94 protein-coding genes and 1 tRNA gene (2 of these 95 running past the window's edge) are annotated in these 115,343 nt (G+C 37.8%); 45 read left to right on the top strand and 50 right to left on the bottom strand.

Translation table 11 applies throughout. From position 1 onward, the window contains the following. Positions 1-95 carry the 3' portion of a thymidylate synthase gene (locus tag OW492_RS08880; RefSeq protein ID WP_290039591.1) on the top strand. Its footprint begins 757 nt before the window's first position, so only the last 95 of its 852 coding nucleotides appear in the window; its start codon lies off the left edge, out of view; the stop codon is at positions 93-95. Positions 96-186: 91 nt separating this feature from the next. Here OW492_RS08880 and OW492_RS08875 read toward each other — a convergent pair whose 3' ends face one another. Further along, positions 187-423, bottom strand: a complete 237-nt coding sequence (locus OW492_RS08875) for a hypothetical protein (protein ID WP_290039589.1) — start codon at positions 421-423, stop codon at positions 187-189. Between the two features lie 286 nt (positions 424-709). Here OW492_RS08875 and OW492_RS08870 point away from each other — a divergent pair, with 286 nt between their 5' ends. From OW492_RS08870 to OW492_RS08860, 3 genes are all read left to right on the top strand, one after another. Then, positions 710-1,423, top strand: a complete 714-nt coding sequence (locus OW492_RS08870; protein ID WP_290039587.1) for a FadR/GntR family transcriptional regulator — start codon at positions 710-712, stop codon at positions 1,421-1,423. Positions 1,424-1,600: 177 nt separating this feature from the next. Next, positions 1,601-3,463: a putative nucleotidyltransferase substrate binding domain-containing protein gene (locus tag OW492_RS08865; protein WP_290039585.1), complete on the top strand. Its 1,863-nt coding sequence runs from the start codon at positions 1,601-1,603 to the stop codon at positions 3,461-3,463. Positions 3,464-3,486: 23 nt separating this feature from the next. Further along, positions 3,487-4,212 (top strand): 3'-5' exonuclease, encoded by a 726-nt coding sequence (locus tag OW492_RS08860; protein ID WP_290039583.1) that lies wholly within the window; start codon positions 3,487-3,489, stop codon positions 4,210-4,212. 196 nt (positions 4,213-4,408) lie between these two features. Here the strand turns inward: OW492_RS08860 and OW492_RS08855 are convergent, their stop codons facing one another. Further along, on the bottom strand, positions 4,409-5,152 hold the full coding sequence (locus OW492_RS08855) for an oligogalacturonate-specific porin KdgM family protein (RefSeq protein ID WP_290039581.1): 744 nt from the start codon (positions 5,150-5,152) through the stop codon (positions 4,409-4,411). A 766-nt stretch (positions 5,153-5,918) separates the two neighbouring features. Here OW492_RS08855 and OW492_RS08850 point away from each other — a divergent pair. Continuing rightward, positions 5,919-7,715, top strand: a complete 1,797-nt coding sequence (locus tag OW492_RS08850; protein WP_290039579.1) for a transporter — start codon at positions 5,919-5,921, stop codon at positions 7,713-7,715. An 800-nt stretch (positions 7,716-8,515) separates the two neighbouring features. Here OW492_RS08850 and OW492_RS08845 read toward each other — a convergent pair. The 4 genes from OW492_RS08845 to OW492_RS08830 form a co-directional block, all read right to left on the bottom strand. Continuing rightward, positions 8,516-10,270, bottom strand: coding sequence for a polysaccharide lyase family 7 protein (locus tag OW492_RS08845; protein ID WP_290039577.1), 1,755 nt, complete (start codon positions 10,268-10,270; stop codon positions 8,516-8,518). A gap of 278 nt (positions 10,271-10,548) precedes the next feature. Beyond that, positions 10,549-11,949 (bottom strand): hypothetical protein, encoded by a 1,401-nt coding sequence (locus OW492_RS08840; protein WP_290039575.1) that lies wholly within the window; start codon positions 11,947-11,949, stop codon positions 10,549-10,551. Positions 11,950-12,750: 801 nt separating this feature from the next. After that, positions 12,751-14,115 (bottom strand): glutathione-disulfide reductase, encoded by a 1,365-nt coding sequence (gorA, locus tag OW492_RS08835; protein WP_290039573.1) that lies wholly within the window; start codon positions 14,113-14,115, stop codon positions 12,751-12,753. Positions 14,116-14,632: 517 nt separating this feature from the next. Continuing rightward, complete coding sequence (locus OW492_RS08830) at positions 14,633-15,757, bottom strand: phosphoserine transaminase (protein ID WP_290039571.1); 1,125 nt, start codon at positions 15,755-15,757, stop codon at positions 14,633-14,635. Between the two features lie 272 nt (positions 15,758-16,029). Here OW492_RS08830 and OW492_RS08825 point away from each other — a divergent pair. The 7 genes from OW492_RS08825 to astE all read left to right on the top strand — a co-directional run bounded on the left by OW492_RS08825 (position 16,030) and on the right by astE (position 24,099). Continuing rightward, positions 16,030-16,105: transfer RNA gene (locus tag OW492_RS08825), tRNA-Trp, on the top strand. 748 nt (positions 16,106-16,853) lie between these two features. Further along, positions 16,854-17,327, top strand: coding sequence for an Lrp/AsnC family transcriptional regulator (locus OW492_RS08820; protein ID WP_290039570.1), 474 nt, complete (start codon positions 16,854-16,856; stop codon positions 17,325-17,327). Positions 17,328-17,927: 600 nt separating this feature from the next. Next, a complete protein-coding gene (locus tag OW492_RS08815) occupies positions 17,928-19,133 on the top strand; it encodes a bifunctional succinylornithine transaminase/acetylornithine transaminase (RefSeq protein ID WP_290039630.1) in 1,206 nt (401 codons plus the stop codon). Positions 19,134-19,194: 61 nt separating this feature from the next. Continuing rightward, a complete protein-coding gene (gene astA / locus OW492_RS08810) occupies positions 19,195-20,274 on the top strand; it encodes an arginine N-succinyltransferase (protein WP_290039568.1) in 1,080 nt (359 codons plus the stop codon). After that, complete coding sequence (astD, locus tag OW492_RS08805; protein ID WP_290039567.1) at positions 20,261-21,730, top strand: succinylglutamate-semialdehyde dehydrogenase; 1,470 nt, start codon at positions 20,261-20,263, stop codon at positions 21,728-21,730. The genes astA and astD overlap by 14 nt, the downstream gene beginning before the upstream one ends. A gap of 9 nt (positions 21,731-21,739) precedes the next feature. Continuing rightward, on the top strand, positions 21,740-23,080 hold the full coding sequence (astB, locus tag OW492_RS08800) for an N-succinylarginine dihydrolase (RefSeq protein ID WP_290039566.1): 1,341 nt from the start codon (positions 21,740-21,742) through the stop codon (positions 23,078-23,080). 8 nt (positions 23,081-23,088) lie between these two features. Next, on the top strand, positions 23,089-24,099 hold the full coding sequence (gene astE, locus OW492_RS08795; RefSeq protein ID WP_290039565.1) for a succinylglutamate desuccinylase: 1,011 nt from the start codon (positions 23,089-23,091) through the stop codon (positions 24,097-24,099). Between the two features lie 106 nt (positions 24,100-24,205). On the opposite strand, the gene OW492_RS08790 is transcribed toward astE, so the two are convergent. Together OW492_RS08790 and OW492_RS08785 are read right to left on the bottom strand one after the other, a co-directional pair. Next, a complete protein-coding gene (locus tag OW492_RS08790; protein ID WP_290039564.1) occupies positions 24,206-24,874 on the bottom strand; it encodes a hypothetical protein in 669 nt (222 codons plus the stop codon). A 246-nt stretch (positions 24,875-25,120) separates the two neighbouring features. Next, positions 25,121-26,026 carry a LysR family transcriptional regulator gene (locus OW492_RS08785; protein ID WP_290039563.1) on the bottom strand — a complete coding sequence of 302 codons (906 nt, stop codon included), beginning with the start codon at positions 26,024-26,026 and terminating at the stop codon, positions 25,121-25,123. A gap of 172 nt (positions 26,027-26,198) precedes the next feature. On the opposite strand from OW492_RS08785, the gene OW492_RS08780 reads away from it, so the two are divergent. From OW492_RS08780 to OW492_RS08770, 3 genes are read left to right on the top strand one after another with little or no spacing between them, the layout of a single operon-like run. Further along, a complete protein-coding gene (locus OW492_RS08780; protein ID WP_290039562.1) occupies positions 26,199-27,983 on the top strand; it encodes a transporter in 1,785 nt (594 codons plus the stop codon). Between the two features lie 60 nt (positions 27,984-28,043). Then, positions 28,044-28,595, top strand: a complete 552-nt coding sequence (locus OW492_RS08775; RefSeq protein ID WP_290039561.1) for an acyltransferase — start codon at positions 28,044-28,046, stop codon at positions 28,593-28,595. 1 nt (position 28,596) lies between these two features. Then, entirely contained in the window at positions 28,597-30,807 is a 2,211-nt protein-coding gene (locus tag OW492_RS08770) for a heparinase II/III family protein (RefSeq protein WP_290039560.1), read from the top strand. A 65-nt stretch (positions 30,808-30,872) separates the two neighbouring features. Here OW492_RS08770 and OW492_RS08765 read toward each other — a convergent pair whose 3' ends face one another. Then, complete coding sequence (locus OW492_RS08765; RefSeq protein ID WP_290039559.1) at positions 30,873-31,523, bottom strand: TetR/AcrR family transcriptional regulator; 651 nt, start codon at positions 31,521-31,523, stop codon at positions 30,873-30,875. A 489-nt stretch (positions 31,524-32,012) separates the two neighbouring features. On the opposite strand from OW492_RS08765, the gene xdhA reads away from it, so the two are divergent. The 6 genes from xdhA to OW492_RS08735 all read left to right on the top strand — a co-directional run bounded on the left by xdhA (position 32,013) and on the right by OW492_RS08735 (position 39,053). Further along, on the top strand, positions 32,013-33,548 hold the full coding sequence (xdhA, locus tag OW492_RS08760; protein ID WP_290039558.1) for a xanthine dehydrogenase small subunit: 1,536 nt from the start codon (positions 32,013-32,015) through the stop codon (positions 33,546-33,548). Further along, positions 33,535-35,901, top strand: a complete 2,367-nt coding sequence (gene xdhB, locus OW492_RS08755; protein WP_290039557.1) for a xanthine dehydrogenase molybdopterin binding subunit — start codon at positions 33,535-33,537, stop codon at positions 35,899-35,901. Before xdhA ends, xdhB begins: the two co-directional genes overlap by 14 nt. Then, positions 35,894-36,790 (top strand): xanthine dehydrogenase accessory protein XdhC, encoded by an 897-nt coding sequence (xdhC, locus tag OW492_RS08750; protein WP_290039556.1) that lies wholly within the window; start codon positions 35,894-35,896, stop codon positions 36,788-36,790. Before xdhB ends, xdhC begins: the two co-directional genes overlap by 8 nt. A 289-nt stretch (positions 36,791-37,079) precedes the next feature. Then, positions 37,080-37,580, top strand: coding sequence for a 2-oxo-4-hydroxy-4-carboxy-5-ureidoimidazoline decarboxylase (uraD, locus tag OW492_RS08745; RefSeq protein ID WP_290039555.1), 501 nt, complete (start codon positions 37,080-37,082; stop codon positions 37,578-37,580). Next, on the top strand, positions 37,577-37,939 hold the full coding sequence (uraH, locus tag OW492_RS08740) for a hydroxyisourate hydrolase (protein WP_290039554.1): 363 nt from the start codon (positions 37,577-37,579) through the stop codon (positions 37,937-37,939). The genes uraD and uraH overlap by 4 nt, the downstream gene beginning before the upstream one ends. 211 nt (positions 37,940-38,150) lie before the next feature. Beyond that, positions 38,151-39,053 (top strand): homocysteine S-methyltransferase family protein, encoded by a 903-nt coding sequence (locus OW492_RS08735; protein ID WP_290039553.1) that lies wholly within the window; start codon positions 38,151-38,153, stop codon positions 39,051-39,053. Between the two features lie 85 nt (positions 39,054-39,138). Here the strand turns inward: OW492_RS08735 and OW492_RS08730 are convergent, their stop codons facing one another. From OW492_RS08730 to OW492_RS08705, 6 genes are all read right to left on the bottom strand, one after another. Beyond that, complete coding sequence (locus tag OW492_RS08730) at positions 39,139-40,104, bottom strand: ABC transporter permease (RefSeq protein WP_290039552.1); 966 nt, start codon at positions 40,102-40,104, stop codon at positions 39,139-39,141. A 3-nt stretch (positions 40,105-40,107) separates the two neighbouring features. Further along, complete coding sequence (locus OW492_RS08725; protein ID WP_290039550.1) at positions 40,108-41,238, bottom strand: ABC transporter permease; 1,131 nt, start codon at positions 41,236-41,238, stop codon at positions 40,108-40,110. Continuing rightward, positions 41,235-42,818 carry an ABC transporter ATP-binding protein gene (locus tag OW492_RS08720; RefSeq protein WP_290039549.1) on the bottom strand — a complete coding sequence of 528 codons (1,584 nt, stop codon included), beginning with the start codon at positions 42,816-42,818 and terminating at the stop codon, positions 41,235-41,237. The genes OW492_RS08725 and OW492_RS08720 overlap by 4 nt, the downstream gene beginning before the upstream one ends. A gap of 96 nt (positions 42,819-42,914) precedes the next feature. Then, a complete protein-coding gene (locus tag OW492_RS08715; RefSeq protein ID WP_290039547.1) occupies positions 42,915-43,919 on the bottom strand; it encodes a BMP family ABC transporter substrate-binding protein in 1,005 nt (334 codons plus the stop codon). A 266-nt stretch (positions 43,920-44,185) separates the two neighbouring features. Further along, positions 44,186-45,622, bottom strand: coding sequence for a nucleobase:cation symporter-2 family protein (locus tag OW492_RS08710; RefSeq protein WP_290039545.1), 1,437 nt, complete (start codon positions 45,620-45,622; stop codon positions 44,186-44,188). Between the two features lie 303 nt (positions 45,623-45,925). Further along, positions 45,926-46,576, bottom strand: coding sequence for a TetR/AcrR family transcriptional regulator (locus OW492_RS08705; RefSeq protein ID WP_290039544.1), 651 nt, complete (start codon positions 46,574-46,576; stop codon positions 45,926-45,928). A 285-nt stretch (positions 46,577-46,861) separates the two neighbouring features. On the opposite strand from OW492_RS08705, the gene OW492_RS08700 reads away from it, so the two are divergent. The 3 genes from OW492_RS08700 to OW492_RS08690 are packed head-to-tail and all read left to right on the top strand — an operon-like array spanning position 46,862 to position 50,954. Next, positions 46,862-48,358 carry an efflux transporter outer membrane subunit gene (locus OW492_RS08700; protein ID WP_290039542.1) on the top strand — a complete coding sequence of 499 codons (1,497 nt, stop codon included), beginning with the start codon at positions 46,862-46,864 and terminating at the stop codon, positions 48,356-48,358. Then, positions 48,355-49,893 (top strand): MFS transporter, encoded by a 1,539-nt coding sequence (locus OW492_RS08695; protein ID WP_290039541.1) that lies wholly within the window; start codon positions 48,355-48,357, stop codon positions 49,891-49,893. The genes OW492_RS08700 and OW492_RS08695 overlap by 4 nt, the downstream gene beginning before the upstream one ends. Positions 49,894-49,919: 26 nt before the next feature. Continuing rightward, positions 49,920-50,954 carry an HlyD family secretion protein gene (locus OW492_RS08690; protein ID WP_290039540.1) on the top strand — a complete coding sequence of 345 codons (1,035 nt, stop codon included), beginning with the start codon at positions 49,920-49,922 and terminating at the stop codon, positions 50,952-50,954. 341 nt (positions 50,955-51,295) lie between these two features. On the opposite strand, the gene OW492_RS08685 is transcribed toward OW492_RS08690, so the two are convergent. Further along, entirely contained in the window at positions 51,296-52,741 is a 1,446-nt protein-coding gene (locus OW492_RS08685) for an NCS1 family nucleobase:cation symporter-1 (RefSeq protein WP_290039539.1), read from the bottom strand. 288 nt (positions 52,742-53,029) lie between these two features. On the opposite strand from OW492_RS08685, the gene OW492_RS08680 reads away from it, so the two are divergent. Genes OW492_RS08680 through puuE form a run of 3 tightly spaced genes read left to right on the top strand, consistent with a single transcriptional unit; the run spans position 53,030 to position 55,394 of the window. Continuing rightward, positions 53,030-53,701: a GntR family transcriptional regulator gene (locus OW492_RS08680; RefSeq protein ID WP_290039629.1), complete on the top strand. Its 672-nt coding sequence runs from the start codon at positions 53,030-53,032 to the stop codon at positions 53,699-53,701. A gap of 3 nt (positions 53,702-53,704) precedes the next feature. Beyond that, the gene (locus tag OW492_RS08675) at positions 53,705-54,460 is read left to right on the top strand and encodes an aspartate/glutamate racemase family protein (RefSeq protein ID WP_290039538.1); all 756 of its coding nucleotides are present in this window, start codon (positions 53,705-53,707) and stop codon (positions 54,458-54,460) included. A gap of 1 nt (position 54,461) precedes the next feature. Next, on the top strand, positions 54,462-55,394 hold the full coding sequence (puuE, locus tag OW492_RS08670) for an allantoinase PuuE (RefSeq protein WP_290039537.1): 933 nt from the start codon (positions 54,462-54,464) through the stop codon (positions 55,392-55,394). A gap of 78 nt (positions 55,395-55,472) precedes the next feature. Here puuE and OW492_RS08665 read toward each other — a convergent pair whose 3' ends face one another. The 10 genes from OW492_RS08665 to OW492_RS08620 all read right to left on the bottom strand — a co-directional run bounded on the left by OW492_RS08665 (position 55,473) and on the right by OW492_RS08620 (position 65,501). Continuing rightward, positions 55,473-56,705, bottom strand: coding sequence for an allantoate amidohydrolase (locus tag OW492_RS08665; protein WP_290039536.1), 1,233 nt, complete (start codon positions 56,703-56,705; stop codon positions 55,473-55,475). 17 nt (positions 56,706-56,722) lie between these two features. Further along, on the bottom strand, positions 56,723-57,955 hold the full coding sequence (locus OW492_RS08660; protein ID WP_290039534.1) for an alanine--glyoxylate aminotransferase family protein: 1,233 nt from the start codon (positions 57,953-57,955) through the stop codon (positions 56,723-56,725). Beyond that, entirely contained in the window at positions 57,945-59,522 is a 1,578-nt protein-coding gene (locus tag OW492_RS08655; protein ID WP_290039533.1) for a gamma-glutamyltransferase family protein, read from the bottom strand. Before OW492_RS08655 ends, OW492_RS08660 begins: the two co-directional genes overlap by 11 nt. Then, entirely contained in the window at positions 59,522-60,718 is a 1,197-nt protein-coding gene (locus tag OW492_RS08650) for an amidase (RefSeq protein ID WP_290039532.1), read from the bottom strand. Before OW492_RS08650 ends, OW492_RS08655 begins: the two co-directional genes overlap by 1 nt. Before the next feature lie 12 nt (positions 60,719-60,730). Further along, the gene (locus OW492_RS08645) at positions 60,731-61,729 is read right to left on the bottom strand and encodes a bile acid:sodium symporter family protein (protein ID WP_290039531.1); all 999 of its coding nucleotides are present in this window, start codon (positions 61,727-61,729) and stop codon (positions 60,731-60,733) included. A gap of 98 nt (positions 61,730-61,827) precedes the next feature. Further along, on the bottom strand, positions 61,828-62,646 hold the full coding sequence (locus OW492_RS08640; RefSeq protein ID WP_290039530.1) for a MurR/RpiR family transcriptional regulator: 819 nt from the start codon (positions 62,644-62,646) through the stop codon (positions 61,828-61,830). A gap of 3 nt (positions 62,647-62,649) precedes the next feature. Then, complete coding sequence (locus OW492_RS08635; RefSeq protein WP_290039529.1) at positions 62,650-63,378, bottom strand: amino acid ABC transporter ATP-binding protein; 729 nt, start codon at positions 63,376-63,378, stop codon at positions 62,650-62,652. Next, positions 63,365-64,015 carry an amino acid ABC transporter permease gene (locus tag OW492_RS08630; RefSeq protein WP_290039528.1) on the bottom strand — a complete coding sequence of 217 codons (651 nt, stop codon included), beginning with the start codon at positions 64,013-64,015 and terminating at the stop codon, positions 63,365-63,367. Before OW492_RS08630 ends, OW492_RS08635 begins: the two co-directional genes overlap by 14 nt. Before the next feature lie 12 nt (positions 64,016-64,027). Then, the gene (locus tag OW492_RS08625) at positions 64,028-64,696 is read right to left on the bottom strand and encodes an amino acid ABC transporter permease (protein WP_290039527.1); all 669 of its coding nucleotides are present in this window, start codon (positions 64,694-64,696) and stop codon (positions 64,028-64,030) included. Positions 64,697-64,709: 13 nt separating this feature from the next. Continuing rightward, positions 64,710-65,501, bottom strand: a complete 792-nt coding sequence (locus OW492_RS08620; protein WP_290039526.1) for a transporter substrate-binding domain-containing protein — start codon at positions 65,499-65,501, stop codon at positions 64,710-64,712. A gap of 371 nt (positions 65,502-65,872) precedes the next feature. Here OW492_RS08620 and OW492_RS08615 point away from each other — a divergent pair, with 371 nt between their 5' ends. Both OW492_RS08615 and OW492_RS08610 read left to right on the top strand, forming a co-directional pair. Next, complete coding sequence (locus tag OW492_RS08615; RefSeq protein ID WP_290039525.1) at positions 65,873-67,393, top strand: carbon-nitrogen hydrolase family protein; 1,521 nt, start codon at positions 65,873-65,875, stop codon at positions 67,391-67,393. A 633-nt stretch (positions 67,394-68,026) separates the two neighbouring features. Continuing rightward, positions 68,027-69,091, top strand: a complete 1,065-nt coding sequence (locus OW492_RS08610) for an OmpA family protein (protein ID WP_290039524.1) — start codon at positions 68,027-68,029, stop codon at positions 69,089-69,091. Between the two features lie 184 nt (positions 69,092-69,275). Here OW492_RS08610 and OW492_RS08605 read toward each other — a convergent pair whose 3' ends face one another. Both OW492_RS08605 and hpxO read right to left on the bottom strand, forming a co-directional pair. Continuing rightward, positions 69,276-69,905, bottom strand: coding sequence for a TetR family transcriptional regulator C-terminal domain-containing protein (locus OW492_RS08605; protein WP_290039523.1), 630 nt, complete (start codon positions 69,903-69,905; stop codon positions 69,276-69,278). Positions 69,906-70,151: 246 nt separating this feature from the next. Then, the gene (hpxO, locus tag OW492_RS08600; protein ID WP_290039522.1) at positions 70,152-71,306 is read right to left on the bottom strand and encodes an FAD-dependent urate hydroxylase HpxO; all 1,155 of its coding nucleotides are present in this window, start codon (positions 71,304-71,306) and stop codon (positions 70,152-70,154) included. A gap of 476 nt (positions 71,307-71,782) precedes the next feature. Between hpxO and OW492_RS08595 the strand changes: the two genes are divergently transcribed. The 4 genes from OW492_RS08595 to OW492_RS08580 all read left to right on the top strand — a co-directional run bounded on the left by OW492_RS08595 (position 71,783) and on the right by OW492_RS08580 (position 79,927). After that, complete coding sequence (locus OW492_RS08595) at positions 71,783-73,684, top strand: CHASE domain-containing protein (RefSeq protein WP_290039521.1); 1,902 nt, start codon at positions 71,783-71,785, stop codon at positions 73,682-73,684. Between the two features lie 29 nt (positions 73,685-73,713). Then, on the top strand, positions 73,714-74,133 hold the full coding sequence (locus OW492_RS08590; protein WP_290039520.1) for a response regulator: 420 nt from the start codon (positions 73,714-73,716) through the stop codon (positions 74,131-74,133). A gap of 79 nt (positions 74,134-74,212) precedes the next feature. Further along, positions 74,213-76,798 carry an EAL domain-containing protein gene (locus OW492_RS08585; protein WP_290039519.1) on the top strand — a complete coding sequence of 862 codons (2,586 nt, stop codon included), beginning with the start codon at positions 74,213-74,215 and terminating at the stop codon, positions 76,796-76,798. 69 nt (positions 76,799-76,867) lie between these two features. Then, a complete protein-coding gene (locus tag OW492_RS08580; RefSeq protein WP_290039518.1) occupies positions 76,868-79,927 on the top strand; it encodes a chemotaxis protein CheB in 3,060 nt (1,019 codons plus the stop codon). Between the two features lie 55 nt (positions 79,928-79,982). Here the strand turns inward: OW492_RS08580 and OW492_RS08575 are convergent, their stop codons facing one another. Beyond that, a complete protein-coding gene (locus OW492_RS08575; RefSeq protein ID WP_290039517.1) occupies positions 79,983-81,800 on the bottom strand; it encodes a bifunctional diguanylate cyclase/phosphodiesterase in 1,818 nt (605 codons plus the stop codon). 15 nt (positions 81,801-81,815) lie between these two features. Further along, on the bottom strand, positions 81,816-82,934 hold the full coding sequence (locus tag OW492_RS08570) for an FIST C-terminal domain-containing protein (protein WP_290039516.1): 1,119 nt from the start codon (positions 82,932-82,934) through the stop codon (positions 81,816-81,818). 401 nt (positions 82,935-83,335) lie between these two features. On the opposite strand from OW492_RS08570, the gene OW492_RS08565 reads away from it, so the two are divergent. Next, positions 83,336-84,526 (top strand): potassium/proton antiporter, encoded by a 1,191-nt coding sequence (locus tag OW492_RS08565; protein ID WP_290039515.1) that lies wholly within the window; start codon positions 83,336-83,338, stop codon positions 84,524-84,526. A 100-nt stretch (positions 84,527-84,626) separates the two neighbouring features. Here the strand turns inward: OW492_RS08565 and OW492_RS08560 are convergent, their stop codons facing one another. The 3 genes from OW492_RS08560 to OW492_RS08550 all read right to left on the bottom strand — a co-directional run bounded on the left by OW492_RS08560 (position 84,627) and on the right by OW492_RS08550 (position 87,564). Further along, a complete protein-coding gene (locus OW492_RS08560; RefSeq protein ID WP_290039514.1) occupies positions 84,627-86,114 on the bottom strand; it encodes a tripartite tricarboxylate transporter permease in 1,488 nt (495 codons plus the stop codon). Between the two features lie 9 nt (positions 86,115-86,123). Next, entirely contained in the window at positions 86,124-86,573 is a 450-nt protein-coding gene (locus OW492_RS08555) for a tripartite tricarboxylate transporter TctB family protein (RefSeq protein WP_290039513.1), read from the bottom strand. A 64-nt stretch (positions 86,574-86,637) separates the two neighbouring features. Beyond that, positions 86,638-87,564 carry a tripartite tricarboxylate transporter substrate binding protein gene (locus tag OW492_RS08550; protein WP_290039512.1) on the bottom strand — a complete coding sequence of 309 codons (927 nt, stop codon included), beginning with the start codon at positions 87,562-87,564 and terminating at the stop codon, positions 86,638-86,640. A 961-nt stretch (positions 87,565-88,525) separates the two neighbouring features. Here OW492_RS08550 and OW492_RS08545 point away from each other — a divergent pair. Further along, a complete protein-coding gene (locus tag OW492_RS08545) occupies positions 88,526-89,005 on the top strand; it encodes a cytochrome b562 (protein ID WP_290039511.1) in 480 nt (159 codons plus the stop codon). Positions 89,006-89,053: 48 nt separating this feature from the next. On the opposite strand, the gene OW492_RS08540 is transcribed toward OW492_RS08545, so the two are convergent. From OW492_RS08540 to rimK, 3 genes are read right to left on the bottom strand one after another with little or no spacing between them, the layout of a single operon-like run. Then, on the bottom strand, positions 89,054-89,488 hold the full coding sequence (locus tag OW492_RS08540; RefSeq protein ID WP_290039509.1) for an ATP-dependent zinc protease: 435 nt from the start codon (positions 89,486-89,488) through the stop codon (positions 89,054-89,056). 1 nt (position 89,489) lies between these two features. Continuing rightward, the gene (locus OW492_RS08535; protein ID WP_290039508.1) at positions 89,490-90,536 is read right to left on the bottom strand and encodes a succinylglutamate desuccinylase/aspartoacylase family protein; all 1,047 of its coding nucleotides are present in this window, start codon (positions 90,534-90,536) and stop codon (positions 89,490-89,492) included. Between the two features lie 4 nt (positions 90,537-90,540). Beyond that, positions 90,541-91,446 (bottom strand): 30S ribosomal protein S6--L-glutamate ligase, encoded by a 906-nt coding sequence (gene rimK / locus OW492_RS08530; RefSeq protein WP_290039507.1) that lies wholly within the window; start codon positions 91,444-91,446, stop codon positions 90,541-90,543. 237 nt (positions 91,447-91,683) lie between these two features. On the opposite strand from rimK, the gene OW492_RS08525 reads away from it, so the two are divergent. Next, positions 91,684-92,532 (top strand): LysR family transcriptional regulator, encoded by an 849-nt coding sequence (locus OW492_RS08525; protein ID WP_290039506.1) that lies wholly within the window; start codon positions 91,684-91,686, stop codon positions 92,530-92,532. A gap of 236 nt (positions 92,533-92,768) precedes the next feature. On the opposite strand, the gene OW492_RS08520 is transcribed toward OW492_RS08525, so the two are convergent. From OW492_RS08520 to OW492_RS08510, 3 genes are all read right to left on the bottom strand, one after another. Then, on the bottom strand, positions 92,769-94,115 hold the full coding sequence (locus OW492_RS08520; RefSeq protein WP_290039505.1) for a magnesium transporter: 1,347 nt from the start codon (positions 94,113-94,115) through the stop codon (positions 92,769-92,771). 65 nt (positions 94,116-94,180) lie between these two features. Continuing rightward, positions 94,181-95,050, bottom strand: coding sequence for a mechanosensitive ion channel family protein (locus OW492_RS08515; protein WP_290039504.1), 870 nt, complete (start codon positions 95,048-95,050; stop codon positions 94,181-94,183). 104 nt (positions 95,051-95,154) lie between these two features. Further along, a complete protein-coding gene (locus OW492_RS08510; RefSeq protein WP_290039503.1) occupies positions 95,155-96,015 on the bottom strand; it encodes a mechanosensitive ion channel domain-containing protein in 861 nt (286 codons plus the stop codon). A 262-nt stretch (positions 96,016-96,277) separates the two neighbouring features. Here OW492_RS08510 and OW492_RS08505 point away from each other — a divergent pair, with 262 nt between their 5' ends. After that, positions 96,278-97,246, top strand: a complete 969-nt coding sequence (locus OW492_RS08505) for a magnesium transporter CorA family protein (protein ID WP_290039502.1) — start codon at positions 96,278-96,280, stop codon at positions 97,244-97,246. 57 nt (positions 97,247-97,303) lie between these two features. Here OW492_RS08505 and OW492_RS08500 read toward each other — a convergent pair whose 3' ends face one another. After that, positions 97,304-98,461: a cation:proton antiporter gene (locus OW492_RS08500; protein ID WP_290039501.1), complete on the bottom strand. Its 1,158-nt coding sequence runs from the start codon at positions 98,459-98,461 to the stop codon at positions 97,304-97,306. Positions 98,462-98,614: 153 nt separating this feature from the next. On the opposite strand from OW492_RS08500, the gene OW492_RS08495 reads away from it, so the two are divergent. Beyond that, positions 98,615-99,469: a universal stress protein gene (locus OW492_RS08495; protein ID WP_290039500.1), complete on the top strand. Its 855-nt coding sequence runs from the start codon at positions 98,615-98,617 to the stop codon at positions 99,467-99,469. A gap of 55 nt (positions 99,470-99,524) precedes the next feature. Here the strand turns inward: OW492_RS08495 and OW492_RS08490 are convergent, their stop codons facing one another. Continuing rightward, entirely contained in the window at positions 99,525-99,854 is a 330-nt protein-coding gene (locus tag OW492_RS08490) for a hypothetical protein (protein WP_290039499.1), read from the bottom strand. Between the two features lie 223 nt (positions 99,855-100,077). Here OW492_RS08490 and kduD point away from each other — a divergent pair, with 223 nt between their 5' ends. Beyond that, the gene (kduD, locus tag OW492_RS08485) at positions 100,078-100,839 is read left to right on the top strand and encodes a 2-dehydro-3-deoxy-D-gluconate 5-dehydrogenase KduD (RefSeq protein WP_290039498.1); all 762 of its coding nucleotides are present in this window, start codon (positions 100,078-100,080) and stop codon (positions 100,837-100,839) included. Between the two features lie 26 nt (positions 100,840-100,865). Continuing rightward, positions 100,866-101,399, top strand: a complete 534-nt coding sequence (locus OW492_RS08480; protein ID WP_290039497.1) for a YgjV family protein — start codon at positions 100,866-100,868, stop codon at positions 101,397-101,399. A gap of 37 nt (positions 101,400-101,436) precedes the next feature. On the opposite strand, the gene OW492_RS08475 is transcribed toward OW492_RS08480, so the two are convergent. The 6 genes from OW492_RS08475 to OW492_RS08450 form a co-directional block, all read right to left on the bottom strand. Continuing rightward, the gene (locus OW492_RS08475; protein WP_290039496.1) at positions 101,437-102,363 is read right to left on the bottom strand and encodes an ABC transporter substrate-binding protein; all 927 of its coding nucleotides are present in this window, start codon (positions 102,361-102,363) and stop codon (positions 101,437-101,439) included. A gap of 14 nt (positions 102,364-102,377) precedes the next feature. Further along, entirely contained in the window at positions 102,378-103,412 is a 1,035-nt protein-coding gene (locus OW492_RS08470; RefSeq protein ID WP_290039495.1) for an iron ABC transporter permease, read from the bottom strand. Beyond that, complete coding sequence (locus OW492_RS08465) at positions 103,412-104,410, bottom strand: iron ABC transporter permease (RefSeq protein ID WP_290039494.1); 999 nt, start codon at positions 104,408-104,410, stop codon at positions 103,412-103,414. The genes OW492_RS08470 and OW492_RS08465 overlap by 1 nt, the downstream gene beginning before the upstream one ends. Further along, complete coding sequence (locus OW492_RS08460) at positions 104,407-105,234, bottom strand: ABC transporter ATP-binding protein (protein WP_290039493.1); 828 nt, start codon at positions 105,232-105,234, stop codon at positions 104,407-104,409. Before OW492_RS08460 ends, OW492_RS08465 begins: the two co-directional genes overlap by 4 nt. Positions 105,235-105,244: 10 nt before the next feature. Continuing rightward, entirely contained in the window at positions 105,245-105,955 is a 711-nt protein-coding gene (locus OW492_RS08455) for a siderophore ferric iron reductase (RefSeq protein ID WP_290039492.1), read from the bottom strand. 456 nt (positions 105,956-106,411) lie between these two features. Beyond that, positions 106,412-107,926: a PLP-dependent aminotransferase family protein gene (locus OW492_RS08450; protein ID WP_290039491.1), complete on the bottom strand. Its 1,515-nt coding sequence runs from the start codon at positions 107,924-107,926 to the stop codon at positions 106,412-106,414. 715 nt (positions 107,927-108,641) lie between these two features. Between OW492_RS08450 and OW492_RS08445 the strand changes: the two genes are divergently transcribed. The 5 genes from OW492_RS08445 to OW492_RS08425 all read left to right on the top strand — a co-directional run bounded on the left by OW492_RS08445 (position 108,642) and on the right by OW492_RS08425 (position 113,137). Then, on the top strand, positions 108,642-109,643 hold the full coding sequence (locus OW492_RS08445; protein WP_290039490.1) for a TRAP transporter substrate-binding protein: 1,002 nt from the start codon (positions 108,642-108,644) through the stop codon (positions 109,641-109,643). Positions 109,644-109,757: 114 nt separating this feature from the next. Then, positions 109,758-110,354 (top strand): TRAP transporter small permease, encoded by a 597-nt coding sequence (locus OW492_RS08440; protein ID WP_290039489.1) that lies wholly within the window; start codon positions 109,758-109,760, stop codon positions 110,352-110,354. Beyond that, entirely contained in the window at positions 110,351-111,694 is a 1,344-nt protein-coding gene (locus tag OW492_RS08435) for a TRAP transporter large permease (RefSeq protein WP_290039488.1), read from the top strand. Before OW492_RS08440 ends, OW492_RS08435 begins: the two co-directional genes overlap by 4 nt. Before the next feature lie 57 nt (positions 111,695-111,751). Continuing rightward, the gene (locus OW492_RS08430) at positions 111,752-112,249 is read left to right on the top strand and encodes a universal stress protein (RefSeq protein ID WP_290039487.1); all 498 of its coding nucleotides are present in this window, start codon (positions 111,752-111,754) and stop codon (positions 112,247-112,249) included. 279 nt (positions 112,250-112,528) lie between these two features. Beyond that, positions 112,529-113,137 (top strand): MarC family protein, encoded by a 609-nt coding sequence (locus tag OW492_RS08425; protein ID WP_290039486.1) that lies wholly within the window; start codon positions 112,529-112,531, stop codon positions 113,135-113,137. A gap of 20 nt (positions 113,138-113,157) precedes the next feature. On the opposite strand, the gene OW492_RS08420 is transcribed toward OW492_RS08425, so the two are convergent. The 3 genes from OW492_RS08420 to OW492_RS08410 all read right to left on the bottom strand — a co-directional run. Then, positions 113,158-113,883 (bottom strand): DeoR/GlpR family DNA-binding transcription regulator, encoded by a 726-nt coding sequence (locus OW492_RS08420; RefSeq protein ID WP_290039485.1) that lies wholly within the window; start codon positions 113,881-113,883, stop codon positions 113,158-113,160. Between the two features lie 19 nt (positions 113,884-113,902). Beyond that, the gene (locus OW492_RS08415) at positions 113,903-114,610 is read right to left on the bottom strand and encodes a glycerophosphodiester phosphodiesterase family protein (protein WP_290039484.1); all 708 of its coding nucleotides are present in this window, start codon (positions 114,608-114,610) and stop codon (positions 113,903-113,905) included. Positions 114,611-115,226: 616 nt separating this feature from the next. Further along, positions 115,227-115,343, bottom strand: partial view of a sulfite exporter TauE/SafE family protein gene (locus OW492_RS08410; protein ID WP_290039483.1) — the 3' portion only. Its footprint extends 621 nt past the window's final position; 117 of the gene's 738 nt are visible here — the last part of the coding sequence; the start codon falls outside the window, past its right edge; it ends in the stop codon at positions 115,227-115,229.

Genomic DNA, 115,343 nt, shown 5'->3' with positions numbered 1-115,343 from the left:
CATTAGAAGACTTAGAAACTTGGGTAACCATGGATGATTTTGAAGTGGTTGGGTATCAGTGTCACGAAGCGATTAAATACCCTTTCTCTGTTTAATGAGAGTGATTGATGTAAAAAAGCCTAATAATAAGCAATGTTCATTTAATATTATTTATTAGGCTTCTCTTTTTAGTATTTAGATTGAATGTTAATCTTCTGGTAACTCATCAAATAGTTTTTGTTTATTTGCATACCAAACTTTACTCGCTTCCACATCCTGGGTTAATACTTTGACCTTACGACTGGCTTCAATATGTAGCTCATCTTGTTGCATCATCATTTCTACCATATGAAGCTTATTTTGCTCTAATAGGTCTTGTAATGTATCTCCTTGAAAGGATTGTTCACAAGCGCCTCCAAGTTGTCTACAGGTCATTGTTTTCATAGTTGTCCCTTACTTTTACATTATCTTCATGATAATAAACTAATCCTAATAGGTTATACCATAGATGGTTATTTTGTGAACAAAAACACCTGTATTTTATTTATTAGAAAATAATTTTAACTAAGTTAACCTTTTAAAAACTAAAAGTATTAGTTCACATATAATACAAAATAAGCAATTTTTTACCCTATATAAATCACAGAAGACAAATAGGATAGATGACACTGATACCAAACAGTGTTTATTTGTATTACTATTAAGTGACTTTATTATAGGAAGGAATCTTATGCAGAATGCATTTGTCGAAATAGCAGGAGTAAAACGCAGCTTACATGTGCAAGTAGCGCGCGAAATTGCTCGCAAAATATTGTCTGGGGAAGTTGCTCAGAATGAGATTATTCCCGGTGAAATGGCTTTATGTGAACAATTTAGAGTAAGTCGAACCTCCTTAAGGGAAGCGATTAAATTGTTAACATCCAAGGGCTTGCTAGAATCCAAGCCAAAAGTCGGCACCCGAGTAACTAGCCGTGAAAATTGGAACTTCTTAGACTCACAATTATTAGATTGGTTGACTGGTTTGGGTGATAACGATGCAGTTTATCGTGATTTCTTATCATTACGTAACGCTCTAGAGCCTGAAGCTGCTGCACTCGCAGCTGAAAATGCGACTGCACAACAACGTATTTTATTGTCTGCCACTTTTCAACAGATGGATGATATCTCCAAAGACTTTGAATTAGAGAGCTGGACAGATGCAGATATGGAGTTCCATCGTCTGATTTTTCTCTCAACAGGTAACAGCTTTTATCTGCCTTTTGCGAATGTACTTTGCACTATGTTTAAGAGTTTCATTACACATTCATCTATCAGAGGCAGCACTTGTATTAATGAACATCGCGCTATTTATTCGGCGATCATGGCAGGTGATGCAGACAAAGCTAGACAAGCTAATATTGAACTATTAAGTAAAAGTAAACGCCGTTTACCAAGTAATGATTAAGATCTCTTCATGAGAGCTTTGTTATTTATTCCAACTATATTTAATTAATAGGTGTAAATTACTTTGATGCTTAGTGTTCGAGTATTTAGCAAAACTAATATGATTTTATAGCCATTCTCCGTTATTAGGAGGGTGGCTTTTTGCCTTAAAATGACAGTGTTTTTTAAAGGATAACTTATGCCTCAAACATTAATACCGAACATTCATGACTTCCTAGCAACGATTGATCCCTTCGATAAATTACCTAAAGAATTACAACGTAAAATTGCTTGTTGTATAAAAATAACTTACCTCGCGAAGGGGGAGCAGATTCAGTTTGGTGGAGAGCATGAGCTACGCTATTTATATGTCGTCAGAACCGGATCTATGGAGCAACGCAAGCATAATGGTATGTTACGGGCAAAATTAGGTTCGGAAGATCTATTTGGCTTTACCTTTCTTTCAGAACAAAAAGAGTCACAGGAAGATTACACTGCAGTCGCATTAGAAAATACGCTTTTATACTTGGTTCCTCATTCTGACCTATTAAATCTTTTAGAAGAGTACCCTGATTTTGCCGAGCATTTTGCCAGTAATGTACAGGTACGTTTACACTCTGCGTTAGACGTGGTGTGGTCAGATAGTGAAAAAGGTATCTTTGTTAAAAAAGTATCCGAAGTGGCTAGTGATAAAATTGTGGTTGCTGACTCTAGTACGCCGATTAGGCAAGTCGCGGAGCAAATTATGGCGGTTTGTTCACCAACAGCGGTAATTACTGAAAACGGCCAAATAGTTGGCCTAGTTACCGACCGCGATATGACAAAACGCGTTATTGTGGCTGGATTAGATTACTGTCGACCAGTTAAAGAGATCATGACGCCTAACCCATTAACTGTAGCCCCTAACGACCTGGTGTTAAAAGCCTCATCAATTATGATGCAAAACAACGTGCGAAGCTTACCAGTGGTCGAGGGTAATAATGTACTAGGGGTATTAACGACAACACATTTGGTCCGAAATAATAGGATTCAAGCAGTTTTTCTGATTGAAAAAATAAAATATGCTAAGACGGTTGCTGACTTATCTAAATTAACTCCTGAACGCCAAGCGATCTTTGAGGCGTTAGTAGAAGGTAAAGTGAGTGGCGATATTATTGGCCATGTAATGACCTTGATTATGGATGCCTATAATCGTCGTCTATTGCAAATCGCAGAAGAACATTTTGGTAAGCCGCCCTGTGAATTTGCTTGGATCGTTGCAGGTTCGCATGCGCGTAATGAAGTACATATGCTCTCAGACCAAGATAATGCGATTATTTTAGCGGATAACGCAACGGCTGCAGATCGCATCTATTTCCAGGGATTAGCAATGTGGGTATGTAATGCCCTTGACGCCTGCGCATACCCTTTGTGTAGCGGTAAATTTATGGCGGTTAATCCTAAGTGGTGTATGCCACTGAAAGTGTGGAAAGCCTCGTACAGTAAATGGGTTGCTAATCCAGAATATGATAGCTTGTTAAATGCCACGGTATTTTTAGAAACTCGCTGGTTATATGGTAATGAGAGCTTTAATAAAGAGTTACAAGACCACCTTTTCAGTAGTATTAAATCTTCACATGTATTTTTATCTTCCATGGTGCGAGATTCCGTCTCAGTAAGTCCGCCACTAGGTATTTTTAATTCATTAGTATTAGAAAAAAGTGGTGAAAACTCTAAGACCTTAAATATTAAAAAGTTTGCTTTAAGTTTGTTGGTCGATCTTGCTCGAATTTATGGGTTGTCGTCAGGCTCTGAAAAAGCCGAAACCATGGCGCGTTTCGAACATGCACATGAAAATAATTTATTAAGCGAAGATATGTTGAAAAATGTACAAGGGGCATTCCAATTTATTACCCAAGTACGTTTATCACATCAATTTACAGCGTTAAAAGAAGGACGAGTAGCAGATAATCACATCGATCCTAATGCTTTTGGTAGCTTCGAAAGAAAGCATTTAAAAGATGCCTTTAGGATCATTGCAGATCTGCAAGAATATACGAAATTGAAGTTTAATCGTCAGTGATATTTAGGTCAGAGAGAAAAACTATGCGTCGTATTTTTAATCATTTTCATCCACTTAATAAGTTACAACGTGAACGAGAGCGATATTTGTCAACACACCAAGTGCCTGACAACATACGTGTCTTATTAGAAGCGCCATTACCAGACCTAGATGATGATATTTATTCATTGGATTACTTGTCACTAGATTTTGAAACATCAGGATTTAACCCTAAAACGGATTCATTATTAAGTGTGGGATACTTGCCTTTAATTAATCAGCAGTTGTTGTTATCTGAAGCAGTAGAGACATTGATTCATACGGCTAAAAATGTCAAAGCTGAAACTGCAGTGATCAATCATATTGTTCCTGAAATGCTAGAAAAAGGCGAAGCATGGAATGTGGTGCTGGATGCAATGTTAACCGAAGCTGTTGGCAAAGTATTAATCGTTCATGGCAGCATAGTAGAAAAGCGTTTTTTAAATCATTATATGGCGAAGCGTTATAAATTACCGCCTTTACCGTTATTGTGGGTAGATACCTTACAGATGGAAAAGTCTCTACATATTTACAAAGATAATAATGGCACTGATGATTTTCGTCTTGGTAGTGTACGTGAACGCCATCATTTACCTGAGTATTCTGCACATGGTGCGCTAGTTGATTCATTAGCTACTGGTGAGTTGTATTTAGCACTACTTAAGCAACACTTCGAGGGAGCTGATTCTTCGGTTCGACATATGAAATTTGATTACACGCGTCCATTATAATCTTTAATGGAAAGTAAAACGGTAAAAATTAAATCAGTGATGGCTATTTTATAGTGGATAATAGAGTGTTTTGTACTTGATCGTTTTCTAATTAATCTTTTATTTTAAAAATGAAAAAGCCACTTAACAAGTAAGTGGCTCTAAATGATCAGACTCAATTAATCATTTTAAACTTAGTATCAATGGACTATTGCTACTAGAAGCTGTATTTAATACCCGCACGGTAACGAGCTTGGCGTTTACTAGAGCTAGATCCCTCATCTACAGTCCAGATTTCAGCAAACGGGCGCCAATCACCAAATTGGTAACCAACAATTATACCTGCATCATATTCCCAATCTTTATTATCAAATTGTTTTACTTTATCCCATGATTTCACGTAGTTTGCTTCATAACTAAGCTTAAGATCTGGCATTGATTCCACTTTGTATGAACCGGTAAGTGTTACTTTAGATTTAGTAGGGCGGTTAACTTTATTACCTGTTTCTACGTTAGTATCACCATCAGTTGGATCTGAGTAGTTAGCGAATTCATGGCGGTAACGTAGTGCCGTTTGTAAACCAAAGTCTGATTTATAAACGATACGAATTTGTGGTTTAAAGGTTCTTTTACGATCCGTTAATGCGATTGGCATGCCTGGTTTGATTTGCCATTTACCGATACGGTAAGTTAAGCCCATATCTAACTCTGTTTCAGTTAAGTAAGTATCATCAAACGTGTCTGTTTTATCGAAACTAGCAAACTTCATTTCTAGACCAAGGTTAACTTTAAGGTCTTTCATATCTTCTACAGGTCTGAAGTTGTTGCTTAGTTTAACTCGGCTTGCTTGTTGTTCGTTATCTGCCTTGTATTCATGGCGGAAGTCGATAGTAGCAGCAGATGCTGCGCCAGAGAGCACTGTAGTTGCAACAGCAAAAATTAACTTATTTTGTAGTTTCATGGTTATCTTCCAATTTGATTTAATATAAAGTTTTTTATATTTCTAGTCTTATTGTTGCAGGTATGAACAGTGCAAAACTTATTTTTACGAACAACAATAAACTTGTAATATCGTAAATACTAAAACTTAAAATATTTATTCAATACCGGTTTTAATTGGCATTTCATAATACAAATAGGATACATAATTTTTGTGCTTTTGTTCTGTGAGTTCCCTCTAACTTTTTTTGTACTAAAAATTCAGGTTTTTATAAATTTAATTATAAGTCTTTATTTTCAATGGTTTGTATTTATTTTTTGATTTTTGTATTTAATGGCTTTTAGTTCGTATAGAGAGCTGTGTAACATTTTTGTTTTTAAATAATACGACTAAAGTAGTCCTCTATGTACTTTTTTTGCGCTATGTCACAGCAAAAATTGAAATCAATTTTGATTCGGTGTGATAAGAGCATTTTCATTTTTTATTTTTTTGTTTTATTTGACTGTGCTAGTAATCGTGCGGCTTACATTGGATTTTATTTATTCTATTTGAGCGCAATAGTAGTGGGTTAAGCACGCTTAAATAATACCAACCTTATACATGGGAGTATGTTTTATACTTCTCTATATAAGGACTTCTAACAGATTGAAACCTGATCTAGATTATATTCTTTACGATACCTTTCTATTTAATATGATTTCAATCACATACTTTTATTATTGTAATACAATTAATCTTCTCTCTGAGATATGGTTTTGCCAATCATAAATAACTAAAGGGTCTCGATATGGATTTTAATATATTAGTAGTAGGGGTTTATTTCTTATTCCTTATTGCAATTGGGTGGATGTTCAGAACGTTCACCACTAATACAAGTGATTACTTTCGTGGGGGCGGTAACATGCTCTGGTGGATGGTAGGTTCAACTGCCTTCATGACCCAATTTAGTGCTTGGACATTTACAGGTGCTGCTGGTAAAGCTTATAACGATGGTTTTACTGTTGCGATTATCTTCATGGCTAACGCATTTGGTTACTTCATGAACTTTGCTTACTTCGCTCCCAAGTTTCGCCAATTGCGCGTAGTAACGGTTATTCAAGCGGTACGTCAACGTTTTGGTAGTAAAAATGAGCAAGTATTTACCTGGACAGGTATGCCGAACAGCGTTATTAACGCAGGTATCTGGTTAAATGGTCTTGCTATTATCGCTTCTGGTATTTTTGGTGTAGATATTGAAACAACCATTTGGGCCACAGGTATTGTTGTACTCGTCATGTCTGTAACAGGTGGTTCATGGGCGGTAATCGCATCTGACTTTATGCAGATGGTTATCATCATGGCGGTAACAATTACTTGTGCGATTGTAGCGCTTAATCAAGGTGGCGGCATTTCAAACATCATTGAAGGTTTCGAAGAAGTACGCGAAGTAACTTTCCTTGTTGGTACTGAAATCAACTACTTTAGCATCTTTGCGTTATGGTCATTCTTTATCTTTGTTAAGCAATTCAGTATTACTAATAACATGCTTAACTCTTACCGCTACCTTGCGGCAAAAGATTCTAAAAATGCACGTAAAGCTGCTCTATTAGCTTGTGTTCTGATGACAATGGGGCCATTAATTTGGTTCCTACCAAGTTGGTTCTTAGCGTCTACAGGTGTTGATTTAACAGCTATGTATCCAGATGCAGGTAAAAAAGCAGCAGATTATGCTTACCTTTACTTTGTTGATGAATATATGCCTGTTGGTATGGTTGGTTTACTTATCTCTGCGATGTTTGCGGCTACCATGTCTTCAATGGATTCAGGTCTAAACCGTAACTCTGGTATTTTTGTTAAAAACTTCTACCAAGTCGTTTTACGTCCAAAAGCAACAGAGAAAGAGTTAGTAACTTGTTCTAAAATCACATCAACAGTGTTTGGTTTAATCATTATCCTAGTAGCGTTATTCATTAACTCACTAAAAGGGTTGAGCTTATTTGATACTATGATGTATGTAGGTGCGTTAATCAGCTTCCCTATGACAGTACCAGCATTCTGTGGATTCTTTATCCGTAGAACACCAGACTGGGCAGCATGGGCAACATTAATTGTTGGTGCATGTGTGTCTTATTATGTAGGTCTTGTTATCTCAGCAACTGATATCCAAAACTGGTTTAACTTAGATACTGCGTTAACTGGTCGTGAATGGAAAGACTTGAAAGTAGGTCTAGGTTTATTAGGTCACATTGTTATTACAGGTGGTTTCTTCTGTGCAACTATGTTCTTCTACAAACCATTATCGGCAGAGCGTGAGAAAGACGTTGATACATTCTTCACGAATTTAGCTACGCCTCTTCATAATAAGTCTGCTGCTCAAGCACACCTTGATAACAAGCAACGTCGCATGTTAGGTATGTTAATTGGTACAGCGGGTGTTGGTATTATGGCAATGTTCTTCTTACCAAACCCATTTATGCAAAGTTTAATCTTCGTATTATGTGGTGGTATCGTGTTCGCTGTTGGTTTACTACTTGTTAAAGCAGTTAGCCAAGTAAATGAAGATGATGATGATTCAGATAAAGACCGATTACCAGAAATGGATTAATCAGGTTAGCGTTTATTAAATGCAAATAGTAAAAGCGGTTAGATTATCTAACCGCTTTTTTTTGCGTAAAATTTATGTTCTGTTATGACTTTGGCGAATTATTTTAACTATTTTGTTTTTGATATCGACTGAGCATGAGGTGAATAAAGCCGCGTGCAGTGGTCACTCTTTTATGTAGTAGAGAGGGCGTATGGTATAGCTGTATCATTTTATGATCGGGTTGAGCTCTGCGTGTCTGGTGGTCGTACGACAGCGATCGAGTGCTGCCCTTGCTTCAGCCTACTTGTTTTGGTTTGTTCGTTTATTCATATACGCTAGTTTTGCTTAGTATTGATCAACTAAGTGGATGCTCGTGTGCGATAACTGGCATACTGAAAGGCTCTTAAAAAGGGGAGGCATAGTTCACCCTCTTATGTGATTAAGGGGCGCTTAATTCATCCTTCGTCCCTTAGGTCAGGCCGCGCCTAAACATCGTCGCTTTGCTCACTTCTGTTGGCTACTTTTTATGAAGAGCGATATCCGTTAATCTATTTATTCCTGATTTTTCGAGATGTAAATCGCTTATATTTATCCTTGTTAATAATGCTTTTAGCTGTGCATGCTTTTTGAGTGGTGCTCAATATTCAAAGCATTAAACAGACCAGTTAGGTTTTGTTGTTTAAAGTTAATTGATCAGTTGTCATACAATAAAGTAGAAATTGTAATGCGGTAGGGGAGTTATAGAGGAGATGCTTAGTACTCAGGAAAAAATAACCCCTGACAAATAACACTATAGCTTGTTAATCAGGGGATATTATTAATTAATGACGGTTATTTAGGTAGTAAAAGGTAGCTTGTGCAGCTTCGTCATCTTCTCCTGAATTATTTTGGTTATAGGCACCCGCTTTGAAATACATGTATTGGCCTGTTTCGTCGTAGCCGCTATCAGTCATATCCCAAGTTTCAATCACATCATCTTTGCCATCGCGCATGATGGTAACTGTTAATGTGTTACCGACCACTTTTATTTGATAGAAAAAAGGCTCATCTAAGGCAATGCCATCACTTGGATTACTGGCGTTATTATCACGACTACCAATCATATCAACCCATACTTCATCACCAGTACGTGGCTCGTGAGCAAAGTAAATAGACCCTTTGTCGTTGTCCGGTAACTTACGGTAATAAAGGCGAACCGGTTCATCATCATTAGCATGTATTTGACCAATAATAACGCGACCTATTTGATAGCTTTCACCGGTAGTCGATACCTGGTTAACCGCAACCGTCGCATCCAAAATACCATCTACGCCACCTGCTTTTTCTTGTTCGCTGGTGGGCGCTGATGAGAATACCCAGTTATTTTCATTAACCCCTTTTGTTGAAATACTCGTATCACCTTCGCGTAACATTTCGCGTAACTCGGTACGTGTGTAAGAGGTGTTTGTTGACGTTTTATAGCCGTCTACTTCAACATAAAATACCATGCCGCCATCGTCGGTATTAGTATAAAAGTACTCAAAATCTTCATAGCCATCGCTTAAATCATCTTCATCAATGGTATCTGCCGTTCCGCTATTATCATCATCGGTTGGGATACTCAAATTCCAATCATTGAGTTCAAAGTTATCTGAAGGTGCTGAAGAGGAATCTAGATCAGCGCTTGGTAGTGTTGTTCCATTATAAGTTAGGCTTTTAAATTGAACCGTGCTGGTTCCATCTTCATATTGATTATAAACACCGGCTTTAAAGTAACTGTATAGGTCATCCCAGTAGGTAATATCTATATTAACTTTTTCATCACCATCAACATTGATAATTAAAGTGCTGTCACCTGCTTCAATGTCAAATTTTGTTGCATTATCTTGGTCGTAATCAGCTAAATAATAAAAGTCATAAGAATCAGGACAGTTGTCATTATAGTTAGGGTTGCTGTCATCTTTACACTCATAAGCATTCGTTTTAATGATCGCCCAATAAGCATTGCTGTAGGAGTCACCAGTATCATCATCTGTACGGCTTTCTCCATCCCAAACAATACGTAGTAGCGGGTGAGATAATACGGTGTCATCGGTTTCACCATTTTCACCTTTATTATGCACCTGCATTAATGTCATCTCTTGCCCATCACCACTAGATGCAACAGATTCTTCAGGTGAAATAGGCAATATTTCTGCACTTAATGTGGATATTTCAGAAGTATTGGTTCTAAAATTTTCAACAAAGCGCAATTCAGAACGTTTGCTATCTCCTGTCATTTCAAAGGTTAACCAGCCAGTGGTTGAGTCTAAATAAAAGTAATCATTATCAAAACCATTATATTCACCTGCATCAACCACTTCAGAGGTTGAACTGCTTGTTGGTGGGTTGTTTTGCTGCAATTTCGCATTATTAAGTGCATGGATATATTGTACATAATCGTAAGGTACGCCAGAGTATGATCCTGTTGAGCTTGAATTATCTGAGCTAGATGAATCTGTATCCGTACCTTCACTGCTACTAGAACTACTGCCGCTACCACCACATGCACTAAGGAATACTGATAATATGGCACTACTTATTAATTTATATTTCACTGTATGATGTCCATTTTCATAAGAGTTAATAGAGATTTTCTGTTATTAATTCGCTTTGTATTGACTCGGTTTAACAATAAAATCTAATTATAATACAAATGAAATTTCTTCCTAAAGGCAGCTTCCAAAACTGATAACTAGACACTGAAACTTGATGTAATAATGATTGTTATCGGAGGTAAGTTTGAGGAGGTATTTTTGATGGGGAAGTTGTTTTATAAAAAAAGCCGAACAATTAAATGTTCGGCCTAATAACAGAAGTGAAATGTTGTTATTGATTACTCTGGTTGTGCAGCTACAGTAGCTTCAGAACTGTTGTTGTTGTAATCATCATCAGTACCATCAAGTACTTCGTCTATATCAAAGCCTTCGAAATCATCAGAAAATACTTCACTTGTTCCATCTGTAATAGATAGGTCATCTGCATATAGTGTATACACAGTCGTTCCACTATTATCTACATATCTTACTGAGACAACTTCTGCACCTGTACCAACAAAAGTCGCTTCTTCATCAGTATCATAAGTGATTGAATATGTGTCGCCTATTTGAGTGTCGTCAATAGAAAAAGTAACATCAGCTTCTCCAGTTCCATCCGTTACCCAATTGATTTGAACATCTACCCATTCACCTGGCGTGAATGTTGTTAATGTTCCTTCAATATTTCTTAATGAAATATTTCCATCATCTAATTTTAGGTCGGCAATTTGATTTGAAGTTGAAGTACCACCATCAGAGAATACTGTTACGTACGCAGATAAATCTTCTTCTGCATCATATAAGATTGATACATTTACTTGTCCTGTTGCAAGTGTATCACTGAGTTTATATCTTAGTTCCCCAGTATCACTTGTATCAGTATCTGCAATAGCTGCAACTTGAGTTGAGTCAGTTTCTGTAGAATCGCTATCATCCGTATCATCTGATGCTTCTCCACCAACAATGGCTGGTTGCGTTTCATCGTTGTATGGGTCACCTGCGCCATCTAATAATTCATCAACAACATAATCTTCATAATCATCAAAGAAGACTTCTGTTGTACCGGCTTCGTCTGAGTAAATAGTGAAGTCATCGACCAAGAACTCTTCAGAATCAGTTAATGCATTATTACCTATTTTAAAGCCAACAGTATCAACACCCGTTGCTGTTGAATTATGGAAGTCATAAGTACCAATTTCTGTACCATCAACAGTAACTGTATAGGTACCCGCTGTTACACTCCAAGTGACGTTAACGTTAACCCATGTACCTGTAGTGAAAGTTCCTACAGTAGTAGAGTCTCCAGATCTAATTTTAATGTTGCCATCATCTAGTTGTACTTCACCTACTAGGCCGGCTGTATTTGTATCTGCATTGAATAATGATATATAAGCAGTTTCTGTTTCAGATGACGAATAGAACACGTTGACGTCAACTTGCCCTTCAGTTAGTTCAGCGCCTTCAACGGCAGCAACGTCGTAGCGCATTTGACCACTTGAGCCAGCTTCAACATTCGTTAATATTGAATATTGTCCTGTATCAGTTGTTTCTGAACCTGTATCTGTTTCACTACCAGAATCAGTTTCACCTGTAGAGCTAGTGCTTTCTTTGAATTCAAGATCATCACAACCAAAAATTAATGCTGCGCTTAAAGTGACGGCTGCAATTTTAGTGAGTTTCATTTTTTGTCCGTTTTTCATTTTCTTTTCCCTTTAAAGCTAAAAATAATTGGAGTTGATTTTGTTTACCTTTTTATTGTTCTGGAATCTGCTAAAAGGGGCAATTTTTCCATGCAAATAAAATGATCTTGCTCTCATTAGAGGGGTATTTAGGTTCATAAAGTAGATCTGTACATCATTTTAAATAGCAGATTTTGTGTTTATTTGTATGTTTAATGGTGTGTTTTTTTAACTTTTAGTACGATTTAAAAGCAAAATAAATAGCGGTAATTTTCTTTTGACAAAAAATATAGATATCATCTAAATCACTTTGCTTAATTTAAATGTGTTTAAATTCATGTGCTTACTTGACTTTTTTATGCTTGGTCACTTAATTTTAATCGTTTTATTAAAATTAAGGTTTAATATCGATATATTTATAGTTTTGTATGAGTAATTGTGAGGTGGATAAAGTTTTTAAGGATATAAACGACTAGTAGATAAGGGCTTATTTGAAATGATAGAAAGATTGTTTTGATTAGCTTCAATTTTGAATAAACGACGTGAATTAGCTTATTATTTTTATAAAGTTAAATAGATTAAAAGTAACAACTTTGACAGCTAGTGGATAAATTAAATATTTGAAATATTGTTTTCTGTACAGAACTTGTAATGAAGAAATAAATTATTAACTATAAAAATAGATGAGTTAAGTTAGTGTGATTGGCTTTACTTAGAGAGGAATAACTTTGCAAAAAAGGTGAAATAAATAGAAATAAATAGAAATGAAAAGAGCGTATATCAAATGTATGATGACTACGCTCATAATGACTGAAATAGCGCCTAGCGCATAGTAACAAACTCTTCAGAGCCCGTTGGGTGAATTGCTACCACATTATCAAAGTCAGCTTTAGTTGCGCCCATTTTCATTGCAACACTAAAGCCTTGAATCATTTCATCAACAGCAAAGCCGATGCCGTGTAGACCTACAACAACTTCATTATCACCTGCGCAAATTAACTTCATTTTACATGGTTGGCGATGCTGAGTAATCGCGGTATACATAGCTGTAAAACCTGATTGATAAACCTTAACGTTTTTCTCACCATATTGTGCAATCGCTTCTGGCTCAGTTAAACCAATCGTGCCAATCGGTGGGTGGCTGAATACCACTGTAGGGATCAAATCGTAATCCATTTTAGCTTCAGGTTTGTTGTTAAATAAGCGTTCTGATAACTGGCGGCCGGCTTTAACGGCTACAGGCGTTAGCTCTACGCCATTTTCCATAATATCGCCAACACAGTATATGCCCGGAATATTGGTTTCTTGGTATTCATCTACCTTGATATAACCTGCGTCGTTAGTTTCTACACCAGTTGCTGCTAAGTTGATTTGGTCAGTCGTTGGGTGACGGCCAATTGCCCAAATTAAAGTATCAACATTGTGGCTTTGGCCATTTTCTAGGTGCAAAGTAATACTGCCATCACTTTCTTTGGTCACTTCTTTTGGTGTTGAATGAGTGTGAAGAGTTGGGCCTTCTTCCGCCATCACTTCTACTAATGTTTCAACAATTAATGGATCAAAGCTGCGCAACGGTGATTCTTTACGTACAAATAAGTGTGTTTCTGTGCCCAATGCACTCAAAACACCTGCGATTTCCACGGCGATATAACCAGCACCAACAATAGCGACCCGCTTAGGCTGTTCAACAATATCAAAGAAGCCATTTGAATCGATCCCTAATTCTGCACCTGGTACATTAGGAATAGTAGGGCGGCCACCTGTTGCAATAGTGATATGTTTTGCTGTGTAGTGCTTTCCATCTACTTCAACGGTATTTTTATCTACAAACGTTGCAAAACCTTTGATCACTTCAACTTTATTGTTACCTAACACACGATCGTAAGACTCATGAATGCGGCCGATATAAGCTTGGCGGTTTTCAACCATTTTTGCCCAATTAAAGCTTTTCACGTCTAAATCAAAGCCGTAATCTTCAGAATAAAGGTTAATCGCCTCCGCAACTTGAGCGCCATGCCACATCACTTTTTTAGGTACACAGCCTACATTGACACAAGTACCGCCTAAATCTTTAGCTTCAATAATCGCCACTTTTGCACCGTACATAGAAGCGCGATTTGCAGAAGCGATACCGCCGCTCCCACCACCGATACAGATGTAATCAAAATCAAATTGTTTGTCGCTCATGGAGACCTCATTTTTATTCTGGAAAATTAAACAGTTATTACATCAATTACACTAATTAGCTGTTCTACTTTGCTTTTAAAATAACTTATTTCTTGATTGTAATTTTCTCAAATAGAGCAACTATTTGAGTCTCATTACGCCTTAAACTAAGCCATTTCCCTGCGCAAAATTTAGATCTGTTATTTAATATAATTGGTATTAATTTGTTTTTCTTAGCCGTTAAGTTACAGCATTGCTTGTACAAACTATAGAGTTTGCATGGAGTTTTTTGATTGTTGTGGGTAAATATAGTTATCACATCAATTCATTTACTATCTTACGCTATCAAGATAAGAATAGGATCGTTCTGCCTCGGAGATGATAAATTTTTAATGTATTGAAACCACGAGTGTTATCAAAAATATATTCATTATCAATAATGTAGATAATATAAGAGTGAGGGAATAAAGGAAGCAAGTAATAACAGCTACCAACCAGTCAGATTGATAGCTGCTTTAAAATTGTATTTAATTAAAATCTATTGTGTCACTGTTTTATAAGCCCAAGTTAACCATGGCATTAAGGCTTCTAAATCACTTTGCTCTACTGTGCTACCACACCAGATACGTAAACCACTAGGCGCATCTTTGTACGCACCAATATCTAAGGCTACATTTTCTGACGATAATAGTGTGATAAATTGCTTAAGTTGTTCAGTAGATAAGTCAACAGATAAACAAACACTAGTATTTGAACGAATACTCTCTTTTTCTGCTAAAAAATTAATCCATTCATTGTTCCCAACAAATTCAGTTAATACGGCTAAGTTCTGTTGTGACTTATTAATACAAGCTTCAACACCACCAATCGATCGAACCCAATCTAATGCATCTTGATAATCCGCCACACATAACATTGACGGTGTATTAATAGTCGCACCAGAGAAAATACCTTCTATTAACTTACCACCTGCCGTTAAACGGAAGATTTTTGGTAAAGGCCATGAAGGTGTATAACTTTCTAAACGCGCTACTGCGCGAGGGCTTAAGATAATCACACCATGGCCACCTTCACCACCTAACACTTTCTGCCAACTAAAAGTAGTAACATCTAACTTTTCCCAAGGCATAGGCATCGCAAAAACAGCTGATGTTGCATCACAAATAGTCAAACCTTCACGGTTATCGCTAATAAAGTCTGCATTTTCTACTTTTACACCAGAGGTTGTGCCGTTCCAGGTAAAGATACAGTCATTTTCTGGTTTAACTAAGCTCATGTCAGGTAGTTGACCGTAGCCCGCTTTAATTTCATTTACATTTTCTAGTTTTAACTGCTTGGTGATATCAGCAAACCAACCTTGACCGAATGATTCCCAATAACAAATATCTACAGCACGAGGGCCTAGCATTGACCACATGATCATTTCCATCGCACCCGTATCTGAAGCCGGTACAATACCCACCCGATAACCTTCAGGTAATTGCAAGATATCTGCAGTGTCATTAATCACTTTTTGTAAGGCATTTTTCCCTATTTCAGAACGATGAGATCGGCCTAATGTTGTCTGGTTTAAGCTTGCTAAATCATAGCCTGGGCGTTTTGCACACGGCCCTGAAGAGAAGTTTGGGATAGTTGGTTTAACTGCAGGTATGGCGGGCGTCATTGTTCGATCCTTTTATAAACAAATGAAGAGATATAATGGTATCGAAAATACACCAGAGGCGATTGGTTATCAAACAAATCCGTCTCTTATTCATTACAATATTCTGATCAGCATAAAAGTAAGATCTTTCGCTTTGAATATTAAAATTGAGTCTGATAACGGCCTATTTTATTAAAATCATTTATTTTTGTCTGTTTTGTAAACAATCAATCACTTTTTAGCAAAAGTTACTTTACATTAACGCTAGCTTCGGTATTATCCGCAACGTCTGCAGGGGTGTAGTTCCAACGGCAGAACGACGGATTCCAAATCCGTATGTTGGGAGTTCGAATCTCTCCACCCCTGCCACATTTAGATAAAGCCTCGACAATTGTCGGGGCTTTTTCGTTTCTAAGTCCATCTTAAAATTAATCACTTCTATTTATTCCATCATTAATCTTAAACGTTGAATTTAAATTTAAGCTATTGTGATCCCTGCCTGATAATTCATTGCTCTATTTATGCTTGTTAAGGTAACTTATAAGTTGTGTAAAGGGCGCGTTCATTTGCCTCTATTTACAGCTTCAACTAACCTATTTTCCCCCCGAGAAATTTAGATCATTTATTTAATATTATTGGCATGAAAAACCAAATAAAATTCTTTGTGAATTAATTTTCAGCACCAAAATGGTGATTTATGTTGATTTTAATAGGTTTTATTACTCTCTTTAAGGTTTTAAATTTATTATTATTACTCTTTTTGAAATTATATTTGGTTTGTTTTTGTCGTATTAATTTAAATTCTGTTTTTTGTTTATTAAGGCAAATTAAGTATTCTTTTCATTGCTATTGATTTTTTTGGCATATTGATTGCTGCTTTAATAGTACCTTTATCGTCAGTCCTATTTTATGCAGACTACGGCCTCTAATGTATGTGCAATATTGAAGTTAGTAAGCAGTGGAACTTGCGTTAAAGCTTTGGAATTAAATTCCTTCTTTGCTCGTATCTACCTTTGTTACATCGTATAAAAACGGTAATTAAGAGGTGGGATATATCATGGTAAGGCATCAATAATTGATACTTTACTTTTACCCATTTTAATAAAGGTCGTTAATAATGAAAAACTTAGATCGAATTGATTATAAAATACTTGATGTCTTACAGAGTCATGCCCGTATCACTAATCAAGAGTTAGCAAGCCGGATAGCATTAGCGCCAAGTTCTTGTTTGCAGCGTGTTCGTCGTTTAGAAGAAGACGGGGTAATAGAGGGGTTCCATGCTCGAGTAAACCTATACTCTATATGTCGCTTTGTGACTTGCATTGCTAATGTTGATTTAAAAAATCATTCTTATCAAGAGATGCTTGCTTTTGTTGAAGTGGTTAAATCAATACCTGAAATCGTTGAATATTATACAGTTAGTGGCCAATGTGACTTTATTTTAAAAGTTATTTGCCGTGATATGCGATCTTATTTAGAGATTAATGATAAGTTAATTAGCAGTCCTGATTATGTTGCAACGATTAATACGCATGTAGTACTTAATGAAGATAAAGCCTTTACTAAAGTTAACCTTGATACATTAAGCTGACAGCATGTTTGGTTTTAGTTGTTGTATCGTAACAGGCAACGAAGATACCCATTATTAATATAGCAATAATAAGTAATGACCATGGTTAATAGCAGGCTTTGTTGATTCTCCCTACGCTTAAATAAGTCAATTAATGAATAGGGTTAATAGCAGCTTATCTACCTAATTTCCTCCATTTAATTAAGGTCATGGTAATAGTGACCCATATTCAATATCACTTCTTAACAAATTGTTTTTTGTTACTCATCTTTAATTCAACTAAACGACACGAGCCAATTTGGTGCTTATCGAGTTGTTTTGGTGCGTTTTTTTGTTTTCGCTCTCAGTTAAGTCTTTATTTTATTTTACTCTAAATTTAATGCCGAATTATATTTGGTTATTTGATGTTGTTGTTAATAATATTTCTCAATTCATGTTTATAGCTAATAAAGTTTTTTTATCTATTTTGTTAAAGGTATTGGCACCTCTATTGCAAAATATTTGTTATTAACCGGCAGTTAAAAATTGTTAATAGCAAGATATTTTAGCCCATTTCATCTGATTAAATGTGAGTAAATAAACTTAATCAAAAGTAAATTTAACGAGGAAATTATGAATAGCATTAGTGAATCCAGAAGTGACTTTGACAAATATTTAATTCCAACTTATGCACCCGCTCCATTTATTCCGGTAAGAGGGAAAGGTTCAACTGTGTTTGATCAGCAAGATAAAGACTATATCGATTTTGTTGGTGGAATTGCAGTTAATGCCCTTGGTCACAGCCACCCAGCTGTTAAAGAAGCTTTGGTTAGCCAAGCAGAAAAACTATGCCATATGGGGAATGGCTACACTAATGAGCCTGTGCTTGCTCTAGCTAAGCAGTTAGTTAAGCATACTTTTGCAGATAAAGTTTTCTTTTGTAACTCTGGTGCTGAAGCAAATGAAGCGGCATTAAAACTAGCAAGAAAGTTCGCTAATGATAATTTTGGTAAGCAAAAAAATGAAGTTATCTCTTTTGAAAAGTCATTTCACGGCCGTACCTTATTTACTGTTTCTGCAGGTGGCCAACCTAAATATTCGGAAGACTTTGCTCCTCTACCAAAGGGCATTAAGCATGCTCCATTTAATGATCTTGAAGCGGTTGCTGAGTTAATTAATGAGAATACTTGTGCTGTTATCGTAGAGCCTATCCAAGGTGAAGGTGGTGTTATACCTGCAACTACTGAGTTTTTAAAAGGGTTGAGAGTGCTGTGCGATAAACATAATGCAATGCTTATCTTTGATGAAATCCAAACAGGTGTAGGTCGTACGGGGGCACTTTACTCTTACATGCAATATGGTGTTACGCCGGATCTACTGTCTACCGCAAAAGCGTTAGGAGGTGGTTTTCCTATTGGTGCTATTTTAACTACAGATAAATTTGCAGGGGCATTTTCGCCTGGCTCTCATGGAACAACTTACGGAGGCAATCCTTTAGCAAGCGCTGTGGCAGGCAAACTACTCTCAATCATTGCTGAGCCTAAATTCCTAGCTGAGGTTGGTCGTAAGCATGACTTTTTTATTCAACAATTAGAAGCAATAAATGCACGTTTTTCTGTTTTTAAATCATTACGTAGTGCTGGGCTATTAATTGGTTGTGAATTAACAGAAGCACACCAAGGAAAAGCGAAGGCTATTACCAATATTGCAGCAGAAGAGGGGGTACTTGTACTTATTGCTGGACCAAATGTATTGCGTTTTGCGCCTGCTCTTAATATTTCCGATGAAGAAATGCAACGAGGGCTTGCACGTTTAGAAGTTGCCATTAAACGTTATCTAGAAGCTTAACCATAGTGGTTAAGCTATTTGATATGGATTTTTAGTATAAAAGTAGATAAGGATGCGTAACATGATGATAATTCGGCCGGTCACGCGAGAAGATCAAACTGCTATTTATGAGTTAGCCGGGAAAACGGGTATTGGCTTTACTTCTTTGCCTGAAAATAATCAGTTAATTGAACAACGTATAGAAAGAATGTTAAAAACCCGAGAGGGTGGTGCAACAAAAGCAGAGCAAGGTTACTTATTTGTTTTAGAAGATACTGAGCTTAATAAAGTGGTAGGGGTAAGCGGCATAGAAACGGCACTTGGCCTTATTGAACCTTGGTATAATTACCATGTTGGTACGTTAACCAATGCATCGAAAGAACTAGGTATTTATAACCAGATGGAGACGCTTACACTCAGTAATAATCACACTGGTTACAGTGAGTTATGTACTCTGTTTTTAGATCCTGAGTATCGCCATAGTAAAAACGGGCATTTACTATCTAAGGCGCGTTTATTATTTATTGCGCAGTTTAAAGAGCACTTTTCGGAGAAACTCATCGCAGAGATGAGAGGAGTCTCTGATGAGAAAGGTGTATCACCATTTTGGGAAAGTTTAGGACGTCATTTTTTCACGATTGATTTTTCTTATGCTGATTATTTAACTGGCATTGGGAAAAAGTCATTTATTGCAGAGCTTATGCCTACACACCCTTTATACGTTAACTTCTTAACACCAGAGGCACAGGAGGTTATTGGAAAAACACATAAAAATACTATCCCTGCTCGGAAAATATTAGAAAGTGAAGGGATGCGTTATGGTGGGTACGTCGACATATTTGATGCTGGCCCAACCTTAGAAACCTATGTAAATGATTTGCGTATTGTTAAGACGCTTGGTGTTTGGCCGATTAAGATCGTATCTGAAGTGTCTGCTGATCAAAGTACTTGTGAGGTCAGTGTTCCTTATATGGTCTCTAATCAACGCTTTAGTGAATTCCGTGCGATGCTCATTACCCCTATTTTTTCAGATTCTCATCTTATTATCACAGAAGTGCAAGCGAAGGCTTTGCATTTATCGTCTGGTGACAGTGTATCCGCTGCTCCTTTATTCCCTGCAGTAAATAAAAATTTGAAGGAGGCGCAAAATGTTGCAGCCTAGTTTATATATCAATGGCCAATGGATGACTGGTTCTGGCACGTTATTTAATAAAACAAACCCAGCAACAAATGAGTTAATTTGGTCTGCTCATGAAGCCACACCTGAAGACGTTGAACAAGCAGTAAATGCTGCGCGGAAGGCTTTTAAATCATGGTCTCAAACTCCCTTAGTGACGCGTATTAGTACACTCGATACTTTTTGTACTCAACTAACGGAAGCGAAACAGGAGTTGGCTGATATTATCGCTCAAGAAACGGGCAAGCCTTTGTGGGAAGCGTTAACAGAAGTGCAAGCCATGATTAATAAAATGCAGATATCTATTACTGCGTTTCATGAACGTACCGGTGAAAAAACGACAGAGTTGCCTGATGGACAGGCAGTCTTGCGCCACCGTCCACACGGTGTATTGGCTGTTTATGGCCCTTATAATTTTCCTGGGCACCTTCCTAACGGGCATATTATCCCTGCTTTATTGGCCGGTAACTGTGTTGTTTTCAAACCAAGTGAATTAACTCCTTTTACTGCTCAAAAAACGTTAGAAATATGGGATAAAGCGGGTTTACCCGCTGGTGTTTTAAACCTTATACAAGGTGGAAAATCGACGGGTATTGCGTTGTCAGCACATCCTGATATTGATGGTTTACTTTTCACCGGAAGTGCAAACACTGGTTACCAGCTACACCGTCAATTAGCTGGACAGCCAGAAAAAATACTGGCTTTAGAGATGGGGGGGAATAACGCTTTGATCATTGAGTCTATGGATGATCTTGATGCTGCTGTGAACTTGACGATTCAATCTGCATTTATTACTGCCGGTCAGCGTTGTACGTGTGCTCGACGTCTTCTTGTTAAGTCAGGGGAGCTTGGGGATAAATTTATTGAGCGCTTAGTTGCAGTCAGTAAACAAATAAAAGTTGGTCAATATAATCAAGATCCTGCTCCCTTTATGGGCTCTGTTATCTCTAATCAAGCAGCAGAAATATTGCTAAATGCACAACAAGAGCTTAGCCACAATGGTGCGAAAGTGCTGTTAGAAATGACACGTTTGCAACCTGATACTGCGCTGCTTTCTCCTGCGATTATTGAAGTTGAAGACCTAACAGCATTACCTGATGAAGAGTATTTTGGCCCATTGTTAATTGTGTCTCGTTATCGTGAATTAAGTGATGCGATTACGATAGCAAATAAGACGCGCTATGGATTATCTCTAGGGTTAGTTTCTAGCAGTCGTGATGATTATGAGCAGGTTTTACTTGAAGGGCGTGCTGGTATTGTGAATTGGAATAAACCTTTAACTGGCGCTTCAAGTAATGCGCCATTTGGTGGAATCGGGGCTTCTGGAAATCATAGACCAAGTGCTTATTACGCAGCTGATTATTGTTCTTGGCCAATGGCTTCAGTGGAATCTGAATCGATTGAGATGCCTAAATCGCTATCTCCTGGTTTACAATTTTAAGGAAAGCTCATGTCTTCATATGAAGTAAATTTTGATGGTTTGGTTGGGTTAACACACCACTATGCGGGATTGTCTTTTGGTAATGTTGCCTCTACCAATAATAAAAAACAATTAGCCAACCCTAAATCAGCGGCTTTGCAAGGCCTATTAAAGATGAAAACGCTAGCTGATATGGGATTTAAGCAAGGCGTTTTACCTCCACAGGAAAGACCTTGTATTCCTACTTTACGTGCTTTGGGTTTTACTGGTGATGATACTCAGATTATTACACAAGCTGCAAAGCGAGCACCTAGAGTATTGTCAGCTGTCAGCTCTGCTTCTTCAATGTGGGTAGCTAATGCTGCGACTGTTTCACCTTCTGCAGATACCCAAGATGGAAAGGTACATTTTACTGTCGCAAACTTAAATAATAAGTTTCACCGCAGTATTGAAGCTGATACCACAGGTCGTGCATTAAAAGCTATTTTTAATAGCGATACGCACTTTAGCCATCATGCCGCACTTCCTCAACAAGCTATTCTAGGGGATGAAGGTGCGGCTAACCATAATCGCCTTTGTAGTGAGTATGGTCGTGCTGGTGTTGAGCTTTTTGTATATGGTCGCAAAGCATTCGGTGGTGAAATAGAGCCACATAAATTCCCTGCTAGACAGACTTTTGAAGCGAGCGATGCGATTACGCGATTACATCAACTTGATCCGTCAAATTATGTTTTTATTCAACAGAATCCCGATGTAATTGACCAAGGGGTATTTCATAATGATGTCATTTCTGTAAGTAATGGACCTGTGCTGTTTTATCATGAGTTAGCTTTTATAAACCAGCAAGTTGCATTCACAGAGTTGAGAGAAAAACTAGCACTCAGTGGTACGCAGTTTGTCCCTATTTGTGTACCTGCTGCGAAGGTATCTGTTGCTGATGCAGTGAGCACTTATTTATTTAATAGCCAATTACTCACTAAATCTGATGGAAGCATGGTGATTATTGTTCCACAAGAAGTACAAAATAATCCAAGAGTTTGGGCTTATTTAAATGAACTAATTACAAGTGGTTGTCCAATTAATGAAGTTAAAGTATTTGATTTAAAAGAAAGCATGCGTAATGGCGGTGGACCTGCTTGTTTACGATTACGTGTTGCGCTTAAAAATAATGAGCTCAAGGCGTGTAATCAAGGTGCTTTAATGGATGATAACCTATATTCAAGATTAACCCGTTGGATTGAAAAGCATTATAGAGATCGTTTAAGTGAAGAGGATCTTGCTGATCCTCACTTACTGATAGAGAACCGAAGAGCATTAGATGAACTAACTCAAATACTTGATCTTGGTAGTATTTATCCTTTTCAATTATAGAGGTTATCATGAATCAAGTATTAGCTTTAAGTGGTTGTTCTGACTATCCGTTAGCTTTAAAGGGCAGTAATCAACGTTTAAGTTGGCACTGGTTGGATGAAGGGGTGTTACATATCACTCCTCTTGACACTGACTCTAGCGTAGATAAGCAAGTGCTTATTTCTACAGGTATCCATGGTAATGAGACTGCTCCCATTGAAATTGTTGCGCAAATCGTATGTGCATTGCTCAATGGGGCACGCCCCTTAGCTGTGGAGCTTCTAGTGGTATTTGGCAATATTAAAGCGATTGAAGAAGGTAAACGTTATTTAGATGCTGACCTTAATCGGATGTTTAATGGGCGCTATACAGCTTATGCTGATACCGATGAGAGTCTTCGTGCGGCTAACTTGGAGCAGCACGTATTGCATTTTTTTGCCCCGCAAACTAAAGCAAAGCAACATTTTCATTTTGATCTCCACACTGCAATTAGAGGATCTGTTCATGAAAAATTTGGTTTGTTACCCCAACGACTTACTAAAAAAAATAGTGAATACTTTGATTGGTTAGTAGGAATGGGATTAGAGGCTATTGTTGTTAATCCTACCCCTAGTGGTACTTTTAGCTCTTTTACTAGTCATTGTTGCCAAGCTCTTAGCTGCACGTTGGAGCTGGGGAAAGCGACTCCATTTGGAAGTAATGACCTAACTAATTTTTACCAGATAAATGAAGTCTTAATTAAACTGATCAGTGGAAAAAAGATAGATAACTCTAGTCTCGGTGAGCCTGTTATTTATGTTGTTGACCAAGAGCTGACTAAATTAAGTGATCAGTTTAAATTTATTACAGTAGATGACAATGTCAATAACTTCACTCGTTATACAGAAGGGACAATTATTGCAGATGATGGTGAGATTAAGTATCAAGTTACTCATGAGTTTGGATGGATACTATTTCCAAACCCTTCCGTTAAAGTAGGTCTCAGAGCTGGCATTTTATTGGCAGAAGGGGATCACGAAAGTTTGTTTGTAGAAAAATAAACACTCAATTGCTGTCGCGAATAATGGTTGATAATAAAAAACTATTCGGGTGTATATCCCCGAATAGTTTACTCATTACCTTTAATTTCTAGTATAGAAATCTAAATTAACGTTTAATCAGTTTAAACTCATCAATACGGACTTCTGTCTGTTTACCAATATCACCCGATGGATCGATTTGTGATGGATCAGTAATATGCAGTTTTGCATAGATTGTCACTGAGACATTTGCGCCGGAATTAAAGTTAAGTACTGTTTGTTTGAAGCGTTTTTTTACTGCGCCTTGCGGGGCATTAGCAAGTTCTGAAACATGGGTTGTTTTACTTGCGAGCGATTTGCCTGTCATTCCATTAACGCCAAAGACTAATTCACTGATAGAGTCATCGCCTTTTTTATCATTGTAATACAGTGATAGCTGATAATCTGTATTGGGCTGTAAACCGTTAACTTGCTGAGTTAAGCCTGGTTGTGCTGTAAAGTCATCTGTTGCAGAAACAAAGCGAAGACGAGATGAACCTTCTTCATCAAATGCGGTATCTTTGGAGCTACCTGCATCGCCTAAACCCGCGTTTTTATCCGCCTCTTTTTTCCACACATCACTTTTACCACTGTTGCTTCTAAATTCAGTTAATTGTGGGTCGATAATCAGGTTTTCTCCAGATGTAACTGCCACTACTGCATCGGCCTTAGTTGATGCGGCTGACGTTGTTTGTGCTGTATTTGCACAACCCGTTAATAGTGCCGCGATAGTTAATCCTAAGTATATCTTTTTCATATCTTACCCCTAAACCTATATTTATTAATGGTGTAGGTACTCTATAGTGCTATTGTATTATTTTATGTGACTACCTAAACATTTTGAAAGTAGTGCGCGGAAATAGCGCATTCTATTTTTATTTATGTGAGATCGGTTACTTGAAAGAGTGGTTTCCAGTATTTAAAAAAATAGGGGGTCAAACCCTAACTACCTAATAATAAATGAAAAAATAACATATAAAATATAATATAAAACAATTGTCTGCTAATTAATGTGATGCCCGAGAGAGATGTTTTTAGAAGCACAAAAATCAACAAATTGACTGACATGTGCTGGGCAATTAGCTGCAGGATGATACAAGTTTAGTTTTAATGTCATATCCAATTCTTGCATGGTAATAAACTGACAATCATTTAACCCTAAGTGTTTAACGCATGTTGGTACAAATGAAATCCCCAGTCCAGCTGAGACTACTGTCATTAAGCTACGTATATTGCCATGATGAGAGGTTATATTAGGGTAAAAGCCATTTTTCTCACAATTTGAGACAATGTGATGGTGTAAATCCATGGCTTCTTCAGGTTTGAATAATATGAAGTTTTCGTTTTTTAAGTCTTGAAAGGTGATTTCATCTGTTTTTAGTAGTGGATGTCCATCAGGAATCGCAGCAACCAAAGGATCTGTATAAATTTCTGCACAATAAAAGCGTTCTTTATCTAACAAAGGTTGAGGTCTTGAAAAGCTAACATCAATCTTGTTTTCTAATAAAGCGTTTAATTGCTCCTTAGATGTCATTTCTTGAATTGATATTTTAATGTGTGGATATAACTTTGAAAATTGACTGACAAGTTGTGGGAAAAAAGTAGAGCAAGCAGAAGCAAGGTAACCAATACGTAAACTTTGTTGTTTATCTTGTGCTGCTCTGACCAATTCTGTGACGCGTGTATTGTTTGCAACAATTTCAATGGCTTCTGGCAACAGGATTTTTCCTGTTTCAGTTAAATTTACTTCGCGTGTACTACGCGTAAAAAGCTTAACACCTAGCTCTTTTTCTAGATCTGATATTTGTCGGCTAATGTTAGGTTGTACCGTATAGAGCTGCTTTGCGGCTGCTGAAAAGTTTTTTAAAGCGGCAACGGCGATGAAGGTTTTTAATGCTTTAATTTCCACTAACCCTTTCCTTTTATTACAAATTTGTATTAATGCTATACATTATCAGTATTTCTCACCCCTACCAACGGCACGTATATTTATTTGTGTGGCGTTTATCAAAGTGCCATTAAATTGAATTGTTCATCGCTTTAATAGGGAAGCTTTCCCTCCACCGAATAGGATTTTTAAAATGGATATCGATGTCATTGTTGTATTGGTTTATTTCGTCTTTTTACTTGGTATTGGTTGGATGTTCCGATCTGCTGCCGATAATACTTCTGAGTACTTTCGAGGTGGTGGTCGTATGCTTTGGTGGATGGTCGGGGCAACTGCATTCATGATGGCACTAAGTGCAATGACCTTTACTGGATTAATGGGAAAAGCTTTAAACAGTGGTATGTCGGTGGCGATTGTATTTTTTGCTAATGCGTTAGGTTACTTTTGTAATTATTTATTCTTTGCCGCTAAAGCACGACAAATGCGTGTGATCAGTCCTTTACAGGGGGCAAGAATGCGTTTGGGCAAATTCAATGAACAAGTCTTTACCTGGGCAAATATCCCGCTAAGTGTATTACAGGCGGCTATTTGGTTGAATGGTTTGGCGGTATTTACTAGCGCAGTGTTAGGTGTGCCATTAGAGCAAACTATTATTGGTGCTGGGTTAGTGGTGTTATTTATGTCTCTGGTCGGCGGTAGTTGGGCGGTCATTGCTTCTGATTTTTTACAAATGGTGATTATCACTGTGATGTCGTTTATTGCAGCTGCAGTGGCCGTTTGGAAGTCTGGTGGTGTAGGGAATTTATTAGAAGTAGGTTTACCAGAGCAAGCATTAATGGGAGATGGTTATAGCTACACTTATTTATTCGTTGGTTGGTTTGTCTGTATTTTTGTTAAGCAGTTTTTTAGTACTAACAATATGGTTGACTCTTACCGCTATATCAGTGCAAAAGACACTAAAAATGCACGAAAAGCCGCTTTACTTGCTTGTGGTCTGATGATCTTTGGGCCATTGGTATGGTTCTTACCTGCATGGTTTGTTGCGGGCAATTACCCTGATGTCACAACGTGGGGACTCGATGAACTAGGTAAAAATGTATCTGACGCGACCTATTATATTTTTGTAAAACGTGAAATGCCAGTGGGTATGGTGGGGTTAATGTTAGCGGCGATGTTTGCGGCAACGATGTCATCGATGGATTCGGCGTTAAATCGCAATGCAGGAATCTTGGTGAAAAGTGTATACGAACCGTACTTCTGTAAAAACCCAAATGAAAAAACCTTGATGCGTGCGAGTCAGTTCTTTACAGCTATGTTTGGCATAATTGTTATTCTCACTGGTTTATTCTTAACGTCGTTACGTGAATTTGGGTTATTTGATTTGATGATGCTGGTGGGCACATTAGTTGGCTTCCCTGTGTTGATCCCTTCTATTATGTGTTTCTTTATTCGTAAAACGCCAGACTGGGCAGGTTGGGGAACTATCTTAGTAGGTATGTGTGTCTCTGGCATTATTGCCTTCGGTATTACACCTGAGCTTGTGGAATCTGTTTTAGGGTTAGAGACACCACTATCTACTCGTGAGTTTGCTGAAATGAAATCGGTAACCTTAGGTGTATCGGGTCATATGCTAATTACTTTACCTTTCTTTGTATTGTCGCAGCTCTTCTATAAAGGGTTATCAGCAGAGCGTACGGCTGAAGTCGAGCAGTTTTTCTCAAACGTTGATAGAGAAGTGGTTGTTGAAGATACAGCATTAAGTATCACGATGGATAACAAACAACATTCAATGTTAGGTCGTTTATTATTAACTGCTTGTGTACCACTTTTATTATTAACGCTAGTGCCAAACCCTTTATGGGGACGTTTATTGTTCGTCGTGGTTGCTGCGATTGTTGGATTAATTGGTTTGTTATTAGTTAAATCAGTGCGCGATGTGCCAGTTGATTCAGTTAATACAAAAGCAGCTGTTAATTAATTTTCTTTAAATTGTCATTATGGAAGTGAATTTATCGATTCACTTCCTAAGGTTAGAAATATGTCTGTACAAGAAAAATTTGGTGGTGAATTAAGCGAGGAAGAGTTTCGTAAATTTACTCTATATACAACGCAAAGTAATAATTTTGAAGATGATAATAGCAGAGCGAAAATTCTAGGCTTTGTTAACGAACGAGTACGAATTGCACCGGGAGCTGTGGTGAGAATTGGTGATAATCAAATCGGTGCTCGCTCTTATGTTGGTTTATATAGTTACGTTAATGGTGATGTGAGTATCGGGGAAAATGTGTTGATAGGCCCACATGCCAGCATTGTTGCTTCTAATCATGTTTATTCTGTCGAGGATGATTTTTTTAGCGGGCGTAGTGATTTAAGCGAAGGTAAAGTGATTATTAAAGATGGCGTCTGGTTGACTTCGGGAGTGGTTATTACACCTGGCGTAACCATTGGTCGTTGTAGTCTGGTATGTGCAAATTCCGTGGTGACAAACGATGTTGAAGATTACGCCATTGTAGGTGGAACACCGGCGGTACAGTTAGGAAAAATAGATAAAGAAACGGGTCAATATACTTGGTTTAAACAGGAGAAGTAACATGTTAGAGCTAAAACGACATCATGACTTTCAGCTATTTTTCTCACCTGAAGATCAACAACCTGCGTTAACTAATCCACCTAGCTTTAACTGGCCGCAAGCAGATATTCAACAGCGCTATGACCTAGAACTGATTTGCTGTACGACTGATCAAGCTTGGCAGTGGCAAGCGATCCAATCGCCATTACAGTTATCTTTTGCTTTGGAGGTTGGTAAGTATCGTTGGCGTTTAACTGATGCCATAGGGTTTAAGTCACAGTGGTTTCATTTTGATATTGAAGAACAGACTGCTGATTATATCGCGCCTACGGCTGAGCAATTATTTGCATTATGTGCTGATAAAAACCAATTTATGATGTATTTTGATGAAGATATTGATAGCGTAAAAACAGCCGCGCAACAGGCTTATCCTAAACTCCAGGCAACGGCTAAATTAGCTGCTCATGCTGATGATATAAGTTACCCTGATCATTATAAGCGTGGTAAGGAAGCAGGTAAAAGGACTGCCATTGCTAACGTTCGTGAATGGATTGATAGAGACTTAATCGCACTCACTTTGCTTTATAAAATATGGCAAGAAGAAGAGAGTGGTCAACACGCAGTTGAATTGTTATTGAGCTTCGCGCAATGGAGCCCAGAAGGTCCTGCTTCTTTAGTTAGACCCTTAACGTGGGGCGATGAAGTAGGATTATCTTTATCGCGTAATCTATTTTTAGCTTATCACTGGTTGTCACCATTAATGACTGAGCCTGAAAAGTCATTTGTTCGACCTATGCTGATTCGTATTGCTTATCAAATGGAAGAGCGTTTAAGTGCTGATCAATTCCATCAATTTCCAGGCCACTCTCATACGTCTCGTTTACCGGGTTATTTAGGTGTGGCTGCGCTGGTATTGCATAAAGAGTTTGACCGAGATGTTTGCGAGCGGTGGTTAAATTACTCTTTAATGATTTATCGCGGAATTTTTCCTTTCTATGGTGGTCAGGATGGCAGTTGGGCAGAAGGGCCATTTTATTCATCTTCTTACAGTAAATGGCACCATGCTTTCTTTTTATCGATTGAACGGTTGAGTGACTTTTCATTTTACGAGCATCCTTTCTATAAAAACTATTGCGACTTTGCAATGGACTTTGTGGCAACGGAACAATCGATTCATCCTTTTGGTGATGGTTTTTGGTGTAAACGAAATAGTGTTGAGTGGCCTGGTTTTTTTGCTCAGAACCCTTTACGTATTTATGCACATCGTTTTGGTGATCAAAAAGCGATTCAAACGAGTGAATATTTAGAATCAAAAATCAATTGTTATAGTTTGCACTTATTGGATGTAGTGAGCACAGTGAAGCAGCTCGAATATGAGCGTCAATCTCAGGTTAAAGCAAAACCTGCTCGAACCACCGCCAGTCATTTTTATCAGCATGCAGGCTTTGGTATTGCTAGTTATGAACAGGTTGACTTATTGTTTAGAGCCAGTCCTTTTGGAAATAGCTCTCATCGTCACGCAGACCAGGGAAACCTTGCTCTGATGGATAATCGTTTAGGCGTATTAACTCCTACGGGAAGTTATGGTTATTGTTTTGGAAGCAGCCATCATAGTGAATGGACACAAACAACTCGCGCCCATAATTTGCCATTAATTGATGGTGTAGGACAAATCATTGATGATGAGAGTGCAGCAGCGAGAGTAACTTATCAGCAAGAAGGTGATGCTTGGGTTTGTTATAAAGCTGACCTTAGTTGTACATATCTTGATGCAAAGTCTTTTATACGCACCTTTATTTTAATCAAAGGTAAAGGAATCATTGTGTGGGATGTTATTCAGTTATTTGATGCAAAACCATTGCAGTGGCGTTTACATAGCCATTTAAATGCATCATTAACAGAAGGTGCGGTTGAATTATGTTCCCCTGAATTGCCTCAACCTTATCATTGTAAAGTGCAAAGTAATATTAATGTTGCTGCCACCTTGGACTTTGGTTACGAAGAAGATATCCCTGTTTCTGGGGGGATAGAGTCAGATGCGACTACTGATATTTATCATATGCAGTGGGAGTTCCCTTCCGCTAGTGAACATAATGTCGCGGTAAGCTGTTTGAAATCTACGGTGCCTATAAAAGTTAATGAGTCCGGAGAGTTAGTTATTGGATTAGATGGACAGCAGTTAGTGGTTGATGATGAAGGAGTTAACACTCAAATAATTGAAGCTGTTTTATGATGGAGTGAGTAAAGCACAATGCCTGTAATGAATAAGATTACTGGCATTGCGCTTCATTGAAAGCGTTAAAGCTTCACTCCACACCCTTTTAGAATGATATGAGTCACTAGCTCAATGCCTTTCGCAAAATCTTCGTCTGATAGTTGCTCTTTTTTCATCAAAATGCTGATTTGCAAGCCGTGATCGGCATAGGCCTGAGTGCTTGACCACAACATAAATAACATATGCTCAGGATCTATCGGATCTAGCCAGCCTTTTTCTTGCCATGCTCGAAATACATCACAGGTTTGTTCAAACTGATCCCTTAATTCGTTTTGTAATGGTTCACGTAGGTAGTGTGCTCCATGCAGTACTTCTGCGGCAAAGATACGTGAAGCATTGGGATGTTGTCGAGACTGGGTTATTTTATTCACTATGTATTTAGGAAGCGCTTCACCTGGATGTTGATCTGCACTCATTTCATTCATGTGTTTCATCCATAATACTAATAGGCGGTTAATGACCTCTTTGTATAAACCTTCTTTGGTTTTAAAGTAATAAAGTACGTTGGCTTTGGGCAAATTAACTGCTTCTGCAATGCCCGCTACTGTCGTCCCGCGATAACCACGTTCCGCAAATACATGCTCTGCAGCATCTAAAATTTGTTGCTCATTATCTTGACGTATGTCGGCTAATGAACCACGAGGTGACTGGCTTTTTTTCATTACTTTTTTCATAAATGAAGCATACTCTTTTAGCAATTTATACGAATAAGAAAGTGGACTAAATTTGTCTAATTTCTTGATAATTATATAGTAAAGCTTAGTGTCTATTATCTATAGGTTAACAGATAATTATGCTGGTGTATTTGATCTCATTGTTGATGTGTATGACATTCTGCGCCCTGTTCTTGAGAAAGTTTGCAAGGGAGTCATAATAAAGTCTTGGCTATAAGCTTAACTTACTATTCAACTTCAGCTTACCTTGGCACCTTCACCGCTACAAATTTAATAGAATCGTTATAAAAGGCTATATTAAAAGAGGTCATTGTATTTTAATAAACCCGTGTAATTATTATTTTTATATTGAAAGGTAATCTTGGTACACAGTATGCAATAGTGTAACTTGACCATATGGTCAAAACAGGATTGAATAATAGTTGATAACATATTATTAACTTTTTAAGTCTTGATATACAAAGGATTGCAACATTAAGAGAGGTTTACGTGATTCAGTTTTTAGTTAACAATGAAATGGTTCAATTGACACAGTTTGCGCCAAATTTGAGCATTTTGGACTGGTTACGCACCAATATGGGGAAAGTAGGCAGTAAAGAAGGCTGTGCCTCTGGTGATTGCGGTGCTTGTACTGTAGTGATTGGGGATCTGATTGATGGCCAATGGCACTATAAAAGCATTAATGCTTGTTTAATGTTAGTTGGAAATTTACACGGTAAGCATTTAATTACTGTGGAAGCATTGAGCGCTAAAGCAAACCCAAGTTTGGAAGAGTTGCATCCAGTACAAAGAGCAATGGTAGAGTGCCATGGTTCACAATGTGGTTTTTGTACACCAGGTTTTATTATGAGTTTGTTTGCCTTGTATATGAACTATTCAAGCTACCCAGGCAAAGCAGCCGTGATTCAAGCCTTGGGTGGAAATCTATGCCGTTGTACAGGGTATCAACCTATTTTAGCTGCTGCTGAAAAGTGTTTTAGTTATACAGCGGAATCCACGCAAAACATCAGTGATAAAGATCATCGTTTTAGTCAACAAGTCAGTGCATTGACTCTCTCTTTAGAAAAAGATCTGGCATTAAATGCTATCCCGGCGATTGAACATGGCCAGCAATACTTTTATTTACCACAAAACTTAACTCAACTCTGCGAATTAAAAGCAGCGCATCCTGAAGCTAAGTTTGTGGCAGGTGCAACGGATTTATCCGTCGAATTTAGTCAACATTTAGCTTACAGCGAACAACTGATATCAGTACGTTATTGCCCTGAGTTAATGCAATTTACTCAAGATGAAACAGGCATACACATTGGTGCAGCTTTACCTTATAGCGAATTTGTAGATAGCTTTTGCGAAGTCTACCCAGAAGCACATGAACTGTTTGAACGTATCGGCTCATTGCAAATTAGAAATGCGGGTTCATTAGGTGGCAGTATTGCCAACGCGTCACCGATTGGTGATCCCGCTCCTTTATTGATTGCGCTGGATGCAAGTATCGAGTTACAAAGCATCAGCGGTACTCGTGTTATCCCTTTGGCTGAGTTCTTTGTTGATTATCGTCAGACACAATTAGCTGATGATGAAGTAATTGTGGCGATTCATGTACCTCAGCGCCTACCTAACCAACAACTCAGCTGTCATAAAATATCTAAACGTATTGAAGATGATATTTCAGCGGTATGTTTAGTATTAAGTTATCAATTAACAGATCAAACTATGCATGCGGTGAAGTGTGCAATGGGCGGTATGGCTTCTACACCAGCTTTAGCTCCTAATATTGCAGGCGCATTAAATGGTAAAGCTTTTAGTTTAGAAAACTTGCAAGCAGCGGCACAAAAAATGGAAGAGGACTTTCAGCCGTTATCAGATGTAAGAGCAACATCAGCTTACCGATTACAAGTCAGTAAGAACTTGTTTGACCGGATTTGGTATCAAAGTGCTAGCAACATGATATTAAGCCCAAACAGTGTCGACCTGAACGCGACAGTACCCGCTATTAAGACAAGGATTAACCATGCGTCACTTTAAAACAGACAAACCAACAGGGCTGAAAGGTAATGCCATCGGCCAATCTTTTATTCATGAAAGTGCGATCAAACAAGTAATTGGTAAAGCGGTGTATGTTGATGATAAAGCGGAAGAAGTAAATACTTTACATGCTTACCCTGTTGTATCGACTATTGCACATGGAAACATTATGTCTATTGATACTGCGCCAGCTTTCGCAGTGCAAGGTGTTGTTGATATCTTTAGCAGCAAAGATATTCCAGGTACAAATGATATTGGCCCGGTTTTTTCGGGTGATATTTTATTAACCGATGAGGTGATTGAATATCATGGTCAGCCTATTTTATTAGTCGTCGCGACAAGTTATAAAGCTGCTAGAATCGCCGCACGTAAAGTGGTGATTGAATATCAAACTAGTGTACCTATGTTAGATATTAAACAAGCGATAAAAGAACAACATTGGGTGCGTCCACCCCATGCTTTAAACCGAGGTGATGCTAAGCAAGCTATTAAAAATGCAGAACATAAAATTTCTGGTGATTTAGATATTGGTGGCCAAGAACATTTCTATTTGGAAGGGCAGGTGAGTATTGCGACACCCACTGAAGAAGGCGGTATGTTTATTCAATGTTCAAGCCAGCACCCTAGTGAAGTACAGCATTTAGTTGCAAAAGTACTTAAACAACCATTCAACTATGTGACGGTAGAGATGCGTCGTATGGGCGGCGGATTTGGTGGTAAAGAAACACAGGCTGCACCCTGGACATGTTTGGCTGCTTTAGCGGCTTACCATACTGGAAAAACAGTTAAAATTCGCTTAGCACGAAGTGATGATTTTAAAAGTACAGGTAAACGTCATCCATTCTATAACACCTATCAAGTTGGTTTTGATCAACAGGGCTTAATTGAAGGCGTAGATATTAATATTAATGGTTATTGTGGATACTCTCCTGATTTGTCCGATGCCATCGTTGACCGAGCCTTATTCCATGCAGATAACGCTTATTATTATCCTAATGCACATATCAATGGTAATCGTTGTAAAACCAATACCGTTAGTCATACTGCATTCCGAGGCTTTGGTGGCCCGCAGGGAATGATTATGGCTGAACAGCTGGTGGACGATATTGCTTACTATTTGAAAAAAGATCCCCTAGAGATCCGTAAACTTAATTTATATAAACCAGGTCGTGATTTAACCCCTTATAAACAAAAAGTAGATCAATTTATTCTAAAGGATATGATTGCGAAAATGGAGGAAGAGGGGGATTACTGGGCGCGTAAAGAAGCGATTACTACTTTCAATAAAACTTCTCCAATCATCAAAAAGGGATTGTCATTAACACCGGTTAAATTTGGTATCTCTTTCACCGTGCAGCACTTGAATCAAGCGGGGGCATTGTTAGTGATCTATTCCGATGGCTCTGTGCATGTTAACCATGGTGGTACAGAGATGGGCCAAGGGCTTAATACTAAAATTGCACAAATCGTCGCACAAGCTTTCTCCATTGATATGCAACATATTTTAGTGAATGCAACGCGTACCGATAAAGTACCAAATACCTCACCAACCGCCGCATCAAGTGGTACCGACTTAAACGGTATGGCTGCTCTGAATGCAGCGAATACCATCAAACAACGTTTATTTGAGTTTGCTAGTCAGCATTTTGATGTGAGCCTTGAACAAATGCAGTTGATAGATAATCAATTAGTGCATGAAAAGGGGCGAATTAGCTTTTCTGAATTGATTAATTTAGCTTATCTGAATCGTATTTCGCTTTCCACTACGGGTTATTACGCAACGCCTGAAATTTATTATGATCGTGAAAAAGCAGAAGGACACCCTTTCTTTTATTACGCCTATGGTTTAGCGTTAAGCGAAGTGGAAATTGATATTTTAACTGGTGAAAATACAGTGACACGCACTGATATTTTACATGATGTGGGTAGTTCTATTAATCCAGCTCTGGATATTGGCCAAATCGAAGGGGCCTTTATTCAAGGAATGGGGTGGTTAACCACTGAAGATCTAAGCTGGAATGATCAAGGAGCATTAGCTAGTAACGCGCCTGCAACCTATAAAATTCCGGCGATAGGTGATACGCCAGCAGAGTTTAATGTGAAGTTATATAATTCTCAGAATCCTGCTACGACAGTGTTTAAATCTAAAGCCGTCGGTGAACCGCCATTTATGTTAGGCATTAGTGTATGGAGTGCAATTCGTAACGCACTAGCTAGCATTACTGATTATCAATTTGCGCCTAGTTTAAATCCACCTGCAACACCAGAGGCGGTGTTGAATGCTGTTCAAGCAGCGCAGCAATGGAATAAAACGGCAGCACAAACGAAAACTACAGAGATAAGTCATGCTTAATCAGTCTACACAAGGGCTACATGCTCACAGTTGGTTGCAAGCAGCCACTGAATTGGAAGCAAGCTCAGCAACTTATGTGATTGTTACATTATTAAGTGCAGCTGGATCAACACCACGAGCGAGTGGTACTAAAATGGTGATTAGCGACAACAATATCTACGCAACCATTGGTGGTGGACATCTTGAATTTAAAGCCATTGAGCATGCTCGTACGTTAATTGCACGTGGCGAAAGCTGCCAGGAAGTGGAGAATTTTCAACTTGGTGCAAGTTTAGGTCAATGTTGTGGTGGTCAAGTTTTGGTTTTATTTGAGGTTTTTGCCAGTGATAAACTGCATCTAGACGTGTACGGAGCAGGTCATGTTGCCCATGCCTTAATGCCTATTTTAGCACAGCTGCCAATACAGATCCGTTGGATAGATAGCCGAGCTGAATTGTTTCCTGAACATATCCCAAGCAGTGTACAGAAAGTGGTTGATGATGAACCCGTTGCACAGGTAACAAGCGCAGCGAAGAATACTGCAACCTTAATTTTGACCCATAACCATCAATTAGATTTTGAACTCTGCCAAGCTGTTTTGAAACGAAATCAATCATTGTGGTTGGGGGTGATAGGCTCAGAGACTAAAGCCAAAAAATTCCAATATCGTTTAATGCAAAGAGGGTTCTCTGATCAACAAATTGACAGCATGACTTGTCCGGTTGGCTTAAGTGAAGTGAGCGGGAAGTTACCTATGGAAGTTGCAGTGTCTATCGCTGGGCAATTAGTTGCTTTATACCAAAGCTTACAAGGTGATAAACCTAAACAAAAAGGCAAACAGTGGAAAGAGTTACAAGACAATCTAGTTCATCTCAGTGCATTACAGAATAAAAAAACGAAAACTGGATAACCGCTGCCAATAAAAACAATCCAAATGGTCAGTTTTGGTATGATATTAGCTTGATAACCACTCAGTAGTGAAATATAGAAAACTTATCAAGCAAGTAGTAATGCATATTGGGTGATTAAAGTATTAATAAACAGTAGTTTATGAATACTTTAATATTCACCTATAGAATAAGATGAATAATTAACTTATTGATAATCACGTATTGTCCCATTTATTGCACTACCAAGGTGCTTTATCAGATCGATTTACTGTTGCGATGATAAAAGTAAATCGTAAAAAAGGAAAAATAATGAGTTTAGACAAAATCAATAATGCCAGTGCGGATAAAGGCTTCGATATCTTTGAAAGTTGTTGCTGTGCGCCAAATTGGATTAAGAAGATGATCCAAGCAACACCATTTGCAGATAAAGCTGCGTTACTTGCAGCCTCAGAAAAAGCATTTACTGAATTAAACGAGCAGGATTATTTAATTGCATTTCAAGGTCATCCACAAATTGGAGATCTGAATACACTCCACAAGAAATATGCTAATACATCAGGCACTGCAAGCAATGAGCAAGCTGGGATGTCGGTAGCAGAAAGTGCAGTATTAGAGGAGATGGTGGCATTAAATAAAGCCTATCTAGATAAATTTGGCTTCATCTTTATTGTGTGTGCATCGGGTAAAAGTGCTGTTGAAATGTTAGCTCTAATCAAAGCCAGAATAGATAATACCCGTGAAACCGAAGTGCAAATCGCCGGTCGAGAGCAAGCTAAAATCACAGCTATCCGCTTGGAGAAATTATTATGAACCATAATCCAATAACTACGCATATTTTAGATTCATCATTGGGTAAACCTGCTGTTGGCGTGACGATTAAACTATTAGTTTTAGATGGTGATAACTGGCAGTTATTATCCTCTGCAGTGACCAATAGCGATGGTAGAATCGATGGGTGGGAACAAACAGAGTGGTATGAAGATAAAGAGATTGAATCGTTATTTGCGACCTATAAAATCTGTTTTGAGTTAGAAAGCTATTGGGAGCAACAATCACTCTCTGCCTTTTATCCTAGTGCTGAAATTTGCTTTAGATTACAGGATGAGCGTCACCATCATATCCCTTTATTATTGTCGCCTTATAGTTATTCAACGTACCGCGGTAGTTAATCGCCATTCAAGCCATTTTATTCGCATAAAGTGGCTTCTTTCCCTGCTTTAATTTTGTTTCAATCCTAATATTAGCCCTAATATTAATCCTCTCAACAATTTAAATATTAAGTTGAATTTTATTCATACTTATCCTGATCAAGTTTCATTATGAATTTTTGAAAACTATGGTTAAATACGCATATCTTATTTAGACGTATAGAAGTCCATAATGAAAGAATTAACGATTTTAGATGGTGGTATGGGGCGTGAACTTAAGCGTATTGGTGCTCCGTTTTCACAACCTTTGTGGAGTGCACAGGCTTTAATTGAAGCACCACATTATGTCACTCAAACACATCAAAGCTTTGTTGATGCTGGTGCAGAGTTAATTACAGTTAACAGCTATGCTTGTGTACCATTTCATTTAGGTGACGATTTGTTTGCAGAACAGGGGGCTAAATTAGCAGCACAAGCCGCTATCATAGCTAAAGAAGTAGCCACTACAGCTCAACATAATGTACAAGTGGTAGGTTCATTACCGCCTGCTTTTGGCTCATATCGCCCAGATTTATTTGATGCAGATAATGCCTTTGATATTTTAAATACCTTGTTTATCGCCCAAGACCAACATGTAGACGCATGGTTAGGTGAAACTATCTCTAGTATTGCTGAAGCGAAAGTAATGTTAAAGGTATTGGCTAGTACGACTAAACCTTGCCATTTTTCTTTTACATTAAGTGATGATTTAACTGGTGAGGCGAAACTAAGATCTGGTGAATTAGTCACTGAAGCTATTGAAGTATTACTAGCAGAAGATATTACTGGTATTTTCTTTAACTGTTCTATTCCAGAGGTAATTGAGCAAGCGCTTAAAGATACTCAGCAAGCTTTACAAGCTACAGGTAAAACAGATTTAGATATTGGTGTATTTGCTAATAGCTTCACGCCTATTCCTAAAGATCATAAAGCCAACGAAGCGGTACAAGCTTATCGTGACTTATCTCCCCTTGATTACTTAGCTTATGCAAAACAGTGGTATGCACTAGGTGCAAATATCATTGGTGGTTGTTGTGGTATTGGTCCTGACCATATTAAAGCGTTAGCTGAGTGGCAAGTTAGCTTAACAAATTAATTAACAGCTTTAACGTAAAAAGGCCTGAGATGAATTAACTTCGTCTCAGGCCTTTTTCTTTTCGCGTTACGTTACAGGCTAATACTTAGCGTGATTTAACGTAAGGCACACCGATTGATTTCGGACCAACGGCGCGACCAATAAATCCTGCAAGTAATAATACAGTTAATACATAAGGCAGTATTTCAATTGCTTGCACAGGTACTTCACCAATAAATGGTAGTTCAGCACCTTGCAGGCGAATAGCCATTGCATCTAAGAAACCAAACAGTAAACAACCAAACAAGACAGGAACAGGTTTCCACTTACCAAAAATAAGTGCTGCTAATGCGATATAACCTTTACCCGCACTCATGTTTGGTACAAAACCAGCACTATGTGCAGTCGATAGGTAGGCTCCTGCTATCCCCGTTAAAATACCTGCACAAATTAATGCACGATAACGTAACCAAGCAACTGAAATACCCGCCGTATCAACGGCATGTGGATTCTCTCCCGCGGCACGTAAACGTAACCCAAAGCGTGTTTTAAAGATAATCCACCAACACACAGGCACTAATAATAATGCCAAGTAAACCAGAATGTTATGACCAGAAATTAACTCACTGTACAGTAAGCCAATGACAGGAATGTCAGCCACGGCGTCAGCACCAGGTAAAGTGATTGACGTAAAGCGTTCATCATTTGATAAAGGTGGGGTTTGTCCGCCTAAACCAAACCAGTAACGACCTAAAGTGACAGTTAAACCTGCCGCTAGCATATTAATCGCCACACCCGATACAATCTGATCTCCTCTATGTGTGATACATGCAAAACCATGTAACAATGAGAGTAAAGTAGACGTAAACATCGCAGCTAATAACCCCAGCATAATAGAGCCAGTGACTGAGGTAGTGGCTGCCGCAGCAAAAGCAGATGATAAGATCTTACCTTCTAGTGCGATATTCACAATACCAGAACGTTCTGAAAATAAACCGGCTAATGCGGCTAAAATGAGTGGAGCTGATACCCTTAATGTCGCATCGAGTATTAAAATAATATTTTCATACATAATTTAAGCCTCCGCAGCGCTAGTGTTGTTAGACTTTTTCTTTTCATCTAAATAAACAAATAATCGCTCAGTTGGTTTAACTAACATTAATGACAGCGCGCCACTAAAGAGTACAACTAATGCCTGTACTACTTGGATCATCTCTCGGTCAATATTTGGGAAGTCAAAAGATAGTTCTGCGCCACCTTGGTATAAAATCCCGAATAAAATACTCGCTAACACAATACCAAAAGGATGATTTCGGCCAATCAAACACACTGCGATACCAGTGAAACCATAACCTGCTACAAAGCCTAATTTGAGTTGTTGTGCGTAACCTTGTACTTCATTTAAGCTTAATAAGCCTGATAAAGCACCAGAAATAAGCATGACAATAATGATCAAACGCTTACGGTTAATACCACCGTATTCAGCAGCAGAAGGGCTTGAACCCATTGCGCGAATGGCATAACCCCAACGTGTTCTCCAAAGTAATAGCCACACTAAAACACAGCAAAGTAGGGCAATTAAAAAGCTTAAGTTCATTGGGGATTCAGCAAAACAATAACCAAACCATCCGGCAATGGTGTGAAAACCCGGTAAACCAGCAGAGTCTTCAAATACACGTGATACAGGCGCCATTTGACCTTTTTGATTCAACACGTTTACCATTAAGTACACCATCAATGATGAAGCAATAAAGTTAAACATAATGGTCGTGATTACAATATGACTGCCACGGTAGGCTTGAAGGTAAGCTGGGATTAACGCCCATAATGCACCAAAGGCCATACTGGCAAACATGGTGATCGGTAATAGCGCCCAAAACGGTAAAGTATGATCTAAACCTAAGCAAACTAAGCCTACCCCGAGCCCGCCAATATAAGCTTGTCCTTCACCGCCAATATTAAATAGGCCTGCAGAGAAGGCAACAGCCACTGCTAAACCGGTGAAAATAAAGTTGGTAGCGTAATAAAAGGTATAACCAATCCCTTCTTGATAACCGAAGGCTCCATTGATCATGGTTTGTGCGGCTTCAATGGGGTTTACATCAACGGCCAAAAATATAATGGCAGAAAAAGCAAAGGCAAACAGAATATTGATTAATGGAAGAACAATAATGCTTACCCATGCTGGAATCTTTGAGTCATTCATAATTGCTCTCCAGAAGTTGTTACTGTATTTGATTGCAGTTCGTCAGGCATGATATTTGCCATCATCATACCGAGGATTTTTTCATTGGCTTGTTGTGCGCTGACTTCTCCCACGATGTTGCCATCAAACATTACAATAATGCGGTCCGATAAGGCCATGATTTCATCGAGTTCAACGGAAACTAATAAGATCCCTTTACCCTGATCGCGTAATTCAATAATACGTTTATGAATTAACTCAATGGCACCGATATCAACACCACGTGTAGGTTGACCAATTAATAAAATATTAGGGTCTTTATCTACTTCACGGGCGATGATTAATTTTTGTTGATTACCGCCAGAGAATAAAGAGCTACGTAATTTTGGATCACGTGGACGTACATCCCATTCTTCCATTAAACGAGCACACTCTTGGTTGATCACTTTAGGTTTGTTTAGCAATACCCCATTATAAGTTGCAGAGTTTTGATAGCCTAAAATAGCTGATTCTTCTGCACTAAAAGATTTGATCAGTCCCATCACTAAACGGTCTTCTGGGATATGTCCAACGCCTAGATCTCGCACCTGTGCTGCTGAGCTTGGGTGTCGCGCATCAATACAGGTATCACCAATATTAATCTGCCCTGAATTAGGTTTGATTAAACCGGCAAGAGCACTCATTAATTCCGATTGGCCATTGCCAGAAACACCAGCAATACCAACTACTTCACCTGCTTTAATAGAGATAGACACATTTTTTAAACGGTCAACACCTAGTTCATCGGTGTAAGTTAGGTTGGAGGTAGAGAGTAGTTCTTGTTGTGAGTCTGCCTCAGTTTTTTCTACTTTTAGACGAACCTTGCGACCGACCATTAATTCAGCTAACTCTTCTTTATCTGTGTCGGCTGTTTTACGGTGAGCAACCATTTCACCTTGACGCATTACAGATACATTATCGGTTGCCGCTAGAATTTCACGTAACTTATGAGTGATTAATAGGATCGTTACACCTTGATTGCGTAATGCATCAAAGATTTTAAACAGATGATCTGTTTCTTGTGGTGTTAACACACCAGTAGGTTCATCTAATATAAGAATTTTTGCACCGCGGTAAAGCGCTTTTAAAATTTCAACTCGTTGCTGTAAACCAACTGGAAGGTCTTCAATTAATGCATCGAGTGGGACATTTAGCTGATACTCTTTAGCTAAACGCTCTAATTCTTTTCGAGCTTTTCGTAAGCTAGGTTCTAACAGGCCGCCTTCTTCTGCGCCTAAAATAACATTTTCTAATACACTAAAATTATCAACTAACATGAAGTGTTGATGAACCATGCCAATGCCGTAACTAATTGCTTCTTTAGAGCTAGTTAATTTACGCACTGTGCCTGATATTTTAATATCGCCAGCGTCTGCAACATAAAACCCATAAATGATGTTCATTAGGGTTGATTTACCTGCGCCATTCTCTCCAATTATGCCATGGATAGTCCCTGCAGGTACTTTTAGATCGATATTGCAATTAGCGTGTACTGCACCGAATTTTTTATCGATGCCACAAAGCTCTAAAGCAATGTTCTCTTGATTGTGGGGTTGAGACATAAATTAAGTTTCTCTATTCTGTCCATTGATAAAGATCGGTAAAAATACTCCCTTACTTGTTACAACAAGGGAGCATTAATTTTCTCAGGGGAGATATTAGTAGTTACAAGTATTATCAATCATGTAATCGTGTACTTTGATTTCACCAGAAATAATCTTAGCTTTAATTCCAGCAATTTTACCTTCCATTTCAGGTGTCACTAAATCACGGTTATATTCGTCTAATGCCCAATCTACACCATTCTCTTTTAAGCCAAGGCTTTGGATGCCGGCTGTAAATGTACCTGCTTCAGCAGCTTTGAACGCATCTACTGTTGCAACACCAACACGTTTAACCATAGACGTTAACATCACACCTGGGTGAATGTAGTTTTGATTTGAATCTACGCCAATTGCATATTTACCTTCGTCAGCTGCTGCTTGGTAAACACCTACTCCTGTACCACCTGCCGCAGCAAATACTACATCAGCACCTTTACTGAATTGGCTTTTAGCTAGTTCAGCACCACGAGCAGGATCTGACCATGCTGCGTTAGTTGAACCCGTCATATTTTGGAAAACTTCTGCGTCTTTGTTAACGTATTTAGCACCTTGCTCATAACCACAAGCAAATTTACGGATCAATGAAATATCCATACCGCCAACGAAACCTACTTTATTGGTTTCAGACTTCATTGCGGCCATTGCACCGACAAGGAAAGAACCTTCATGCTCTTTAAATAAGATTGATTTTACATTTGGTAAGTCAACCACTGCATCGATGATCACAAATTGGCTATCAGGGTATTTTGCTGCAATTTTTTGTAGTGGTGTTGCATATAAGAAACCAACAACAAGAATAGGGCTAAAACCTTTACGTGCAAGACGCTCAAGACCTTGTTCACGCTGTGCATCACTTGAAGGTACTAATTCACGAACTTTAGTATCCGATTGCTCCATGAATTTAATTACACCGTTTTCCGCAACTGCTTGTCCGAAAGATTTATCAAACTTACCTGTTGAATCATAAGCAACAGCCGGTTTGAAATCAGCAGCTTGTGCTACAAATGAACATAGTGCAATTGATACTGCAGCAGCTGTGGTTGTTAATATCTTCTTCATAAATTGTCCTTAATTTTGATTGGTTGTAAAATATATAGTTATTTTTGTCTGAAAACTGTTATCTACTTAAATATTCTTAGTGATATATAAAGTATCGATAACATTACAGTTATTTATGTAATTCACTGAACTTATTGTGATTACCTAAATAGATGAGGCGCTTTCCTAGGTTTTCATATTTAGGAAAGCGCCATGTCAGTTTCATTACTTAACACTGTTTTTAGCATCAAGTGAATTAAAGCTATAAAACACTTGATGATAAAATGCTAGCTCTTAGCTTTACCTGAATGCTCATCATCAAGAGGGAAATCTTGAATAATTGGGTTGTATTCTTCAGGGTATTCTCCTAAAAATAGGGTTAATACAATCACACTTAAACCACTTGCAGTGATTGGTGAGCCAAATATGCTTTTAACGATAGCACCTAAATCACCGCCAATATTTGCAGATACTGTGTTCACTACCTCTGGTACCAATAACACTCCTAAACCCATACCAAATGAAACGGCTAATGTGAGCATATTTTTTCTGTTTAATTCAACATGAGTTAAGATTTTTACACCTGCTGTAGCAACAGTTGCAAACATAATAATTGTCGCGCCACCTAATACTGAATTTGGTACTGCGCGGAATAGAGCACCAATGTGTGGGAATAATCCCATTACGATTAAGATACCACCAATCCATACGCCTATGTATCGACTTGCGATGCCTGTTAACTGAATTACCCCATTATTTTGACTGAAAGTGGTATTTGGGAAGGTATTAAATAACCCAGCTATCAATGAATTAACACCATCGCCTAAAATACCTTGTTGAATACGTTTTATGTATGACTTACCAGCAATTGGCTGTTTTGACACCATGCAGTTTGCAGTGATATCACCTGATGTTTCAATGGCTGTAATTAAATAGATTAGCGCAATTGGGATAAATGCAGCAATATCAAAAGAGAAGCCATACTTGAACGGAACAGGTAAGCTGATGATGGATTCGACTTGATTAATGGCGCTGAAATTCACTTTACCCATTAATATTGCAGCAATCATGCCGATGATCATACCTATAATAATCGATGATAATCGTACCCATTGATTACCGTATTTATGAGCGATAATGATTGATGCCATTACTAGACCACCTAAAAATAGGTTATCAAAACTAGCAAATAACTCTGGTTTATTGGTTAGTAACCACTGACCGCCGGCTAAGTCAGTGAAGCCTACTTTAATTAAACTTATACCAATAACGGTAATAACTGTACCTGTCACAACCGGAGTGATTACTCGCTTTAGTTTATCTAAAAATTGACTAACGGCAATTTCTACAAAGGCACCTAAAACACATACGCCAAAAATCAGAGAAAGAATTTGATCAGGGCCACCACCATTAGCTTTAGCAATAAAGCCTGCAGCTAATACTGAACTTAAAAATGCGAAGCTAGTCCCTTGAACACAAATCATTCCTGCACCGATACCCATCGGTCGCTTAGCTTGAATAATCGTACCAACACCAGACACCATCAATGCCATCGAAATAAGGTAAGGGATTTCATCACCTAATCCTAGCACACCACCAATAATTAAAGTTGGAGTAATAATACCGATAAAACTAGCTAATACATGTTGTATAGCGGCAAAAAATGATTCCTTATTTGAAGGGTTATCATCGAGTTTATAAATTAACTCAGACTCTTCACTCATGGGACTTCCTTATTGAATGTTTGCAACGATTGTGACTATTCATAGTATTTTTGCAACGATCGTGCCATTTCAAATAAAATTAAAAAAACATATTTAAAACAGTTGTTTATTTTATTTATAGAATTTTTTAAAGGAGTAGTTCGAGAATCTTTATTCTGTATTGGTGCAATTGTTGCACTTTAAATGATCATGTGGGGGAGGGGACATTTGCGAGGTTGTGCATACAAGTTGATTGATCATTAGAATAAGTTGCCATGTAAAACAGCCTACTTATTCTAACAAACAGGGCAGAGAATAAATTTATTATTTAGCTCCATAACTACGGATAAAAGTGTTGATTGCGATGTTAACCCAATGGTCCACTGTTTTACTTTGTAACGGCTGATCTGGATGAGTTAAACACTGTAAATGTAATTCACTGCGTAACATTGCCACAAATACTTCTGCGACTTCATTAATATCATCACCTTGTAAATCGATTTCTTGTGCATCAAGGGCAATTTGAAAGCATTTAATCACGTTACTTTTAACAACATGCGGACCTGAATTATAGAACATATGACCCAATGCAGGAAAACGTGGAGCTTCGGCAATCACCACTCTATAAAGTGCCAGTGCAGAGTCTGATAAAGCAACGTTTAAGTAGGCATGACCTAACTCTCGTAAACTTTCAACTAGATTGCCTGGGGTAAATTTAATGCTGTGCATTGATTGTGTAAAAGAAGCACATTCACTTTGGACTACTGCTAAAAATAATCGTTCTTTATTAGAAAAATGTGCGTATACCGTCGATTTAGATACATTTGCAGCGCGCTGAATCATATCTGTCGTTGCACCATTAAAACCATGGGTTAAAAATATTTTAGTCGCAGCATCTAGGACGGTTTGTGCCTTTGGAGTGAGGTTTAGATCGAGTCTAGGAAGATGATCGTTGTTTAAAATAAGATCTTTCATTGAGTTACTCTCTTGACAATAGTAAGTGCTATATGACAATATATCATACCGAGCGGTACAGTTCAATTTGGCTATATTGATATTGCTCAAATTATACATGTTATCTATTTGTATATCTTGAGTATCAAGAAGAAAAGCTCTGATTGAAGATGTTTCGTTTTTTTATATTTACTGGTTATACCGAGCGGTACAGTTTGATTTTAATGGCTGTCGTCAGTGATAACAATATTGAAGCCATAAAACACCACTAAGCAAGTGCATTGGTTATTAGATAGGAAAGTTAAAATGATAATTAAACGTAAATATTTTAATTATTTACTCAATACGGTCAGCGTTAGTTTCGCCATTACGCTCCTGTCAGCATGTACTGTAGGCCCTAATTTTGAAAAGCCAACTCAAGGTTTTGATGAAATAACGGCTAGAGACAGTTACGAAGTGGATAAACCTCAAAATGCCAGTGACTTGAAGGTTTTTTCATCAAAATGGTGGGAATTGTTTAATGACCCGATCTTGATGCAGCTAGAAGAGCAAGCACAAGTTGGTAATTTAGATTTACAAATAGCGAGTAACAGGATCGCTCAGAGTCGAGCTAAGTTAGGTATTACAGATGCCGATAAACTACCAGTTCTCTCTGCCAATGCAAGTTATGCCCATGAGGGGAATAGTGCGAATGGTAAATGGGCAGCTCTAGGTGCTCCAACAGAGGCTGATAATTTCTTTATGGCAGGTTTTGATGCAAGTTGGGAGCTTGATTTATGGGGGAAAAATCAACGTTTAAGTGAGCGAGCTATGGCACAGTTAGAAGCGACTATTTACCAGCGTGAAGCGGCTCGAGTGAGTTTAACGGCAGAAGTTGCTCGTACTTATTTTTTATTACGTAATATGCAAGCTACATTAGATATTGCATTGAAAAAACAAGCGCTCGCTGAGCACGTAGTGGAATTATTAAGTAGTCGTGAAAAAAATGGCGTAGGCACGCATATTGAGACGATTTATGCTTTAGCTCAATTAGAGCATAGTAAAGCGGCAGTGCCTGATATACAGAAACGTATTCATGCACAAATGAATGCCTTGGCTTTATTGTTGGGTAAACAGCCTAGAGCTTTAGAGTCACTGTTAAAAAACCCCAAGCAAGCGATGCATCTTCCTAAGGGGATGTTCACGAGTATCCCTTCAGATATCGCACAGCAGCGACCTGATATTTTACAAGCAGAGGCAAATCTGCATAGCGCCGTCGCATCGATTGGTGCTGCTAAAGCAAATTTTTATCCAAGTATTTCGCTAACTGGTAGCTTAGGTGTAGAAGCTTTTGATGGGGATGACCTTGGAAGTTGGGATTCTCGTGCTTTTTCTATTGGGCCTAAAGTGTATTTACCTTTATTTCAAGGCGGTCGACTTACCTTGCAATTGGAGTTAACCAAGGAAAAGCAAAAAAATGCAGCGTTACTTTATCGTAAAGTGGTGTTAACAGCTTGGCATGAAGTGGATAACGCCATTGATGCTTGGTTAGCGCAACAAAGCCATCATCATAAACTATCAATCGCTGATGACTTTACGAAACAAGCTCTATATGTCGTTAATCGTAACTACCAACAAGGTACAGCAGATAGCTTGAGTGTATTTAGTGAACAAGCAAAAGTGTTGGATAGTCAAAATCGTTTAAATAACAGCACAACAAATGGTGCGCTAGCGATAGTGAATTTATATAAATCACTTGGCGGTGGCTGGGATAATAGTGTGAACAAAATTAACACGTTAGCATCGCATGAGGAGGCGCAATGAGCAGTGCAGTGATCGCCGACACTATTTCAGTTGCTCCTAAAAAACAAAGCTTGTTATCAAAACAAGCCCTCGCTGGATTAAGCGGTATTTTTATTGCAGCCATGATGTCTGGATTAAATAACCGCGTAGGGTCATTAGCATTAGTTGATCTCCGTGGCGTGATGGGAGCAAGTGTTGATGATGCTTCTTGGATTTCAACCGCTTATACCATGGGTGAATTAATAGCGATGCCATTTGCAGCATGGTTTGCAATCACTTTTTCGGTGCGACGCTTTCATCTATCAATGGTGTCACTGTGCGCAGTGATTGCTGTAATTTTACCTTTTATTCAAAACCTTGACCTATTAATTGGTTTGCGTTTTATCCAAGGCGTGAGCAGTGGTGCATTGATTCCGATTTTGATGATGGCTGCACTTAAGTTTTTACCGCTGAGTATTCGTTTACATGGGTTAGCGCTATATGCAATGACCGCCACCTTTGCTCCTAATTTGGCTATCTGGATAACCGGTTATTGGACCGATGGTTTATCCGACTGGCGTTGGGTTTATTGGCAAGTTATTCCTTTGTGCATTATTGCTGGGTCTTTAGTGGGCTGGGGATTACCAAAGGAAGAGATAAAGTTCGCTCGTTTTAAACAAGGTAATTGGTTAGGCATGATCTTAGGCGTGAGTGCCTTGTTATTAATTTCACTTGCACTGGAGCAGGGTGGGCGTCTGGATTGGTTTAACTCGCCACTTATTACTAGTGCATTATTGCTCGGTGTGGTGTTTATGGCGCTGTATCTTTTTACTGAGTTTACACATAAAACGCCGTTTATTCAGCCGCAACTATTAGCGCGTCGTAACTTAAGTATCGGTTCGCTTATTTTAACTTTTTTATTGGTGGTATTGATGTCGGGATCAATGTTACCTGCAAGCTATTTAGGTGCAATACAAGGCTATCGAACGATGCAAATAGCACCTATTGGATTAATGATTGCGTTACCGCAATTAATATTAGGCTCTTTGGTCGCGTTATTACTTTATCAAAAGTGGATTGATGCGAGAAAAGTGCTGTCTGTGGGCTTGTTGTTTATTGCTCTGGCCTGTTTTTCTGCTATTTCAATCAATGAAATATGGAATGGTGATCAGTTTATTGTCGCGCAAATGCTACAAGCGATTGGTCAACCTATGGCGGTTGTGTCTATTTTATTTTTGATGACCAGTGTGTTAGACCCAAGTGAAGGGCCTTATTTCTCAGGTGTAATCAATACATTCAGAGTGTTTGGTTCATTGATCGGTAGTGCATCAGTAGGGCAACTATTAACGCTACGTAGTCGCTTCCACAGTGAAATGTTATTGGAGCATGCAGCGCTAGTTGAACATTCTCTATCTAATGCGTTACCAAGCGCTTTATTGCCTAGCGTGGTTGCAAAACAATCACTTATTTTATCCATTGCAGATGCCTATTTAGTACTTGGTATCTTGGCATTGTTGCTTATTCCATTGGCCTTAATGATGGTTTATGTACCAGCACCTAATACTAATCAACCTTAACTATTTATTTTATTGAGTAATCAACTATGAAACTAGCTAAATTAATCAAAGCGCTCTCTATTGTTATTGTGGTGATCGTGATTGTGACCACTGTTATACACTTAAACCAACCAGAATCTGCCGCGGCGAATCAATCAACAGATGATGCCTATGTCCAAGCTGACTTTACTGTGGTTGCACCACAAGTTGCAGCAACCGTTGAAAAAGTGATGGTAGAAGAACATCAAACCGTTAAAAAGGGCGACCTATTAATCAGCATGGATAAAGGTGACTTTATTGTTGCGGTGAATAGCGCCAAAGCACAAGTGGCGAGCGCTCAAGCCAGCATTGAAATATTGCAAGCAACACTTATCCAACAAGCTTCTTTAGTAGCCGAAACTGAAGCAGAAGTAGATGCTAACAAAGCACAATTGGTATTAGCAGAAAGGAATTTTAAACGTTACCGTAATCTCGCATCAGATGGCTCTGGAACGGTACAAGATTTACAACAAGCTGAATCACAATTTTATATACAAAAAGCTAGCTTAGGTAAAAATCAAGCTGCATTGATTGCTAGCAAGCAGAAAATTGCGATTTTAAAAGCACAAATTGAACGTGCAAAAGCAACGCTATTGCAGGCTGAATCTATGCTAGGTGCAGCTAATTTGAAATTATCTTACACCGAAATAAAAGCGCCTATTGATGGGGTTGTTGGAAAAAAATCAGCACGTGTCGGTAATTATGTAAATCCAGGTAACCCACTGTTGGTTGTGGTACCACTGGACAAAGTTTACGTACATGCAAATTACCGTGAAACACAGCTTGCTAAGGTGAAAGTAGGGCAATCAGTTGAGTTAGCCGTTGATGCATTACCGGGTAAAGCGTTTACTGGTCATGTAGCGAGCATTGCTCCTGCAAGTGGTGTGAGCTATTCATCTGTTTCTGCGCATAACGCCACTGGCAATTTTACTAAAATTGTACAGAGAATTGCGGTTAGAATTGAAATTGATAATGCACAAAAACAAGAGAATCAATTACGTGTTGGTATGTCCGTTGTGCCGACTATTATAACGGATGAGTAAGTGATATAAGCAGTGTTTGTCACTTTTAAAGTCGTGGCAAACACTGCTTGTTATCAAGGGTCTATTGATCTTTCAAGTTTATTTTTTGCAACGAGTTGCTGGTTTTTCTACAAGGCTGGGTTTGTGAGCTGTGGTTGTTCCACATAAATAAGCGAAAGTGCAGCAGAAATAGTCAGCAAATGTTGCCCTTCGGGTTCGCCACAAGAGGTTATGCTCTTTGTTGGATAACATTTGCTGAGATTACTAGGCTAAACTTTGTCCACCTCGGTCAAAACGCCCTGTAGTGAACAAAATTTAAACGGTAAAGTTCAACTGCCCTAATAACATAGTGTAAAGCTTGATTATGATTGTTCGGCTAAATTAGCTTGTACATCAACCATTTTTTCTCGCTCTTTAGCCATCAATACTCGGTATGTAATGGCAGCAGTGAATCCACCAATAAAGATTGCATAGTTAGCTAAACCATCGATGAAGAAGGTCGCATAGATAGCTAGTAAACCTGCGATGATTAACGCGTAAACACTTTTCATATTAATGCCGTTTTGATACCAGTAAATGCCTTTTGGTGATTCTGTGTATAACGAATCAATATGAATATGACCTTTTTTAATAAAGTAATAATCAACAATAATGATGCCGTATAATGGCCCGATCATCGCGGCTAATACATCAACGGTATAATGAATAACTTCAGGGTTATTAAACAGGTTCCAAGGTGTTAACAGTACTGAACCAAAGGCGGCAATAAAACCACCTGCTTTAAAGCTAATTTTTTGCGGTGCCACATTAGAAAAGTCAAAAGCAGGGGCAACAAAGTTAGCCACAATGTTGATTCCCACAGTCGCAAAAATAAACGTTAATGCGCCAAGTATTGTAATCATGCCTGAGTCTAATCGTTTTACTGTTTCAACTGGGTCAGTGATCATTTCGCCAAACACTGGGATAGAGGCAGATACAATCAATACACTAAATAGAGAGAAGATAATAAAGTTAACCGGTAAACCTAAGATGTTGCCGAGTTTTAATTGCTTATAGCTGGTGCAGTAACGAGAGAAGTCACTAAAGTTTAATGTTGGTCCTGCAAAGTAACCAGCTACCAAACAGGCCGCAATAAACATTTGAATAATAGCATCCCAGCCAACTAATTCTTGTGAGCTTAGGTTAAAGCTAATATTGTCCCAACCGGCTAAGTTAACTAAGTAAATACATAATGCAAACATAGCGATATAGATAGCTGGTCCAGACCAATCAATCACCTTACGTATCATATCCATACCGAACATAAAGATAATTGCTTGTAAGATCCACATTGAGCTAAAGCCAACCCAACCTAAGTAAGATAACCCTAAAAATTCACTGTTCGCTAAGCTTTCTGCACTAGGGAAAAAGTACAGAATCAAAATAATAAATGCACTAGAAGCTAAGTAAGTTTGAATGCCGTACCAAACCACCGCAATCAAACCACGAATAACCGCTGGAATATTCGCACCAAACACACCAAATGACATACGTGCCACCACAGGGAAAGGCGCTCCACATTTTTGCCCTGGTTTGCCCATCAAGTTGGCAAATAATAAAACGATAGAAATACCTACCAATAAGCTGATAAATACTTGGATACCATTTAATCCCAGCGCGAATAAACTCGCTGCGAATACATACCCTCCGACACTATGTACATCTGACATCCAAAAAGCAAAGATACTATACCAGCCCCACTTTTGTTGTTTCTCTGGTAATAGGTCCTCATTGCTAAGGCGTGGACTAATTTCTAATTTATCTGACATGCTAACCTCCAATGTTTTGTTGATTGTATACAATGTTGATTAGCAATTACTGATCCAATATTGAAATATTCAGAGAATACAGTCTCTTAAGCACTTTCATCGATTTTAACTCAGTGAGATAGTGCCTTTTGTGCACTGTTTTTAAACAATTGTGATCATTTTGGTGCGTTATCTCACTTGAAATACTCTCTTTGAAGGATAAGATTAAGTAAGGAAATAAATAAAGTTGTATACATTTACTTATGTTTTGTTGTATACAATAAATAAGAGGGATTAGTAGTGAATAATATGTTGAATGATGAAGCCATCTATAAAAAAATATTGAAGTCGATTGTTGAGCACCAACTTCCACCTGGGGCAAGATTACCTGAAGATAAGTTATCAGAAGCCTTTGGTCGAAGCCGCACTAGTATTCGAAAAGTACTGCAACGTTTGGCCTTAGAACGGATTGTCACCATTGAGCCTAATAAAGGAGCACATGTAAATCGTCCTAGTGAACAAGAAGCGCAAGAGATCTTAGATAGTCGCATCATGCTAGAGCCGTTATTAATCCCTGAAATAATGAAATATTGGTCTAAAGCTAATTCCAAATATTTTCGCGCGATGCTCAAAGAAGAGAAGCAAGCTGAAGCAAATGAAGATCAAGCCGCTTTAATTCAATTAACTGCACAATTTCATTATGAGTTAGCTGCATTATCAGATAACTCTGTCATGGCTGACTTTATCCAGCAGCTTTGTTATCGCTCATCATTAATCATTGCAGTTTTTGGTTCTCGTCATAGTGTAAGTTGTGATTGTGGCGATCATTTAGAGCTAATTGATTTAATGGATAACAAACAAGATGAAAAGGCTCAAGATTGGATGAAACATCATTTAATCCATATTAAGTCTTCTTTGAAATTGGGTGTTAGCGATGGCCAAAAAATTAATTTTCAACAACTGTTTGCTAATACGGAGTGATCAATGCGAATCAACTTAATTAACCCAAATACCTGTTCCGGTATGACTGAAAAAATAGCTGCTTCTGCACGTGGAGCTGCCCTTTCAAGTACTGAAATTATTGCATCTATGCCTAAGCATGGCCCTGAAAGCATTGAAAGTGCTTTTGATGAAGTGATTGCTTCAGCCGCTTTGTTAGATGTGATTAAACAGGGGGAGGATAATAAAGTTGATGCTCACATTATTGCCTGTTTTGGCGATCCTGCATTAGATGCTGCCAGAGAAGTTGCCTCTGTACCTGTGATTGGTATAGCGGGAGCTGCTTTTCAACTCGCTAGTTTAGTCGCTTATCGGTTTGGTGTCGTGACGACTATGACGAGAACTTTACCTGCTAGTGAACACTTGCTTAATCGTTATGGTTATCAACATCTTTGTAGTGGTGTTAGAGCCACAGATATTGCAGTATTAGACCTTGAAAATATTGGAGATGATGTTTATCGTGAGTTAAAAGCTGAATGTGAAAAAGCATTATTGGAAGACGGCGCTGAAGCATTAGTTTTAGGGTGTGCTGGCATGTCTGATTTAACCGATAAATTATCGGCAGATCTTAAGGTCCCGATTATTGATGGTGTTTGCGCTGCAGTTAAATTGGCGGAGTCATTACATCAACTAGGTTTAAAAACCTGCAAGATAGGGCAGTATGGTTCACCTTTAAAGAAGACTTTTGGTGGTCGTTATGAACATTGGAATAGTAATAAAATAAAAACAAAGGAGCGTTAAGATGAGTAAAGATAATCCTCGCGATTATAGAGGCTACGGTAGACATGATGTGCCCGATGCAAATTGGCCAAATAAAGCAAAAATTGCAGTGCAGTTTGTTTTAAATTTTGAAGAGGGTGGCGAAAACTGCGTGTTACATGGTGATACTCATTCGGAAACGTTTCTATCTGAAATCGCCGGTGCAGAAGCTTATCCTGAACGCCATATGAGCATGGAGTCTTTATATGAATATGGTTCAAGAGCAGGCGTATGGAGAATTTTAAATGAATTTAAAGCACGTGACTTACCGTTAACTATCTTTGGTATTGCTACTGCATTACAACGTAATCCTGATGTAACCCAAGCAATTATGGAAGATGGCCATGAGATTGCCTGTCATGGTTTGAAATGGATTCATTACCAACATATGCCTATCGGAGAAGAGCGTGAGCATATGACACAAGCCTTAGATATTATTGAAAATTTGACCGGTCAGCGTCCATTAGGTTGGTATACAGGACGTGACTCACCAAACACTCGTGGGTTAGTAGCAGAGCAACAAGGGCTGCTTTACGACTCTGATTATTACGGTGATGATTTACCATTTTGGATGCAGGTACCTAGCTCTGAAGGTGCGAAAACAACACGCCCTCATTTAGTGATCCCATATACACTTGATAATAATGATATGCGTTTCTCATCACCTTACGGCTTTAGCCATGGGGAGGAGTTCTTTCAATATTTGAAAGATAGCTTTGACTGTTTATACGCAGAAGGTAATGAGAAACCAAAAATGATGTCGATAGGTTTACATTGCCGAGTAATTGGCAAACCGGGTCGTTTTCTGGCACTGAAAAAATTCTTAGATTATGTTCAATCCCATGATGATGTGTGGATTGCACGCCGTGATGAAATAGCACAACACTGGATTGAAAATCATCCTTGCCCTGAATAAGCTATGTTCATTTTTATACTAAATAAAAGGCGCTTAAATAAAATATTTAAGCGCCTTTTTTATAATGGGCTCTACTTGTTATCCCGCAAGTTTTTTGATCATATCTGTTAAACAGTCCAAAGCGACTGCAACATCGGATTCAATCACTTGCTCTCTTGGATTATGGCTAATACCTTTTTCACAGCGCACAAATAACATAGCAATGTTGGTAATATTAGTCATTACCATGGCATCATGACCTGCACCACTAGCAAGAAAACACGGTACTTTTTGCGTGCGAAGCTTCACTATTTCTCCCCATTGCTTTTGCAATAAGTCATCACATAACACTGCTTCCGCTTCGTAGAGTTTTTCATGGCTTAACTGTAATTGACGCTGTTCAGATATATGGGCTAGGTCTTTTAATAGTTGCTCACAACAACGCTCTAAGGTAGCTTGAGATTGACTACGAATATCCACTGTGAAGTGCACTTCGCCAGCAATAACGTTCACTGCTGCAGGAAATACTTCACAGCGACCCACGGTCGCTACAATTTGGTTTTCAAAGGCAAATTGTTCAATATGACAGATCATTTGAGCAGCACCAGACATTGCATCTTTACGTAGTGCCAGAGGAACTGTACCTGCGTGTCCTGCCATTCCTTTCAGCTTAAATTGGTAACGCTTGGCACCAGCAATGCCGGTCACAACACCTACAGGTAAGTCTTGATCTTCTAATACAGGACCTTGTTCAATATGCACTTCTAGATACGCTAATGTATCTTCTGTATTTTTTTGATCTTTACCTGCTAGGGTTGGATCTAAACCAAAATCGCGCATCGCTTGTGCCATGCTAATGCCTTGTGCATCCTCAATCGCCAACCAATCAGGTTGAAAACATCCAGCGACAGCACTTGAGCCAATTAAGGTGGTATTAAAGCGAGTACCTTCCTCATCGGCAAAGGCAACAATATCAACATGGAAGGGCAATGTTTCACCTTGTAGCTGATACATTGCCTCAAGTGCCAGTAATACACCTAGGTTACCGTCATATTTACCAGCATTGGCTACTGTATCACTGTGTGAACCGATTAATAGAGTTGGCATTGTTGGGTTAGGGGATACTTTGCGTCCCCATTGATTACCAACACTGTCTTCCCAAGTCGTTAGACCTGCTTGCGCCATCCACTCTGCTAGTTGTTGATGCGCTAACTTATGCTCTAGTGTTAAATAAGCCCTTAATAAACCGTCTGGCATCGCACTAAAACTGGCTAATTTATCTGCCCATTGCATTATTTTTGCTGCACTTTGCTGAGTATTGTTTATTGACATAAATGCTCCTACTACCGTTAGACGCTAAAGTGTTGCATAGCAGTGGTCACTGCCTGACCTGGATTTATTTTTACTTTATGTTTTAGTAACACTGACTCTAATGCTGCAAGTGTAGTAAGTACACACTCTTGTCTTGCGTTGAAGCCCATAGTACCTATACGCCAAATTTTTCCATGTAAGGGACCAAATGAAGTGCCGATTTCAATACCAAAACACAGAAGTAATTCTTGACGTACTTTATCACCATCTAATCCTTCAGGAATGTAAACACCCACTACGTTATTCATTTTATAATTTTGGTTACCAAACAAGGTTAATCCCATTGCTTGTAAACCTTTAGCCATTGCATCACCTGCTTGCTTATGACGTGCAACTACATTTTCACTACCTTCTTCTAGGAAGATACGTGCACATTCACGCGCGGCATATAACATGCTCGTCGCTTCGGTATGATGATTTAAACGCTCAGGACCCCAGTAGTCCATTATCATGGCCAGGTCGAAATAGTTAGATTGAATAATTGCATCACTGCCAGCGGTATGGTGCTCTGCACGGATACCTGCTTCAATGTGTTTACGGCGCGTGATCACTTCTGCACATTTATCACTTAAGGTGATAGGTGCGCTTCCTGATGGTCCACCCAAACATTTTTGTAATCCTGCTGATACTGCATCTAATTTCCACTCATCTATTTTGAGTTCATTACCTGCGATTGAAGCGGTGGCATCACAATAAAATAACACATCATAGCGGTCACAAATTTCGCCGATTTCTGCTAATGGTTGGTTCATGGTGGTTGAAGTATCACCTTGTACCGTCGCTAACATTTTTGGGCCAAACTCTTTAATCGCTTTTTCTACTAATTCTGGCGGGCAAACTTCACCCCACTCGATATCAATGGTTTTAACCACGGCACCAACACGTTGCGCAATTTCACACAAGAGGTGACCAAAGCGTCCCATTACGGGGATCAGTACTTTATCGCCAGGTTTAAGTACTGACACTAATACCGCTTCGATGCCTGCACGTGCAGTACCATCGACTAACATAGTCTGTTTGTTTTGTGTTTCAAACACGTCTCGATATAAGGATTGCACTTGGTTCATATAACCTGTCATTACGGGATCATATTGACCAATTAATGCTGATGAAATCGCTTGATGCACGCGTGGATATGCGTTGATTGGACCTGGCCCCATTAATAAACGTACAGGTGGGTTTAGCGTTTCAAATAAAGTGTTAGTTGTCATTATTTTCTCCAAGTAAGCTTTGCCCATCACTACGCGGGTCACTAGTTGCCTGCGCTTCACCGTGTTTGTTGAGCATAATGGCACCAGCGTGCCCCATTAATTCATTGTTATCTGCGACGGCTGTTACGTCGTGCCCTAAGGCTTTTAGTGTTGCACCGTATTGTTTGTAAAGTTGGTTCTCTAAACGTAGATTATTAGTACTGTCGCCCCAAGTGCGGCCTAATAACCAACGCGGTTTAGCCACTGAGCTAGATAAGCTGGTACCTTGATAAAGGTAACGACTAAATAGGCAGGCTTGGGTTTGTGGTTGGCCTTCACCACCCATTGAACCATAGACAATACGTCTGCCATCACTTAGCTCTGCATAAGCTGGATTTAATGTGTGAAAAGGCTTTTTACCGGGCGCTAATACGTTATGGTGGCTAGCGTCCAGTGTGAAACTTTTACCTCGAATGTTCCAAGTAATACCTGAGCTAGGTAATACAACACCTGAACCAAATTCCCAGTAAATACTTTGTATGAAACTCACCATGGTACCGTATTGGTCACAAGCACCCATCCAAACCGTATCACCAGGCTTTGCCATGTGTGGCCAAGCTAATGCTTTTTCTAGAGAAATATTATTAACGCATTCCTGAATCACTGAATCATTTAACCACTCTTGGAGCGGTTGGGTTAAGCAGTCTGGATCGGTAATTTGTTGGTCGCGGATAATAAAGGCTTGTTTCGTGGCTTCCACAAGCAGATGAATATGCTCGACTTCAGTGTTAACTTGATCAGCTAAACGATCATAAATAGCTAAAATCAATAAAGAGGCTAACCCTTGTGTTGGTGCATCTAAGTTATATAAATGGCCTTTGGATATTTCAACGCTTAATGGCGTGGTTACTTTTGCTTGATGTCGGTTGAAATCCGCTAACGTAATTGGGCTGCCTGCTAATGCTAATTCAGCTGCCATTTGTTCTGCTAATTGCCCGCGGTAAAAATCATCCAGTCCGGCCTCGGCTAACCGTGTAAAAGTATCGGCTAAAGGTTGGTTAGTAATGATATCCCCAACCTTAAGGGTTTTACCTTGTTTTAAGTAAACCGCAGAAAAAGCCTCTAGTTGTTGTAATCGATTTAGTGTTTTTTCACTGGCATCAACTAGGCTTTGTGTTACTTCAATTCCTTGTTGTGCAGCATCGATTGCTGGTTGTAGTAATTTGCTCAGCGGTAAACTACCACCGTCAATCTCTAATGCGGCTTGCCAGCCTGAAATAGTGCCTGCCATGGTTAATGCCGCTGAACCACCACTTTCTGGTAATTCATCTGCTTGTTGACGATAGCTTTGTAGGTCGATATCGAGCGCAGCAGCACCACAGGCATCAATCGCCACAGGGTGTTGGCCTGTTTTACTGATTAACCAAAAGCCATCTCCACCAATGCTGTTCATATGTGGATATTGTACAGAAACCATTGCGGCCGCAGCGACCATCGCTTCGCTGGCTGTACCGCCAGCATCGAGAATTGCTTGGCCTGCAGCGGCTGCTTTATGATGTGGAGCGGTAAAGGAAGTTTGATAAGCCATTAGTTAACCTCCTCTTCGGTAAGTGCTAAGCCAGTTGCAATCAAATCTGCTTCGCTATTAGCTAAACCCATCAATGAGAAACCGCAAGGGCCTTCATCTAAATCTGCCATTGGTAAATGCAATTGTGGTAAACCGCTTAAGCCTGCAATACTGGTTAAGCCCATCAGTTGTGAACGGTAATCTGCCAGTTTTTCACCAGTGAGCGTTAATGAAGGAGCACCTGAAGGCGTTGTTGGTAATACAAATAAGCCATTAAGTTGCTCTAAGTGATCAGTCACTTTATTGGTAAAGTCTCGTTGCTGAGTTTTTGCTTGATCATACTTTGCGCTGGTGATGGTTCGTGCCCAATCGACTCTTAATAGGATCGAAGGATCTAAAGTCTCGCCATATTTAGCCAACCATTGGTCATGCTCTTGAATAATTTCATAGCCTTGAATCGTTCGGAATAAAAGGCTGAGATCATCTAAAGTCATCGCCAACTCGCCTAATAAATTACAACCGAGTAGTTTGATCGATGATGCTTTACACCATGCTTGCAAACTATTCAAACGCGTTTCGCTTAATGACTTCGCTAAGGTGTCATCAAGGTAAATCTGAGCTGTGGCTTTTCCACTTGTGTTATCTTCAGATAGTGTTTTAAATACTGCTTTTAACAGTGTTAAATCTCGGCTGAAGATACCAGCGGTGTCAAAGCTTGTAGATAAGGTAAATGCATTGCTTAAATCTAGTTTCCCCAATGTTGGACGTAACCCAAATAAACCACAATAACTTGCTGGCACACGCACTGAACCACCTGTATCGGTACCGATTGAGAAGTCTACATCTTTCCTTGCGACTGCGACTGCACTACCGCTTGATGAACCTCCTGGTAGGCAGTTTGGGGCGATGGGGTTAGTTGGTGTGCCATAGTGAATGTTTTGTCCATTCAAACTGTAGGCAAGCTCATCGGTTTGTACTCGGCCGACACAATTTGCCCCTTGTGATAGTAACTTATCAATCAAAGGAGACGTTTTGTTGGCAGGCTCATGGCTATTTAACCAAGCTGGATTACCTGCTCCAGTAACAAACCCTGTAACATCGAACAAATCTTTAAAGACAAAGCTTTTATTATTCAATAAACCGGAGCCTGTTGCAGACAGTTTTTCAGGACCTTGTAGGCAATAAACACTGTTATCTTTTGTTGTGTTGTTACTCATATCCCGCTCCTTCTAAATCGATGTATTAGTTACTGGCTCGGCTTGTGCTGCATAACGACTGGCCAACATTGCACAGTAAAAAATTTGAATTGGGTGATATAGCATTATAGGTAATAAGATCATGCCCAGTTTAGGGTCGCTTCCAAAAATAACCGTCGCCATTGGAATGCCAGCCGCCAAGGTTTTTTTGGTTCCACAAAAGACCGCTGCAACTTCATCTGCTAATGCAAACTTGCTGCGGCGAGCTCCCCATTGAATAAGGTGAACCATGATCAATAAAATCACTACACATAATACAAATGAGGTGATCAGCATTTCTAATGAAAATGAGCTCCAAATACCATTGACGATTGAGTCACAGAAAGCGTTATATACAATTAATAAAATTACATATTTATCGACTTTATTAACAACTGCTTTATGTTTTTCTGCAAATTTTAATAATAGAGGGCGTGCTAACTGGCCTAAAATCATAGGCAGAAGTAATAATTTTGAGATGGAAATAATAGAAGCCATTAAATCTAATTCAACACCTTCAAACCCCATGAATAATTGAATAAGAAGAGGGGTAATAAAAATGCCTAATATACTTGATAATGATGCATTAAAAATAGCACCAGGGACATTACCTTTACCTACACTTGTCATTGCTACCGAAGAAGATATTGTGCTTGGTAAAACAAAGAGATAACAAAAACCAAAAGCCAGTGCAGCTGGCATATAAGCTAAGAATAGATCTCCGAAAATCACCCACAATAAAGGGTAAGCAACGAAGGTCGCTACCTGAATGTAGATGTGCATACGCCAGTTACTAATACCTGCTTTAATCGCGGCAGGAGATAACCCTAAACCATGTAAAAAGAAGACGATAGCAACACCGATCCCTGTTAATTTATCAAGATGGATGATACCTCCGCTTTTGCCGAGTTCGGCAGTAACGGTTGCGAGCGCTATTGCAATCACCATTCCAACTAAAAACCATTCTTTTTTAAGCTTACTTATAATATTCATATTAATTTTAACGACCTTGTTTTTATCATGTTAATAACACCAACTACTATGATGAAAGGACTTGTAGCGAAGCCTCTTATCTACTCTCGTTAGTATCATTACTCTAATTCATCGAGTTTGGAGTAATTTGCACTTATTTTACTGCTTACTTTAGTAGCGTTTCCTTTTAGAAGTTGGTAAGTATTGTTGACTAGATGAGCGATTAAGCTGCTTGGAACCGCATAGCTATCTAAGGGAGTTTCATTATTCATGTGGCACACTAAAAGATGCGTTGCATTACCGGCATACTTTTGGCCTGACTGATCAGTGATCAGTAATACTTTATTGTGTTGCAATTGTTCTAATAATTTAGCGAATTTCTTTACACGGCGACGGATACCTATTACCACTACAAAGTCATCTTCATCAATAGAAGCTAAGTCTTCACCTATGGTTTGCCCAGGGACTGGTAACAGTTCTACATGGCCTCTGCATTGCATTAGTTGTTGGCGAAAATGCATCGCTAACGGATAGCTATTTCGATAACCAATAATTTTGATGCGTGGTGCGTTTGCCAGCTGTTTGGTAATAGGTTGTAAAGAAGTACTCTCTAACTGCTTTTTTAATTGTTGTAACCCTTGAATATCTTGATGAAAGTCGCAGCCTTCTTGAACTGCGGTCAAAACGGGCTCACCACTTTCTCGTACTTCTAACAGTTCATTACGTAACGACAAATGATCAGCATAACCGAGGCGACGTATGAAACGACTAACACTGGTTTTTGAGACCGCGCAAGATTCTGCTATCTCATTCGTAGACATGATCAATACTTTTTCTGGATTAAGTAACAAATAATCGGCTAAACGACGACTATTTGGTGTTAACTCCGCGTAATGGCGATTAATACGATCTGTGAGAGAGTGGCTATTACTTGTCATTGATTACCTTACAGCTGCAAGAAAGCTTTTTAGTTCTTCCGTTTGTGGGTTTGCGAAAATTTCATCACTGGCACCTGTTTCCCATACTTTGCCTTGATTCATGAATACGACTCGATCGCCTACATCACGAGCAAAATTCATTTCATGTGTGACTAAAATGAGTGTCATACCTTCTGCTTTTAATTGCTCCAATACTTTTAATACTTCTCCAACCAATTCAGGATCTAAAGCAGATGTAATTTCATCACATAATAAAACTTTAGGAGACATAGCTAAAGATCGCGCGATGGCTACTCGTTGCTGTTGCCCACCAGATAAGTTACCTGGGTAAGCGGAGAATTTATCTGATAAACCGACTTTTTCTAGTAACTCTTCAGCTAGCTTTTTACTTTCTGAAGGAGATTTTTTTAATACTAACTTGGTTGCAAGCATTACATTTTGACCAACAGTCATATGCGGAAATAGGTTAAAGCTTTGAAAAACCATTCCGACACTTCGGCTTAATAAGCGCAGTTTATATTCATCATCTTCGACAGATTGGTTATCAACGATTACCCCACCTTTTTGATATTGCTCTAAGCCATTCATACAACGAAGAAGGGTGCTCTTACCTGATCCACTTCTTCCTATGATAGAGACGACTTCACCCGCTTCTATTTTAAGGTCTACACCTTTTAAAACATGGTTATCACCATAATATTTATGAACTTTATCTAGACTAACGAGCGACATGATTTTTTTTCTCCAAATAACGAGCTAATAAAGACAGTGGAAAACAGATTAAAAAATATAAAAGTGCCACAAAAGCAAAGACTTTAAATGGCTGAAAAACAGCGTTGTTGATCATAGTGCCTGCTTTAGTTAACTCTACAAAACCAATGACAGAGGCTAGGGCCGTTCCTTTTACAATTTGTACGGAAAAACCAACCGTAGGTGCTATCGACATACGCATTGCTTGAGGAACAATGACATAACGCATAGTTTGTAAGTAGCTCAATCCTAATGTACGGCATGCTTCCCATTGACCTTTTGGCAGAGCTTCGATACAACCTCGCCAAATGTCATGGAAAAATGCACTACTAAAAAGCGTCAGCGAAATTACGGCAGCTGTCCAAGCATCAACTTCAAATCCAATTAAAGAGAATCCAAAGAAGGTTAAAAATAATTGCATCAATAGAGGTATACCTTGAAAAACTTCAACGTAACCTTGGATTAAACGGGTAATAAGCGTATTACGCATACTTCGTAATATTGTTAACAGTAAGCCGAATAGACCTCCACCTATAAAAGCCAATAATGACAATAAAATTGTCCAACGAGCAGCTAAAAGAAGGTTTCTTAAAATATCCCAATCTGTAAATTGCATCATTTTAGAGTCCTCCTATAAAGATGGGTTTTTGAAAGTACAGCGTTTTACTAATGCAAAAGCTTGACGCATTAAAATAGCTAGTAATAGATAAACTAATGCAGCCACTATATAAGACTCAAAGCTTAAAAAAGTTCGAGACTGGATAAAGTTTGCTGAGAAGGTTAACTCTTCTACGGAAATTTGAGATACGACCGAAGAACCTAGCATAACGATGATGCATTGACTGGCAATTGCTGGGTAAACTCGTTGATAAGCTGGCGGTAAAATAATATGCCAAAAAACCTGACGTCGAGTTAATCCTAATGTCTGTCCTGCCTCCCATTGCCCTTTCGGAGCTGCATCAATACCGGCTCTAATTATTTCTGTACTATAAGCCCCTAGATTAATCACCATGGCAATCACGCCAGCTTCCCAAGCAGATAATTTAAAACCTAAAGCGGGTAGCCCAAAAAAGATAAAAAATAGTTGTACGATAAAGGGGGTATTTCGGATGACCTCTACATAACAAGAACAGATGGTTCTTAACCAAGTATCTTTACTGATACGACCTTGAGCACATACAGTTCCGAGTAGCAATCCACCTAAAGTGGAAATCACAGTTAATTCTATTGTTGTCCATAACCCTGCCGCAAATTGCGGCAGGAAAGGAACTAAACTTGGAAAATCAAGTTGGTAGCTCATAATTATGTGTAACCTATGACTTTAAATCTGCAGGGAAAGGTGCTTTTAACCACTTTTGCGATAAGTCTTCTAAGACATCATTTTGTTTTGCGGCTTGAATTAATCGATTAACTTCAGTCAATAGCTCATTCTCACCTTTCATTACACCTACATAACATGGTGAGTTATGAAGCAAGAACTTAGTCTCAGGCGCTTTATCTGGGTAGCGAGTTGCAATTTCAGTCACGACTAAGTTACCCGTGGCAATTAAGCTAACTTGGCCAGATAAAAATGCTGATAATGTACTATTGTTATCTTCAAAACGTTTAATTGTAGTACTATCAGGGACTAGTTTACTTAATTCTAAATCTTCAACAGACCCGCGTGTTACACCCACTGTTTTATCCGCTAAACCTGCAGCATCGGTTACATCTTCTGACTCTGTTCCAAATACCCCTAGGAAAAATGGTGCATAGGCTTCACTAAAGTCTACTACTTTTTCTCGAGCTGGGTTTTTCCCCATGCTTGAGATAACTAAATCTACTTTGCCTGTTTGTAGATAAGGGATACGGTTTGCACTAGTTACTGGAATGAGCTCTAACTTAACACCCAGTTCTTTGGCTAAATATTTGGCCATATCAATATCGTAACCTTGAGGTTGTAAATCCGTTCCAACAGACCCAAAAGGCGGAAAGTCTTGAGGTACTGCAACTTTTAGCACCGATGCTTGTTTAATGTCTGCTAATTTATCTGCTTGCACTGATTGAGCAGAAAAAAGCAACGTTGTTGATAAAACCACACTTGATAGAACCTTTAAAAATTTCATCTTTTATCTCCATGTTTTATAAAATGAAACGATTGAAACTATTCGGTGTAATTGTGCAACGATTGTGCCATTTAGTTTGTATTTTTAAAAGATCTTTTAAAACATTAACTTAGTTTCTTTACGTGAGTTAAATAAAAAATATTGTTATCAATTTATATTAATCTGGTGCGATCGTTGCACTATTTGAGGGCAATTCTATTTGTTTATTTAAACGTCAGTGCTGAGTTTCAATGGAGTGTATAAAGGTGTTTTTATTAATGTATTTCAATAGTATATTGAAGTTTATCAGTCGATTTAGGTTACAAAAAATGCTCTGTATATGTTAGTTGAGCAAATTCGAATCAAGTATTTATATTCAAGTAGGTCTTACCATGCAAAATATAGAAAATATTGAATTGTCATTATTGAGCCTTGATGATTATCAAGAGTTGAAACAGATTATGATTGAGGCTTATACCACATTAGATGATCCCTACCGAGAAGAGCATCAAATTAAATTTTTAATTGATAAGTTTCCTGAAGGACAAGTGGTTATTAAAGTTAATGAACAGATTGCTGGGTGTGCACTGTCTATTAAAGTGGATTATGCCGCTTTCGATGATAGCCATACATATAACGAAATCACTGGTAACGATACCTTCAATACTCATCGCAGTTATGGTGATACTTTATATGGTGTGGATGTTTTTATTAAACCTGAGTTTAGAGGATTGAGACTCGGCAGACGTTTATATGATTATCGAAAAGAGCTCTGTGAAAGAGCAAATCTGAAAGGCATTACTTTTGGTGGTCGAATACCTAATTATCATAAATATTCAGAGCAAATATCGCCAAAGGAATATATAGATAAAGTAAAACGTAAAGAGATACATGATCCTGTATTAAATTTTCAGATATCTAATGACTTTTACCCTGCCAGAATTATTAAAGGTTACTTGGAAGGTGATAAAGGCTCGAATGATTACGCAGTATTGTTGAAGTGGAGCAATATTTATTATGAAAAACCGAATAAACAAACTATTCCAACTAAAAAATTAGTCCGTCTTGGGTTAATTCAATGGCAAATGCGTCCTTACAAAGATTTTGATGAATTAATGGAGCAAGCTGAATATTTTGTTGACGCCGTTGCAAGTTATCATTCTGACTTTGCACTTTTCCCTGAATTTTTTAATGCTCCGTTAATGGCTGAGAATAACCATATTAGTGAACCGCAAGCAATTCGTGAGTTAGCTAAATATACAGACACTATTGTACAAAAATTTACTGATTTAGCGATTAGCTACAATATTAATATTATCACTGGCAGTATGCCTGAGATAGTAGATGATCGGCTTTATAATGTTGGGTATTTATGTCGTCGAGATGGCACCAAAGAGCGTTTCGAAAAACTGCATGTTACTCCTGATGAAACGAAAGTGTGGGGAATGGAAGGCGGGCACCACTTGAAAGCCTTTGATACCGACTGTGGCAAAATTGGTATATTAGTGTGTTATGACTCAGAGTTTCCTGAATTAAGTCGTATTTTAGCTGATGAAGGAATGGATATTCTGTTTGTGCCTTTTTTAACTGATACACAAAATGGTTATTCTCGCGTTAGAGCTTGCTCACAAGCTCGTGCTATTGAAAATGAATGTTATGTCGCTATTGCTGGTGGTGTCGGGAACTTACCTAAAGTTCATAATATGGATATTCAGTATGCCCAATCAGCTGTCTTTACGCCTTGTGACTTTGCTTTTCCTGCTAATGGTATCAAGGCCGAAGCAACGCCAAATACAGAAATGATTTTAATTGCAGATGTAGATCTTTATTTATTAAGGGAACTCCATCAATTTGGTAGTGTCAAAAACTTGAAAGATAGGCGTACCGACCTATTTAAATTAGAAAAATATTAATTATTTAGATGAGTATAAATGCAAAAACAGTCTGAAAAATGAAAGGGGCTGTTGATATGTTTATGAATATACATATCAAACGATGATGATAAACCATTGTTTTGATATGTATTATAGAAGTAAATCATATTTATATTAATTGTGTAAATAATAGTGATCTAAATACATGGTTGGTACGTATTCTTTTGGGGCGGCTTATACTGCTCAAAGTAGTTCAAATATTATATAAAGTGTTATGACTTTAAAGACTTTACTTTTATAATAGATTGTTCTTATGAAACGCTGCTTGGTCAGAGAGCTATGTTTTTGTTTGTTATGCTATTTTAAGGCAAAAACGAGTAACTATTTTTACCTCTTATTGGTTATTGTTGGTTTGTTTTATTAATATATTTTTTATTTTATAAAGGAGTATTTCTTTACCTGCTCTTGTAAAATAACTGGGTATATAGAACAGTTTTAAAGGACCTTTGAGAAGTGTTATTTATTTAGCCTTCCCAGATATTTAATTTGCAAACAAATTTTTAACATGATATTTTTTGCTAAATTTTTTATTTTTTTGTTGTGCTTATAATCACATTTAATTAAATATTTAAATGCTTTATCGGACAATTAACTAATCAAATGGATATAGAAATGATGAAACATAAAACCTCTCTTCTTGTTAGCACGCTTTTACTTACTCAATTCAACGCTGTTAATGCTGCAGAACAACCAGACGCTGACACTTTAGTAGGTAATTACTACGGTGGTATTCATGGTGCATACATGAAAGCCGATAATGACCGTCTAGACCCTTCAGACAATCAATTTACACGTTCAGGTGGTATTGGTGTTGAGTTAGGTTACCGTCTATCTGCACCTGTAGAGCTTCGTTTATCTTACACTCGTTTCGCTGCAGAACTTCATGAAGGCGATAACATTCAAGGTATTAACAAATACAACTTAGATGCATTGTACTTCCCAACAGAGCAAAACATTTACGTACTTGGTGGTGTTAACGCATTTGATTTTAATACAGACACAGAAGCTGCTGTTAATGCAGGTCTAGGTTACCGTCAATACTTCACTGACCAGTTCGCTGGTTACTTAGAAGGTAAAGCAAACTACCAATTTGAAGATAAGCAAACTGATGCAATTGCACAAGTTGGTTTAGTTTACTTCTTCAGCACTAACGATAAAGTAGTGGCTGTTAAACCAGAGCCAGCACCGTATGTTGCACCAGTAGTTGTTGATACAGATAAAGACGGTGTTGCTGATGGTGTTGACCAATGTCCTGCTACACCAACTACAGATAAAGTAGATGAAGTAGGTTGTACTGTATTTGAGCAAGAAAGACTTTCTTACCGTTTAGCTGTTAACTTTGATAACAACAAAGCTGTTGTAAAACCAGAGTACTACTCTGAATTATCAGACGTTGCTGCTTTCCTTAAACAGTACCCACACGTAGACATTACAGTTGATGGTTACACTTCAGTATTAGGTAAAGCAAGCTACAACCAACAGTTATCTGAAAAACGTGCCGCTGCAGTTGCTAACTTATTAACATCTGAATACGGTATTGATTCTTCACGTGTAACACCTGTTGGTCACGGTGAAACAAACTTGATCGATTCAAGTAACACTGCTGAAGCACATAAAATGAACCGTCGCATTGAAATCAACATCAATGAAACGCGTAAAGTTGCTGTAGAACGTTAATTTTACTGAGTAACTATTTAAACCCTCTAAGCGATTAGAGGGTTTTTTTTTGCCTATTATAAAATGGCTCTTATTTTTTATTCTCACTATTTATATTTTTTCAGAGTCTTGCCCAAGGTGATTACGTATATAACGGTGCTGTATCGTTTTGCTCTCTACAAGTGAGCCTACTTCATACTGTTGTTTATTTACTCGCTGTTAGGCCACAACCCGATAGCACCATCTCGCATAAAAATGTACTAATTTGGGTAATATCTTTTTGTAGATATTCTGGTTTGTCTGTAATGAGCAATAACTCAGCTTGGTAAGTGGCATAATGTTGTGTGCTGGACCAAATTAAAAAGATTAGCTTTTCAGGATCTACTTTTTTCATCTTTCCCTGTGCAATCCAGCTGTCTATTATTTTGCAGCTGTCTTTTAACCAAGTGCGAGTTTCTGTACGTAGGTACTCGTTTAGGTTGGGAGCTCCTTGGATGATTTCAGCTGCAAATATTTTTGATGCATTAGGGTAATGAATCGCTTGTTCCACTTTGCTGTGTATATACTGCTCAAGTGTTTTGGCTGGATCATCTTCTTCGGTAATCTCGGTAAAGGCTTGGTTCCAAATAGATATAATGTTTTTTAGTAGTGCGTCGTACAATTTTTCTTTGCTAGGGAAATAATATAATAGATTAGCTTTAGGCAATCCTGCTGCGTCTGAAATTGCCTGAATGCTCGTACCTTTGTAACCATGTTTAACAAATTCAGTTTCAGCTGCTTGTAATATTATTTGTGTCTTTTCGGCTCTTATTCTGCCTTTATTGCTTTTCCTCATTGTTTTCCCTATAGGTGAATCGATTTTATAAATATAAATGATAAGACGATAATACACGGGTTTTATAGTTGCTTATAGTCACTATATCTAACTGAAATTAATCGCCGATAAAGGCTTTATTAGTTTGCATTAGTTAAGGGTGGGTATGCTGAAAAACAGGTTCTTGAATACCTGTTAGTCAATATCAGCATACTTATTGGTTAAATGATGAAATTTAATATTAAATCGTAATGCGGGATCGATTTTTTAGCCCAAAGGGCCACTGATGATCGTCTCTTTTAAACCTGCCATTATATTTTCACCAGTCTCTTTTTTAAGATCTTGGTACCACGCTTGAGTCACTTCCATATCAACACCATGTGTTACATCGCAGCGTTTACGGGCTTTGAGTACTAGATCTTTCGCACGTTGATTACGTTTAGATTGATAATCTAACAGCGCAGTGTGGATATCTTTTGTTTCTGTAAAAGCTTGACCGAGTACAACTGCATCCTCCATTGCAGAACAACCTCCTTGACCAATATCTGGTGTCGTAGGGTGAGCAGAGTCCCCTAATAGAGCAATACGTCGATCAACATAGGTAGTGAATGGTTCAGCATCGTGAATCTCAATGCGATTAGTCGTAGATGGGTCAATGGCTTGAATAAGTTTTTGTACTGGCTCAGCCCAGTCTGAGAAGTATCCGCTAAGATCGTCTTTTACGGTACTTCGATCTTCGGCTAAACCTAATGGTAGTGGTACATCAAAAAAGAAATAGAAACGGTTATCCGAAATAGGCATTAGGGAGATGCGTTTCCCGTCGGCAACGAAGGTTGTCCACTGATCTGCTGGTGCTATTGATGTATCAACATCAATTAAACCGTTCCAGTTTACATAACCTGCATAACGTTTTTCGACAGAATGACCGAGGACAAATGATCGCGCTACAGAGTTAGCACCATCAGCTGCAATCATAAAGTCACCTTGTGCGCGACTACCATCGGTGAAATAAGCCGTCACACCTTGCTCATCTTGCTCTACACGTTCAATACGTTTATCAAATTGAATTTTCTCTTTACCCCAATGATCAATCATCATTGATTGTAAATCTGCACGTGACACAGGACATGGTCGCTCCCCAACTTCTTCAATTAACGGAACTAGACTAAACTGTGTCATTATTGCTGCGGTTTTACCATCTTGATAGGCCATATTGAGCATCGGACCACCTAGTTTATCCATAATATGCCCCATGCCGAGGTGATTCATACATTTCACTCCGTTGCACCAAACCGAAATGGCTGCTCCGACTGGTTTTATCTCTTTTACTGCTTCAAATACTTCGCATTCAATGCCTTGCTGCTTGAGTGATACTGCTGCTGAAATACCGCCAATACCTGCGCCTATTATTAATGCCTTCATGATATTTCCCTTTCTTAATGCGTTGTTATTTAATTTCGGTCTATTGGTATTAGCGATATCTTGTTATTTCTCTATGCATTTATTGGTTGCTAATACATTGCTGTATTGAAGGTATTGCAACCAACGTGCCAACCTAAGAAAAGGCTAAAACCATTTACTTACCATATGGTTAGTTTTTTGTTGGGTATTTAATCTAGTTATTTTTGCTACATGATAGTGCGATTCGCTCTATATTTGTGCGTTAGGTTGATGTAGGAAAGTTAAATTATGGTATCAAGATCGAATAAAAAGGAAGATATAAATAAAAGGGGAAGTTTCGGTTGTACTTTAAAATAGGTAACTGTTTTTAGTGCTATACTTTTTATTGATTAGTCAATATGAGCTCATTTTCTAATAAACTAAAATCTCCATAATGTTTTGCTATTAAGTTCACCTTGAATTTTTACATGTACTCCTACTTTTTAAAGGATTTTTCATTGAAAAAAATATCTATTAAGTCACTTGCGGTTTCTGTCGTTATAAGTGTATTCGGTATCTTAAGTACTTATTCAGTTTCTTTGAAAGTAGCTAGTCAATTAAAGTCAGAAAGCGCTTTAAAAATAGAGAACACTGCAAAGCAAGTTTCAAACTACCTTCAAGACTCTATCGATAAATCCCTTAATGATTTGCGTGGTTTACAAGCATTTTATAGTGTGGGTAAAGGTGGAATATCACAACTTGAATTTAATCGTTACATGGAAATTTTAGATATAAAAAGTCGTAATTACATTCAAGCTCTAAGTTGGGTTCCTTTAATTAAATCAGAACAAAAAAGTGAATATCTAGCGCGATTAAGAGCTGAATATCCTGGCTTTAATATTGTGCAACGAGACGAGAATGGTCAGTTAATTGTCAGTCCTGATAAAGATGAATATACCCCAGTAACTTATTTCAGTTCAATTCAATCAAACAAAAAAGCATTGGGTTACGATTTAAGCAGTAATGAGGTTCGTCGTAATTCATTAGAGTTTGCTAGAAATAGTGGCATGATGTCGACTACCGGTAAAATCAATTTAGTACGAGAAGCGGGAAGTTTGATTGGGGCATTAATTATTGCACCTGTTTATAACAAAGGTTTAGCAACCGACACTATCGAACAACGCATAAGTGCATTGCGCGGGTATGTGACGGGTGTTTTTAAAATCGATGTTTTGATGGAAAGCGCTAAAAAATATGCAGATATAAAAGGGCTTGAGCTCACTTTGCTAGATGTTGATGTTAACCATGTGGACTTGTTATATGGAATGGATACAACTTCTCACTTTTTTAGCTATGATTTAAAGGTACCTGAACGTCAATGGCAGTTGCATGTTTCATTAAATCAACAATTGATAGAAAGTCTTGAGTCTCCTCCTGTTATTAAGTGGGTTTTAGCTGGAGGTATTACGATTAGTCTATTACTTGGTATTGCTATCTACGCATTGCTTGTTTCCATTGAGCGAGCGAGAAGTATTACTCTCCTGAGTGAAGAACTAAAAAGTCAAAATAGTAGTTTAGAGAAAAAAGTAACACAACGTACTCAGTCTTTAGCGGATAAAAATTCGCAACTTAAAGAAAATGTAGATATTTTGGAAAAACAACGAGTTTTACTTTCTCGATTAATGAAAGAGGCTGAACAAGCAAAGCTTAATGCGCAAACATATGCAGAAGAGTTAGCTAGATCAAATAAAGAGTTAGATGAATTTGCTTATGTGGCATCACATGATCTAAAAGCTCCATTACGAGGCATCGACCAGTTAGCCACTTGGGTAATCGAGGACATTGAAGAGGGGAACTTAGAAGAGATCCCAGATCACCTTAAAATGATGAGAAATCGGATCGGGCGCTTAGAAAGTCTGTTAAATGACTTACTAGAGTATTCTCAAGTTAATCATCGGTCAGATAGTATCTCTGAAATTGATAGTAATGTATTAGTAAATGACCTATTTGTATTAGTTTCACCTTTGAATAGTTTTTCTTTAAATATTGAGGGGGAGTTACCTATCTTCTCTACGTTTAGAGCTCCTTTTGAGCAAGTAATACGTAACCTATTGAATAATGCGATTAAGCATCATCATAAAGAGTTGGGCTCGATTAGTGTTAATTGTGCGGATGAAGGTGATTTTTACCAGTTTAGTGTTACAGATGATGGGCCTGGTATCTCTGTTAAATACCAAGAAGAAATTTTTAAAATGTTCAAAACACTCAAACCACGAGATGAAACGGAAGGAAGTGGCATGGGGTTAGCGTTAATTAAAAAAATAGTTGAGCATTACAACGGACGGGTAGAAATTGAGTCTAGTGAGGGTGAAGGCTGCACTTTTTATTTCACTTGGCCTAAAAACGTTTCAGATAAATAATTTTTGATTTAAATATAAAGTGAGCATGTATGGAATATAGTGAAGTAAGCATTTTGTTGGTAGAAGATGATGACATTGATGCTAAAGCGGTAGAGAGAGGCTTTAAAAAATTAAAATTAGCTAACCCTATTACTCGAGCAAAAAATGGAGTGGATGCATTAGCAATTTTAAGAGAGCCAGCTGCTTTAGTTCGCCCCTACATTATACTATTAGATTTAAATATGCCGATTATGGGGGGGGTAGAGTTTTTAAAACATATCCGTCAAGATGATAGGTTAAAAGACTCTATTATTTTTGTCTTGACCACATCTTCTGCGGATCAAGATGTGGTAGCTGCTTACAATGAGAATATAGCAGGTTATATTGTTAAATCTGATGTGAAGGCTGGTTTTGATAAAGTCATTAAATTATTAGATTGTTATTGGCGAGTAGTGATGTTGCCCAAATAATGATGGGGAACATTGTTTTTATAAATGACAGCGTTTTATCTCGAATAATAAAAAAATACTCAACTAGGAAGAGGTTTTTTTGAAATTACAGCAAATTACAAAATCCAATAATGACATTTTGGAACATTGTGTAGAAAAATTAGCTAGGATTAATCAATCAGATTATGCCCTAGGTTTTTTAGTTGATGATGAATTGAATACACATAATGTTAATCTAGAATCTCGGGTTGTGATTGCACCTGATATGCTGTTTGAGCCCATTAAAAACCAGCTAACCAAAGACTTAACTGATTACTTTATGGATAAAGACTGTATGGTCACTCCTTATTTCTACGATAAGGCAATAGATCAAGTTGATGATGGGTTATTGAGTAATAAGTACATTGATAATTTACGTTATATCCCAATCGGTGAAAGTGAAAATATTTACGCTATTATCGTGTTAGTGAATATAGCGTTGTCTTTTCATTCCCAAAAATTAATTGATGTAAATCCATTTCTATTAGCGACTATTACACTTTTAAAAAATCAAAAAAAACGCTTAACGCTATCTCCATCTGGGCTTGTTGAAAATAAACTCAATACTTCATCTGATAACCAAAGCAAGCTTATCTTAGAATCTTTATTAACAAATACCTTTCACCCAGCGTTTATTTTTAATGATGAGTTTAAAGTATTAAAATCCAACCTTGCAGCTCAAAGCCTTTTTAACTCAAATCTAGAACGCGGTTGGCCGTCTATTGAAAAGTTAGTTAATAGAACATTACCAAGTATTGCTTTTCGTTTATTAACTGTTATCACTAAATTCTTTTTCTTAGGCCACTTAGAAAAACAACAGTGGTCAAATGTAAAATTGGTTTTAAATGAACATCAGTCCATTCATGTTGATATTCATCTCTTTGATGTAAATTATTTAAATAGTCACTGTTTTGGATTAATGATCAATGAAAAAACGGAAGTGAGCATTAATCAAGAAATTTATAATGCCAGTGTGCAAAGGTTCAATGCCTTAACTAGTGTTGTTCCCATGGCTATTTTGCAAACAGATAAAAACTTTAATTGTTCATACTCCAATCAAACTTGGGCTAAATATACTGGACAGAATGAGGAGCAATCATTAGAACAAGGCTGGCTTTCATCTATTAATAACCTTAACGCTAACGAACTCCAATTAGAGATTATACGATCGATTTCTCACTCTAATAATTATAAAGGCGAAATTGAATTGGTATCGCTAGTAGAACGTAATTTATGGGTGTCTATTAATGTTGTTGGGTTGTTTAATGATCGCTTTGAGGTGACTGGTTTCATTTTTACTATGATGGATATATCGGCAGAGCGAACGCACTCAAAAAAACTACAGAAAATGGCTAATTATGATCACTTAACTGGGCTATCTAATCGCGCCTTTTTTACAGATAGATTAACATTTGCTCTGGCTCGAGTCCCACGTCACGGTATTAGTGCGTTAATGTTTTTAGACTTAGATCGATTTAAAAATATTAACGATACATTGGGGCACCATGTAGGTGATTTAGTCATTCAAGAGGTAGCTAAACGTTTAAAGTCGGTGGTTCGAGATGAGGATTCCATTGCACGTTTAGGGGGAGATGAATTTGCTATTATTTTCACTGACCTGATGACAGAAAGTGTTATTGCTCCTATTGCTAATAAAATAGTGAGTGCAGTCAACTTACCTTTCAAGATCGAAGGTAAGTCTATGGTTCTCTCTTGCAGTGTTGGGGTGGCCATTGCGACAGAGCATAATGTGCAACCCAGCGATATTCTAAGAAAGGCTGATTTAGCATTATATGAAGCAAAAGATGCAGGGCGAAACCAATTTTGTTTTTATGAAGCTGGTTTTGAGAAGGATTTATCGTTATTAAATTATTTGACTACAGACTTGAATAACTTAACACAATCTGGATTTTCTTTTGTATTACAACCTTTAATGCAAGCCCAGACAAAAAATATTATGGGCTTTGAAGTGTTAGCTCGTTGGTCAAATGCCGAGTTAGGGGTAATCAGTCCTGATATTTTTATTTTGGCAATGGAAGAGAATGGGCTAATTCAAGCTTTCTCTGAATGGTTATTTTACCAGGTTATTGTGCAAGTTAAATCGTGGATAGAACAAGATTTATTGGTTCACCCACAAAAAATAAGCCTGAATTTATCTGTTAAACAACTCCACCTTGTTGAATTTTCTGACTCAGTTATTGCATTGTTTAAAAAAGAAAAAATAGATCCAAGCTGGTTTACATTGGAAGTAACAGAAACTGCTTTTATACAAGACCCTACGATTGCTGGAGAGAATTTAAGAAAGCTAAAAGAAGCTGGGTTTTTAATTGCCCTTGATGATTTTGGGACGGGTTACTCGTCTTTGGGTTTATTACGTCAAATGCCATTAAATTACATCAAAATAGATAAAAGCTTTGTAATGGATATTCTTCGAGACAATGAAGCTGAAAAAATAGTTTTAGCGATTATAGGCCTAGGTAAAATGCTTGAATTAGGTTTAGTCGCAGAAGGCGTCGAGGATATTGAAACCAAAGATTGGTTAATTGCGCAAGGTTGCTTGTGTCATCAAGGCTACTATTTTCATAAACCTTTAGCACAAAGTAATGCTTGTGAATTATTAAAACAATACAAAGTATCGAAACATTAAAAATTAATATTAACTCTTAATTTTAACAATAAGTTATATAACTATACTATTATAGATAGCGAGATGCATGTGATTAGATCTAAAAATACACAACATAAAACACCTTCACATGTCGTGGGTATCGGTACTTCAGCTGGTGGTTTAGAAGCGCTACAGGAGTTCTTTGGTCATCTCCCATCTGATACAGGTGCCACGTATATTGTTGTACAGCACCTTTCGCCTGACTATAAAAGTATGATGTCTGAATTGTTAAAAAAATACACGGATATGCCTATTTACGAAGTTTCCGATAGTATTGATATCGAAGCCAATGCTATTTATCTGATGCCACCTCGTAAGAATATGTTGATAACTGAAGGTAAACTTCTATTATCAGATCAGATGCCAGACCGGTTACCGTGTTTATCTATTGATGTATTTTTACGATCTTTAGCTGAAGATCAGCAACATAAAGGGATTGGAATTATCTTATCCGGTACAGGTACTGATGGAACTCGTGGTATTCGCGCTATGAAAGAAGCCGGTGGACTAGTCGTTGTACAAAAAACTGACTCTGCAAAATTTGATGGAATGCCAACCAATGCCTATCAAACGGGGTTGGCCGATATGGTATTGTTACCAAGCGAAATGGGTAAAAGCCTAGTAGATTTTATTAACCACCCATCGATTAAAGGTGATGCGCCTGTGAGTTCTTTTACTGCCTCTGATGCTGACAGTAAGGTATTAGAAGACATTTTCGATATATTAAAAAAGCAATCTTCAATTAACTTTGCGCAATATAAACCCTCTACAGTATCTCGCCGTATCGAGCGTCGCCTGGGGATTAACCAGTTAAAAACACTAGATGCTTATTTACGATTATTGACTGACTCTCCAAGAGAAGTGTCTATTTTAAGTAAAGAGTTGTTGATCAATGTAACGCACTTTTTCCGTGATGATGAAGCCTTTGATAAATTAACATCAGTGGCAGTACATAAGGTATTAACTTCGGGGAATGGTAAAGACCCTATTCGTGTATGGATAGCCGGTTGTTCGTCAGGTGAAGAGGCTTATTCTATTGCTATCTTGTTTGATGAAGCAAAAGAGAAGTATAAAATTGATCGTCAAGTTAAAATTTTTGCAACGGATGTGGATGAAGATGCGATAGCGGAAGCTAGCACAGGTGTTTACGCTGCTGAAATAGTACAAGATATCTCTAAGAGTCGATTAAATCGTTATTTTGAACCTACGGGCAATGCTTATGTTGTATCTGCTAAGCTACGTAAGATGGTTATATTTGCCCAACAGAATATGATTGAAGATCCTCCATTTTCAAATATTAACCTGCTTAGCTGTAGAAATACGTTAATTTATTTCCAGCAAAATGCACAACAGAAAGTGTTTTTATCATTCTATTTTGCTCTACAGCAATATGGGTATTTATTTTTAGGCAATTCTGAATCGTTAGGCGATATGGCTGTTCACTTTGATACGGTTGATGAGCGAACGCGTATTTTCCAAAAAGTGAGTGCGGCGCGTTTACCTGCAAAAGAACCAGCATCACTGAAACATAATGTAGCCACATCAGTGATATCGGCCAACTCCTCTACCAATATACACTCTTCAAGAATGGTGAGTAATAATAAATATAATATGGTGATGGAGCGTTTAATTGATCACTATGCTCCGGATTGTGTTGTATTAAATGAGCGTTTTGATGCTGTCCATGTTTATGGTGATATGACTCCTTATACCAAAGGTTTAGGGCGAGGGAAAGTTAGTCTAAATATCAAAGATATGATTTGTGACGATCTTGCTATTGCGGTCTCTACCGCATTATACCGCAGTGAAAAGAATCAAGAAGATGTCTTTTATAGCGATGTTGCTTGTACTTTAAATGGTGTGCCAAGCTTCATTGACCTGGCTGTGTTTATGGTCAAGCAAAGTGATCATCAAAGTTCTCCTCGTTCGTATATTTTACAATTTATCGTGCACGAACAAGGTGATGTTATTAGAAAGTCACCTAAATCAATCACTTTTGATGGTGGAGAGCAGTCTTTACAGCGCATTCATGACTTGGAGCAAGAGCTGGTTAAAAAACAAGAGCATCTACAAGTGACTATCGAAGAGTTGGAAACAACCAACGAAGAGCTGCAATCTGGTAATGAAGAGCTAATGTCTTCTAACGAAGAGCTGCAAAGTACCAATGAAGAACTACAGTCGGTCAATGAAGAGTTATATACGGTTAACAGTGAATACCAAGAGAAAATATCGCAATTAACAGAAGCGAATATGGACTTAGATAACGTCATCAATTCTACGGATTTAGGTATTATTTTCCTTGATGAAAATTTAACTATTCGTAAATACACGCCACATTCAACTAACTACATTAATTTACGAACGTCGGATATAGGTCGTCCAATTCATCATATTTCTCATGAGTTAGATTACAGCGACTTCTTAACTCAAATTGGTAATGTTAGTACTAAAGGAGAAGTGGTAGAGCAGGATATACTCACTAAAGCGGGACAAACTGCTTTAATACGAATGGCGCCTTATGCGGTTAGTGATGATATGAGCGCAACAGCACAACATGGTGTGCTTATTACGATTACTAACATATCTAGGCTAAAGTTTGTGGAAAATGCGTTGGTGCAAGCACAGGAGCAATTTAAAGCGCTGTTAATTAATCGCTCGAAACGCTTACATCATCGTATTGAAGTTAATCAACATGTGACAGTGATGGTGGTGGATGATGATGCAGTGGATCGTTTACGAGTGCAAAGATACTTCAAAGCGTCTGAAGAGCGCTCTTATACCATTGTAGAAGCTAAAACCCTAGAAGAAGCCATAGAGTTAGCAGGGCGTATGAATGTAGATGTATGTTTATTGGACTATCAGTTAGGTCCAAACACTGCAGAAGATTTTGTGAAAGCAATGAAGATCAAGAATATAGATACACCTATTATTTTATTATCAGGTCAAAAAGAATCGGTAATGGATAAATCCTTCCTTTCAAATGAAGTCATTGATGTGATTAGTAAAGACGAACTATCTAAGCCTTTATTGGTACGTAGTATTGATTATGTGCTAGAGCGTCAAGAGATTAAAGACATTGTACAAAGGTTTGAAATTTCTGATCGTTAACGTTCAACTATTGTGAAATCATAAAGCGATTAGGGGGGAACTTAATCGCTTTTTATTAATGTCTGTATTCGAGTAACTTGTTAAAAGTGATAGGGCGGCTAAAGTAGTAACCTTGAAATTTATAACAGCCTAATTCAATCAAACAATTCACTTCTTTTTCAGTTTCGACACCCTCTGCAATAACCTCCATATTAACGCTTTTCGCAAGTTGGATAATCATACTAATGATAGCTTTATTACTTTGATCTAAATGAATGTCTGTGACAAAAGAGCGATCTATTTTAAGTAAACTAGCAGGTAGACGTTTTAGGTAGGCTAGCGAAGAATAACCGGTTCCAAAATCATCAATCGCACAGGTTACGCCAAATTTTAACAGGGTATTTAAACCATCAATAGACCGCTCTAAATTCCCCATCATAATACTTTCTGTTATTTCTATTTTTAACGAAGAAGCGGGGATTTGATATTTGTTAACCATGGCGATTACGTTGTTTACAAAGTCTCGTTTAGCAAGTTGTTTAGCGCTCACATTGATGGAGATTTGTTCGAAATAAGTAGGTAAAACACGTTGTCTTAAACGTTTTATATCTCGGCATGCTTGCTCTAATACATAGTTGCCTATTTCAATAATTAAATCACTTTCTTCAGCAATAGGGATGTAAACTGCGGGCGACTCATAACCTCGTGTTGGATGATTCCATCTTAACAATGCCTCTGCACCTATCATGTTATATAGATGATCGAATTGTGGCTGGTAATGTAATTCAAAGTCATTATTGATTAAGGCTTGTTTAATCTCCTTGGTATAACGTATATGTTGGTTAAGTTGTTCTGACATAATTAATTTATAAGCGAGGGCTTTATCTTTGGACTTTTTAAATGCTTCATACATCGCGATGCTGGCATTTTTAATAATATCTTGAGCTGTTTTACTGTTATCGGTAAATCGTTCATAACCAATAAAACAAGATAAAGAGAAGTTCCCTTCTGCCAGCTCAAAAGGGTGTTCAATGGTATGAATGATTTCAGCGATAATATCGCCAATGATAAGTTGTGCTTTCATCTTGTTTGCTGGTAAATGGTCAATAATTAAAATAAATTCATGACCATTAAAGATCGCAATAGTGGTCTCTTTGTCCGTAGAGTTTTTAATTCTATCCGCTACTTGTCGTAATACTTTATCGCCAACATGATAACCAATTGCATCATTAATACTTTTGAAATTCATTAAATTAATGGATAGCACATAACCTGTCTTTTTTTCTACTGTGGTTGCTTGGATAGCTTTAGTTAAGCAACGTTGTACTTCCATTCTGTTATATAAACCAGTTAAATCATCATGGGTAGCTTGATAACGAATTTGCGCCTCCACCTCTTTACGCATTTTAATTTCAAATACCATAGTGTGGTAATTGATAGAGGCGATACAACTATTAGTGAGTTTATTAATAACTTGCGGTAAGGCGCTTTGAATCTCTTTACTAAGGGCATTTTTTCGCTCAATAATAAAGACTCCAAATTCACCTAATTTAAACAAATAATAAAATGATGAGTTGAATTGGGTAACTTCTGAGTCAATATTTTTTTCGGAAAAATCTGTGACTAAATTCATTAACTGCGATGATTGATTTGTGTGGATTCCCTCTTTTCTAGTGGGGAAACTTAAAAAATGTTGAATAGAAGCGTCGTTATTTAGTTGGTATACAGGCGTGCCTTGCTTATCTTGCATGATGAAAATATGGTTATTAGTGGTATTCAAACATTGCCCAGCAAGGTGTAAGAATGTGTATAACATTTTCTTTAAATCAGTTTCTTCACCAATGGCTAATACTAATTGGTGCTGAATCGACATAATGTGCATCGCTGTATTCATTTAGCAGTTAAATCCTTAAAATGCGCCAAGTACCGTAGTCTTGTTAAGTAATCGAATAGATCCGTTATCCGTATTTGCAATTTCACCTAATGCCATGGCACCAATTAATGGCGTTTCTGGCAGGGTGTTTTGTATGATACTTAATTCCTCGTTGATATCTGTTCCAAGAAATGAATCCCTGCTGATGCAGTTAAACAATAGTAATGTCTTGTTTTCTTGTTTATCTAGAGCAATTTCATTAGCTACCTTTTGAGTAGAAGCTAACATTTTGTGTTTATCACTTTTTAGTAAATAAACCATTGAATTAACTAATACATTACCAACACATTCTAAATATGAAGCATTGGTTTGTATCGGATCCCTTACTAAAATTTCTCCATCTAAAGAGGCCATCCCTAGCGGAAAACTTTTTGCGTATTCGACAAAAAAGTTGTCTGATAGAGGCACAGCAACTTGTTGCTGAACCACCTTTTTATATAATGAAAAAGTTGATTGGTAATTTAACGAGTGGACATAATGCCCATCTGCGGAAGTAACTAAGTATGGGCCATCAGCAATTTCCCAACCATGACCGATGCTATTTATTAATGAGCAAGGTAGTGCAATAACTTGTGTGATATAACCTTTAACTCCTTGATTTGTATAAATGACAGGCCGCGGTAAAAAATCTAAAGAGCCTGCACCTCCACCAATGACAGTCACGCCTGAGCCCATATAATTATAAAAGTGGTCAACAAAATCTTCACTGGCATTGCATAATGCATCGGAAAGGATAAGAAAGCTTTTATGATGTTGAATAACTAAGCTATTGCTTTGAATGTACTGGTCAATATCACGTTCATCACTGTTATACATAGGGTAATTAATGATTTCTGGCTTAATTCTTAAACCAACAATAATCGCACCCTGTGAGTAATTTTTTCCGTGATATATAATCTTAGGAAACATACCTCCACCGATCGGTAACTGACAATCAGATAGTATTTTATTGATCTGTGGTTCAAGGTAATTGTTATCGACACAGGTCAATAACAACAGGCCTTGGATGTTTTCTTGGCAAACAATATTAATAGCTATGTTTAATTCATCTATAGAGGAACTGTTCGTAAATCGAACAATAGAAGCCTCTGTCATAACGCTTACTCCTTATTTAACAGTATTTAATATGGGGTGCTAAAATGACTTGGTAATATTTATGTGAAATAAAAATATAGCCTATTTTTTTTAATACACCTAAGTGTTTTATAATCAATATCCCACTTTGTGATTAGTTAGACTCTATTTCCTTCACTAAGTTGATTTGTATCTAGCCAGTTGGTGCGTATTTTAGGTGGGCTTTAAACTTTTATGTTTTTATAAAGTCGTATGTAGCCTGAAGATTAATCTTCAGTAAAGATATAATAATTGGATTCTTTTAATTCTATTATCCAGTACAATTAAACTATCATTTAATAAATAAGATACAGCATTCGACTGTTTCTTTTGATCCTACAGCCTAATAATAATGACTACTACAGAAGGAAAATAAATAGCTAATGTCATACCAACTTATACTGATCTGTATTGCTGCCTTAATTGGTATTGGTATTCTCCTACACCATCCATCGCGTACCTTTGGTATCCCTTCTTTGCTTATCTTTATGGGAGTAGGGTTATTATTTGGTAATGGTGAGTTTGATTTTGTTTACGATAATTTCGCATTAACATCAATAGTCGGTAGTATTGCGCTTAATATTATTGTATTTGTTGGGGGGCTAAACACCTCCAAAAGAAGTGTACGTGTTGCTTACCGTGAAGGAAGCGTTTTATCTACCTTGGGTGTGCTATTAACGACATTATTCTTTTCGCTTATTCTATGGTGGTTATTAGACTTCTCCTTTATTTTGTGTCTTTTATTTGCTGCCATTGTCTCCTCTACTGATGCTGCAGCGGTATTTTCTATACTACAATCTAAAAAATTAAAACTAAAAGAGAAAACGGATACAGTATTAGAGTTTGAATCTGCTACTAATGACCCGATTGCATTAATTCTAGTTGTTTTATTAACAGGAATGGCATTAACACCAGAAACTGCGGTATCTGTAAGTGATGTTAGCTTAGAGTTGGTCACGCAAATCTTTAGTGCTTTGTTTATTGCATTTTGTGTTGGACGCTTATGTATATGGCTGTTGAATCATATCAAGCTGGAAGAGTACGGCCTCATCCCAGTGTTTGTTTTAGTGAGTTTTGTTTTAGCTACTTATGGTAGTGAACTGGCTGGCGGCAATATATTACTCGCCTCTTATGTGGTTGGGGTAATAATTGGTAATGGTTTAAAGCGAGGCAGGGAAATAAGTAAACATTTTTTTAATAGCTTATCTTGGTTAGCGCAAGCACTAATGTTTATTGCACTTGGATTACAGATTTTTCCAAATCAATTATTTGATGTTTTATATCAATCGATTATACCTGCTCTACTATTAATTTTGATTGCTCGACCGTTAGCAGTGCAAATATGTTATCTGTTCTTCCCCAAAACAACTTGGAGAAAACGTTTGTTTATTTCCTCAATTGGTTTGAAAGGTGCAACGCCAATTGTATTTGCATTAATCCCAGCGGCAGCTGGCGTAGAATCATCTTTAATTATGGTTGATATGGTTTTCTTTATTGTTTTAATTTCTGTATTTTTGCAGGGGGCTGCCATTGAGCCTTTAGCTAAAAAGTTACAGCTTAATATAGAAAAATAAGAACCTCTTAAATATCACCTCATTTCTGCTTTTAACATTTAGCGTTAATAGTAGCTAAACAAGATAATAATATTGCTTGTTTAGCTACTCTATTAACGCTTTATTTCTGTTTTTTTAATTCGCGTTTTTTCAGTTTTACAGTGGAATAAACAGAGAAGATAGCAAATAAAATAAAGGCTAATGCAATCGGTCTATCGTATATAAATGACCAACTTCCTTCATACAAGATCAATGATTTTCTTAAGTTTGTTTCTGCCATCGGCCCCAGAATGATCGCCAATAAAATAGGTGAAGAGGGAATGTCGAGTTTATTTAAAATAAAGCCTAATAAACCAAACGTAATCGCAATACCCACATCAAACATTGAATTATTAATAGCATAAGCACCAATTACTGAAAGGAAGATAATAATAGGAATCATCATTATTTTAGGCACTTCTATAATCCTGCAAAAAAAGCGTATTCCTAAAAAACCAATAATTAACATCACTATATTAGCCACAATCATGGAGCTAAAAATCCCGTAAACAATTTCTGGGTTTTGTGTGAATAAAAGAGGCCCTGGTGTTAAACCTTGCACGATTAATGCGCCTAATAATACTGCTGAAACGGCATCACCTGGAACACCTAAAGTAAGTAAGGGCACTAATGAACCGCCTGTTACCCCATTATTACCTGATTCAGCTGCAGCTAAACCGTGCATAGAACCATTTCCAAACTCTTCGGGGTTTTTAGCAACTCGCTTGGCTTCGTTATAACAAGCAAAGGCAGAAATATCGGCACCAGCACCGGGAACAGAGCCAATAGAGGTACCAATCAATGCACTTTTAATACTGGTTGGTAAAATCTTTTTAAAGTCAGAGAAGCTTAAAAAATTGTAACTAAACTTTGGCGGGATATCCTGTTTATCACTGGCGATTTTTTCTAGTTGATTTAACCCTTCGGCAATGGCGAATAAACCAATTAACACAGGGATAATGTTAATGCCGCTGTATAGATCTAACACGCCAAAAGTGAAACGAGGAACACTGCTGATTGGATCTAATCCGACCATAGAGATTAATAAGCCTATAGTACCGGCTAATAAGCCTTTCATTATATTTTTAGCTGATACACTAGCAATAATCGTTAATCCAAATAAGGCTAATGCAAAGTATTCTGGCGCATTAAAGCGTAAAGCAAAGTCTGCTAGCATTGGGGCGACACCAATCAATACAACAGTACTGATTAAACCACCAATAAACGATGCAACAGCTGCAATACTTAATGCCTTTGCTGCAAGTCCTTTAATAGCCATTGTATGACCATCTAGTACGGTTGCAGCAGATGCTGGTGTACCAGGCGTTTTTAATAATATAGCGGCAATTGAACCACCATAAATGCCACCAATATAAACCCCAATTAACATTACTAATGCGGGGGTTGGCATCATTGAAAAGGTAAAAGGTAATAATATTGCAACGCCCATGGTAGCTGTTAATCCAGGGAGCGCCCCTAAAATTACCCCACCTAAAACACCTAATACTAATACCGGGAAAACCTCCATACTAAAGGCAGAGGCAAACCCACTGAGTAAATATTCCATCATAATAATAACCTAGAAAAAGAGTAAGCCTTCAGGCAGGGAGATAATAAACACGTCTGAAAATAAAAAGTAGATCGCTAAAACAAACACCCAAGCAACCACATAATAGATCGGTTTTTTAACGCGGTAATAAATTAAGTAGTAAGTAAAACCAATTAGGCTCGCTGGTAAATAACCCACCAAAGTAATTAAAGCTGCATAGCCTACTAATAAGGTAAAACCAAAAATAGAGTGGCTAGATAAAAGTGGCTGCTCCTGCTCGACCTGTTTCTTTCGTTGATGCTGAATAATCAACACACAGCATATTAAGATTTGAATCACGACAATTACAGTAGGAAAAAAACCAGCACCCACCGGAGAAGCTTGATATAGAGGCTCTGGAAATTGAGTGATAAAGCCCAATATGACTAAGCTTAAGATAATCACGAAGCTTGGTAGTACTAGATGGCGATTGAGCATCATACCTCCCATTTTATTGATTGAAAGATGGGTTAAGGCTGACCTTAACCCTATTTAGCGCCTGTTATTATTTAATAAACTGACTTAATACTTTGGTATCTTCTTTAACAAAGTCAGTGAACTCTTGTGCTTTTAATGGGTGAATAGTCATTGCACCTTTTGCCATGAACTCTTTAAATTGTTCAGAGGCCATTGCTTGATCAAAAGCGTTACCTAGAATTTCAATAATCTCATCAGGTGTGCCTTTAGGTGCGCCAATACCGCGCCATGTACCGGTTGTAACATCTAAACCTTGCTCTTTTAATGTTGGTACATCTGGAATGTAAGAGATGCGTTCTTCTGACATCACACCTAATGCTTTTAATTGACCAGAACGAAGTTGAGCAATTGCTTCACCAGGTGTCACCATAGTTACTTGCGTATGGTGACCTAGTACTGAAGGAATAGCTTCTGCCGAACCGTTATAAGGTACAGCATTTAATTTGATATCTTGGTTTTGCTCTAAGGCCATTAAGTAAAAGTTAGGAGCGGCAGTCGATGCGAATTTAACTTTTCCAGGTGTTTTCTTTGCTTCTGCGACTAAATCGTTGACCGTATTAAATGGGCTGTCAGCAGGCACTAAAATAACTGCAGGATCTAAGTTAACCATACGAATTAACTTAAAATCATCAGCTGTATGCTGCATTAATCCCATTTGTGGTAATGAAGCAATCTCACGAGTTACCACTGTTAACGTATACCCATCAGGTCTTTGCTGCGCGCCAAAGCTCATTCCTACCGCACCTGCGCCGCCAGTTCTGTTCATTACCGAAATACTGGTACCTAAAATATCTTTGGCACTGTTTGCTAAAGTACGGCCCACCGCATCTGTACCACCACCTGCGCCAAATGGCACAATTAGTCGTATATTTTTAGCTGGATAATCAGCTGCAAATGTACTTGCCGACATAATTAATCCTGCGCTGATCAGTGCTGTTTTAAGTAGTTTTCTCATCGTTTCATTCCTTTTATGGATAAAAATGGCTTCTTTCTTAATCACTATTTCTGACGTTTGTTTTAATCTTTAATAAAACAGTTTTATGTTTTTACCTGTAAAAATGAATCAAAAGCTGATTCAGGAAATTCAATAAAACAAACTTTATTTGTTAAAACTTTGTAATCGAAGAGTAAAGGAAGATTATTTTTTTAGCATTGCATAGGTCACGAAAGTGATCGACAAAATGCGTTCTTTGTCAGGAAATGAGATCTTTCATTGATTTTTGGTTTTTTTTACAACTAAATTTATCTGTTTCTTTATTGGTTTATTGTTTTATAAGTATGACTTAATGTGATTTTTCTCTTATTAATTTCTTCTTTTTCTATTAATGAAATAGAAGGTTTAATGAATTTTTTAAGATAACTAAGCTGTTATTTATCTATTTTTAGGTGTTTTATTTTTTATATTTAAAATAATAAATAGCTTTTTACATTGATTTTAAAAGGGATGGTTAAGGTTTTGGGCCCTGAGTTCTTGGCGTGATTATTAAATGTGTGGAGAAATAGTTATATTCATTTAATTGGTTATTCCATATTTGGGACGATATTCGATGAATATTTATTTTGTAATATTATAAACCTATGAAAGGGAGTGGTTTGGGTGTTAGTTGAACGCTAATGTTGTATATATAAATCGACATAATTAACCCTATTTCATCTATTTATCCTGTAGCATTATTTGGATAGAAGTGATTTCGTTGATAATAGATTCTTTGCTGCAACAGGCTTGGGTATATTTTAAATAGCCTCAGTTATGGGTAAGTAAAACGATGCAATATTGCTATTTTTGCAGACTTTTGCATTAAATCCTCCCGCTTTCACTTTCTAAAATTGAGGTTAAATAACACTGAATGTAGTGTTATTTTTGTAAGCTGAGTATATTCCTTATTTACCCCTCTCCATTTTAAAAGGATATTACGATGAGTATGATCAAAAGCAAATTAGCTTTTACTTTATTAGGTGCATTATTTTTTACTCAACCTGCTAGTTTAGTGTTTGCACATGCCGAACATTGTGGCATTAAAGAAACCGTATTGGGCGATACGATGAAGTATATTAAAAGCGAGTTAAGAGCTTACAACAAAGGTTTCAAGGCTGATAATAAAGCAGAAATGCAAGATCATATTAATGAATTGATTATGTTAAGTGGCAAGGCTGAAGCATTAATGCCAGTGGTCATTGAAAATATGGATGGTGAACATGGTGAATCATCTAATGAATTGACCGAACTGCAAAAACAGCAGTATAAGCAATACCAACAGCAAATAAGTGAAATGACTCATACCTTTAAAAAGATCAAAGCAAGTTCAGACCCTGCTGAGATCAGCTCATTGTTAGAAATAGTGAATCAACAGAAAAAACAAGGGCATAAATCTTTCCGCCAAAACTGTAAAAATTAGCGGTAGATTGATTAACGCAGTACAATAATACTGCGTTAATCTAAAACTTTAACGGTTGGCTAAAAATACTTTCGAAGGATCAACCAGTAATCGCTTACCAATCGCCTCACGTCCGAATAGCATTAGATAGTTCATATCAGCACGGTCAGTTAAGGTTATTTCAATCGGCCATGTTTCACTGCCTAAGGTCATCGGTGTTTCAATGACATAACGTTCCTCTGAAGTACCGTTGGATGACTTAATCTTGCGAATGTCACTAATTAAAGCGCTACAAGAAATCAACCTTTTGACATTATGAATATCAGGGTGAATATCAAATTTTACCCAAGGTTGTCCCTTGTCCATATACTTGACAATATTATCAACATGTAATGATGAGGTCTTTGCTCCAGTATCAACACGCACTTGCATCTCTTTAATACCTAGTTCAGGTAAATCTATTGATTCAAGGCGACCAATAATCATTTTATCTTTAGATTGCATGTTATTTATTTCCTGTCGCACTGGTACGATTTAAATCATCTTCAGGGCGCAAGAAATCTTGTACTGATTCAATGTGCTCAAATACTGCTTCATCGTCTTCTTTAAAGTATGCAATATGGAACATAGCTTCACCTTCTTGCACTAGTGGTATATTTTGTTGGCCAATTAAAATACCAGAGCGAGTTGCTTTAACGACCCCTAAAATTTCACCATAAGGGCTGCCGATTTCTGCTAGTTTATCGCCACTTGTTACGCGGTCACCTAGTTCAACTAAATGTTTAACAACACCACTGGCATTGGCACGTAACCAGCCGCTGCTATTGGCAATATAAGGTTCTTTTAACTTACGTTTTGAGGTTATTTGACGCATCATTTTTAGGTGGCGCAACACATTCTCGATGCCTTTAATACCGGCATTAATTGAGAAATCATCAAAGCGCAATGCTTCACCTGCTTCGTATAAAAGTACTTTAGTACCATTGTCCACAGCAGATTCACGTAATGAACCATCTACTACATTAGAGTGTAATACCACTGGGCATGCAAATATTTGTGCTAATGTTTTAGTTTCAGGGTCGTTCATGTCACCACGGATTTGTGGCAAGTTAGAGCGGTGGATTGCCCCCGTATGTAAATCAATTCCATAGTCACAATGTTGCACTATTTGTGTTAAAAATATGTGTGCGACACGCGCCGCTAATGAACCCTTTGCTGACCCTGGAAAGCAGCGATTTAAATCGCGTCGATCTGGCATATAACGACTTTGATTCACAACACCATAAACATTCACCATAGGCACTGCAATTACAGTACCGCGGATTATTTTAAAATTAGGTTTATTAATTAAACGACGAATAATTTCAATACCGTTTAACTCATCACCATGTACAGCTGCACTAATAAAAATAGTGGGGCCATCTTTAGCTCCACGGATAATTTGTACAGGCAATGATACTTCAGCATCTGTATATAACTTGGCAACGGGTAATTCAATTTTACATTGTGTACCCGGTAAAATATCAAACTCGCCAATGCGTAATGTTTTCATCTAATTAACCTCGACCACGTGTTTTATTGGTTGTTGTTTTTGGGCTTTTTTCAAGAAAATCGAAAACCATGCCCGCGATGTTCATGCCCGTTGCTTTTTCAATACCTTCTAAACCAGGAGAAGAGTTAACCTCCATTACCATTGGTCCGTTTTCTGAACGTAATAGGTCAACACCACAGAAATTCAGACCCATTATCTTAGCGGCATTAACGGCTGTCTCACGTTCTTCTTTGGATAGTTTGACCACCACTGCTGAGCCACCACGATGTAAATTAGAGCGGAATTCACCCTCTGCCCCTTGGCGTTTCATTGCCGCTACAACGCGTCCGCCTATTACCAAACAACGAATGTCTGCGCCGCCAGCTTCTTTAATAAACTCTTGGACTAAAATATTCGCTTTTAGTCCCATAAATGCTTCGATAATACTTTCTGCTGCTTTAGCTGTATCTGCTAATACAACACCTATTCCCTGTGTGCCTTCAAGCAGTTTAATTACCACTGGCGCGCCACCAACGTTTTTAATTAAGTCTTTAATATTATCTGGTTTATTAGCAAAGCCTGTACGTGGCATGCCGATACCTTTTCGCGATAATAATTGCATTGAACGTAATTTGTCACGAGAGCGGCTGATTGCCACTGATTCATTAATATTAAAAGTGCCCATCATCTCAAATTGGCGAGCAACAGCGGTTCCATAGAAAGTCACCGATGCACCAATACGTGGGATAATAGCATCGTATTGCGGTAGCTCTTCACCATGATAGCGTACCGTAGGGCGGCTACTAGTAATATCCATGTAACAATGTAATGTGTCGATGATATCAACTTGATGGCCTTGTGCTTCACCAGCTTCTTTTAAACGACGAGTAGAGTATAAGTTTGGATTTCTAGATAAGATGGCAATTTTCATGAGTTAATTCCTATGTGATATTTCACAGATTATGTTGCGATAGTGTTCGCATAAAAGGTTAAAAATCTGAGCAAAATAGGAACTCTTGCAGATAACTGCATACTAGCCATATTGACTATTTTTAGTGTATTTAATGGTGACTCAGATTAAGTGCGTGGAGTGTATAAACAAAACGCTATATAATAAAATTAATTGTTTTGTGGTCTTTGATTAAAAATTTTGATTAGTGGTGAGTGTATGAAAATAGAGTTATTAAAAACATTTTTAGAAGTTAGTCGCTCATTACATTTTCGTATCGCATCAGAAAATCTATTTATCACTCAATCTGCTGTTAGTGCTCGAATTAAGTTATTAGAAGATGATTTAGGGGTACTATTATTTGACAGAAGTAATAGAAATTTAAAGTTAACACCGGAAGGTCATAGACTCATTAAGCATGCAAATGAATTGATTTTGATGTGGCAAAAAACCAAGCAAGACGTGGGTATCAGCGCACAACATTCAATGCAGTTAGTAGTAGGGGCAAAAAGTACTATTTGGGATATTGTATTACAGAACTGGCTACAAAAAATTCATTTAAATATTGATGAGGTGAGCTTATTAACCAACACTTACAATGCACCGGAGTTACGTAAGAGTTTGTTGAATAGAGTGGTGGATATTGGTTTCTTGTTTGAGCCAACTTTTGTCGGTGAGATTATTTCTGAAAAAGTAGCAACTGTACCACTGCACTTAGTTACAACTAATCCTGATTATGTATATAACCAAGTGCAATTACAGGACTTTATTATGGTGGACTATGGAGAATCAATTGCGGCACAGTATTTGCGCGAGTTTCCAGATACACCAGAAGCGAAACATTTTATGAGTCAACCGAGAATTGCTTTAAACTTTATTTTAGATGCCGGTGGTTCTGCTTACTTACCAAGACAAATTACTTTTGAATACTTAAAGAGTAATCAACTATTTTTAGTTGATGATGCGCCAGTATTTCGTCGTGATATTTATGCCAATTACTTGGCGAATAATCAAAAAATAGAAATGATAGAGCAAGTTTTACAACTATTCCCACATGTGAGAACGTAAATAATCCCAATACTGGATAAGAAAAGTGGAGCAACACTGCTATTTATATGGATTTATGCGTTAAATTACTTTTCAATAACCCGTTATTTCCTCAATCATTCTCCTTAATTACGCAAAATTACAGCACTGTCTAATGAGTTATCTAACCATTTGATTTTAATTTTTTTAATCATGGCTGAGGTTAAATGATAAAGACTAAAAAGAAAGGGCACTATGAAGTATGCCCTTAAAGAAAATTAGAGTAATAAAAGACTTCCCAGACCTAAGAAAACAATAAATCCAAAAATATCGGTGACGGTTGTTAATACCACTGAACCTGATAAGGCAGGGTCAATATTGAATTTATTCAATATCCAAGGTACCCACACACCAGATAAAGACGCAATTACGATATTACCCAAAATAGAGATAAAAATAGTTAACGATAGTAATGGGTTATCGAACCAGACAAAGGTAATAGCACCGATCACAAAGGCCCATAATATGCCATTTATAGCGCCTACTTTCAGCTCTTTTGCTATGATGCTTTTCTTATTGGCATCATTAATTTGCCCTAAAGCTAAACCGCGAATAATTAGGGTGATGGTTTGACTCCCAGAAATTCCTCCCATAGAAGCCACCACTGGCATTAATACAGCTAAAGCAACCACCTGCTGAATAGTGGCTTCAAATAAGCCAATAAACCATGATGCTAAAAAGGCAGTGACTAAGTTAATACCTAACCATACAGCTCGATTCTTTGAGCTTTGCCATACGTTGCTAAATAGGTCTTCCTCTTCAACTAGACCACCAGATTGATTTAATTGTGCTTCTAATATTTGTTCTTTATAACGGTAAGCTGTTGGTAAATCCAAACGACCTGTTAAACACCGGTTTTCATCGATTACAGGTAAAGCTGAACGGTCTAAATCAATGAGTTTTTCAGAAGCGTCCGCAATATTCTCATTGCTTAATATGTACTCAATATTCTTCTCAATGGCGTCCTGATATTCTTGGTCGCTTTGTGCTTTGAAGATAGCATTGAGTGCAATTTCTCCTACCAATACCGCATTATCATCGACTATATATATTACTTCAGTAAAGGTCGGTAATTTTTTACTACATACTTTTTTGACAGCCGACAGTTTTAAACGTTGTGGTATTTGAATCTCGGTAAAGTTTTGCCAGTGACCCACTTCATCTAGCGCATAATCACATGATTTTTTATATAAACTACGTTGTTTAGCGTTCATGTTGCTAACAGCGTAGTCAATAAACCGGTCATTTAAACTTTCAGAAAGTTCTAATAGATGTACCGCGTCTAACTTGGTTAACAATGGAAAACATTGCTCATCTTCTAAAGTATTGAGTAAAAGTTCTCTAGACTCATGTTTCATGACGATAAAGATATTTTGCTGTGCTTCATCGCTAAGCGCTTCCCATAAATTAAGTCTTAATTTAAGTGGAAATGACTCTAATAAAATGGCAATTTGCTCATCAGACAGTTGCTCGTAGATCTCTGTTACCAGCGACTGTATATCTTCTTCGGCTTCAAAATGATGATTAATTTTATCGATATAATCAGGTAATAAATCTAATGACATCATGCCTCCTGTTATTATTGAGGTTATCGTGGGCAGTATAAAACAGCATTGTTTGCTGCTATCACTTAATTTGAATGATCGCTTTTATTATTCATTTGTTGCTGTTCAAACCACAATTTCATGAAGTCAGCTGTCAATGATTGTTCTATCTCGAGTGCGCGTTCAGTAGGGCAAAAAATAGTGAAAATAAGTTGTGTATCACCAATATCTGAAGTTGCAACTTGGATGTGCGGTTCAGGGCCTGCTATATGAACATCCAAACGGTTTTCAATGAGTTGGTTATAACGTATAGCAACATCATTAAAATCGGCGCAATAACCATGTGCTTTTTCGTATAAAATATCTAAAAACACAAAAGGATTAACACTGCCGTCTCTGGTAATTGTGAAATGGTGCATCGCGTAACGTTTTAAAAAGTTTAAGTTTTTAATGGAAGAAGTGATTAATTTGCTGTTAGGCACATATAAGGTTTTACCAGTGTACTCGTAAGAATCACTATTGACCTCTAAGAGGGTTAATTTTGCCCAATCAATAGAGTGTACTTCACCGTAATAATCACCTACTTGTATCCAGTCGCCAATTCGAAAAGGGCGGCTCGATACAATATATAAAAAACCAATAAAGCATTGAATAAATTCTCTGGTCGCGATCACGATGGCAACCACAAAAGCGGCAATGGAGATGGCAAATTTATGGAACTCTTCAGCCCAGATATTAAAAATACCAATGAAGATGAGTATTGTAATAGTATTATTTACAATATTGATTTTTAAACGTTTATTATTTTTACCTTTTTTTTCTACTACTTTTAAAAGGTAAATTTTACAGGTTACTAACACTAAAATTAAGATGATAGTGAGTACCGTATTATTATTCATTAACGCTTGAAAAAAAGTGTTGCTTGAGAGATCTATTGACTGTAGTTTTTCAAACATAATTAGTATTACCTGTGTTAATAACTTTCTATTTTATTAATTTTAACAATAACTTACTTTAATCTCATTAATTAATCATTAATTTAATGAGTACTCGCTTTTACTTATTGTTTGTTGATCGTTAATGAACCATCAATATGTAAATCACGTTGCGGATAAGCAACACAAATATTGTGCTCTTCAAATAATTCCTCTAAGCGGAATCGAATATTGCTACGCATTACCCGTAAACCACCTTCCGCGCTAGAGTCCAACCAAAAGGTCACTTCAAACATTAAGGCATTATCACCAAAGTCTTCGAAGGTCACTACGGGCGCTGGATGCTCTACTATTTTCGTTTGTTCTGTCGTTGCTTGGGCAATAAGGTCTGCAACTTTTCTAGCTGGTGAGCCATAGGCAACACCGACTTTTACCGAGGATCTCACTAAACTATCAATTAATGTCCAATTGACCACGGTATTTTCTAATAGTTTACTATTAGGGATCAGTAAATGAACGCCATCAACGCGTTTAATACGGGTTGAACGGGTATTGATCTCCTCTACTACACCTTTAGCATCTTCAACCTCCAAAAAGTCTCCGATGCGAATAGGGCGCTCCCACATTAATATCCAACCACTAATGAAGTTGTTAATAATATTCTGAGCCCCAAAACCAACGCCAATAGCAATCGCGCCAGAGAGAAAGGCAAAAGCAGTAATTGGCACATTAATCAGCTCTAAAGTCGTAACTAATAAAATAGCCATGGCAATGATATAGAAAACACGCATTAACAGGTGAATCACATTGGGATCGACTTTTTTAGAAATAAGGCGCTTGGTAATTAATTTAGCAATCCAACGCGTTAAAACGATACCGATTAAGATCACCACAGGGATCAACAACAGATGTGTTACAGTAATCGCTTGACCAGATACGGTGATTAGCTTGTAGGATAAAATATTGTTAATTTGTGATAAGTCCATTAAGTGCTCCTCTAGGCTTGGTATTGTTCACAACAAGTCTCGCTAGTTTAGTTCATTTCAAACTTAAGGTATTGATATTGTATTAAAATATTGGCTTATTTTTTTACTCCTGCAAGAGACATCGCTTTTCTAGTGGAAAATAACGGATTGCTAATACAGTCAGTTTGTATTGAGGTTAGCTGAATAATAAAAGGTGACTAAAAGTAAAACCTAGCTTAACCTCAACTTTGTTAGTATTAAATCATCTAGAAAGAGAAATATTATGATCAGATGTATGTTATTAAAATCAGATAAATCGTGTACTTATGGCGATCAGTCTTTAATTGAGTTATGGCAACAAAATCCAAGTTATCAAATCTGGATAGATTTTGACGGTCACGATCAGGCTCAAGAAAAAAGTTTGTTGAAAGAGTTAGGTTGTCATTCCTTGGCGATCAGCGATGCGCAACGAGATCGTCATCCACCTAAAATTGAATTGTTTGATAACTATATCTTCATGCTGTATCGAGGTATTTATCACCCAGGTGATGATTTAGTCTTTGAACATTTACAAATAAGTATGTTCGTTGGCACTAATATAGTGATCACTTCTCATCGTAAAACATCGATGTCTATCGACAAGTTATTTAGCGAAGAAGGGAAGAAGTATTTATCAAAAAGCCCTATCACTTTAGCATTGCGTATTTTCCATTATAGCTGTGGTATTTATCTGCAAAAACTATTTGAATTTGAAGAAAAGTTAGAGTCTATTGAGGATAAGTTTCAACTCGGTGGCGACGATAAAATGATGCAAGAGATCACCCTGTATCAATCGCGGTTAACTAAGCTAAAACGTACTTTTAATTATCATAGTAATATTGGTAGCGAATTAAAAATATTAGTGACTGATGAGACGCCAATTATCAATCAAGCTGATTTGCATACTGTTACTGATGTCCATGAACGTATCGAGCGTTTATTAAGCTTATCGCAAATGCATTACGATATTTGCAGCGACTTAGTGAATGGCTATTTATCAGTAACTTCACACCAATTGAATGCCACGATGCGAGTATTAACGGTTATCACGGCTATCTTTATTCCATTGGGTTTTTTAGCCGGTTTATATGGGATGAATTTTGAATATATTCCAGAGTTGAAAGTAGCTAATGGTTATTTCTATCTACTCGGTTTTATGAGCTTTATTTCTATTAGTTTAGTTCTACTCTTTAAGAAGAAACGATGGTTATAAACAACCATCGTTAATTGATAATAGGTGCCTTGTATTTAGGGCTCCTTTTATCTTGTTTTACACTTTATAACCGATTATTTTTTTACACGAAGTTAACCACAGCGGGCTAATCAATAGCGATAATGCAATAACACAGATCGCTAATTGGTAACCGTAAGCATTGATTATATTAGATTGTTTTCCAACGGCTGCTAATACAAAGCTAAACTCACCAATTTGCGATAACAGCGCACCTGTATAGATACTTTCTTTCCATGAAAAGTCAGACATCTTCAAAATACCCGCATTAATAAAAGTATTAATTAACAATGCTGCAATTACTAAAGAGGCCACCTGTAAACAGTTGGCGATTAAGAAATCCAAGTCCAACATCATGCCTACAGAGATAAAGAATAGCGCGACAAACAAGACCTTTAAAGAATTTAAGTTATGATGCACCCATTGCGTTTCTTTTGCTGCTCCGATCAACATACCACCAAGGAATGCTCCTAACGCAGTAGAAAGTTCAAACCACGCGGTTAACATGGATAAACCAAAGCAAATACCTAACCCTGCAAACAACTGTAACTCATGGTCATGCTTTAACCACTTAGACAGTGGAATATGTACCTCTTTTTTGATAATAATAAAGGCCAATAAAGCGGCTGCAGCGATAGAGCCGATAACTTGTCTGCCTACATGAGCACTCTCAACAGCATCGGTCTGGTATAAACCAATAATGATTAGCATTGGAATAATTGCTAGGTCTTGAGCTAATAGAATTGCTAATGCACCTTGTCCGACTTTGGAGTCTAAGGTGTTGGTATCTTGTAATAGCTTGATCACAATAGCGGTGCTACTCAAACTGATTACAAAGCCAATAAGAATAATACGTTCGATACCCCAGTGGAAAAATAATCCTAAAACCCAAACAAAGGTTACGCTAAGAATAATTTGAAAAAGGGTACCAAAAATCGCCAGTTTCCAGTTTTCTACTAACTTTTTGGGGTCGGTTTCCATACCAACAAAAAACAATAGAAATACCACACCAGCAGCGCCTAAGCGAGCAATGTTCTCGGTGTCGGTAATTAATGAAAGTCCCCATGGACCAATAATAATGCCCACTATCAAGTAAGCAACAACATGTGGTTGGTGAAATAACTTTAGAATAAAACCTAAAGCCAACACTATAAAAATGATACTAACCATTTGTGGCATAAAAGGATCTAAGTGCATAACAACTCTTTAGTCATGTTAGGCGTTATGCCTATATTTTAATTAACTATATTAAAGCTAATTAGTTGTTTTAGGCATTGTATAACGCGCAAATTGTAATGGTGAGAATAGTACAATATACTCGATTAACCCCTAATTCATGTGAATTTATAAATGATAAAAGAACAATTTATTTGGTTTATCGACAGTCGCTTTTTTTACCAAACTAAGTCATTGGATAAGATGGTTCATCTGATCCTGCCCAACCAAAAAACACTGAAAATCATCATTGATGCAAGTGCACAATTAAAGGGGCGCGGATATTGGCATTTATTTGCAGAGAAAGAAATATTATCTGATGAAATAATGGCAAAAATTGAGTTAAAAAAAGCACAATTAGTTAAATTCTTCGCGATGAATGCTATTGATGTGGAGGTTAGCATCAATAAATCCACCGATTATCTATCGGTTTTAAATGCAGAGATAGCGAATGACTCACAGAGTTTAGTGGTTATCGAAGATAATGCAGTCGCCCAGCGACACTCTATTTTCCAACGTCTCACCGCGATTAACGCGCCGTTACTATTATTAAGTAAGCAGGCTTGGCATCAACCCTTAAGTATTGTGGCTGCCGTTGATCCACTTCACGAGCATGCTCGCTCGGGCGCACTTGATGCGAATATTGTTGCATTGGCTGAACGTTGGGCTAAGCCGTTAAAAGCAAGTTGGATGGTAGCACATTGTTATTATGTGACTTCGGTACTAAGCCAGTATAAAAGTAAGGTGCTATCCCAACATAAACAAGGTTTGATGGATTTTGCTAAAAAGCACCGAATTGCTACAAACCAGTGTGTTTTATTAGAGGGTGTGCCTGAAGAGGTATTAGCGACATATATTAATAAAAATAGCTGTCATATTTTAGTGATGGGGTTAGTGACTCGTAACAAGTTAGAGCAACTCTGGGTTGGTAGTACTACAACGGCACTCTTAAATGAGTTGCCTTGTGATCTATTATTATTGAAAAAATAACGACCAGTCAATGACACCAAAGAATACAAAGATTGCTTTGGTGTCATCTCCTTTGTTAATGATTCCTCACTCGGTAAATATCCAGCAGTGCAATGAGCCACACTGCCAACATAAGATAAGAATAGACATCTAACATTTGCATACTTCCTGCTGCTGAAGTGTTTAGCGCATTTGAAAGGGACGATACATCCATACCTATTTGGCCATGTTCAATTTGGGCGACAACTTGGTTAGCCTTTTCCATTATTTTCTTGAATAGTAATATCATGGGAATTGAAAACCCAATGATAAACACTAGTGCAGAAATATAGCGCTTTAAAGAAAGATGGCCGACACCGGGATATATAAGTGCTGAGAGTAACGCTGCTTTTAATGATTTATTCATGATCTAACCTGATAGCTTGGGATAAAAGTGGGTTGTTTAATCTTTTTTGGAAACACTTAATTAGTGTGATGAGGACTAGTTGGTGTTAACGTTAATGCATCATATAGTAATTATATCGTTTCTCATCTTTTTCACCGTTCAAAGCAATCATGGTATTGCTTAACTGAATCTGTTGACGATATTTATATTTATATTTATCTGTGCGAATGTTAAGGGGCTTACAATGATTCTTGATTCCTTTAAATTAACAGGGAAAGTTGCGCTAGTAACCGGTTGTAACACCGGATTGGGTCAGGCGATAGCGCTCGCTCTCGCCGAAGCTGGATCCCATATTGTTGGTGTTAATCGCAGCGCTCCCTCTGAAACGATGAAAAAAATGCAAGCTAATGGTCATCGTTTTCTTGACCTTAGGGCAGATCTGCTAAAGCAGGCACAAATTCCTTCTCTTATTGAACAAACCATCAAAGAATATGGGCGCATTGATATTTTAGTCAATAACGCGGGCATCATTCGTCGAGAGGATGCCATCGATTTTACTGAAAAAGATTGGGATGACGTTATGGATGTAAATGCTAAAACTGCATTTTTTATGTCTCAAATGGTGGCAAAACAGTTTATTAAGCAAGGTGATGGCGGAAAAATTATTAATATTGCTTCCATGTTATCTTTTCAAGGAGGCATTAGAGTACCGTCTTATACCGCTTCTAAAAGTGCGTTAATGGGATTGACTCGTGCAATGGCTAATGAGTGGGCCGCGCATAATATTAATGTAAATAGCATTGCTCCGGGTTACATGGAAACCAATAATACGACTGCATTAAGAGAAGATTTGGAACGAAATGAAGCTATTTTAGCGCGGATCCCTGCACAACGTTGGGGAAAACCCGTTGATGTTGCTGGACCCTGTGTTTTTCTAGCGTCAGAAGCTGCTAGTTATATGCATGGTTACACGATCGCCGTGGATGGTGGTTGGTTAGCGCGTTAACTGACTTTAATGAGAGTACTCAATTTATGAACGACCAGTTATTTTTCGCACAGTTATTAGGCTTTCTAAGCTTTTTACTTGGAGTGTGTACATTTTTCCAAAAGGACGATAAAAAGTTAAAAATTATGATGGTGGTGTTTAACTTAAATCACCTTGTACATTATTTGTTATTAGGCTCGATTGTTTCTGCGTTAAGTGCTTTATTATCTGCGTTTAGAACGGTAACAGCTATTTACGTTTCTTCTCTTGTTGTCGCTTTATTGTTTATTGTAATAGGGCTTAGTAGTGCTATCTATTTTGCTGACAGCATTTGGGAACTATGGCCTATGCTAGGCATGAGTATTGGTACTTATGCTGTGTTTGTTTTAAAAGGGATTAAAATGCGCATTGCCTTTTTAATTGGGGCGGTATGTTGGTTAATTAATAATATTTTAGTTGGGTCTATTGGAGGTACATTATTAGAGGCAACATTAATAACGGTAAATCTAAGTACCATTATACGTTTAGTAAGGGATAACCGACAAATGGCTAAAGTTGAAGAAAGTGTGATAGGGCATTAAGTGACACAGCTCATACCCTATTTTTAACCATTAACCATTAATCTGAAGCAGTTACTTTAGCCAATTCCGGTACCATCTCATCTATTAAATATTGGATTGATAAATAGCTGAAGAAAGAGAAAGCTCCTCCCACAAGATCGCCTGTAAAGTATTCTTTATGGTCTTTATAGAAAGACATACGTTCTCGGAAGATAGCTGTGCTAGCACTTTCGACCGCTTCCTCTGAGGCTAGCCAAACAACAATATCATTATTTAAAAGATCTAATCGCTCTTCACTGAATGAAGCATAAAAAGCATCACCAGCAATTTGGTCAATTTCTTCAGGGATAATAAAGCCTAAACTCATTAAGAATTGAGAGCGAAGATCTTTGCTGGCATAAGCACCGGGCTGTTTATTATAATAAAAAGCAACAGCTGCCGTTTTTCCCTCAAATTCGGGATGTTGTGATTTAACTTCTTGTAGTTTTTGCTGTAATGAGGTGACATGTTGTTTAGCCACGGCTTCAAAGCCTAGTGCTTTTCCAATCATTAAATGTCGAACATCCCAAGGAATGGTCCATTTTTCATAATCACTAGGACCTGCGAGTGTCGGTGCAATTGAATTTAGCTTTTGGTACTCCTTTTCATCTAAAGCGGCAGACACGCCTATGATGAGGTCGGGTTTTAGCGCTGCTATTGTTTCGTAATCTATTATCCTAGGATCAAGTAGCACAGGTTTAGCATCACCTAGTGCTGATTGTGCCCATGGCCACACACCGTAAGGTTGGTTACCATACCAATCACGTATTGCGATCGGCTTAACGCCAAAAGATAAAATATCATCATGGTCAACTTGCCCTACCGAAACGACTTTTAATGGCTTTTTATCAATGCTTAATGTGCCATATTGATGTGTTAATGTGACAGAAAAAGCCAAAGCATTGATGCTGAGACATAAAGCGATTAATCCTACTATCCATTTCATAACAATTCCTTAGATTATGTTTTTTTCGTCATTAATAAGTAAGCGAATAAAGGCGCGCCAATTAATGCGGTGACTGACCCTGCAGCCAGTTGTGTTGGTGCAAATAAATTTTTACCAATAATATCCGCAGCTAACACTAAAATAGCGCCAACTAATGCAGTTAAAAATAGATGATTTACAGGACCGCAACGTACTAATTTGCGAGCTAAATGCGGTGCTAACAACCCAATAAATCCTAATGGTCCTACGACAGCTGTTGCAACTGCAGCTGCTGCCACGGAAATGGTAAGCTGAATGAGCATGATGGCCTTCAGATTAATGCCTAACCCAATGGCAACTTCATCACCTAAGCTGATCACTGACATCATTCTCGCTTGGTACAGTGTTAGAGATATGATCAAGATAAAAGCCATACATAGCATATTGACATCGTGCCAGTTACTATTATGTGTACTGCCAGCTAACCAGGATAGTGCTGCCATTGCAGAGGGCAAGTCACCGTAGGTGAGTAAACTAGAAATGATAGCGCTGATAAAGGCTGCAACACCCACCCCTAATAAAATGAATTTAAGAGGGTGGTCATTACCTCGCAATAGTTGAATAACAATAGTAATGCTAACAGCCCCTAAAAAGGCAGCAATCTCACGCCAGTCATCAATATAATTAGGGAATAAAATAGTCAACGTCACAACGGCTAAGGCCGCACCTTGGCTGATCCCAACTAAGCTTGGGTCAGAAAGTGGGTTACGTGTCATATTTTGTAATAATGCACCTGATAAAGCGAATAGGGCACCACTCAATATAGCAACTAAACTTCTTGGTAAACGAAACTCCCATATAATAACGTCGGTTTGTGGATCGATTACTGACTGTTGCTGTCCTAGTAAACTCATCACGCTATCATGTAATGAAAGAGGGTAACTTCCTTGTGTTGTAGCAAATAAAAAAGTAGCTAAAAGCAGAGAAAATAAAAAGGCTGAGCATAACAAAGCGTAGCCGTTAATGCGTAATGAGATGGCTTGATTAAATAAGCGTAAAGTGAAATGCATTAACGAACCCTCACTTTCACTAACCAAATAAATAATGGTGCACCAATCAAGATCGTGATTAATCCTGTCGCTATTTCATGTGGTTGAATTAACCAACGAGCTAGGGTATCAACAAATAATAGGTATACCGCACCGAGTAAAATACAGTAAGGAATAATCCAACGATAATCTGCACCAACCCAGAACCGGACCACATGCGGGATAACTAAGCCAATAAAACCGAGAGGTCCAGCTAAGGCAACGGATACAGATGTTAAGATAACAACGCAAGTCAATAACTGCCATTTACGACGGGGAATATTAATCCCTAACCCTGTGGCGACCTCCTCTCCCATAGATAAAGCAGTCACACTTGGAGCAAGCATAATGGCAGCAACCAAACCTATGATGATCCAAGGTAAGCACCAGTAGAGGGTTGCTAAGTTACTAGCTAGCAATGAGCCTACCAACCAAGTGCGCATTTCTTCAAAGGTGTGTTGGTCTAGCAGATGGTGTATAGCTAATAACGCCCCAGTAAAAGCGGTAAAAGCAGAACCAGACAAAATTAAACTTAAGGGGGTAATACCACCTGTAACACGTGATGCGATACTCCATACAATGATTGCACTGATTAAAGCACCTATAGCAGCAACTAAAGGTAGCCAAACTAAAGAAGCGCTACTGACGAAAGTCGACCAATAGACTACCCCTAATGCAGCTCCGGTGAGCATGCCTAGTAGTCCTGGATCTGCTAAAGGGTTGCGTGTGACGCCTTGCATTAATGCACCTGAAACCGCTAAACAAGCACCAACACAGATTGCGATTAATGCTCTAGGTAATCGTAGCTCCTGAATAATCAGGTGATTAAAATTATCTTGGTTGTAAGCATAAAAAGATTGTATCAATTCATCGATGGGGATGATTTTGGTACCAATCGATAAATGCCAGATGAATGCAAACAGTAATAAACCTAGCATGATCAATATGCCTGACCAGCTTAGCCATTTTGAACGAGTCATGATGCTACCTGAGAAGATTGTTGAGTCATTGGAATGCACAGTAAAGCATCACTGTCGGGATCTTTCATGACCTTCGCGGTTAATCCAAATACAGCTTGCAGGTTATCAGCATTAAATACCTGATCAGGTGTACCTTGTGCATATACCTTACCTTCTTTCATCATGATTAAATGGTCAGCATAGGTGGCGGCTAAATTAAGTTCGTGTAACACAATAACTAGGGTACGTTGATGCTGGTGGGCTAAGTCGCTGAGTAAGTTTAATAGGTCAACTTGTACTTTTAAGTCTAAGTAAGTGGTCGGCTCATCTAATAAAATAATATCTGTCTGTTGTGCTAATACCATAGCAATCCAACATCGTTGTCGTTGACCACCTGATAAATCAGCAATAGAACGGTCTGCTAGCATTTCAACATTTGCTTGCTGCATTGCTTGTTCAACCGCTTGCTCATCCTCTTTACTCCATTGCTTTAAAAAGCTTTGGTGTGGGTAACGCCCCTGTGAGACTAACTCTTTAACCGATAAACCTTCTGGTGCGATTGGCCCTTGTGGCAATAAGGCCATCATTTTAGCCACTTTTTTAGCTGGTTGCTGATGAATGGCTTTGCCATTTAACAATACTTGACCACTAATGGGAGGGAGTACACGGGCTAAACATTTTAATAGAGTTGATTTTCCACATCCATTAGAGCCTATTAATATGCTAATTTTTCCTGGTTGAATAGTTAAATCAACGCCTTTAACAACAGGCATTGAATAGCCCACAACTAGGTCATGGGTGGTTAGGCTAATAGGTAAAGCAGTTTGTTGATTGGTTAAACTCATGATTAGAATCTTATTGTTTATTTTTATGTACTTTTGGGCAATCTGCACAGAGGTTTTCATTTATCTTATCAGCAAGGCAGCAACTGCTTCTGATGAAGTCGATAGTCTTATCATGTCGAGGTTTTAACGAATCCAATAACTTGTGGGGCAAGCCCATGGCATCAACCCAGAGCTGAGCATGTAATAAAATATCTTGATCATTAAAACCTGTTACTAATTCTTTTACTTTCAGTAAATTACCAAAAATTAAATCGGCAACAAAACGATGGGCATAACCTGGACGACAGCGCTCAATGTGATCAAGCTGTATTCGGTAATGTTCAATCAAAGGGGCAAGTTGTGATCCTGCTTGTACGATCAATTGCTTTATATCGCCTGCTAACATTGTATTATTTTGGAATACATAGCCAATAATTGCATTGTGCTGACGTTGTTGTTTAAAACAGGAAAAATCTGGTAATTTTTGTAGCCCATAGATACTGATAAAAGCGATATAGATGGGTTGCCAACATAATAGATGCCAAGTTCTAGCTTGGTAGTAAGCATTACCTGCATTAGGGAGGTGATGTTTTAAATCATTTTGTAATGCACGGATAGTAGCTTGGTCATAATGATTTCCCTTAAGCCACTGGTCATCTTCAAGCGTCATTAACAATGATGAATCTACATCTTCAAACTTACCCTCTAAATAGGGGATAACTTGCTTGCATAAGTTAAACATGGAGGTGAGTGAATCTGGTTTTTTAGCTAGATTAGACATAATGGTTAAGGGTAAATACGCCTATTAATTAGTATAGATGATTGAACTGAACGTACGGTTTAGGTATGCCTCAGAGACAAAGCAACTATCATTTTGATAATAGTTATCGTTATCTTATTGGATGATATATGAGCTATTTTTTGATTGCAACAATCGACAAGCAAACAGTGTCGAAATTCACATCATAATACTATTGGTGATATCAGATGATAGGGGGAGTAATAAGTTTGTCACTAATCACCAAGGCGGTGATTAGTTTAATATGGGATATTGTACCAATCATACTAATTAACGAAGTTAATCTTCGAAAGGCTCAACTAATGCTTTAAACTAAGTGATTTTTCCTTCGCAAAATTGAGAACACTTATTTAATGTAATTGGTATTATTAGAGCGATACTATTTTAAGTTAATTCATTTTACACAACACGTTTTTGTAAAGGTTCGATAAAACCATGGCTTAACTCAGTGATGAGGCCACCTAAAATTTCTAAGCCAGGCAAAATTTTGTCACTATTCATGGCAGAAAAACCTAACCGAATATAATTCTTAGGGGCATCTTTTTGCATAAATAGCGTATCACCTGATTCTATTAATATTCCATGTTGCGCGGCTTTATCTCGTAAATCATGGCTAGAGACATTAATAGGTAAGGCAATCCAAAAGCAAAAACTACCAGGGGTGGCATGTATTTTACAGGTGCTGAGATATTTTTTTACACCTTGTTCCATTAATAACCATCGCTTTTCAAAGGTACGACGCATACGTCTAACATGGCTATCATAATAACCTTGGCTAATAAAGAGTGCCGCGATACGTTGGTTATTAGAGGGTGGATGGCGGTAATGTAAAGCGCGTAGTTTACGTAACTCATTAACTAATGAGCTATCTGCTACTAAATAGCCAATACGAATGCCGGGTGTTAAAGATTTAGATAAACTGCCTACATAAATAACGCGACCATCTTGGTCAAAGCTTTTTAATGCAGGTAATGGTTGTTCAATGAAGTTAACTTCACTCTCGTAGTCATCTTCAATCACGATGAAATCATCTTTACAGGCCTGCTCTAATAAGCCTTTGCGACGCTCTACATTCATAGTCACCGTAGTTGGGTATTGGTGACTTGGGGTTGTGAACACATAATCACAGCCTTTTAATTGTTTACCCAGCTGTAAGCCCGCATTATCAATATCAAGTGCTTTCATTGGGCTATCACACAGGGAGATGATATGACGCAAGTTCGCATAGCCAGGGTTTTCAACACCAAAGGTGACTGATTGATCGGCTAATAAGTTGGTTAATAAAAACAGTGAGTTTTGTGTGCCTAAAGTGATCAGTATTTCATCTGATTTGGCTGTGATACCACGTTTAGAGAGAATTTGTTGGCGTATTTGTGAGACCAGTTGAGGGTCATCCATATCGATATAACCTTCTACCCATTCATGGAGTTTGCCTTTACTTTCTGCAATACGCGAACATTCTCGCCATTGATAAAGTGGAAATTCATTAACATCGATGTGGCCATAAATAAATGGATAAGGGTATTTTAACCAATTTTCATCTTTATTTAATGTGGATAATCGACTGGGTTGTTTCAACATTCGTTTAGACCAGTCGGGTTGACGTGCTGTGCGTTGTAATCCTTCAGGGTCTTTTTGCACCGAATTGGTGAGACGTTGCACCATAAGTAGGTCAGGATGAACAAAGAATCCACTGCGTTTCCGTGCAACTAAATAACCTTCATCGACCAAGCTTTCATAAACTAATACTACTGTATTACGTGATACCTTTAATAACTGTGCCATCTTTCTACCCGATGGTAAGGCTTTGTCACCAAAGGTATCTTGTTCAATTAACTCGACTAATTTTTCACGGATCTGTTGCTGATAAGTACTATTTTGATGCAATTCAATATTTATTAAAAAATCAACCATTACGTCACCTGTATAAAATTCGAGCAAATTGTTTGGTGAAAAATGTTACTGGTTTTCAATGCAACTCACCACCTTATAGATAGGCAATTTCTAAGCCAAGATTTATCACGGTATGGTGTCAAAATTTAACTTGTGGCCCATTAATTTCAAAAATTGGCTCTGTAACTAATTTTGTCGAAGTGTAGTTTAAATAAGGAAAGCAGATCATGAACATCATACAAAAATAATAAAAAGCGATTCATGGTGGCGTCAGAAAAATGGGAATGTTCAGCAAATGGTTACAAACGTTTGCAAGGTTTAAGTTAAATAGATACGAAGTTAATTATATTTTAAATAATGGGAAATAACCTAGTATTAATATTCTATTTTATGTTTTTAGAGAGTTGCTTTGTTGCTCAATAAGCTATGCAATTGTTCCCTTAGGGACTCTCGAATCATGTTCGTACAATAATCGTATTACGATGAAATATTTTATTAACTAGTTGTTTTTATTATTTGTTTTTGTTTGTTAATCTGTATTGTGATTAATAAATATAACCTAAATAAGTAACAATTGGATAATGATAATGTTGGCATAACAGGTTATGCCATAAAAGTAAGTATGTTAGCTCGTATGCTGCATATGGATCTGGAAAAGGTCTTTTTTAGATTCAATTAGGATTCTCGCGCTTATATCTAGTGCGAAAAAATCATCATAAAAAATGAGGTAATGGAAATGCAAAAAACGAAACTTATTAAAGCCCTTTCACTGACTGCAGGTCTAGTGTTATCAACCAGTGCGTTATCAGCAACATGGAAAATGGCTGTTGGTGATGGTGGTGGTAGTGCTCAAGAAGCATTAGGCATCAAATTCACTGAAGTCTTAGCTGAAAAAACTAATGACAAATTTAACACTACGTTATTTGTTAATGGGCAGTTAGGCTCTGAACAGGCGACAGTCAATGATGTGGCACTAGGTACTTTAGATATGTCTATCATCGCAGCTAACAACTTAGCACCATTCAGCCCTTCTGTAGGTCTACTTTCTCTTCCATATATATTTGAAGATATTGATCAAGCAGAAAAAGTGATTAACAGTGATATTGAAAAGCGTTTAACAGAAACAACATTACAACAAGCAAATGTTCGTATCCTTGCTTGGAGCTACTCAGGTTTCAGAATGTTAACTAACTCAAAACGTCCAGTGAAAAACTTAGATGATTTGAAAGGGTTGTTCATTCGTGTACCAAAAAGTGATCTGATTATTAAAACTTATCAATCATTTGGTGTGAATCCAACACCAGTAGCATGGTCTGAAACATTTACTGCATTACAACAACAAGTTGTTGATGGCCAAGAAACACCTTATGCAGCGATTTACTCTATGAAATTTGCTGAAATTCAAAAATATCTAACGGAGACTCATTACCTATTTTCTCTTGAGCCTTTAATTATGTCTGAGTCTCTTTTCCAAGACCAATCTAAAGAAGTGCAGCAAGCAATCTTAGAAGCTGGTAAAGAAGCGACTGAATACAGCCTTTCTTGGATTAAAGAGAAAGAAGGCAGCATCAAAGAAGAGCTAGTTTCTAAATACGGTATGGAAATTGACCAGTTAGAAGATGAAGCAGAGTGGGTTAAAAAAGCACAAGCAGGTGTATGGCCTGAGTTTTACGAGCAAGTAGGCGGTAAAGATAAAATTAATGAATTACTGAGCCTATTAGGTCGTGAGAAAATCTAAAAGATAGTTTGAAAAGGGGGTGGAAACACTCCCTTTTTATTGGTGCAGGCACAACAGCATAACAACCTATTTTAAGAGCAAGGTGCTGCTCTCTCTCAAGGGAACAGGGACACAATGATGAAAATAATTTTTAAAATATTCGATAACTTAGAAAGTTATCTATGTAGAGCATTACTGGTAACCTTTGTTACTTTGCTTTTTGCTCAAATTCTCTCCCGCGAACTTTTTGGCCATTCCATTACTTGGAGTGAGGAGCTATCCGTTTACCTATTTGTATGGTTCGTTTTTCTGGGGTCAAGTTATGCAGCAAAACTGTCAGCGCATAACCGCGTTACTTTTCACTACAAATGGCTGCCACAAAAACTCCGAACCTTTTTTGAGTTAGCTTCAGATCTACTGTGGGTAAGTTTTAATAGTTATTTTATCTACCTAAGTTATGACTTTGTTTTCAACAGAATGAATCTGTTTTGGAAGTCTCAAACGCTAGGTATTCCAATGAAATATATCTACTTAATTCTACCAATCGCATTTGTGTTAATGACTATCCGTATCTTACAAGTTAACTACTTAAAATATATTAAAGGTGTTGAGGTAATTGATCCTGAATCGCAAGAGATGAACGAATTAATGAATCACGACATGCAAGAAGAATCTACAGCTAATGATGTAGAAAACAAAAAACACACAGGGAAGATGGAGAATAACCTATGAGTGAAGCATCCATAGTAATGGTCCTATTTGGATCCTTCTTAGCCTTATTAATTCTGGGCGCACCTGTGATGGTGTCATTAGGTATTGCTGCTTTGGCGTCATTTTTCTACCTAGATGAAAATCCAATTAAATTTGTACAAATTGCCTTTAACTCGGTGGGGTCATTTCCATTAATGGCATTACCCGCGTTTATATTAGCTGGCGCATTGATGGAAGCATCTGGGATATCTAAACGATTAGTGACTCTAGCTGAAAGCTTTGCAGGTCCTGTCACTGGTGGTATGTCTGCTGCTGCTATTTTAGCGTGTATGTTTTTTGGTGCTATTTCAGGTTCAGGTCCAGCGACGACAGCCGCAGTTGGTATGCTAATGATCCCTGCGATGGTGAATCGTGGTTATGATAAAGGCTATGCCTCTGCGGTGACTGCATCATCGGGTGGACTAGGGATTGTTATTCCGCCTTCTATTCCAATGGTTATCTTTGGTATTTCAGCCTTGGGGTTAGTTGTGCCATTAGATGCGATTGCAAAACACGGCGAGTTCCAAAGTATCTCTATTCCAAAAATGTTTATTGCTGGCTTCTTACCAGGAGTGGTGATGTCTGTAGGTTTAATGACACTTAACTACATTCAGTGTCGTCGCTACGGCTTTAAAGGTAGCGGCGAAGGTTGGTCGATTGCGCAAATTGGTAAAGCAGCACGTTCAGGCATTTGGTCTATCTTAGCACCATTAGTGATTCTAGGCGGTATTTACTCGGGGTTCTTTACTCCGACTGAATCAGCAATTATTGCTATTTTTTACACACTTTTTGTGGGGATATTTATCCATAAAGAGTTGAAGATGAAAGATCTTATTCACTCTTTAGAAACAACAACTTGGTTATCAGGTCGAGTATTATTAATTCTATTTACTGCTACCGCCTTTGGTCGTATCTTAGTAGAAAACCAAATACCAGGGATTGTGGCTGAATCAATGTTAAGTTTAACTGATAACCTATACTTAATTTGGTTATTGATTATTGCTTTCTTGTTATTTGTGGGGATGTTCATGGAAACGCTTGCGGCGATTATGATTTTAACGCCGGTATTGTTGCCTGTTGCCTACACGCTAGGGATTGACCCTGTGCACTTTGGTATTGTGATGGTATGTAGCTTGTCGATTGGTTTTTCAACGCCGCCATTGGGTGAGAACTTATTTGTTGCTTCAGGTATCTCCGATACACCTTTAGAAGAAGTAACTGCTAAAGCATTGCCGTTTGCATTTGTGTCTACAATCATGGTGATTATTATTGCGTATATACCGCAAATCGCGTTGACCATGCCAAGACTACTAGGATATTAGATTGTTTAATAACCTGCTTCAAACAACTAAAGCAGGTTAACAATAAAGGGATAGATTATGTTTCAATTTGATAAAATTCTATACTGTACCGACTTATCACAGGGTTCTAATGAGTGCTTTAAATATGCTGCATTTTTAGCAAAAAAAACGGGGGCTGAAATACATGTATTACACGTAGTAGAAAAGCTTTCCAGTGATGCGAGAATTGCCTTAGAAAGTTATGTGATGGACTCGGTACAACGCGCTGAAATGTTAGGGTCTCGTAAACGTCAAGCAAAAGCCAAATTGGCGACAAAACAGGAGGACTTTTGGGCGCAAGTGACAGACCCAGAAGATCTTGCTGTGAGAAAGCAAATTAAATCGATTAATATTATTGAATCTTTTCCTATGGAAGCCATTCTAAAAAATTCACGAGAACGTGAAGTGGATTTAATTGTAATGGGGACCCATGAAAAAGGTTTTGTAGAGACGTTCTTGGGTAGTGTTGCAAGGAATGTACTAGCGCGCTCACGTATCCCTGTTTTAGTGGTGCCACTGAAAGAACGTAAACGATAACCTTCAATTTAGCTTAAAGCCAAGTTATTTGATTAACTTGGCTTTTTATTTAAATCCTACCTTGCCGCCAACGTTTAAAAAAATATAATGCCCATACCAATCACACTCATTAACGGGTCTCTTTTGTTTGTCAAAATAGCTGATTTGGGGCTGTAAGTGTTGTAAAGATATCCACTATTTACCCCTGCTTACCTTTTAAATTAAGCCATTTTTTGTGCAAAAATTAGATTACTTATTTATTATTATTGTTTCGCTTTTTACCAGGTAAGGTGTCTGCTTATGGAAAATACATTCTCAATCTTTTCAACGGCTGTTTTATTGTTCTTTATATTGGATCCATTTGGCAGTGTGCCTTTGTTATTAAGTATTCTAAAAAATATAGATAAAAAAAGACACTCTAAAATTATTATTCGAGAAATGTTGATTGGCTTGGTTATTTTGATTATTTTCCTGTTTTTTGGAGAGCAATTCTTAAGCCTGTTTCATTTAGAAACGCCTGCAATTAGCTTGGCCGGTGGTATTATTTTCTTTGTGATCGCCTTAAAAATGATTTTTCCTAACCCTAGTGGTGGTGACCTATTTGCAACCAGTAAAGGCGATGAGCCTTTGGTAGTACCGATTGCTATTCCAATGATTGCCGGCCCCGGTGCATTGGCGACTTTATTGGTATTGGCGAAAACTAACGCGGAACATACCGGTGGGCTATTTACAGCATTATTATTGGCTTGGGTGTTCGCTGTACTTGTCTTGTTATGCTCACCACAGCTTTACAAAATTTTAAAAGATAAGGGCTTAAAAGCCTTAGAGCGTTTAATGGGCATGTTGCTATTAATGATGTCGGTGCAGATGTTCATTGATGCTACTCGTGTTTTATTACCTACATTTTAAATAAATTTAAGTGACTTTATTCACCCCTTAAATACTTGATTAAAGCTATCTAAGGGGGCAACTTTAGTATTTGCCTGTCGATGCAATTTGGTACCATGAGCCACTAACCACGTTTGCAAGCTGTTGTTGATGATTGCTTGGCTTACCTTTGCTTCTTGTAGTTCATGCTCTAAACACCAATCGACAGGTTTATGTGTTGTACTGCCTAAAGTAGTAATCGCAGCACAACTAATAATGCCAATATCTGCAATAAACTGTTGGAAAAAATCATGGCTACTTTCTCCAACAATATCCCTATCTCCGTTGCGTAAACGACCTCCAGCAATCCATGTTTCAATATGATCATAGTGAGATAAGATGGATGCAGCTTCAAAGTTATTCGTGATCACGCGTAATTTTTGATGGCCTCCGAGTTGTTCTGCGATAGCAGAAATAGTGGTGCCAATCCCTAAGAATAAAGTGCTGCCATTAGGGATTTCTTGTGCAACTTGTGCTGCAATTTTTTGTTTGGCATCTGTGAAAGACGTTTTACGTGCAACATAGCTACTATTTTCTAAGGAGGCGGGAACGCTCACTCCACCATGATGACGGCGTGCTAATCCTAAATCGCATAAGGTATTAATATCGCGTCTGACAGTTTGTTTGGTGATTGAAAAGTCAGCTGAGAGTTGTTCAATGGAACAATAATCTTGTTGTGTTATTAAAGATAAAATATGACGTTGCCTATCTGATAATTCGATACTCATCTTGATGCTCACCTCATACTTAAAAGCGTTGCGGCCAGTCGGTAATAATATTATCCACATGTAAGGGCCTTAGTGGCTCAATTAATGCTGGATCATTAATCGTATAACAATGTATTTGATAGCCCGCCTGTTTGATTTTAATGGCTTGTTCTTTTTTTAAAAAACGGTAATCACAATTGACACTGAAGGCATAGATATCTTCTAGCATTTTTAAGGCATTATCAGGAATTTTTTCCCATAACTGAGAGCGACGAATACTTGGTTTAAGGCGTTTTAATAATAATAAAGCTTGATGTTGAAAACTTGAGAACACTAATTGTCCAGTAGTGACTTTACTGGCCTCAATAACGGCGATTACTTGTTCGCAGAGAGCCAATATATGTATTTCATTTTGTATTTTTAACTCTATGTTTAAGGCGATACCGTGTTTCTTTATCAGTGCTAGCACCGCGGCTAAAGTAGGGATATGTTCATTTTCATATTCATCGGAAAACCATAATCCAGCATCTAACCGAGCTAAATCCTGATAATCGATATCTTGCACTAAGCCTCGTCCATTGGTACATCGATTAACGGTAAAGTCATGAATCACAACGGGCACACCATCCCTGCTAATCTGTACATCTATCTCTACCGACTTGGCCCCTAGTTCAATGGCTTTCTGAATGGCAATTAAGGTATTTTCTGGGGCTACGCTAGATAAGCCTCGATGTGCAGTAATTAACATAATTTTTTTATCCCCATTTAAGTATCAATATAGCTTCTCAAATAAGTATGACAAGAATGTGTCATCAAATGATGAATGTTTTAGCCAGTTTTCTTTCATACGAACACCTTAATCCTGTCAAAAACATTATAAAGTTCACATGAACCTAAAGTTGCGATCAACTTACGCTTTATTGCTTTTTGAAGAAAAGTATTACTGATAATTTTAATTGGAAGGGAGCCTTAAAATATTTAAAAAATATTCAACAAGCTTAGTCGCTGCGACTCTTTTATTAAGCGCCGATGTTTCTGCAAAAACACCGAGCGATTGACTAAGTTATCTCATTAATACAACAACACCCGCTATAGAGTTTGTAAAGGCCAAGCTTTTTGTTTCTGAGGACGCTATTAGTATTGGACAATATCGAGCTTTCACCCAATGGCCAATCTTTATTTGAAGTGTTTAAAAGCAGTATCGATGTCACCAATATCAGTGGCTATTTGTCATCACCTTCTGTTGCTTCTCTGTCTATAACTTCGAAGTCGGGCGGAAGCGCCTTTTCAGTTTGCTAACCACTTGTTATAAGCCCTGCATAAACCGAGTTTATGCAGGGCTTTAAATTTTTCAGGTTTACATCTTAAGCCGTCAAAGTGACAAAGCTATTAGCCATGCCTAACAGTGCAACCACTACCATGATCGGTAAAGCAAAGCTTTTTAATGATGTTGGAGGCTTTTTGTTAAATAAGTACTGACC

Origin of the sequence: Psychromonas sp. 14N.309.X.WAT.B.A12 (assembly GCF_030397575.1) — a bacterium.
GTDB lineage: Bacteria > Pseudomonadota > Gammaproteobacteria > Enterobacterales > Psychromonadaceae > Psychromonas.
Note: the sequence above shows the minus strand (reverse complement) of the source record. Positions and strands in the feature narration are given on the sequence as shown.

Excerpts from the sequence above, each read along its gene's own strand:
- OW492_RS08720 (WP_290039549.1), bottom strand. The coding sequence starts at position 42,818 with ATGTCTCAACCCCACAATCAAGAGAACATTGCTTTAGAGCTTTGTGGC.
- OW492_RS08735 (WP_290039553.1), top strand. The coding sequence starts at position 38,151 with ATGAAAGAATTAACGATTTTAGATGGTGGTATGGGGCGTGAACTTAAG.
- OW492_RS08535 (WP_290039508.1), bottom strand. The coding sequence starts at position 90,536 with ATGAAAACATTACGCATTGGCGAGTTTGATATTTTACCGGGTACACAA.
- OW492_RS08680 (WP_290039629.1), top strand. The coding sequence starts at position 53,030 with ATGTTGAATGATGAAGCCATCTATAAAAAAATATTGAAGTCGATTGTT.
- OW492_RS08515 (WP_290039504.1), bottom strand. The coding sequence starts at position 95,050 with ATGTTTGAAAAACTACAGTCAATAGATCTCTCAAGCAACACTTTTTTT.
- OW492_RS08520 (WP_290039505.1), bottom strand. The coding sequence starts at position 94,115 with ATGTCATTAGATTTATTACCTGATTATATCGATAAAATTAATCATCAT.
- OW492_RS08685 (WP_290039539.1), bottom strand. The coding sequence starts at position 52,741 with ATGTCAGATAAATTAGAAATTAGTCCACGCCTTAGCAATGAGGACCTA.
- OW492_RS08665 (WP_290039536.1), bottom strand. The coding sequence starts at position 56,705 with ATGTCAATAAACAATACTCAGCAAAGTGCAGCAAAAATAATGCAATGG.
- gorA (WP_290039573.1), bottom strand. The coding sequence starts at position 14,115 with ATGAGCGACAAACAATTTGATTTTGATTACATCTGTATCGGTGGTGGG.
- OW492_RS08495 (WP_290039500.1), top strand. The coding sequence starts at position 98,615 with ATGATAAAAGAACAATTTATTTGGTTTATCGACAGTCGCTTTTTTTAC.
- OW492_RS08820 (WP_290039570.1), top strand. The coding sequence starts at position 16,854 with ATGAAAAACTTAGATCGAATTGATTATAAAATACTTGATGTCTTACAG.
- uraH (WP_290039554.1), top strand. The coding sequence starts at position 37,577 with ATGAACCATAATCCAATAACTACGCATATTTTAGATTCATCATTGGGT.
- OW492_RS08710 (WP_290039545.1), bottom strand. The coding sequence starts at position 45,622 with ATGAGTGAAGAGTCTGAGTTAATTTATAAACTCGATGATAACCCTTCA.
- OW492_RS08855 (WP_290039581.1), bottom strand. The coding sequence starts at position 5,152 with ATGAAACTACAAAATAAGTTAATTTTTGCTGTTGCAACTACAGTGCTC.
- OW492_RS08765 (WP_290039559.1), bottom strand. The coding sequence starts at position 31,523 with ATGAAAAAAGTAATGAAAAAAAGCCAGTCACCTCGTGGTTCATTAGCC.
- OW492_RS08560 (WP_290039514.1), bottom strand. The coding sequence starts at position 86,114 with ATGATGGAATATTTACTCAGTGGGTTTGCCTCTGCCTTTAGTATGGAG.
- OW492_RS08660 (WP_290039534.1), bottom strand. The coding sequence starts at position 57,955 with ATGACAACTAACACTTTATTTGAAACGCTAAACCCACCTGTACGTTTA.
- OW492_RS08510 (WP_290039503.1), bottom strand. The coding sequence starts at position 96,015 with ATGGACTTATCACAAATTAACAATATTTTATCCTACAAGCTAATCACC.
- OW492_RS08780 (WP_290039562.1), top strand. The coding sequence starts at position 26,199 with ATGGATATCGATGTCATTGTTGTATTGGTTTATTTCGTCTTTTTACTT.
- OW492_RS08455 (WP_290039492.1), bottom strand. The coding sequence starts at position 105,955 with ATGTTTAACTTATGCAAGCAAGTTATCCCCTATTTAGAGGGTAAGTTT.
- OW492_RS08700 (WP_290039542.1), top strand. The coding sequence starts at position 46,862 with ATGATAATTAAACGTAAATATTTTAATTATTTACTCAATACGGTCAGC.
- OW492_RS08555 (WP_290039513.1), bottom strand. The coding sequence starts at position 86,573 with ATGATGCTCAATCGCCATCTAGTACTACCAAGCTTCGTGATTATCTTA.
- astB (WP_290039566.1), top strand. The coding sequence starts at position 21,740 with ATGTCTTCATATGAAGTAAATTTTGATGGTTTGGTTGGGTTAACACAC.
- OW492_RS08470 (WP_290039495.1), bottom strand. The coding sequence starts at position 103,412 with ATGCATTTCACTTTACGCTTATTTAATCAAGCCATCTCATTACGCATT.
- OW492_RS08615 (WP_290039525.1), top strand. The coding sequence starts at position 65,873 with ATGCAAAATATAGAAAATATTGAATTGTCATTATTGAGCCTTGATGAT.
- OW492_RS08550 (WP_290039512.1), bottom strand. The coding sequence starts at position 87,564 with ATGAGAAAACTACTTAAAACAGCACTGATCAGCGCAGGATTAATTATG.
- OW492_RS08500 (WP_290039501.1), bottom strand. The coding sequence starts at position 98,461 with ATGCACTTAGATCCTTTTATGCCACAAATGGTTAGTATCATTTTTATA.
- OW492_RS08425 (WP_290039486.1), top strand. The coding sequence starts at position 112,529 with ATGGAAAATACATTCTCAATCTTTTCAACGGCTGTTTTATTGTTCTTT.
- OW492_RS08790 (WP_290039564.1), bottom strand. The coding sequence starts at position 24,874 with ATGAAAAAGATATACTTAGGATTAACTATCGCGGCACTATTAACGGGT.
- uraD (WP_290039555.1), top strand. The coding sequence starts at position 37,080 with ATGAGTTTAGACAAAATCAATAATGCCAGTGCGGATAAAGGCTTCGAT.
- OW492_RS08505 (WP_290039502.1), top strand. The coding sequence starts at position 96,278 with ATGATCAGATGTATGTTATTAAAATCAGATAAATCGTGTACTTATGGC.
- OW492_RS08650 (WP_290039532.1), bottom strand. The coding sequence starts at position 60,718 with ATGAGTAACAACACAACAAAAGATAACAGTGTTTATTGCCTACAAGGT.
- hpxO (WP_290039522.1), bottom strand. The coding sequence starts at position 71,306 with ATGAAGGCATTAATAATAGGCGCAGGTATTGGCGGTATTTCAGCAGCA.
- OW492_RS08440 (WP_290039489.1), top strand. The coding sequence starts at position 109,758 with ATGATGAAAATAATTTTTAAAATATTCGATAACTTAGAAAGTTATCTA.
- OW492_RS08605 (WP_290039523.1), bottom strand. The coding sequence starts at position 69,905 with ATGAGGAAAAGCAATAAAGGCAGAATAAGAGCCGAAAAGACACAAATA.
- OW492_RS08490 (WP_290039499.1), bottom strand. The coding sequence starts at position 99,854 with ATGAATAAATCATTAAAAGCAGCGTTACTCTCAGCACTTATATATCCC.
- OW492_RS08840 (WP_290039575.1), bottom strand. The coding sequence starts at position 11,949 with ATGAAAAACGGACAAAAAATGAAACTCACTAAAATTGCAGCCGTCACT.
- OW492_RS08445 (WP_290039490.1), top strand. The coding sequence starts at position 108,642 with ATGCAAAAAACGAAACTTATTAAAGCCCTTTCACTGACTGCAGGTCTA.
- OW492_RS08460 (WP_290039493.1), bottom strand. The coding sequence starts at position 105,234 with ATGAGTTTAACCAATCAACAAACTGCTTTACCTATTAGCCTAACCACC.
- OW492_RS08865 (WP_290039585.1), top strand. The coding sequence starts at position 1,601 with ATGCCTCAAACATTAATACCGAACATTCATGACTTCCTAGCAACGATT.
- OW492_RS08850 (WP_290039579.1), top strand. The coding sequence starts at position 5,919 with ATGGATTTTAATATATTAGTAGTAGGGGTTTATTTCTTATTCCTTATT.
- OW492_RS08630 (WP_290039528.1), bottom strand. The coding sequence starts at position 64,015 with ATGATGCAATTTACAGATTGGGATATTTTAAGAAACCTTCTTTTAGCT.
- OW492_RS08540 (WP_290039509.1), bottom strand. The coding sequence starts at position 89,488 with ATGCAATCTAAAGATAAAATGATTATTGGTCGCCTTGAATCAATAGAT.
- OW492_RS08635 (WP_290039529.1), bottom strand. The coding sequence starts at position 63,378 with ATGTCGCTCGTTAGTCTAGATAAAGTTCATAAATATTATGGTGATAAC.
- OW492_RS08475 (WP_290039496.1), bottom strand. The coding sequence starts at position 102,363 with ATGAAATGGATAGTAGGATTAATCGCTTTATGTCTCAGCATCAATGCT.
- OW492_RS08420 (WP_290039485.1), bottom strand. The coding sequence starts at position 113,883 with ATGAGTATCGAATTATCAGATAGGCAACGTCATATTTTATCTTTAATA.
- OW492_RS08415 (WP_290039484.1), bottom strand. The coding sequence starts at position 114,610 with ATGTTAATTACTGCACATCGAGGCTTATCTAGCGTAGCCCCAGAAAAT.
- kduD (WP_290039498.1), top strand. The coding sequence starts at position 100,078 with ATGATTCTTGATTCCTTTAAATTAACAGGGAAAGTTGCGCTAGTAACC.
- OW492_RS08860 (WP_290039583.1), top strand. The coding sequence starts at position 3,487 with ATGCGTCGTATTTTTAATCATTTTCATCCACTTAATAAGTTACAACGT.
- OW492_RS08640 (WP_290039530.1), bottom strand. The coding sequence starts at position 62,646 with ATGACAAGTAATAGCCACTCTCTCACAGATCGTATTAATCGCCATTAC.
- OW492_RS08610 (WP_290039524.1), top strand. The coding sequence starts at position 68,027 with ATGATGAAACATAAAACCTCTCTTCTTGTTAGCACGCTTTTACTTACT.
- OW492_RS08625 (WP_290039527.1), bottom strand. The coding sequence starts at position 64,696 with ATGAGCTACCAACTTGATTTTCCAAGTTTAGTTCCTTTCCTGCCGCAA.
- OW492_RS08620 (WP_290039526.1), bottom strand. The coding sequence starts at position 65,501 with ATGAAATTTTTAAAGGTTCTATCAAGTGTGGTTTTATCAACAACGTTG.
- OW492_RS08675 (WP_290039538.1), top strand. The coding sequence starts at position 53,705 with ATGCGAATCAACTTAATTAACCCAAATACCTGTTCCGGTATGACTGAA.
- OW492_RS08430 (WP_290039487.1), top strand. The coding sequence starts at position 111,752 with ATGTTTCAATTTGATAAAATTCTATACTGTACCGACTTATCACAGGGT.
- OW492_RS08770 (WP_290039560.1), top strand. The coding sequence starts at position 28,597 with ATGTTAGAGCTAAAACGACATCATGACTTTCAGCTATTTTTCTCACCT.
- OW492_RS08570 (WP_290039516.1), bottom strand. The coding sequence starts at position 82,934 with ATGACAGAGGCTTCTATTGTTCGATTTACGAACAGTTCCTCTATAGAT.
- OW492_RS08690 (WP_290039540.1), top strand. The coding sequence starts at position 49,920 with ATGAAACTAGCTAAATTAATCAAAGCGCTCTCTATTGTTATTGTGGTG.
- OW492_RS08695 (WP_290039541.1), top strand. The coding sequence starts at position 48,355 with ATGAGCAGTGCAGTGATCGCCGACACTATTTCAGTTGCTCCTAAAAAA.
- xdhC (WP_290039556.1), top strand. The coding sequence starts at position 35,894 with ATGCTTAATCAGTCTACACAAGGGCTACATGCTCACAGTTGGTTGCAA.
- OW492_RS08870 (WP_290039587.1), top strand. The coding sequence starts at position 710 with ATGCAGAATGCATTTGTCGAAATAGCAGGAGTAAAACGCAGCTTACAT.
- puuE (WP_290039537.1), top strand. The coding sequence starts at position 54,462 with ATGAGTAAAGATAATCCTCGCGATTATAGAGGCTACGGTAGACATGAT.
- OW492_RS08525 (WP_290039506.1), top strand. The coding sequence starts at position 91,684 with ATGAAAATAGAGTTATTAAAAACATTTTTAGAAGTTAGTCGCTCATTA.
- OW492_RS08875 (WP_290039589.1), bottom strand. The coding sequence starts at position 423 with ATGAAAACAATGACCTGTAGACAACTTGGAGGCGCTTGTGAACAATCC.
- OW492_RS08775 (WP_290039561.1), top strand. The coding sequence starts at position 28,044 with ATGTCTGTACAAGAAAAATTTGGTGGTGAATTAAGCGAGGAAGAGTTT.
- OW492_RS08725 (WP_290039550.1), bottom strand. The coding sequence starts at position 41,238 with ATGAATGACTCAAAGATTCCAGCATGGGTAAGCATTATTGTTCTTCCA.
- OW492_RS08545 (WP_290039511.1), top strand. The coding sequence starts at position 88,526 with ATGAGTATGATCAAAAGCAAATTAGCTTTTACTTTATTAGGTGCATTA.
- OW492_RS08730 (WP_290039552.1), bottom strand. The coding sequence starts at position 40,104 with ATGTATGAAAATATTATTTTAATACTCGATGCGACATTAAGGGTATCA.
- astD (WP_290039567.1), top strand. The coding sequence starts at position 20,261 with ATGTTGCAGCCTAGTTTATATATCAATGGCCAATGGATGACTGGTTCT.
- OW492_RS08715 (WP_290039547.1), bottom strand. The coding sequence starts at position 43,919 with ATGAAGAAGATATTAACAACCACAGCTGCTGCAGTATCAATTGCACTA.
- OW492_RS08480 (WP_290039497.1), top strand. The coding sequence starts at position 100,866 with ATGAACGACCAGTTATTTTTCGCACAGTTATTAGGCTTTCTAAGCTTT.
- astA (WP_290039568.1), top strand. The coding sequence starts at position 19,195 with ATGATGATAATTCGGCCGGTCACGCGAGAAGATCAAACTGCTATTTAT.
- OW492_RS08705 (WP_290039544.1), bottom strand. The coding sequence starts at position 46,576 with ATGAAAGATCTTATTTTAAACAACGATCATCTTCCTAGACTCGATCTA.
- xdhB (WP_290039557.1), top strand. The coding sequence starts at position 33,535 with ATGCGTCACTTTAAAACAGACAAACCAACAGGGCTGAAAGGTAATGCC.
- OW492_RS08435 (WP_290039488.1), top strand. The coding sequence starts at position 110,351 with ATGAGTGAAGCATCCATAGTAATGGTCCTATTTGGATCCTTCTTAGCC.
- OW492_RS08575 (WP_290039517.1), bottom strand. The coding sequence starts at position 81,800 with ATGAATACAGCGATGCACATTATGTCGATTCAGCACCAATTAGTATTA.
- rimK (WP_290039507.1), bottom strand. The coding sequence starts at position 91,446 with ATGAAAATTGCCATCTTATCTAGAAATCCAAACTTATACTCTACTCGT.
- OW492_RS08655 (WP_290039533.1), bottom strand. The coding sequence starts at position 59,522 with ATGGCTTATCAAACTTCCTTTACCGCTCCACATCATAAAGCAGCCGCT.
- OW492_RS08590 (WP_290039520.1), top strand. The coding sequence starts at position 73,714 with ATGGAATATAGTGAAGTAAGCATTTTGTTGGTAGAAGATGATGACATT.
- OW492_RS08645 (WP_290039531.1), bottom strand. The coding sequence starts at position 61,729 with ATGAATATTATAAGTAAGCTTAAAAAAGAATGGTTTTTAGTTGGAATG.
- astE (WP_290039565.1), top strand. The coding sequence starts at position 23,089 with ATGAATCAAGTATTAGCTTTAAGTGGTTGTTCTGACTATCCGTTAGCT.
- OW492_RS08565 (WP_290039515.1), top strand. The coding sequence starts at position 83,336 with ATGTCATACCAACTTATACTGATCTGTATTGCTGCCTTAATTGGTATT.
- OW492_RS08450 (WP_290039491.1), bottom strand. The coding sequence starts at position 107,926 with ATGGTTGATTTTTTAATAAATATTGAATTGCATCAAAATAGTACTTAT.
- OW492_RS08830 (WP_290039571.1), bottom strand. The coding sequence starts at position 15,757 with ATGACGCCCGCCATACCTGCAGTTAAACCAACTATCCCAAACTTCTCT.
- OW492_RS08465 (WP_290039494.1), bottom strand. The coding sequence starts at position 104,410 with ATGACTCGTTCAAAATGGCTAAGCTGGTCAGGCATATTGATCATGCTA.